The organism is Roseivirga sp. UBA838 (assembly GCF_002296035.1).
Classification (GTDB): Bacteria; Bacteroidota; Bacteroidia; order Cytophagales; family Cyclobacteriaceae; genus Roseivirga; species Roseivirga thermotolerans.
Genome location: NZ_DBHC01000040.1, coordinates 1 through 115,343, shown reverse-complemented (window position 1 = coordinate 115,343; position 115,343 = coordinate 1). Strand labels below are relative to the sequence as shown.

Genomic DNA, 115,343 nt, shown 5'->3' with positions numbered 1-115,343 from the left:
ACCATCGATGTGAAAGTATCCGAACACAAAGTAGAAGTAAGAGATTACGGTCGTGGTATACCTTTGGGAAAAGTTGTAGACTGTGTTTCCAAGATCAACACCGGAGGAAAATACGATAGTGGGGCCTTTCAAAAATCGGTAGGACTGAATGGAGTAGGTACAAAGGCCGTAAATGCTTTGTCTACCTATTTTAAAGTGCAGTCTTATAGAGACGGTAAAACCAAAGTAGCAGAGTTTGAGAGAGGGGAGATCGTAAACGATGCTAAGGAAACAACCACTAGTGCAAGAAACGGTACTCAGATAGTCTTTAGGCCCGATGAGACCATTTTCAAAAATTACCACTTTATTCCCCAATACCTGGACGATCTCATTTGGAACTATTGCTTCCTCAATGCCGGGTTGACCATTAACTTCAACGGAGTAAAGTATCATTCGGAAAAAGGCTTGTACGATCTTCTATCGCGTAAAACCGATGTAGATAGCCTCAGGTATCCCATTATTCACCTGAAGGGAGACGATATTGAAATAGCGCTTTCGCATACCAACCAATACGGTGAGGAATACTATTCATTCGTAAATGGGCAATACACTACACAAGGGGGAACACACCAGGCCGCTTTGAGAGAAGCGCTGGTAAAAACCATTCGTGAGTTTTATAATAAAAACTTCGATGCAACTGATGTTCGGGCATCCATAGTGGGTGCCATAGCTGTTCGAGTGCAAGAGCCTGTGTTTGAGTCACAAACCAAGACAAAACTAGGCTCGCAAAACGTGGCTCCCGATGGCCCAACCATGCGGACTTTTGTGAACGATTTTGTGAAGAAAGCCCTCGATGACTATTTGCATAAGGACTCAAAAACAGCCGATGCCCTGTTAAAACGTATTCTTCAGTCGGAAAGAGAACGTAAAGAAATTGCCGGTATTAAGAAGCTGGCCAACGAAAGAGCTAAGAAAGCAAACCTGCACAACAAAAAGCTCAGAGACTGTCGTATTCATTTGGACGATAAAAAGGCCGATGAAGACTTGCGCAATGCAACCACTCTCTTTATAACAGAGGGCGACTCGGCCAGTGGTTCAATCACCAAGTCTCGCGATGTGCAAACCCAGGCAGTTTTTAGTTTGCGAGGTAAGCCGCTCAACTGCTACGGACAAACCAAAAAAGTGGTCTATGAAAATGAGGAGTTCAACCTGCTGCAGCACGCACTCAATATTGAAGACGGTCTGGACGGTTTGCGTTACGATAAAATTGTGATTGCCACCGATGCTGATGTAGACGGCATGCACATTAGACTGCTGCTGCTAACTTATTTCTTGCAATTTTTCCCCGATTTGGTGAGGAGAGGGCACGTCTATATTCTCGAAACCCCTTTGTTTAGGGTGAGAAACAAGAAAGAGACCATCTATTGCTACAGCGATGAAGAGCGAAGAGCAGCTATTGCCAAGCTGGGAAATAAGCCGGAGATTACACGATTCAAGGGATTGGGCGAAATTTCTCCTGATGAGTTTAAAGGGTTTATTGGTCCTGACATGCGTCTAGAACCCATCATCCTTAAAAAAGAAACCAGTATTAAAGAAATACTAAGCTTCTACATGGGCAAAAATACTCCCGACAGGCAAGACTTCATTATAGAAAACCTGCGCATTGAGAAAGATCTGGCCGAGGAGGTAGCCTAAGTGTGGGCTTCTCATTGGCCCGGGCAATGCAAAAGTCTTTCCCCAGTCTTTTTGATTGTGTGTAGGATGAATGAAGACAGATTGGGAGTTTGAGACAAGAAGCTGATTGTTGAAATAAAACCGGTAGAAATACCGAGCCATATAATTTAGAACCTGGCGTTGAGTGGCCCATCAATTGGGGTAACCATGAGCCTGGAGATAAAAAGTAACTCCGTTTTGTTAAAGGACGGTCTGAATAGAATTGTGAGTAAACTTTAACCTTTTGCGCTCTTTGCGCACTTTGCGGTAAAATGAGTGAAGAAAATTTAGAAAACATCAACGAAGAAGATGGTGAAATCAAAGAGGTTATTCCCGTTTCGGGCATGTACCAAAATTGGTTTCTCGACTATGCTTCCTATGTAATTTTAGAAAGGGCTGTTCCGGCCATAGAAGATGGACTGAAACCTGTTCAGAGGCGCATAATGCACTCCATGAAAGAAATGGACGATGGCCGTTTCAATAAGGTTGCCAATATCATTGGTCAAACCATGCAGTATCACCCTCATGGAGACGCCTCTATTGGCGATGCCATTGTAAACCTTGGTCAGAAAGACTTACTCATTGAAACTCAGGGTAACTGGGGAGACATTCGTACTGGAGACAGTGCAGCAGCTCCCAGGTATATTGAAGCACGTCTTTCCAAGTTTGCACTGGAGGTAGTGTTCAATCCGCAAACCACCAACTGGCAGTTGTCTTACGATGGCCGTAAGAAAGAGCCCATCACCCTGCCCGTTAAGTTTCCGTTGCTGTTGGCTCAGGGAGTAGAGGGTATTGCAGTAGGACTTTCTACTAAAATTCTACCCCACAATTTTAACGAACTCATTCAGGCCTCTATTAAAATACTGCAAGGCAAGAAGCCTAAAATTTACCCTGACTTTCCTACGGGCGGCATGGCCGATTTTTCAGAATACAATGAAGGGCTCAGGGGAGGTAAGGTAAAAGTGAGGGCCAAAATAGAAGAGCTCGATAAAAAAACGCTGATTATCAAAGACATTCCTTTTGGCACTACCACCACCAGTCTTATAGACTCCATTATAAAAGCCAACGATAAGGGAAAAATTAAGATTAAGAAGGTAATAGACAACACGGCCGAACATGTAGAAATACTTGTTGAACTGGCTGCCGGTCAGTCACCTAATATCACCATAGATGCTCTATACGCTTTTACCGATTGTGAAGTAAGTATTTCACCCAATGCTTGTGTAATTATCGATGAAAAGCCACGATTCATAAGTGTCAATGAAATCTTAAAGCTTAATACAGATCAAACAGTCGATCTGTTAAGGCAGGAGTTGGAGATTAGGAAAGGAGAGTTGCTGGAAAAGATTCTCTTTTCATCACTCGAAAAGATTTTCATTGAAAACAGGATTTATCGCGATATAGAAGAATGCGAAACCTGGGAGTCTGTTTTAGAAACCATAGACAAAGGACTTGATCCATTTAAAGCCGATTTTTATCGTGAAATTACCACCGATGATATTATAAGGCTCACCGAAATTAAGATCAAGCGAATCTCCCGTTTCGATTCGTTTAAGGCCGATGAGCTCATGCGGAAGCTGCAGGAGGAGTTGGCTGAAGTTGAACATAACCTTGCCAACCTGGTAGACTATGCCATTGCCTACTATCAGAATCTTTTGGATAAATATGGCAAGGGGCGTGAGCGTAAAACAGAAATCAAGTCATTCGAAAATATTGCAGCTACGGTAGTAGCTGCCAACAATGCCAAACTCTACGTAAACCGTGCTGAAGGCTTTATTGGCTATGGCCTAAAGAAAGATGAGTATGTATGCGAATGCTCTGATATTGATGACATTATCGTTTTCAGAAAAGACGGAAAGTTTCAGGTAGTAAGAATTTCCGACAAAGTATTTGTAGGGAAAGACATACTCTACGCGGGCGTCTTTAATAAGAACGATGAGCGCATGGTTTATAACATGATGTACCTTGATGGTAAAACCGGGCGCACCATGGTAAAACGTTTTCAGGTATTAGCCATAACCCGCGATAAGGAATACGACCTGACCAAAGGAGCAAGAGGTTCTAAAATATTGTATTTTACAGCCAACCCCAATGGCGAGGCCGAGCTGGTGACCGTTTTCCTCACATCAGGCTGCAAAGCCCGCATCAAGGTTTTCGATTTCAACTTTGCCGATATTGAGATTAAAGGAAGAGGAGCCGGAGGTAATATTGTTACGCGCTATCCCGTGCGTAAAATTCAGCTCAAAATGGAAGGCAAGTCTACCCTTGGAGGCTTAGATATTTGGTATGATGATGCGGTAGGTCGATTGAATCGGGATGAAAGGGGCGAGCTGCTCGGTAATTTTCAGGCCGATGATAAAATACTGGTTATTTATAACACTGGTGAATATGAACTCACCAGCTTTGACCTGACTAACCGCTATGAACCGGATAAGATTCACCTCATTGAGAAGTTCGATCCACAAAAACCTATTGCCGCTGTTCATTATGATCCGGCATCGGCTCAGCACTACATTAAAAGGTTTCAGATAGAAACTTCCACTATGGACAAGCGCTTCTGTTTCATTAGTGAAGAAAAGGGAGCAAAATTGTTACTGGCTACCACCGAGGAGTCTGCTCAACTGGAAGTACACTATACTGTTAAAGGTTCGCGAGAGCGGAAGACCTCTGTCTTTGACATTGATATGCTTATAGACGTAAAAGGCTGGAAGGCTACCGGAAATAAACTTTCTCCGCACTCGGTAAAAAAAGTAGTGCTGCTTAGCGATAAGAAGCAAAAAACAAAAGAAGAACCCGAAGCTGAGCAAAAAGATGAACCAAAGGAGGGCCCGGCAGAGGCAAAACCTGAGGCTGATAAAGCCAAGCCTGCCGATGACAGCTCAAAGCCGGAAAAGGTAGACCCCAAGCCATCTGGAAAAAAGGGAGGAGAAGATAAAACAGGAGGATATAATGTGGGCGAAACCATCGACCTGTTTTAGTAGGTAAGGCCTGCCGGAATAGGTATAAATAGGGGTATTAGGGCAGCGAGGTTGTTTACTTGGCACAAACACATAAACCTTTAGGGTTAAGGTTCAATAATATTGTTTGTTCATCTACTGAGCTGTCGGGTTATCCCTGACAGCTTTTTTTATGAAAGAGAAAGTAAATTTAGAGCTATTGCGTTATTTGGAGGGCTTTGTTACCCCCAACAAGATTAAGCTCATACAAGAGGTTTTGGCACATCGAACCCGACACGTAAGTGTTGTAATGGAAGATTTTTACCATTCGCAAAATGCCAGTGCCGTTATGCGCACCTGCGATTGCTTTGGAGTGCAGGATGTGTACATAACTCAGAGGCTGCACGATTATAACGTGAACCCCAATGTGGTAAGAGGTGCCTCCAAATGGCTTTCGATTCACAAGTTTGATCGTGAGGAGCAGAGCACCCGAAAGTGCTTTAAAGAACTGCGAAGTAAGAATTATCGCATAGTGGGTACAACCCCAAACCCCAATTGTGCATCTATATATGAGTTAGATTTAGAGCAACCGCTGGCTGTGGTTTTTGGAACCGAAAAACAAGGGCTTTCAGACTATGCCAAACAGGAGGTAGACCAATTGGTGTATATTCCTATGTATGGATTTACAGAGTCTTTCAATGTTTCGGTGAGCGCAGCACTTATTTTAAATGAATTGGTCAACAGGCTAAAAAAATCTGCCATACCATGGCAGCTTAGCCAGGAAGAAAAACACACACTGACATTCGAATGGTATCAGCAAATTGTAAAGAGGTCCGACCTGCACATCAAAAACTTTTTGCAGGAACAATCCGGCAAGAAGTGACGTTGTGCACATTATCTGTTCAATCCAGTTACTTTTTATCCGGCCATAACGTTACACTAAAGTTCTACAACCAAAAAATTCAAAATTGAAAACAACCATTTGTTCGGTTCTGTTGGCCTTGTGGTGCATAAGCCACTGTGTCTTTGGTCAGACCATTATAGAAGGAAAGGTTACTGATGCAGAAACAGGAGACCCAATACCCTTTGCCAGCGTGTACTTTCAAGGGACCACCATTGGTGTTCCAACCGATTTTGATGGTTTTTATCGTATAAAAGGTGAGGCCAAAAGCGATACCTTGGTGGTTTCCTACATTGGCTATGAAACCAAAACAAAGGCTTACCAAAAAGGAGTAACCCAAACCATTAATTTTCAGCTCAACCCTGAAGCAACCGCTTTGAGCGATTTTGTGGTAACAGCCGGGAAAGTAGAAAACCCGGCCTTTGATATACTTAGGCAGGTAATGGATCATAAACCCGTGAACGACAAGCGCAGGTTAGCTGCCTATGAGTTTGATAGCTACAACAAAATTGAAATTGATGTAGACAATATTTCAGATAAGCTGAGGCAAAAGAAGTTTATGAGAAAAATTGCGGCAGTCCTAGACTCCATAGAGGTTATTGCAGGAGAAGACGGAAAGCCCATTTTGCCCCTTTTTATTTCCGAATCGCTATCAAGATACTATTATCGGTCCGACCCTAGACTTTCTAAAGAAGAAGTGCTCAAAACCAAAATAACCGGGGTGGGTATTGAAGACGGAAGTCTAATTTCACAAGTCATAGGTTCATCCTTTCAGCAATACAATTTTTACCAAAACCGAATGAATATTGTTGAGAAGGAGTTTGCCTCGCCCATTGCCGATGGCTGGAGAATTCTCTATGACTATGTGCTGGAAGATTCGGTGACTATTGGTGGAGAGTTTTGTTACCTGCTCGATTTTAAACCTAAAAACGATCAGGAGCTGGCCTTTGTAGGTAAAATGTGGATTACCAAAAGAGATTTTGCCATAAAACAAATAGATGCTACGGTGCAGCGTACGGCCAATCTTAATTTTATTGAGAAAATTAAAATTCAACAAGAATTAGACAGGGTAGAAAACGGAGCCTGGTTGCCGGTAAAAACCCGTGTGCTTGTAGATGTGGCCGAAATAACCAATAAATCGGCCGGTTTCCTGGCTAAATTCTATACCTCCAACCAAAACCTGAGAGTTACAGAACCAAAAGACACCCGGTTCTTTGAGCGTGCTATTGAACTTTCGGAGCAATCGCGCGAATATGATGAAAGCTTTTGGGAGCAAAACCGACACGATAAGCTCACTCCAACAGAGATTAATGTAATCTCTATGATTGATACCCTTAAAAACATACCCATAGTAAAAACATGGACCACTCTGGCCAAAACCTTTGCCAGAGGTTATGTGGAGGTAGGGGCGTTCGATCTGGGGCCATGGCCCTTTTTACTCGGAAACAATAATATTGAAGGATGGCGTGTTCGTGTGGGAGGAAGAACCAATGAGCACTTTAGCCGAAGATGGCAGTTCAATGGCTACATGGCTTATGGTTTCGATGACGAGAAGTACAAATATGGCTTGGGAGCCACTTGGATTGCTGACCGAAACAACTGGACTACCTTCAATGTCAATTACCGAAAAGACATAGATCAGTTCGGAATTCAACCCGATGCCCTTACCGATATTGATGGTGGAACTGCCTTTCTGGCCCTTACTCAACTAGGAAATCTCGTTCGGCCGTTTAGATACGAAAGTTATCAATTAGGAGCTTTCAGGCAGTTTTCGCGTGCCTTTTCAGCCGGAATTTTACTTACCAACAAAAGCTTTCAGCCGGAATTCGATTTTAGGTACAGAACCAATTTGGAGAAACCCGATAGCCCCTTAGGGACAGATTTCTCTACCTCAGAAGTAACGCTGAGGTTAAAATATGCCAGAGACGAATCGTTCATTATAAACGACAACAGTCGAATAAGTCTGGGAACCTTGCGCTGGCCCATGTTTATGGCTTCGGTTACCCGTGGCTTTAAGGGAGTGGCAGGAGGAGATTTTGACTATACAAGAATTAATCTTGGTGTTCAGCAGAGGCTCAAGCTTGGCTTCTGGGGAGTATCCAACTACCAGATCAATGCCGGCCATACTTTCGAAGACCTGCCATATACTCTATTGAACGCCCATATTGGAAACGAACAAATTGTGTATACCACCATAGCCTTCAATACCATGCAGTTCTATGAGTTTGTGAGTCAGTCATACGCCTCTTTACGTTATCAGCACCAGTTTGGTGGGTTCATCCTCAACCGGGTTCCGTTAGTTAGAAAACTAAAGTGGCGACTAGTAGGTACGGGCAATATTCTTTTTGGCGGAGTGAGTCAAAGCACCCTGGATGTGCAGGCACTAACCGATGAAAATGGAAACTCTCTGCCACAGTTTGATGTGCTGGAAAACGGACGGCCTTTTGCCGAAGTTGGGGTTGGGGTAGAAAATATTTTTAAGTTCTTTAGGGTAGACTATATCAGGCGCCTTACCTATCTGGAAAATCCAGGTGTCGAAAAATCAGCCATAAAGTTTAGCTTTAATCTTAGTCTCTAGTTATAAAATCAGTGCTTAGCACAAGGCTATGCAGATTTAAATTGCATATTTGCAGCCTGAATAGATTTTAACCCAAACTGATGGTTTGTAGCATCAGAAAACGATTAAAATGAGCAATCAAGAGATCAAAATCACACTACCCGATGGCAGCGAGAAAGTATTCTCCAATGGGGCCACTGCCATGGATGTTGCCCTGAGTATTAGCGAAGGCCTGGCCAGAAACGTATTGGCTGCCGAAGTAAACGGAGAGGTATGGGATGCCAACCGCCCAATTACCCAAGATGCCACGGTTAAACTTCTTACCTGGAACGATGAAGATGGAAAGGCTACTTTCTGGCACTCTTCGGCTCACCTGATGGCCGAAGCACTGGAAGCGCTATATCCGGGGATAAAATTCGGAATAGGTCCGGCCATTGAGAATGGCTACTACTATGATGTAGACTTTGGCGATAAAGAATTTGATGCCAGCGAGCTGGAGCAAATTGAAAAGAAAATGCTCGAGTTGGCGCGCGAAAAAAATAATTATGAAAGAAAGGAAGTAGCCAAACAAGATGCCATCGCCTACTTTAAAGAGAAGGGTGATGAATATAAGTTAGAACTTCTTGATGGGCTTGAAGATGGCTCCATCACTTTTTATACCCAAGGAAATTTTACCGACCTGTGTCGTGGTCCTCACATACCCAATACCGGGTTTATAAAAGCTGTAAAGCTTCTCAATGTGGCCGGAGCTTATTGGCGTGGCGATGAAAAAAGAAAGCAGCTTACCCGAATTTACGGTATAACCTTCCCTAAACAGAAAGAGCTTTCCGAGTTTCTTCATAACCTGGAAGAAGCCAAAAAGAGAGATCATAGAAAACTGGGGAAAGAATTAGAGCTTTTTACATTTTCCGAAAAAGTAGGAATGGGCTTGCCGCTTTGGTTGCCCAAAGGTACCAGGCTTAGAGAGCGACTGGAAGGTTTTATGCGTAAGGCTCAGGTAAAGGCCGGCTACGACCCTGTGGTTACACCTCATATTGGACACAAGAATTTATATGTGACTTCAGGCCATTACGAGAAGTACGGAGAAGATTCGTTCAAACCCATACAAACACCCAATGAAGGGGAGGAGTTTTTACTAAAACCCATGAACTGCCCCCACCATTGCGAAATTTACAACTCGAAACCTCGCTCTTATAAAGATTTACCTCTTCGATTGGCCGAGTTTGGTACAGTGTATCGCTACGAACAAAGTGGAGAGCTTCATGGACTTACGCGTGTAAGAGGGTTTACGCAAGACGATGCGCACATTTTCTGTAGGCCCGACCAGGTGAAAGATGAATTTAAAAAGGTTATAGACCTGGTACTTTACGTATTTTCTTCACTTGGTTTCGAAGATTATGTAGCTCAAATAAGTTTAAGAGATCCGGAAAATAAGCAAAAATACATTGGCGAGGACCATTTATGGGAACAAGCCGAAGCCGCTATTCAAGAAGCAGCTGTAGAAAAAGGATTAAAAACCGTGACTGAATTGGGTGAGGCTGCATTCTACGGTCCTAAGCTCGATTTTATGGTGAAAGATGCTCTGGGCCGAAAATGGCAGCTTGGAACCATTCAGGTAGACTATACGCTGCCCGAACGGTTCAAACTAGAGTACACCGGGTCCGACAATCAAAAGCACAGACCGGTAATGATTCACCGTGCACCGTTTGGTTCGCTTGAGCGCTTCGTAGCCGTGTTAATTGAACATTGTGCCGGAGAGTTTCCGTTGTGGCTCACTCCAGACCAGGTAGCTATTCTGCCTATTTCCGAAAAATATGCCGACTATGCACAAGAAGTATATACTGCGCTGGAGGCAGCCGATATTACCGGATTTATAGATCACAGAGACGAAAAAATAGGTAGGAAAATCAGAGATGCCGAAGTAAAGAAAATCCCTATTATGCTTATTGTGGGAGAAAAAGAAGCAGCCGAAGGTCAGGTTTCTGTCAGAAAACACGGGCAGGGAGATCAAGGGAGTATGTCGGTAGATGATTTTATTGTTTATTTTAACAAAGAGAAAAGTGCATCTTTAGGTACTGTTCCAGTATAATATCGTCTGGAGTAGTTGTTGATTATTAGAAAATAATACCGATATTTGCAGTCATTTTTAACAAAACAAGGAGGTTACAATCGCTAAAATGAGAAGGAACTACCCGCAAAGAGGCAGGGTAGAAGAACCGTACAAGGTCAATGAAAGAATTTCGGCACCCGAAGTAAGGGTAGTCGGTGAAAACGTAGAGCAGGGAATTTTTCCATTAAAACAGGCTTTACAGATGGCTGCAGAGCAAAGCCTTGACCTTGTGGAGATTTCTCCTACAGCGAAACCGCCCGTGTGTAAAATAATTGATTACTCTAAGTTCAAGTACGAGCAAAAGAAGAAGCAAAAGGAGATAAAAGCCAAAGCTTCCAAAACAGTAATCAAGGAAATTAGATTTGGACCCAATACCGATGATCACGACTTTGAGTTCAAACTAAAGCACGCAATTAACTTTCTTAAAGAAGGGGCAAAGGTGAAAGCCTATGTACACTTTAAAGGAAGGACAATTGTATACAAAGAAAGAGGCGAGATTTTGCTCTTGAAATTCGCCCAGGCTTTGGAAGAGTATGCCAAAGTAGAACAGTTGCCAAAACTAGAAGGAAAAAGAATGTTCTTGTTTTTGGCACCTAAGAGCGCAGGAAAGAAAAGTTAGTAAAACTAATATTTATAAAATGCCTAAAGTAAAAACTAAATCTGGAGCGAAAAAGCGTTTCAAGTTGACAGGAACCGGCAAAATCAAAAGAAAGCACGCTTTCAAAAGCCACATCCTGACTAAAAAAGAAACGAAGCAGAAGCGTAATTTGACTCACATGGGCTTGGTACACAAGTCTGATGAGGCAAACGTGAAGCACATGCTCAACATCTAAAAAAACCTTAAGGTTTAATGTTTAACCGGAGTTTTGGTATTAAGTTCTCTCTGAGACGCCAAAAATCAAAAACAACAAAAAAATGCCAAGATCAGTAAATACTGTAGCGTCTAGAGCGCGAAGAAAAAGAGTTCTGAAATTAGCCAAGGGCTATTGGGGACGTAGAAAAAATGTTTGGACTGTAGCTAAAAATGCAGTTGAAAAAGGTCTCACTTATTCTTACAGAGACAGAAAAGCCAAGAAGAGAGAATTCAGAAAGCTTTGGATTCAGAGAATCAATGCCGGTGCCAGAGAGCATGGTATGTCTTACTCTCAACTAATGGGTAAAATTGGTAAGTCTGGAATTGAATTGAACAGAAAGGTTCTTGCCGACTTAGCGATGAATCATCCGGAAGCTTTCAAAGCAGTAGTAGATAAGGTAAGGTAAATTACCATTCAGATAATATATGCAAGCCCCTGCCGAAAGGTTGGGGCTTTTATTTTAGATAGAGTTTAGTGGAATGTAAAAAGACGACTTTGGTAGATCCGTTTTCTTTAACTACTAATGCACTTTCTAACCACGATCTGTCCGGTGGAATGATTCCCTGATTGAAATAACTAATGTGGCCGGTATTGTCGATTATGGTTATTCGTTCCTCATTTACAGACCACTTTCTGCCCAGCGTAGCCGGCATTAATGCCAACAGACTGTCAGTATTCCAAATTTCGTCATGTTCAAACATATAGAAGTCTTTGCTAAGGGTTTGCTTCAGTAGTAGACTGTCGCCATTAGCCAAGGCTTCAAAGAATTGCTCAATGCAGGTAGTCACTTCTTTCTCGCTAATAGCTGCATTTTTGGGCGTATGATTAACCTCACAGGCTAGCAGTAATAGTAGAATGAGTGATGATAGGGTAGTCTTTTTCATAAAGTTCAATATGGCGAAAAATGCCAATTATAGAATCCATTCTATTAGTAGTGAATATGGTTTTAGAACTGAAAGATTGTAAGAAACAAAAAAAGCAGCTCAATGAGCTGCTTTCTGGTAGCGAGGACGGGAGTTGAACCCGTGACCTCAGGGTTATGAATCCTGCGCTCTAACCAACTGAGCTACCTCGCCAGATTCCTTGAAATTACCCGAAGGGATTAGCCTTCGGTTTACTCAATTTTAGGATACCAAAATAGCCTTTTCGCTTACGGGCTTGCTAAAATTGAGGTGCAAAGGTAATTATCTAAACTTGATTATTACAACCTGTTTCCACACTTTTTTTTGTTTGTCGAAATGGTAATTAAGTTCTATATTACCCAACTTCATTTTTTCAGCCTATGGGAAAGTTAAAGTTCGTGACGGAGTTTGAGGTGAACGCTTCTCAAAAGATGCTCTTCCCTTACCTTAGTACGGCCAGTGGCCTTGCTCAATGGTTTGCAGACGATGTGAACATTAATGAAGATAAGGTCTACAGTTTTTTGTGGGATGGTGAGGAGCATAAAGCACGAAAAGTTTCCCAGCGTACCAATCATTCGGTCAAATTTGAGTTTCTCCCCGAAACTGAGGAAGACGAAGACGACCCCAATTATCTTGAGCTGAAACTCGATGTAAATGAGCTTACCCAAACCGTATTTTTACAGATTACCGACTACTCTGATTTAGACGATGAAGAAGAGCAGCAGGATCTTTGGGAAAACCTTGTATACTCACTAAAAGAACTCATTGGAGGTTAAGCCAACACCGGCTTGCATTTACTAGCTAAAGGCATGATCTTTGAGGCCTAACCGGGGCAAATTAGGCTGCATGAAGAAAATAGATAGGTTGGTATTCGGATCCTTTATAGGACCTTTTTTGCTTACCCTTATTGTTGTTGATTTTATCCTCCTGCTGGTTACCCTGTTGAAATACTTCGACCAGATTATGGGCAAGGGGTTAAGTGCTTCTGTCTTTGCTGAGCTCATTACCTATTTTTCGATATCCAGTTCCCCCGATGCATTCCCTCTGGCCATTTTGTTAAGCTCAATAATGACCTTTGGTAATTTGGGAGAACACTCTGAGTTAACCGCAGTGAAGAGTTCCGGAATATCTTTGGTAAGAGCGTTGCTGCCCATTTTTATTTTTGTGTTGGGCCTCACCGGTTTTACCTATTACTCCAACACCCAACTTGTACCTAAAACCAACCTCAAAACCTACAGCCTGTTATGGGATATGCGAACCAAAAAACCTGCCCTTGATATCAAGGAAGGTGTTTTTTACGATGGTATACCGGGCTACAGTATCAAGGTGAATCAAAAAATAGGCGATGAGCAATTAAAAGATATTATCATTTACGATCATACTTCCAATAGCTCTCAAGGGAATAAGAAGGTAATTCTGGCTGACTCCGGCCGGATGTATTCCTTTATGAATCAACGCTATCTGGCTTTAGAACTCTACGATGGAAAGCGCTACGAGGAGAATATGAACGAAACCCGGGATGACAAAGAAAAAGGGGGACAGTTTATTAGAGATACTTTTTCTAAGAGCATTATCCGCTTCGATCTGTCATCGTTCGATATGGGCGATACCGATGAAAAATTATTCAGAAGGAGTCGTCTGGTGCAAACCCGCCAAGAGCTAATAGAAGGTATAGACTCTATGCAGCGTGATATACTTTCTAAAGAAGCACAGATATTTACCCAGGTAAGTTCCAATGGTTTCAGGTTTCATTTGGCTCGCGACCTTGATGTTCCTGAAGAGATTGCCAAACCCAAGGCATATTACGATTCGCTGTATAATATTGAAAAAGCCAAAAAGAAGTCAAAGGCAGATGATATAGTAACCCCCGATAGTGTGATGGGGCGCAGCAAGCCGGAAGAACGATTGGTAAACGGTGATGCAAAGATAGGTGAGACCGATGCTCAAGCTGAAGACGATTTGGAAGAGCAGTTAGAGTCTGCTCGTTCCAGGGGAGAGCAATATGCCCGGCAACAAGAGTCAGCGATAAGTAAAAAAAATAAAGTTTATACAGAAGAGCAGATAGATAAGACCTTAGAACGGCTGGAGGAATATTATGAACCGTCTAAGGCTAATCCCGACAACTTACGAATTACCACAGCCATTAATTATAGTGTTAACAATACCAGAACGGCCAGAAATATTCTCAACAGCCGAATTACAACGCTGAAGAATGTGCAGAGAGATCAACGTAAGTTTAGAGTCACCAAGAACCAACAGATAGCCAGGTCAATGGCTTGTCTTATAATGTTTCTTATTGGTGCTCCCATTGGGGCCATTATTAAGAAAGGAGGATTGGGGCTGCCGGTTATTGTTTCAGTTATTTTCTTTTTGGTTTACTACGTTTTAAATACCACCGGAGACAAGTGGGGAAAAGAAGGTGTGTTAGATCCGGTTGTAGCAGTGTGGATGTCCAATGTCGTTTTACTACCCATAGGCTTGTTCTTTTTACGGCAGGCCAGAAACGACTCTCGTCTCTTCGAAGTAGATGCCTATCTCAATGCCTGGGAAAAGGTTAAGAAATTCTTTTGGAGAAAGAATCGATCAGAAGAAGTCTAAGGTTTGTTAATTACCCTTCGAATTCATACCTTTGCGGCTGTTTTAATTATAAAAATCAAATTTAGCTAAGCATGTATTTATCAAGCGAAAAGAAACAAGAGTTGTTTGAGAATCATGGTCGGTTAAAGTCAAAAGGTGATACAGGGTCTCCTGAGTCACAGATTGCACTTTTTACCTACCGAATCAATCACCTTACAGAACACTTAAAAGTTAACAAGAAAGATCACTCTTCTCGATTGGGTCTTTTGAAACTGGTAGGTAAAAGAAGAAGATTGCTCGACTATTTGTACAACAGAGACATTGAGCGTTACAGAGCAATCATTAAGGAATTGAACCTTAGAAAGTAAAATATTAAAGAAGGGAGTTCTTAGGAATTCCCTTTTTTCCTTTTATATTTTATTGCAGGATGAACATACTTCCTGCTTTCTTATTTTAAAATCTATATATGTCGAAAATTGTAACTAAGTCCATCAAAATGCCCGATGGCGCGGAAATCACAATCGAAACGGGTAAACTAGCAAAACAAGCGGACGGTTCAGTAGTGGTAAGAATGGGCAACACCATGTTGCTCGCTACAGTGGTGTCAGCTACTGAAGCCAAAGAAGACACAGACTTTCTCCCTCTTTCTGTAGACTATCAGGAAAAATTTGCTAGCTCAGGTAAAATTCCTGGCGGTTTTTTAAAGAGAGAAGGTAAACTTTCAGATCATGAGGTGCTAATTAGCCGATTGGTCGATAGAGCCTTAAGACCTCTATTCCCAGATGATTATCATGCCGATACGCAAGTGATGATCTCTATGATTTCTCACGATGAGAATGTAATGCCGGATTCTCTGGCAGCATTGGCAGCTTCTGCTGCTCTTTCTGTTTCAGACATTCCTTTCAACGGACCTATTTCTGAGGTTCGCGTGATTAAATATGAAGGTGAGTTTTTGGTAAACCCTAATAAGGAAAAAGCCAAAGCTGCCGAGTTAGATATTATTGTTGCTGCCGACCTCAAAAACATAATGATGGTTGAGGGCGAGATGAAAGAGGTTTCAGAAGCAGATTTGCTCGAGGCCATGAAAGTAGCCCACGATGCCATTAAGTTGCAGTGTCAGGCACAGATTGAATTGGCCCAAGAAGTTGGGTCTACTCAAAAAAGAGAATATTCTCATGAAAAGTCAGATCCGGAGCTTTGGGCTAAAATGGAATCTGAACTATATGATAAGTTATATGCTGTTGTTTCTAAGCAAACAGCCGATAAATCGGTTAGAAGCAACGATGTAAAAGCCATCAAAGAAGCTTTTGTTGAGTCACTTCCTGAAGATCATGAATACGACTCATTCCTTATAAGCCAATATTTTAAGAAGCTTCATAAAAGAGCTGCCAGAACCTTTGTGCTCAATGAGAGAAAGCGACTGGATGGAAGAGACTTTACGGAAGTAAGGCCAATTACCTGTGAGGTAGACTATTTGCCTTCAGCTCATGGTTCGGCTGTGTTTACACGAGGAGAAACTCAATCATTGACATCGTGTACCCTAGGTACTAAACTAGATGAGCAAATGATTGATGGTGCTACTGAGTCGGGTTATAACAAGTTCATACTGCACTATAACTTCCCAGGTTTTTCAACCGGAGAAGTTCGTCCCAACAGAGGACCTGGCAGAAGAGAAGTAGGGCATGGTAACCTAGCCATGAGAGCACTAAAACAAGTGCTTCCGGCCGAAGATACTAACCCTTACACCATACGTTTGGTCTCAGACATTTTAGAATCTAACGGTTCTTCTTCTATGGCTACCGTTTGTGCAGGCTCTTTGGCACTTATGGACACCGGTGTTAAAATCTCTGCTCCAGTTTCGGGTATAGCCATGGGAATGATTTCAGATGCTGAAACCGGAAAATACGCCATTCTTTCTGACATCTTAGGCGATGAAGATCACCTGGGAGACATGGACTTTAAAGTTACCGGAACGGCTAAAGGAATTACTGCTTGTCAGATGGACATCAAGGTTGATGGCCTTTCTTACCAAGTACTGGAAGAAGCGCTTGAGCAGGCAAAACAAGGAAGACTCCATATTCTCAATGTAATGAATGAGGTGATTTCTGAGCCAAGAGCCGACTTCAAACCTCATGTGCCTAGAAGCGAGAAGTTCAATATTCCTAAAGACCAGATTGGTGCTGTTATTGGTCCTGGTGGTAAGGTAATTCAGGAAATACAGAAAGAGACCGGAGCAACCATTAATATCGAAGAGGTGGCCGATAGCGGTGTTGTTACTGTTTTTGCAGTGAACAAAGAGGCTATGCAGGCGGCTGTTAAGCGAATTAAGGCTATAGTAGCTGTTCCTGAAGTAGGCGAAGTTTACGAAGGTAAGGTGAAGTCTATAATGCCATTTGGAGCATTTGTAGAGTTCATGCCTGGTAAAGACGGATTGCTACACATTTCGGAAATAAAATGGGAACGACTGGAAAAAATGGAAGGCGTTCTTGAAGTAGGTGAGGAAGTAACCGTAAAACTCATTGGAATAGACAAAAAGACGGGCAAGTTCAGACTGTCCAGAAAAGTTTTATTACCAAAACCAGAGCATAAGAACGAACAGAATTAGTATCTGCCACGTTGTTATGAGTGGAACTTTTCATAATTTACGAGTTGTTCCAAATTGTTTAAAGACAGGAAGAAAAGCATTTATTTGAATGAGACAGCTTAAGATTAGTAAGCAGATTACCAATAGAGAGTCGCAATCTCTCGATAAGTATTTACAGGAAATTGGTAAGGTAGACCTTCTTACTCCCGATGAAGAGGTAGATTTGGCCAAGAGAATCCGAGAAGGAGATCAACTGGCCTTGGAGAAGCTTACCAAAGCCAACCTGAGATTTGTGGTATCTGTGGCTAAACAGTATCAAAATCAGGGCTTGTCGTTGGGAGATTTGATTAACGAAGGAAACCTTGGGTTGATCAAAGCAGCTCAGCGTTTTGATGAAACCAGAGGTTTTAAGTTCATTTCTTATGCCGTTTGGTGGATCAGACAGTCCATTCTACAAGCTCTGGCGGAACAGTCCAGAATTGTACGACTCCCGTTGAACAGGGTAGGTTCATTGAATAAAATTTCAAAGACCTTCTCTGAACTTGAACAAAAATTTGAAAGAGAGCCATCGCCCGATGAATTGGCCGAAGTATTGGAAGTAACCACCAATGAAGTTGTGGATACTATGAAGATTTCGGGTAGACACGTGTCTATGGATGCTCCATTTGTTCAGGGAGAAGAAAATAGCTTGCTGGATGTACTTGAAAATGACATGGAGGAAAAACCAGACACTGGTCTGATGAATGACTCCCTGAGAAGAGAGGTACAACGAGCACTTTCTACCCTAACCCAACGAGAGGCCGATGTGATTACACTATATTTTGGTCTGAATGGAGAGCATTCCATGACTCTGGAAGAGATTGGCGAAAAATTCAATCTGACCCGCGAGCGTGTAAGGCAAATCAAAGAAAAGGCCATCAGAAGGTTAAGACATACTTCGCGCAGCAAGGCGTTGAAGCCTTATCTGGGCTAATCGATAGTATTAGAATAAAAAGAAAAGGTGTCCTAAAAAGACACCTTTTTTTGTGTGTCCACATTGGGAACAATTGCTTTGCTTAAAACTGTTAAAGGCTTAGTTTTGACAAAATTTGAGAAGGAGATGACGAAAGAAAACGTAAAAGTGCTGATTATTGGATCTGGTCCTGCCGGATATACTGCCGCTATTTATGCCTCTAGAGCCGGTTTAAACCCTGTTTTGTATACAGGAGGAGAGCCTGGAGGACAGCTAACGACTACCAACGATGTTGAGAACTTTCCGGGGTACCCCGATGGTGTAAACGGTCCACAAATGATGGTAGATCTTCAAAAGCAGGCAGAGCGATTCGGTACTCAAGTGCGTTACGGAGTTGTCACAAAAGTAGACTTCTCGTCATATCCTCATACCGTTTGGGTAGACGATAAGCATGAAGTAACGGCCGAGGCTGTGATTATTTCAACAGGTGCCAGTGCCAAATACCTTGGTTTAGAGTCTGAGAAAACATTTGCCAACAAAGGAGTATCGGCTTGTGCCGTTTGTGATGGCTTCTTCTACAGAGGTAAAAATGTGGCCGTGGTTGGCGGTGGTGATACTGCCGCTGAAGAAGCTACCTATTTGGCTAATCTTTGTCCTAAAGTATACCTTCTGGTTCGAAGAGACGAAATGAGAGCGTCCACCATTATGCAGGAGAGAGTGAAAAACACTCCTAACATAGAAATCTTATGGAATACAGAAGCCGAAGAGGTTTTGGGAGATGATAGCGGTGTAACGGGGGTTAGGGTAATAAATAATGAAACCGGAGAGAAACGAGAGTTGGAGATTAGTGGTTTCTTTGTTGCCATAGGCCATAAACCCAATACAGATATTTTTAAAGACTATCTTGAGATGGATGAAACCGGATATCTCATTGTACAACCCGGTAGTACCAAAACCAATGTAGAAGGGGTTTTTGCTACGGGCGATGCAGCCGATAGAATTTATCGTCAGGCCGTAACAGCTGCAGGTACCGGTTGTATGGGGGCGTTAGATGCTGAGCGATTTCTCGCAGAAAAGGAGTTTGAAAAAGAATCAGAAAAGGAGATGGCTTAATCTCCTTTTTTTCACTAATCAATAGTAATGAAATTAGATATTCTGGCGTTGGCCGCCCACCCTGATGATGTAGAACTTTCGTGTGCTGGAACCCTCGTAAAGGCGGTTTCGATGGGGAAGAAGGCTGGGATTGTCGACTTTACTCAAGGAGAATTGGGCACGCGGGGAACTCCTGAAATACGAATGCAGGAAGCCCAAGCCTCGGCAAAAATCATGGGGCTTTCCGCACGGGAAAATCTAGGCTTTCGTGATGGTTTCTTTACCAATGATGAAGCACATCAGCTTGAAGTCATAAAAATGATCAGGAAGTACAGGCCAGAGATTGTACTGGCCAATGCCATTAGTGATAGGCACAGCGATCATGGAAGAGCTTCTGAATTGGCTCGTGAGGCCTGTTTTTTAGCCGGGCTTACCATGATAAAAACGGAACACGAGGGGCAAAAACAAGAAGCCTGGCGGCCCAAAACCGTATATCACTACATTCAGAGTATCCCTCATGATCCCGATATAATTGTTGATGTCTCTTCGGCCTGGTCAACCAAGCTAGCAGCCATAAAGGCATTCAAATCGCAGTTTCACGATCCTGAATCCAAAGAACCGGCTACCTATATTTCCTCTCCTGAATTTTTAAACATGATTGAGGCCAGAGGTATTCATTATGGCCATGAAATAGGAGTGAAATACGGTGAAGGCTTTACTGTAGAAAGAACCCCCGGTGTAAGCTCAATCTTCGACCTCGTTTAGAAGAACCACTGTAGACGGTTTGGGCTTCAATGCTGCCCATCGTCACGAGTTTAGAGTTCATTAAGCGGTGGCTTCATTATTCTAAGATACTTGTGCAGGCTTTTGAGCGTAGCTAGGGGTTGAACTCAAATCGAATGGCAAAACAGTTACGGCAATCAAGGCGAAAGCCGACTAATTTTCCAGTTGCCTTTGGCTTGTTTTTCATAAAGCAGCCGATCGTGCAATCGGTTTTGCCTTCCCTGCCAAAACTCAAATGAAGTAGGCTCAATACGGTAGCCTCCCCAAAAATCGGGCAAAGGCACTTTTCCCTCTTTAAACTTTTGTTTCATTTCTGCCAGTTTCATTTCGAGTATAGAACGCGAACTAATGACCTGACTTTGTTGAGAAACCCAGGCTCCCAACTGGCTGCCATGAGGCCGACTGGTAAAGTATTTTAATGACTCTTTGGCCGAAACCTTTTTGGCGACTCCCTGAATGAAAACCTGCCGCTCCATGGCGTACCAGGGAAATAACACACTTACCTGATTGTTCTTTTCAATATGGCGCGCCTTTCTACTTTTATAGTTGGTGTAAAAGACCAAACCGCTATGATCCAGGGCTTTCATAAGAACGGTGCGCTGAAAAGGCCTGTTCAGTTCATCTACTGTACTCAACACCATGGCGTTAGGTTCCAGCAATTCTCCTGACTGCGCTTCTCCAAACCATTTTTCGAACTGTACAAAGGGGCTTTCGTTGGCCGATTCTACATCGAGAGCAGCTTTGGTATATTCCTGTCGGAGATCAGCAATGGATTTGGTCATAAGCAGTTTTTTTATTCAGGTAACAAATTTAAGCACTAAAGTTTTTCCTTTTCGTTAGGCAAAGTAAAGATGCATTTATAATTTCCATTCAAATCGATTATATGTTTGAATACGACAAAAATATTCCGGACCCGGAGCGAGGAGACTTTCTAATCTCAGAGCCATTTTTGAACGATCCAAACTTTGAGCGAACGGTAATTTTGGTTTGTGAACATTCAGAAGAAGGTACCTTTGGTTTGGTACTCAACAAAATGAGCGACCTTACATTAAGCGATGTAATGGATGAGTCGATTAATTTTAACGGTTACCTCAATATTGGTGGGCCGGTAGAACAAAACACACTACATTTCGTCCACAGGTTAGCCGATCAGATTCCGGGGTCCATTGCCTTAGGAGAGGATTTGCATTGGAGTGGAGATTTCGAGCACATTAAATTCATGCTTAATTCAGGGCTGCTAAAAGAAGACGACATACAGTTTTACTTAGGTTATTCCGGTTGGGGCTCAGGACAGCTGAGGGAGGAACTCGATAGACAGTCTTGGTTTGTGAGAAAGAAAGCAACTGCCCGGGAAGTGTTCGACCTGGAGTCCGACATTCTTTGGAAGTCCATTTTGAAGCAAATGGGGGGGAAATATAAGGTGTTTTCAAATTACCCGGTAGACCCACGTTTAAATTGATTCTTTTACTAAATTTGGTTTCGTAACGGTGCGGTGCAAACCGATAGATCTAAAGATATGAGCGAAGAAAAGAACATGCAGCAGGGAGATCAGGAGGAGAAAAACGATCTGACTGAAAATCAACAGGAAACTACTCAGCAGGCAACAGCTGAAAATTCTATACAACAACCGGAAGAGGCCATAACCGAAGGCGCTGAAGAACCGAAAAACAGTTCGGAAGAAGATAGCCTGACAGGGCAAGAGGAAGAGAAGGAAAAACTGACCGGGCAGACTGAACAGAACACTGGCGAGAAAAAACTCGAAAGTGAAGACGATCTGCACAACGACTCTGAAGAGGATGAGGAGGAAGATCATGAGGAAGAACTCCCGGATTATTCTGAATACAGCAGAGAACAGTTGGTAGAGGTTATCGAAGAACTTGCTCAGCAAGATACGTTCAAACGATCGGATCGTATTTTAGCCGAAATCGTACCTATCTTCGAGGAGCTTGAACAAGGCCTCAGACAGGAGGCCCTTAACAAGTACCTTGCTGAGGGAGGAGAAGAAGATAGCTTTGAGTTCCGTCACGATGAACTGTTCAATCGGTTTGATGCCAGCCACCGTTTAATTCGCGATAGAAAGTATAATTACTACAAAGAGAAAGAAGCTGCCAGAACACGTAACCTGGCAAAAAAAGAAGAGCTTCTCGATCAGTTGAGAGAGTTGGTCGATGGTGAGTCGGCCACTACCAGCATTAAACCTATAAAAGATATTCAGGAAGCCTGGAAACAGGTAGGGCCTGTTCCGCCTCAGCACAATAAAACTCTATGGGCCAATTATAACGCTCTGCTGGATCGTTTCTTTAATAACCGTCATATTCTTTTTGAACTCAAAGAGTTAGACCGAAAGAAAAACCTGGAGGCCAAAACAGAGCTTTGCGAAAAGGCTGAGGCTCTGGATAAGCTCACTAACATTAAAGATGCGGTAATTCAACTCAACGAATTACACGAGGAGTACAAGCACATTGGTCCGGTACCAAAAGAAGTACAAGAAGAGCTTTGGCAACGGTTTAAAAATGCTTCGGACAAAATATACAAGAAGCGCAAGGAGTACCTGGAAGAGCTCAAGTCTGACCTCAAAGAAAACTTGGAGAAGAAGGAAGCTCTTGTAAAAGAGTTAGAACCTTTTACTGAGTTTACATCAGACAGAATAAATGCCTGGAATGCCAAAACCAAAGAGATTTTGGCTATTCAGAAGAAGTGGGATGCCATTGGTGGTGTTCCCCGCGACAAGGCCAAAGAGGTAAATAAAGGCTTTTGGGGTAATTTTAAGGCATTCTTTGCCAATAAGAATGAGTTCTTTAAGCAGTTAGAAGGTCAGCGTAAGGAGAATCTGGAGAAGAAAGAGGCGCTGGTAGCCGAGGCGGAAGCTTTGCAAGAAAGTCATGAATGGGAGCAGACAGCCGAAAAATTGAAAGACTTGCAGCGCAGATGGAAGGAAATAGGCCCTGTGCCTGAAAAGAAAAGGAACGAGGTATATGAGCGTTTCAAAAAGGCTTGCGATACTTTCTTTAACAACAGGCGGTCGCATCAGAATAAGGCTGAAGCCAAGTTTGTAGAAAACCAAAAGGCAAAAGAGGAAATAATAAATCAGCTTAATACGAAAGCCAAGTCCGGAGAGGCTTCTGAAGATGAGCTAATGGAACTTGTAGAGCAGTTCAATCAGATAGGCTTTGTGCCGAGAAATGCTATTAAAACTATTGAGGGACAATTCTCTGAGGCACTGGAAAACTATGTGGCGCAACTGGGTCTTGAAGAGAATGAAGCTGAGTCGCTTATTATTAGGGCCGAAATGTCTGGCCTGCAAAGTGGTCCGGGTGGCAACAGGAGACTGAATAAAAAAGAAGCGGCATTGAGAAGAAAGATAGGCGAGCTGGAAGACAACATTGCCTTATGGAGAAACAACCTATCGTTTTTTGCTAACAGCAAGACTGCGGATAAGCTGAAAGGTGAGTTTGATGAGAAGATCGATAAGGCAGTAGAAGAGGTGAGAGAGTTAAAGAAGCAATTGCGGATTCTTAGAAGTCTCTGATAATCAAGTACAACAAAAATTGTTGATAATTTTGATGTTTCAGGCTTTGCATAATTAATAGTCGCTTCTATCTTTGCACTCGCTTTGAACGAAAAGCAAAAAGAAGCCTCCTTAGCTCAGCTGGTAGAGCAACTGACTTGTAATCAGTAGGTCGCTGGTTCGATCCCGGCAGGGGGCTCTGAAAATGAGAGAGTTACGTAAGTAGCTCTCTTTTTTTATGCCTTTCAGCGTGTTTTCAGCGTGCTTTTGAAATGAATTATTCAAAAGTGCCTATCATACTGGAAGAATTATTAAAGAATGCTGGCACTCCTTATTTCGCCCTTTTAAAAAAGGCTGAACAAATCGGCTTGGGTTTGCTTATACCGAGATTAGGGTCAGACGTTCAGATGCGCTGGGTGTTAGACCTTTTAAGTTCATTATAAACCCTTTCTTATTTACAGGATACCAGTTAAGTATGCTTCATAACCTTATTATTTTGCTTATTGAGCCAATTGAATGCCTTCGATGAATTAGTGAATGACCAGAATGCTTCTGAAGCTGGGCAGGTGAAAATTTCCGGACTTTCTAATCCAATACCATAGATTTCGTTTAACAGTCTGTGCTTGACCCTAACCACAAGTTCATGAAGCGGGTAATAAAAATCTGCACCTATAATAGCTCTTGGGTAGAAGGACTGGCTTTTATCTTGATAGGCAAAACACCAAAGGCTTCTGGTTCTGATTGTACCATTTTGCCAAAGGGTAATTACTGCTTTGCCAATGTCTTTTGTATACCCTGCATGCTCTCTCTTTGGGTTGTGAGTAATAATTAGGTCTATTTCACAGGGAGGAAGATTTTGGATAATGGCCTTTTCAAGTATTTTTTGGTTTGATGTCTTTATCTCCGTACCATCATCAAGGCTCATTATTGCTCCATTAACCTTCAGTGCCTTGAGTGCTTTTTTGAATTTTGAAATACCTTCCTCATTCTGTCTCTGGCAAAGACAGATAATGTGCCAATTCCAGGCCTTTTGGTGTTTCAAAATAATTCCGCCTGCCCATAGTATTTCATCATTGGGTTGAGATACAATGATAACTACATTTCTTTTGGTAGCATTTTGTACTTTATAATCCGGTGTGTTTCGAGGTAGTTTGGACTTATAATAAAATTCATGAAATGTCTCCATCATTAAAAGGGCTATTGAACGCCTGTATTTTCATTTCCAGTTTTGATAATGGCCAAAAATATTTTGAGTCTTATCGTTGCTGTTAGAGTACTCTGAATCCTGGCTGGGATTATGATTGATTGGCCATTCTTTACTATGAAAGTTTGATTACCGATGCTTAGTCTGGCCAGACCTTCTATTACCTGAAGGTAGGTGTCGAAAGGAACTGACTTTCTATCCATTACCTGACCAGTATCAATGGCTACAATACTAAGATTGCCCGTAGGTCTGTTGATAATTGATCTGACCACTATTTTCTTGTGATCAAACTGTACAATTTCACTTGTGGTAAAGGTTGTGCCTTTTGCTACTTCTGGATGTTCCATGCTGAGTTCTTTATATATTTTTCTCTTTAAACTTTGATTTGGAGACCTTAATTACTCCATCACCAATACCAAAGCTCTTGTGGTTAACTTTTATTGGCATTTAGTAGTGCGTTACCGATTCATAACCACTTTTAATTACGGTTGTCAAAACCTTGAATTCTGTTTTGGCGATTAATGTACTTCGTAAATTGGCGGGAACGATGATGGATTCAGATTGACAGACATGATATGCTTCTCCACCAATGACAATTTCTGCTTCTCCTTCAATTATTTGTAGTAGTGTATCGAAAGGTGAAATTTTTCCTTCCATAGATTAACCAATGACAAAAGCAGCAACACTGATATAACCAGTGGGTTTGCTGATGATAGTACGAATGGTGATACTATTGTCACAATAATCAACTAAGTCGGCACTACTAAAAGGCAGAGCCGCCCCGATTTCTTCGTTGGAAACTGTCATTTGCTAAAGTGTTTTTTAAAGGGAGAATACCAGCCATTTCACCAATGACATTTACCAGGTCAGAGCCCGCAGGTACAACTATTTTCGTGTTTTTTTCTAACGCTGTCTCCAGTGCTTCCAGCTTTCTCAGCAATTGTGCATTTCCGATAAAGTATTTATCTGCTGCCTCATTGACAAGCTTGATGGCTTCGGCTTCACCTTCGGCATGAAGTATTTTAGACCGTTTGAAACCCTCGGCTTCCTTGATTTTGGCCCTCTTAACACCATCTGCAACGGTTTCGGCTGCTGTCGCTGAATCTATGGCCGCAATTTTCTCGTTCTCGGCCTTAACCACTTTGTTCATAGTCTCCTGAACATCGGCTGGAGGGTCTATTTGCTTAAGCTCTGTACGGATTATTTCAATACCCCAGTTTTTTGTTTCGTTGTGAAGTGTTTCATGTAATTCCATATTTATTCTGCCGCGCTCACTGTTAGCTGATTTCAGGGTTAGAGTACCGATAATGTTTCTCAGTGTGGTTCTGGCCAGATTGACAATCTGCCAGGAGTAATTGTTTACATCATATGTGGAACCCTTTACACTTTCTTCGTCAGATTTGACCCTAAAGTAGACTTGAGCATCGACACTGGCGTTTAGATTGTCGTTTGTGATAATTTCTTGAGGTTCTGCATCAACCATTTGTTCGGTTATGTTCACCTGAAACATTCGATCCACTATAGGTATGACCCAGTGAAACCCAGGTTGAGCTAACTTTTTATATTTCCCTAAGCGTTCAATTAGACCCTTATGAGTAGGGCGGACAATTCTAATTCCAGCAAAAAAGAAAAGGATAACCGGAAGTGCTATGATGAGGATATTGAAAATTTGTGAATATTCTTTCATGATTTTTACCGTTGAGAGAGATTGAATAAGAGAGCGGCTAACTCAAGGTTACACCGCTCTCCAGCTACCTGATTATCATACAGTCATAATATCTATTAAATATTATGGGGTCTATGTATCAAAGGCAGCTCAACTTTAAGCTCTAGTTATCTTTCGTATGATGAGAAAGCCTGCCGGAGTTAAAGTATCTTGCTAGTTCACATTTAATTGCTACTTAAAGTTGGCTATTGTTGAGATAAGAAGAATTACACAAGTCTGCCAATGGCTTACATAAGTCATAGATTCTCAAGGTTCTGATTCCTCTTTCTCTTGAGTTGTTTGAAAAAGGTGGGAGTAAGTCCTGTTACTTTTTTGAATTGATTAGATAAATGGGCAGAACTACTATAATGCAACTTAAAGGCTATCTCTGAAAGAGATAACTCGTCATAAAGGATCAACTCTTTGACACGTTCGATTTTATGAAGAATAATAAAGTGCTGAATAGTCATACCTTTAACTTCAGAAAATGTGTTGGCCAAATAAGTGTAATCGTAATTGAGTTTTTCGCTGATATGGTCAGAATAATTGACTTTTGGAAGCTCATCAGAATAATGGATTAGCTCTACAATAACATTCTTAATTCTTTCTACCAAAATGCTTCTTTTGTCATCCAATAGTTCAAGTCCAGACTTTAATAGAACTGCCTTAAGCGATGCCCTGTCTTGTTGATTAATGCTTTCATGAAGCTCTACTACTCCGAGGTCTATCAATGCATTGTGGAAACCTAACTTATTCAATTCTGATTTTACCAGCAATTTACACCGCAGGCTAACCATATACTTAATGTATAGCTTCATCTATACATAAGTACGCGAGATGCTGTTAGGAAACTGGAAATTTGGCTCTTATTTAATTTTTATTTGATGAGCTGTAGTTAAATGTGCGCTTTGTACATATTAATGCACATTAATCTGGAAGAAATTATTGTTTATCTAATCCTCACAGTTTTCACCTTGATGTTATATACCAGTTTTCTAAACCAATTCTGAGGATACCAACCAGACAGTACCGCATCCTGTAAATAAACGGAGTTAGCCGGATGGTATCTGCAAATAACAAAATCACTTTTGTTCAATTCAATTGTAGCCTTTCTGCCATCGGCATTCCTGATATCCATGGGTAGCCCCATATTGACTATGACTTTTTTATGCACTGAGACTTTTCTTGGTGATCAACAAAATTGATGAATAGTAAATGAATTTGGTTGTCAACCTGAGATTTATGTAAATGACAGGCAGTGTTTTGTAAAGGCCTAGAGGAATTTCATTCAGAGATTTACATTATGGGTTTGTTTCTACCTTCTGGATTGGGCTAGGCACCCAATAACAACCTCAGCAGCACTTTCAATTACTTGTTCAGACTTCCTCCAAATCTCGATATTTAAATGACAGATACAATCATCATTGCCTTTTGCTCTTTACTATTGATTGCATATTTGTTTAACCTTACGGCCTCAAAAACTAAGATACCCTCGGTAATACTTTTACTTCTAATGGGGTGGGTTTTGAACAAAACCACTTCATTTCTTGAATATGAATTGCCCGATTTTTCTTCGCTTTTACCTGTAATTGCCACCGTTGGACTTGTCTTAATAGTGCTTGAAGGTTCTCTTGAGCTCCAATTGAACAGTTCTAAGATAAGGGTCATTAAGAAATCATTTCTGGGGGCCTTGATTTCAATTGTGGTATTGACTCTCATTCTTTCTTTTACATTTCAGTATGTGGCAGGTGGCTCCCTTAAAGCAAGTATATTAAATGCTATTCCGCTATGTGTTATCAGCAGTGCCATAGCCATTCCTAGTATAGGGAGCATATCAAAATTGAACAAGGAGTTTATCATCTATGAAAGTAGCCTATCTGATATTTTGGGTGTTTTGCTCTTTAACTTCATAGCCCTAAATGAAGACATAAATATCTACTCATTTGGAGAGTTTGGGATTCAGTTATTGATTATGATTATCATTTCTTTTGCTGCTACCCTAGGGCTGTCCTGGTTGTTGCGGAAAATAGATCATCATGTCAAATTCATTCCTATCATTCTCCTGGTTGTTTTGATTTATTCCGTGGCAAAAACCTATCATTTGCCGGCACTTATTTATGTCATGATTTTCGGACTCTCTATCGGAAATATCGGACAATTCAAACAGGTGAAATGGACTCAACAATTAGATACTGTAGCTCTACAGAATGAGATCAAGAAGTTCAAAGAACTTATCATTGAAGGAGCCTTTTTGGTAAGAGCATTATTTTTCACCCTTTTTGGCTATTTGCTTAAAACAGAAGAAATACTGAATGGCGAAACCTTTAGGTGGGCTATAGGCATCGTGCTTTTGGTCTTTGCTCTTCGTGCTATACAACTCAGGGTATCTAAATTGCCTTTAAACCCATTGTTATTTATTGCGCCAAGAGGCCTAATCACGGTTTTGCTTTTTATTTCTATAAGCCCCGTAAATCATATTTCATTGGTCAATAATTCCCTGATCATACAAGTAATTATTCTCTCCGCGCTTGTAATGACTTTTGGTTTGATGATGACTGGCAAAAAGGATGAAGTTATTAGTGCTATGTATTAGTGCTCATACATCGGAATGCTATGATATGTGTAAAAGCTAATGCTGAAGTTGTAACATATTTGGTTCTCAGACCCTCAACTTAGGTGCTTAAGATATTTCAATAAAAAATAATTATATGTCGAAACAAAAAAGCGGTAAAGCCAAATCAGATAAAACGGCTCCCACAAAAACACTAAAAGAAAAGCGGGCAGCTAAAAAGGAGAAACGTGATTCAAAGAGAGAGAACGAGTGACTAAGAGGCTATTTCTAATTTTCTATCCATCATAAAGGAATAAGGTTGTGAGCAAACAATTTGTCCAAAATAAGTACAATGCAGGTGATGTAGTTTATGCTAAAGTGAACCCCACCTTGAAGTTGATTGTCAGGAGGTATGTAGACCAAGTATATTATTGCAAGGTGTCTGAAGATCTGGAGAGAAAGGAATTGGTGTATTTTGAACGAGAGCTTGTGGAAGACCCAACTCTTGCGGCTGAAAATGAAAAATTGCGCAATAAGCCAAACCATAGGTAGTAATCCCTCAACAAGCTGATGTGAGACATCTGCAATAGGCTAATGGGTTTATGTAACATTGCTTGGGTTAAATACTCCACCTTTGCCTGATGATACAAACAAAAAGAATAATTACATCAAAAATAAATCATGCCTTTTGCAATCTCAATGAAGAGATAAAGCATTGGAATAAATGTTTACAAGAGTATTTAGGTTTTACTCAAGCTCCTCTAAAATCAAATGCAAATGACTTACTAATCGACAATGCAGGTCAAAAAGAGAAGGAGACAATTAAGTTGGAAAAACCTGTAGCAAAGAGAATGAAGATTAAATTTGAAACTAGACGCCATTGGCAACCCAAAATATGGAGATAATAAGAAGTTGGAGAGAACAAAAAATCATACTTAAGCGAAGATATCCAGTTTTATGTGATGAAGACTTCGAGTTCAAAGAAGGAGAGAAAGAGAGTATGCTCGACAATCTTTCAAGAAAGCTTAAAAAGACAAAAGAGCAACTAGAGTTACTCTTTGCGGAACTACAAACCTATTAAGGAAGGTGCCTGTTCATAAGGCTATTGCAAATAGTAAGGCGGTAAATTTCTTTTGGTGAAATGAGGGGGTAAGGAGGTTATTTATTGACTACCGATTTCCCTCTCATTTTATTAGAAAAGCTCGAATATTAAGTAAAAACTTACAACTCTGTGGTCAGAAAATCAGTATTTATAGCCTATAAATAGGAATAACCAATTAATAGGTTCACCTTTGAGCTAAGAAGTACAAGGAATTAATTTCTTTCATTTGATCCCACCTGGTTTTTTAGAAGACGTTTAGCCCATAATATTTCCCTTAATACAAAAACGGCAGAGGTTTTTACGCTGAGAATCCAAAACAACAAATAAGATTCCTAGGTAAAAAACGCATTTAAGCTTATAGGTTGCTTTAAAAAAAGCAGCAATAGAGTCAATCATGTGTTGTATGTGAGTATTCAGGAAACATGCTGTTTCCAAAACTCATTTCTATCCTTTCCTTTTTTACACATGAAATCAAATATGAATTACAAGAAAAATCGGGCAGATAATTATGCAAGCCCATCTAGCAGAAGTCATACGCTTCGCTCGAGAAAACCATTATCGAAAGTAAAAAAACGTCAATCAAGCATTTCAGACTTTGATAAATTAGTTAAAACAGCGAGTGAAGTGCCTACTCAGGCTTACCAAGCGGATCGATGCTTTAATGAAATGCCCTTAAGCTCTTTTACAAAAAAGAATTTAAGTGCAAAAGGATATGTGAAACCAAGCCAGATTCAGGATGATACATTAGAAAGCCTGCTGGCCGGAAAAGACCTTGTTGGTATTGCCAGTACGGGTTCTGGTAAAACCGCTGCATTTCTTATACCCGTCATTGAGCGACTTATAAAATCACCAAAAAGTAACACAGCCCTTATTGTGGTGCCAACAAGAGAGTTGGCTTTACAGACAGAGCAAGAGTTTAAATCACTGGCCTGTCAGATGAATATATTCTGCGCCTGCTTCATAGGCGGTACCAAGATCAATAAGGATTTAAGGAAGCTGCAGCAAAGCAATCATGTAATTATTGCAACTCCTGGAAGGTTGAGAGATCTGGTAAATCAAAGGGCATTATCATTAGATACATTTCAAATGCTGATTTTGGATGAGTTTGATCGGATGCTCGATATGGGCTTTGTGCATGACATTCGAAGTATTGTGAAAGATATGACAAGTCGAAAACAGACCATGTTGTTTTCAGCTACCTTGGAACCGAACCAGAAAGCGATTATCAATGAGATTGTGAGAAATCCAGAGATCGTCAAAGTAGACGATGGAGAAAGTACCAATTCAAGAATTGATGAGGACATTATTCACGTTCCTGAGGGAGCCGATAAGATGAAGGTGCTCATTGAAATGATTTCCGGCTCAGAGTTTAGCAAAGTACTCTTGTTTACCGAGACTAAAAGATGGGCGGATAGGGTAAGCAAGAAACTAAACCAAAGCGGTGTAAAAGCAGATGCCATTCATGGTAACAAATCACAGAATTACAGAAATGCAGCGCTTTTGAAATTCAAAAATGGAGGAATTCAGGTATTAGTGGCAACAGATGTAGCATCCAGAGGAATTGATGTCCACGATGTGACACATGTGATTAACTACCACCTTCCATTGACTTATCAGAGCTATATCCACAGAGTAGGCAGAACCGGACGAGCTGGTAGAAGCGGTAAGGCATTCACCTTCATCAATTAAAAAGAATAATTTATAATCATAATAAAATGCAAAAAGGAAAAATTAAATTTTACAATTTCTCTAAAGGCTTTGGCTTTATTGAGCCGGCTGATGGTGGAAAAGATGTATTTGTACACCAGACTGGTTTGACAGAAGATGTACGTCAGGATGACCAGGTAGAATACGAGACCGAAAGAGGCGAGAAAGGCATGAATGCCGTGCGGGTCAAACTAGTACGATAGTTTTATTTCAGCAGCAGTCACTTAAAAAAGGCTGCTGCACTTTTTTAAGTCAATTACTCACAATTTCCTTTGGAAAGAGGTTACATTACTTATAACAGGAAGAAAGAAGTGAAACTAAAACTTCGAAGGAGTGGCTAGAAAAGAAAAGCCCAAAGAATTCGTTCCAACCTTAAAAAATTAGTATTTCAATTGATCGAATTCGATGGGCTAATAGGAACCGCAAAATTAGAACCTTCTATTTAATGACCATTTTTTGTGCTTCTTGTTTTTGAAAAGCTTTCGTTTGTCAAATGCTGACTCAAAGGTGGGACTTAAATCAGCAAGGAATTTGCATACTGATCAATAATGATTACATAAATCACACACCTGAGGGGAAATGAATTCAGTCCAAGTCAAGAATTGTTTTTCCTTACTAAATGCTTTGCAAGTCAGTATTTTGATTTATACAGCCCTATTGAATAGAAGGATTAAAAAGTGAAACTATTGGCCTCCGTACTTGTAATCAGTAGGTCGCTGGTTCGATCCCGGCAGGGGGCTCTTGAAAACCAAAGGGTTACAGTTTGAAAAAGCTGTAACCCTTTTTTATTACGTTCATTTTTGTAACCTGTGACTTACTAAGCCTAATGAGGTGTCTATACCCCCCAAAAGTTCCTTTCCGAATACTGTGAGGGGAAGAGGTTAGCTGTCTTGGTTTTCATAGACTATTATTGGTGGCACCATCCCAAGCAGTCTGACCGATTGGAGACTGGAGTATAGCTCTCTCATACCCAACCATCCTTTAGCAGGGAGGGGGAAGAGGAGGTTCTAAGCCTTCTTTTTGCTAATGAACCAGTAGGCTAGAGGCACAAAAAAGAGTGCCGTAAATGTTCCGATTGTGAGCCCACCAATGACGGCAAATACCAGAGGTCGTTGCAGGTCTGCACCAATACCTGAGGAAAAAACCACTGGCAGAAGTGCCAAAATGGTGGTAATCGAAGTCATGAGTATGGGTTTTAATCGTATTTCACCCGTCTTGGCTATAGCCATGGCGAGTTGTTCTTTATAGGCTGATTTGTGTGTTTTGTCAATTTGCCTTACCAATCGGTTGATAGTGTCTATCTTGAGTATGGCATCGTTTACCATAATTCCCAGCATAACGATTATTCCAATGGCCGACATAACGTTGAGGCTACCTCCGCTAAACTGCAGAATGAGCAGCGCCCCTAAAATACCAAGTGGTAATGTGAAAATTACGATCATTGGCTGTACCAGTGACTCAAATTGAGCCGCCAAAATAAAGTAAAGAAGGGCTACAGAAATTAATAATACAAAAACGAGCTGTCGTAAATTTTCAAGGTCTTCAAAGTAAGTGCCATCAAAGTCCAGCATCAACCCAGATTCAGCGGCCTTTTCCGGAAGTTGGTTCATAAGCTTTTGAATATCTTGTTCTGATAGTTCTTCCCATTCCATGGATTGATAGACACCCGTTCTATCGGCTGTTATGTTTTTTTCTGTACTGGTAAAAGAGAGTTGTACGAATTCGCTGAGTGGATACTCCTGGTTCATTTTGCCGCGTACGGTAGCTTGTGATAATTGACTTCTTAAGTCGGCCTTCGGGCGTTGTACACGCACGGGAATTACTTCGCCAAAGCGTCTGATTTCAGTAACCAGATAACCGTCTAGCGCTTTGCTAAGTACATTCTTTACCTCGTTTTCGCTGATGCCATATGCAGATAGTTTCTGACTATTTATGGTGGCTTCCAGAGCATCTTCGTAGATGAACCCTTTGCCTTGCAATGGCGCTGTTTCTACCAGTTTGTTTACTTCATTTTCCAGTTCGGTATAGGCCGAATGATCCAGTAATTCGTCATTTTGAAGAGTTTTCCACTTGGCTGTAAAATAGAAACCTTCCTTATTGAATATTTGATCGAAAGCGTTGGGTGCATCCTGGATAGTTACGCTGGCCTGCGGGTGTCTGGTTTGCAGGTAGTTTAGCAGCCACAACTCCCCTTGGCGTTTTTCTTCGGCCGAAGGAAAGTTGAAATAAATATCGGCCTGTTCAATACTTCCTTCATCCACGGACAGAATAAACTGTTTCAGTCCAATGTCTGATTCAGTGATGGCCTCAATATTCATTTCTTCAAGCAAGGCTTTTATTCTTTGCATACTTGTGGCCGCATCAATAGGCTCGTTCCAACTTAACTGTAGAAGTGTTTCTGTTTTTTCAATTTCAGGTAATCCTTTTTTGTCGATGAAGTTAACCATCCAGTAGCAGCCAGGGATGAGTAGCAGCAGTAGAAGAAAGCTCACTATTCTAAATCGCCAGAGGGCTCGGTAAATCAGTTTGTATACCTTTAATATTCCTCTGAATATAAAGCTGTCTTCTTTTATAGTTCCCTTGTGGTGTTGAAAAAACATGCGGTATAGTAGGGGAAGCAGTACAAAGGCAACCATTAACGAGGTACCTAAAATTATGGCCACCGAAACGGCCTGGTCGTAAAAAAGTGCTCCCGATAGCCCATTCAAAAAGACAAGAGGTATAAAAACGGCCAGGGTGGTTAATACCGAACTGATTAGAGGGGCCATAACTTCGTTAACACCGGTTATGCAGGCGTCAATAAGTGAGTGACCCTCTTTTCTTTTACGGGTAATATTATCAATAACAATTATGGCATTGTCGATGAGCATTCCCAGTCCAAGGGCCAGGCCACTTAATGAAATAATATTGATGCTTAAACCGGCCGCGCGAAACAGTAAAAAACTGATGATTAGGGACACAGGAAGTGTAATGCCCATTATAATGGGCATTCTAACATTGCCCATAAATAGAAAAAGAACGGCAAAGGCAAAAATACCACCATATATAAGACTGGTTTTCAGGTTGTTTATACCTGCATTTAGCAAGTTGCTTTGATCCTGAGTCATGTGAAAATTCACTTTCGGATAGTCCTTTTTAAACTGTTCTACTGCCTCGTAAACCAAAGGAACCAACTCGGTCATTTTAGCACTATTTTGTTTGTGAATGGTAATGACCAAGCCTTCTTCTTTGCCGAACAGGTGATAGCCCAATACTTTTTCGGGTTGGTAAGCTACGGTAGCCACACGGTGCAAAGGCACAATGTCACCCTTTGAATTAATCAATGGGAGGTTCTTAATTTCTTCTAAGTTGCCAAGCCGGTTGGCCATGCGCACGAAGTAGCGATACTGCCCATCTTTAATAGATAGTTGACCTAACTCTTGATTGGCACTTTGTAAAACTTGTCCAATTTGCTCCTCGGGAATCGTAAGGGCCTGTAGTTTGGCCCGGTCCGGCATAATGGCTATGAACTCATCGCGAAACCCATTGATGTCTACAATAGAAACTCCTGAAAGTTGTTCAATCCGTTTTTTCAGTACTCTTTCGGCCAACTTAGATACTTCGATGAAGTCGGAGGGGGATTTGGGTATAAGCTGAAGTCTGATTATGGGGATGTCGGAGGTATTGATACGGATAATTTTAGGCCTGTCCATACCTCTGGGAAGAGTCTCCTGCAATCGGTCTATCTTTTCATTGATTTCTATATAGGCAAGATCCATGCGGGTACCGTAGTTGAACTCAAGCCTTATGAGTCCGGTTTCACTGCCTGCCGTACTTTCAATGGACTTTAAGTTGTTGAGCGAGTTGAGTTCTGACCGGATGGGACGTAAGACACTGTTTTCGATAATTCGGGAAGGAGTATTTGGGTAGTCTGCTTTAATGACAACCGAGGGTACTTCTATATTGGGTAGTAGGGAAACGGGGAGTTGGCGAATGGCCAATACACTAAAGAAAAGTATACCAATAAAGGACAAAAATACCGCAATGGGCCTGTTAATGAGGAACTTTACCATGGGTTTGCTTAGTTCGTTTGTCCGTTCATCTGGGCTTTCACTACTCTTGCCTCATGAGCCAATTGGATATTGTTGGTAATAATAACCTCATCGCCACTATTTATACCACTGGTTATTTCAATATCTACTCCATTGTCTTTGCCTACTTCAACATATTTCCATTGCGCAAGCCCATCTACCATCGTAAACACTACCGGGCGACCTGACTTTATTACTACGGCTTCGCGCGGAACCAAAACTGATTCTGATTGCGGGGCACGAATAACCGCTTGAGCATTCATCCCGGGCAATAAACCTTGGGCGTCTGATAGTAAGAGTTTTACCTCGACCATTCCTTTCTCGTCTACTTTAGGGTTTATTTCTATGAGAGTACCTTCATACAGTTTGTCGGGGAAGGCAAGGGGATAAATATCTGCCTTAAGGCCTAGTTTTATACTGCCATAATCAGACTCTAAGATATTAGCAGTCAGTACCATTTGGTTGGGTGTGTATACTACACAAAGGTCTTTTCCTGCAGAAATAATGTTGCCTTGCTTTTCCTCAAGACCTGCAATAACCCCAGCAATAGGAGCTTTAACCAGCGTTTTTTCCAGATTGAGCTGGGCTTCTCGCAAGTTGAGCCGGGCATCTTTTAATCCGGATGCCAGCTGTAGGGTTTGAATGGCTTCTTCGGTTATTCTTGTTCGGCCGAGGGAGTCAGACCGGTATTGTATTAAGGCCTTTTCAAGAGCTAACTTCGCTTTTTCTAAAGCAAATTTTTCATTGGTGTTTTGCAGTTCAGCCAAAACCTGTCCTGCTCTTACTTCCTGGCCATTTTTGATGTTGAGTTTTTCCAGATAGCCCGAGCCCTGAAAAGTTACCTTCAGTTCGTTGGCTGATGCCAGTTGTCCTGAAGCATTGATGCGGTATTCGAAAGTGCCGAACCGGGCACGGGCGGTGACTACCTCTGTAGGTTTTACTTGTGACCGTAGCGCTTCAGTATTTGGTTCTTCAATTTTTTGCGATTGCTTCTGGCAGCTATAAAGAGTAAAGAAAAAAAGTACTCCAAGTATTGTGTTTTTCATTAGGCTAAAAATAGTTTCAAATTATCTAAACTAGAAACTATTTAAGGGGAAGTTTTGAGGGTGGAGTATACTCATGATTTGGCTCCTTAAGTTTAGTTTATGAGTTGTTCTCCATTATTTTGGATCCGACAAATTTTAGGGAGTTTACATTAGTTTAGAAACTGATTTTTTTGTAATCAAAATTAGCCTCAATTAGATAAAAGCTTTTTTGGGATGTCAAATACAATAATTCCTGTTTCCTCATCTGTACTAATTGCATAGATTTTTCCTTTTGACTCGTCCACTGCTATACTCTTCACGGATTTGTCCAAGTTAAATTTAGCCGTGACATCCCCCTTTCTAGTTAGAACATAAATTGTTTTGGCCAAGTCGCCATCTTTTCTGTAATCTAATTCGCTAAATCCGGAGTATAAGTCATAGATGTATCTATCTTGGATCGATATATCTCTATGACCATATTTTGTCTCTATTGGAAACGCAGCCATTCTATTTTTGCCACTTCCTTTAATATTAAATGGTGGTATTTCTAGTCTCGGCCCATCAATAATTGTAAAGGACTTAGTGTCGTATTCAAATATTTCTATTCGATCTCTATATGCACCGGCTTTAACAAATATATTCTGGTCATGATTAGATGTAAACCAGCCTCCATTTATCATGAGCATTAAAAAATTGTCAAGATCATTCCTGCCATCAATTTTTTCCCAATCTCCATAGCCACCAAGACGCTTTCCCTTGTTGTTGAATTCCACCAATCTATTGGTGTCATCAGCAACAAAACACAAGAATGTGCTGTCGCTGGTCATTTGCATATTGAACGCTGTAAACATGGCTTCAGGTTGTCTGAATTCCCTTTCGGAAAGCACGTTATTATTGAAAAGAGAAAATTCTGCCATTCTTTTACTAATTGTACTATTGACCCAAAATGTAGAATCTGAAAATCCTGCATCGAACAAGAACGCATCAGTAATTTCATTTGGTCCGTAACCGTTTATACCTTTAGATACTTTTAGCTCTAGACTTTCAATATCTAAAATATGAATAATAGGTTTGTCAAGTGGAATTTTGCCGTCTTCGGTAACAATTAGGAAATTGCCTTTTCTATTTATTCGATGTGGAGAAATTATCTCGGGAATATTCTTCTTTACACCCACAAGTTCATAGACATTCTCTGTCCTATTTGAAAAATCAAAAGGATTATCAGTCCTATTCCAGCAAGATGTTATAAATAATGGTGTAGTAAATGACACTAGCCATAATAATCTTTTAGTGTTCACTGTATTGATAAGGTTATTTTAAGTATAAACGTGTTCAAGTCATCTATGTGTTTTGGGTGACTTTAATTCAAAAAAAACAAATTAAAGGCTGAACTTGAGCCCAGCCCTTAATAACATCAAGGACAAAATTCTCCTCCAAAATAGGGGTAATCCCAAGGGAAGTACATTCCATTAGTAGCCAAGCAACCAATCGATACTGATTGGCAACAAAGCCAAGAACCTCCATCTGGATCTTCTACTTCATCCTGAGCATTTAGGTTTTGAGAGGAAAATGCGAAAATCACACTTGCCAAAAGAACCAATGAAAAGCCCAAATTTTTCACCTTTTTCATGATACGTGTTTTATGTTAATTAATAATTTAATCGGAGTAGTTTGTCTATCTCCGCCAAGCCGCACACAAATTCAATATGAGAGATTTTAGATGTGTGCTTAACATTTATAGCGCTCGTGTACCAATTGGTAGGATGAGCTTCCTTCTTTCTTTCCGGAATTGAAAGTGAAACTAAGTAAAATAATTTTTTTAACTAATGCAAATAATATAAAAAACTATAAAAGTATAATAATATAATTGCTTGCGTATTTAAGGTCAATTTAAAGGTTATCAGTGAATGTGAGTAATTATATCCTGAGAGGTGGATTTTTGTGATTTCCTTGCTACTTTGTTCCTGAATGCAGACACAAAGACCTTTTAGAGTAGTAATTATTTTTCTGGTGTTGGCCATTATTGGAGTGGCCTGTATTCCAGGGCTCAATATCAATTTTACGCCTACATATTCAACTCCAGCGTTACATATAAGCTACAGCTTGCCCAATGCTTCGCCCGATATTGTGGAGCGCCTGGCAACTTCACCTTTGGAAAATGCCCTTTCACAAATAGAAGGCACCAACACCTTAGAAAGCACATCGGCATACAATAGAGGCTACATTACCATGACTTTCGATAAAGGGGAGGATATGGAATTTAGAAAGTTCGAGGTGAATGCCATTATTCGAAACCTATACAAAAAGCTACCTGAGAACATGAGTTACCCAAGGGTAGACCAACGGGGTGGACAGGATGCGGATGAGCAGCGTAGTTCTATGCTCATGTTTTCGATTAACGGGCCATACGCTCCCTTCAAGCTGCAACAAGATGTAGAGGAGTATGTCAGAAAACCGCTTAGCCAGCTCAGGGATATACACAGTATTGAAATTAGCGGTGGAAACCCTTTGCAAATAACCATAGATTTTGATGCTATGGCTTTGATCAGGTACAGGCTGAGCAAAGCCGATATAAGCAGGGCGTTAAATAGTTACAATAGTGCAGTGTATGCAGGCTTAGCCAAACTACCGGGTGGGCAACAATACTTTCTCAAGACTACTGCCCAAATACCCGATATACCCGATCTGGAGAGAACTGAAGTGGCTGTTGTTTCCGGTAAACCCATTTATCTGAAAGATATTGCCAGTGTATATGTAGAGGAGCAAGAACCAACTTCTTATACACGCATTAATGGGCAAAATGCCGTTTATATGTCTGTATATGCCCGTCCCTCAGTCAATAAGATTGTACTGGCTAAACAAGTCAGGGCTCAGATTGAAGAGCTAAAACATCAGCTACCTTCCGATGTTGAGATCAGATTAGAACAAGATGAAACAGAGTATCTTCAGGAAGAAATGGACAAAATCTATATGCGAACGGGTATGTCCATAGCTATTCTCGTGCTCTTTATTTTTATTATCAATCGTAATCTGCGCTACCTGTTTACGCTTTTTCTGGGTATTTTGGTTAATCTGTGCATTACGGCTATCATCATCTATGCGTTAAATGTAGAGTTGCATATTTATAGTATAGCGGGACTCACAATATCGTTTGGACTCATTGTGGACAATGCCATTGTAATGCTCGATCATCTGCATCGTAAAAAGAATTCAAAAATCTTTCTGGCTCTGATGGCAGCCTCCATAACCACAATACTGGCCTTGCTGGTTGTACTTCTATTGCCTGAAGAAGATCGCAGGGACCTTACAGACTTTAGTATTGTAGTATCGATTAATCTGGCTACCTCTTTGCTAATAGCCCTGTTTTTTTCCCCCGCTCTTTATCAGCTCCTTTTTGGTTATCAACTCAAGAGAAAAGAGACCGCACTCACATTCCGTAAACTCAGAAGAAAGGTTAGAGGCTTCCAATTTTATGGTCGAATTATAAGCTTTGTCGTGCGCTACCGTAAGGCATTTATTGTGGTGGTTATATTGGCTTTTGGTCTACCGGTTTTTCAGTTGCCTGTGCAAATAGAAGGGCAAGATTGGTACAATAAAACGATCGGGAGCGATAAGTATCAGGACGATATTCGACCCATAGTAGATAAGGCTTTAGGAGGGGCCCTTCGCAAATTCGTCACCGAAGTATACGAAGGCTATTATTATAGTACACCTGAGCGAACTAAGTTAATGGTGGTAGCGCGCTTACCATTCGGGACTACTCTGGATGATGCCAATTATGCTATGTCTAAAATAGAAGAATACTTGACCACTGTAGAAGGTATAGACAAGTACGTGACACGCGTGAATAATCTCTCTGGTAGTATAGAAATTACTTTTGAAGAAGCCTATGATAACAGTGCTATGCCATACCAGCTCAAAGCGAGGCTACAGGCACGTTCGTTAGATTTAACCGGAGTGCAATGGTCTATTTTTGGAATAGGCCAAGGCTTTAGTGTAGGAGGCGAGAGTAATCAGACTCCGAGCTATTCAGTAATTATGAAAGGATATAATTATGATGAACTTGGGCGTCAGGCAGAAATTTTTGCGAACAGACTGGAGCAGCATGTGAGGGTTCAAAAAGTAAATACCAATGCACAATTGGGCTACTCACGTGTAAAAACATCGGAGTATGTGCTTAATTTCGATGTTCAGCGACTGGCCGATGCAGGCCTTAGCCGAAGTAGAATTGTTCAAACACTTGGCGATCTTACCAAGCCGGGGGGGCGCTCTCTCGAGGCAAACCTTAACAACCAAAGACTACCAGTGTATATAAAGGCTAAAAATGCTGAAGAGTTCTCTAAATGGGATTTAATGCAAGAAGCTCTACCTATAGATACTGCACGTCTGGTAAAGATAAAGGATTATGCTACACTAACTTTTGAAGAAACCGCCAATGAACTCAAGAAAGAAGACAGGCAATACCTGAGAAGACTTTCATTCGATTATTTGGGGTCTTCGAATTTTGGGAGAAAATATCTGGAGAAGAGTATAGAAGAAATGGAGGAGATCCTTCCAATTGGTTATAGTATAGAATCCAACAACCGATATTTTAGCTTTAAACAGAAACAGCGACAGTATAGCTTATTGCCGCTTCTTATGGTAGGTATTTTCTTTGTTTGTGCTATTCTTTTCGAAAATCTCAAGCAGCCTTTATACATCATTATAACCATACCCATTTCATTCATTGGTTTATTTCTAATCTTTTCTTTGTTCGATTTTCGGTTCGATCCGGGAGGCTTTGCGGCCTTTATAATGCTTGGTGGACTGGTAGTAAATGCTTCAATATTTGTGGTGAACGACTTAAACAATACCCGCCTAAAGCACTACAATAGGTCGGTTATACGGTCTGTTCTGGGAAAAGCACAACCCATTTTGCTCACCATTCTATCTACCTGTTTTGGGCTCATTCCATTTTTAGTAGAAGGCGAGTCCGAATATTTTTGGTTTGCCTTAGCCATTGGAACTATTGGAGGCCTGGTGTTTTCCACTTTAGCAGTGTTTCTATGCCTTCCGGTTTTTTTGAGCAGCAGAAAACAGCTTATAAACAATAGACGATAGCATTACTTAGAATAGGAATCCTCTTAAAAGTAGCTCCGGTCAGGCATAGCCTAAGGTCTAATTATTATTGAGTTTTCATGTCGACCACAATGAAACTAAAACCACTTCTTACTATAGCTGTTATGTAATCCTTGCTGTGTCTCTTTTAGCTAAAGGTTGCTGAATTGTCAACAACCTTTCCCTCACGGGCTGTGCGCAGTCGGGGTAGTTTATACTAAGAGCCTTTTAAGAAGGTGTAGCTAAGGGAGTTTATTTGAAAGCCGGAATTCCCGTAATGTCTGCACCCAAAATAAGTAAATGGATATCGTGGGTTCCTTCGTAAGTTACTACCGATTCCAGGTTTGCCATGTGTCTCATCATAGGATACTCTTGAGTAATACCCATTCCTCCATGCATTTGACGCGCTTCACGGGCAATATTCAGAGCGGTTTCCACAGCATTTCTTTTGGCCATAGAGATTTGTGCAGTAGTTGCTTTTCCTTCATTAAAGAGTTGTCCTAGACGGTAGTTTAGCAATTGAGCCTTGGTAATTTCGGTCAACATTTCGGCCAGTTTCTTTTGCTGTAGCTGAAAAGAAGCAATGGGTTTACCAAACTGCTCTCTCTCAAGGGTATATCTTCTGGCCGATTCGTAGCAGTCCATGGCAGCTCCAATGGCGCCCCAGGCAATACCATAACGTGCCGAATCGAGACACATCATTGGTGCACCCAGCCCGCTTTTGCCCGGTAAGAGATTTTCTTTCGGAACCTTTACATTGTCAAAAACCAGTTCACCGGTGGCACTGGCTCTCAAAGACCACTTGCCGTGTGTTTCTGGGGTACTAAAGCCCTCCATGCCTCTTTCTACAATCAGGCCATGAATTCTGCCTTCCTCATTCTTAGCCCATACTACGGCAACATCGGCATGTGGAGCATTCGATATCCACATTTTGGCACCGTTCAACAGATAATGATCACCCATATCCTTAAAGTGCGTAGTCATTCCCGAAGGATTAGATCCGTGATCGGGTTCTGTAAGGCCAAAACAGCCCAACCACTCGCCAGAAGCTAGTTTAGGGAGGTATTTCTGACGTTGTTCTTCATTTCCGAATTTGTAAATAGGGTACATAACCAAAGAACCCTGAACGGAAGCCGTTGAGCGCATGCCGGAATCACCCCGCTCAATTTCTTGCATAATCAGACCATAGGCAATGTAGTCCATGCCTCCACAGCCGTACTTTTCGGGCAACTGTGGACCAAAAGCACCTATTTCTCCAAACTTTTTAACCATCTCGTAAGGGAAGTAAGCATGCTCAGCCCAGCTTTCGATGTACGGAGATATTTCTCGCTTTACGAAGTCACGTACAGCTGAGCGAACCATTTTATGTTCTTCACTCAACAAGTCGTCCAGTAAGTAAAAGTCCGGATGTTCAAAAAGATCTTGCTTGGATGATTTCTGAATTTGAGATGCTTTATCGGTAGCCATAGGTAATTTGGTTTCTGAATGAATTGTGGTCAAATTTGCACCCACTTTTTAACCTATGCAAACGTATGAACCAATCGGAAATAGACCAAAAGATACTTGATAGATTACAAAAGCTTTCGGAGAAATATGAAGCCATGGGGCAAGATATGGCTTCTTACCTGGATGGGCTACTTCATGCCGATTATTTAAAATACTGGGATTATATTAACCTGGACTCCCTACTTGGGCTACAACAACCTAAAACCAGTTTCCCTGATGAAATGGTCTTTATTTGCTACCATCAGATCACTGAGCTTTATTTTAAGCTTTGCCGTTGGGAAATGAAACAGATTTTTGAAAGACAGCACCCCGATGTTTCTTTCTTCGAAGCAAGGTTAAAAAGACTGAATAATTATTTCGAGCACCTCTGCCACTCGTTCAGTATTATGACAGAGGGCATGGAAAAAGAGCAGTTTCTTCAGTTCCGAATGTCTCTTCTTCCTTCTTCCGGCTTTCAATCGGCTCAGTACCGAATGATTGAGATTGGAGCTACCGACCTGATAAACCTCGTGAATAAAGATAAACGAGATGAATTTGATGATTACGCATCCATAGATCAGTTATACGATTGTATCTATTGGAAGACGGGCGCCACTGAGCTAAAGTCAGGAAAGAAAACACTTACGTTAGAGCAGTTCGAAGAAAAGTACTCTAAGGAGTTTTTACAACTGGCCGAGGATACCAAAACCTGCAACTTCAATCAGTTATATTTAAAGCATTACAAAGGGCAACCCGGAGAAGATCGAATAGTGGAGCAACTCAAAGCATTCGATCTACTGGCCAACGTAGACTGGCCTTTGGCTCATTATCGGTCTGCCGTACGCTATTTGCAGCGAAGCCCTGAAGATATTGCGGCAACAGGAGGAACCAACTGGCAGAAGTACCTTCCGCCACGTTTTCAGAAAATAATTTTCTTTCCCGATATATGGTCAGAAGAAGAAAAAGAGGAGTGGGGTAAACACTGGGTTTTGGAGCAGTTGAATAGAAAGTAGAAAACAGAAAACAGTTAGTCTGGTATTCGGTGTTTTACTGATTGCTGATCAACCGATTTCTGATTACCATTTTTAGAGATAGAAACTCTATATGCAGAAGATAATAAAACTCACCCTTAGGCCGGAGGAGGCCTTTAATCCTGATGTGCTGGAGGAAGCACTCATTAAAAAATCAGGAATAAAAGAGGCCGATGTAAAAGTGAGGCCACTAAAGCGCTCCATTGACGCCCGTGGTAGAAGTCTGAAGGTGAACATGGAGGCATTGGTTTCTGTGAAAGAAGGTCTGCCACCGCTCATTTCCTACAAAAGAGATTACCCCAATGTATCTCATGCTGAGCCCGTTGTGATTGTGGGGTTTGGTCCTGCCGGAATGTTTGCAGCACTCCGCTGTATTGAGCTGGGTTTTAAACCCATTGTTTTGGAGCGGGGAAGCGATGTGCAAAAGCGTAGAAGAGACTTGGCTGCCATTAACAAAGAACACAGGGTAAATCCGGAATCCAACTACTGTTTTGGTGAGGGTGGAGCCGGTACTTATTCTGATGGTAAACTATACACACGCTCCAAAAAGAGAGGAGACATTCAAAAATCACTGGAAATCCTGGTGGCTCATGGTGCCTCAGAAGATATTCTTTTAGACGCTCATCCACACATTGGTACCAACAAACTTCCTAAAGTGGTTCAGGAGATCCGCCAATCCATTCTGGATTCAGGAGGAGAGATTCTCTTTGATACGAAGGTCATCGATTTCCTGATGGAGGAAGATCGGATGAAGGGTGTAGTGATTCACGATGGAACAAAAATAGAAGGGCTGGGAGTCATTCTTGCAACGGGTCACTCAGCCAGAGATATCTTCCACTTGCTTCATAAAAGAAGGGTTTTTGTTGAAGCCAAACCCTTTGCCTTAGGAGTTAGAATTGAGCACCCCCAGCAATTGATCGATCGAATTCAGTACAATTGTGAAGTAGATCGTGGACCGTGGTTGCCGGCCAGTTCATATGCCTTGGTTCATCAGACCTATTACAATGAGAAACAACGTGGTGTGTTTAGTTTTTGTATGTGCCCTGGCGGGTTCATAGTACCAGCGGCCACGGCTCCCGGAGAAATTGTGGTAAACGGAATGAGTCCTTCCAGGCGTGATTCTCGCTTTGCGAATTCGGGTATTGTTACGGCCATTGAGCTGGAAGATGTAGCGCATATTCAGACGGTTGACGATCCCTTTAAAGCGCTTACTTTTCAACAACAAATAGAGCAGAGGGCCTTTGAAGCAGCCGGCAAAACCCAGGCCGCACCGGCTCAGCGAATGGTTGACTTTGTGGAAGGTAGAATTTCCTCTCGTTTAAATGAAACATCCTATCAACCCGGTTTAGTTAGTGTCAATATGAATGAAGTGCTTCCGGAAGACATTCATGAGCGACTAAGGGCTGCTTTTAAGGCTTTTGGTCGAAAAATGAAAGGATACTATACCAACGAAGCCCAAATTGTGGGAGTGGAGAGCAGAACCTCATCGCCAGTACGAATACCCAGACACAGAGAAACCTGTGAGCATATTCAGATCAGGGGGCTTTACCCGTGCGGAGAGGGAGCAGGTTATGCAGGGGGTATACTTTCTGCAGCCATGGATGGCGAGAAGTGTGCCGATATGCTGATTAAGGCCTACGGATAAGTTTTTAAAAAATCAGGAGCCTACTGCATCATTCGAACGGCTTCCTTGAGGTTTTCTACAAACCCTTCTTGCTCATCAGTCTTGGCTAGACTTTTGGCCTTTTCCAACCACTGATTTGCACTGTCAAAATTGCCAAGCAAACCGTTGATGTAGCCTAAAAGAGCGTGCGTTTCAAACCGGTTGGCTTCTATTTTTAAAGATTCGGAGAGGAGTTGTTTGCTAAAAGCATATAACTCCTGGCTTCCAAAGCTTTCAATAATTTCAACTACAGTACTTATGACAAAATCAGGCTGTTGATCAGTGGCCAGGTGGTTGTTCATATAGCTGTTTACTTCCAGCTTGTAACTGTCATATTCTTCACGTTCGGCAAAAAAAACTGAACGAGTTACAAATTGGGCAGCCGGGAGTTCGGCCTGATCAATAAAAAGCGGAATAACCACAGAAACGATTTTTTCCAGCAGTTCTCTATCGCCATACTTTATAGCCAGTTGAAGATTTTGGTTGTAAATGGCACTCATGTAATCTGTAAACTCACTTATACCATGGGCCTCAATTATTTTTGCCTTGTTGTTGGCTATATAGTTAAAGTGGCGCGAATTGATGGTGTTTTCAAAGTTGGCCAGTAACCATAGGTTTTCCAGCTCCATATAATCCTCATCTGTAAAACTATCGGCCAATTCTTTGGCCACTTCCTGCGCCTTTAAGGGGTCGGTTGCAGATAAAATACCTATAAGCTGCTTTTGCTCTTCTTTTTCAATTATCCCCGCATCATATTTTAGAAGCAGATCCGGCAGAAGAGTCCAATTTTCAGTGGCTTCTTTACCATGCGCCATGAGCACAGGAGCTTCAACGAAACCGCCAATGCGATAAAACACATTTCTTTCACCCGTAAGAAAGAGCATAGTAGGGTAGCCGTCAATACCATATTTATCGGCCAACGGATAGCCAAATTCGGTTTCTGCATTGAATTTTATGTTAATAAAGTGCTGCTCAAAGTAAGAGATTACCTCCGGGTTTGTAAAAACCTCTTTGTCCAGCTTCTTGCAATAGCCACACCAGTCCGTATACGCATCTGCAAAAACCAGCTTATTATTGGTTTTAGCCTCTTCAAAAATTGCATCCCACTCTGCGAGAGACTTAACCTCTCTAAAGTCTATGCTTTCCAGCTCGTGAGCTCCAGCCCAGCCGAAAAGAAAAATGCCTAATAAAGTGAGATGAACTTTCATAGTTCTGTCTTAGTTTCAACTTTTAACGATGGCAAAGGTAATTATTGCCAATCAATTAGCCTCTTTTGTGCTACCTACATACGTTAATATTGGTTAATGAAAAAAACAGTGATTATTGGCAGCTCGCCAAAACCTTATAAATACGCTCAAAAAGCAGCTCAGATGCTCAGTGATAAGGGTTATGACTTTGTTCCTGTGGGCATACAAGAAGGAGAAGTGTTTGGAGAAAAAATACTGAACTTATACAATAAGCCATTGATAGAGAATGTAGATACCATAACTCTGTATATCAATCCGCAACGTCAAAAAGAGTGGTACAATTACCTTTTGGATCTTAAGCCGGAGCGTATAATTTTTAATCCTGGCACTGAAAATCAAGAACTTAAAAACATGGCCGAAAAGCAGGGAATAAAATGTCTTGAAGCTTGTACATTAGTTATGCTTTCTGTGGGCAATTACTGATCAATTTTACTTATATTCGTGCTTTGTTTTGGGGCGCACATTACCCATCTTTTTGATCAATCTATCATTATGTTTGAGGCGTCCCCAATGTATTGTTAGAGAGATTTTATGAGCGGAGAAAATTCAAACGCAAAAAAGGATTATTCAGCAGGTAACATCACGGTATTAGAAGGTCTTGAGGCAGTAAGAAAACGCCCGGCCATGTACATTGGTGATGTTGGTATTAAGGGACTTCACCACATGATTTGGGAGGTAGTAGACAACTCCATCGATGAAGCCCTGGCTGGTCACTGCGATCACATTAAAGTGACAATCGAAGAGGATAACTCAATTCTTGTAGAAGACAACGGTAGAGGTATTCCCACCGACATTCACCCCAAAGAGAAAAAATCGGCTCTTGAAGTTGTAATGACGGTACTGCATGCCGGAGGTAAGTTCGATAAAGATACTTACAAAGTGTCCGGTGGTCTGCATGGGGTAGGTGTATCATGTGTGAACGCTCTATCTACCAAGTTGGTGGCCACGGTACACCGAAACGGCACCGTCTTTCAGCAGGAATATTCCCGAGGTGTACCTCAGTACGATGTAAAAGAGGTGGGGAAAACCGATAAAACCGGAACAATTGTTCATTTCCACCCCGACCCGGAAATTTTCATTGTTACCGAATACAAATATGAAACCGTTGCTTCTCGCTTAAGAGAACTTTCATACCTCAATGCAGGAATTAAAATCGACCTGATTGATAAGCGCGAAACCAACGATGACGGCTCTTTTAAGGGAGAAACCTTCTTCTCGGAAGGTGGTTTGCTTGAGTTTGTTGAATACCTCGATGATTCTCGCGAAACCCTTATTGAACAACCCATCTATATTGAAGGTGAGAAAAACGATGTGCCTGTGCAGGTAGCCATGAGCTACAATACTTCCTATGCCGAACATGTGGTGAGTTATGTGAATAACATCAATACCATAGAGGGAGGAACCCATGTTTCGGGCTTTAGAAGGGCTTTGACCAGAACTTTAAAGGCCTATGCCGACCGGTCTGGATTGCTGGACAAGGTAAAGATTGAAATTAGCGGAGATGATTTTAGAGAAGGACTAACGGCCGTAATCTCTGTAAAAGTAGCCGAACCACAGTTTGAAGGGCAAACCAAAACCAAATTGGGTAACTCCGATGTAGCCGGTGCGGTAGAATCAGCTGTTGGCGATGTACTCAATACCTATTTGGAAGAACACCCCAAAAGTGCCAAGCAAATTGTGGCTAAGGTAATTCTGGCCGCTCAGGCGAGACATGCCGCCAGAAAGGCAAGAGAAATGGTGCAGCGTAAGAATGTGCTGAGCGGTACCGGACTTCCGGGCAAGCTGGCCGACTGTGCTTCTAAAGATGCCTCTATTAGTGAGCTTTATCTGGTAGAGGGAGACTCGGCAGGTGGTTCGGCCAAGCAAGGTAGAGACAGACACTTTCAGGCCATATTGCCACTAAGGGGTAAAATTCTGAACGTTGAAAAAGCTCAGGAACACAAGATTTATGACAATGATGAAATAAAGAACATCATTACAGCCCTTGGAGTAACTTTCGGAACAGAAGAAGACGAGAAGGCCCTCAATATGGAGAAGCTTCGTTATCATAAAATAGTGATTATGACCGATGCTGATATTGACGGAAGCCATATTAGAACCCTTATTCTTACTTTCTTTTTCCGCTACATGCGCCCGCTAATAGACGCAGGCTACTTGTATATTGCGTTGCCTCCGTTGTATTTACTAAAGCGAGGTAAAGAAATGCGCTATTGCTGGGACGAGCAGCAGCGTGCCCAGTTTACGCAAGAAATGGCCAAAGATGGCAAAGAAGACTCCGTGTCAGTTCAGCGATACAAAGGTCTTGGAGAGATGAACCCGGAACAACTTTGGGAAACCACCATGAACCCCGAGTCGCGAAGCTTAAAACAAGTGACCATAGAGTCTGCAGCAGAAGCAGATCATTTGTTCTCCATGCTAATGGGTGATGAAGTTGCTCCAAGACGTGAGTTTATTGAGAAAAATGCCAAGTATGCCAAAGTAGATATTTAAGAACTCAGCGAGTTCGAGTTATTAAAAGCTGTCTTGATTTGTCGAGACAGCTTTTTTGTTGAATGACTAGAAGAAAATCGCCAACTTCCAGTCATGAAGATAGGAGCTGTACTATTGGCGGCAGGCCTCTCCACCCGGATGCAAGGCCCAAATAAAATGCTATTGCCTTTTGGCCATACCACCATACTTGCAGCTACCCTTACGCATTTGTTAGACTCCGAGGTGAGTAAAATAGCCCTGGTGTTGGGCAGAAACGCTAGCGAGCTTCAGGTAGATTCTAACGAAAAGGTAGATTTGGTCGTTAATCCGCAACCGGAACGAGGCATGACTTCCAGCATTCAGTGTGGACTGCGTAAACTAATGTCAATGGATGCGCTTATGGTTTGCCTGGCCGATATGCCCTTGCTAAGCTCCAGCGATTATACCGGTCTTATCCAATCTTTTCGGAATACCGAGAAAACCATATTGGTTCCCATTTACAAGGGAGCAAAGGGAAATCCCGTTGTTTTTGACAAAAGACATTTTCATGAGATTCTGAACCATAAAGGTGCCAATGGGTGTTCGGGAGTTGTTCAGCACAATTTGAATGCAGTCGAACGACTTGAGGTTTCTTCCGACCGATTTATTGCAGATATTGACACACCCATAGATTACCAAAAAATGCTAAAAGCCATTGAATAAAGAAGAACTACTTCGCTACAATCGTCAGATTATAATTCCGGAGTTTGGTGAACAAGGACAACAGAAATTACTAAATGCTTCGGTGTTGGTTATTGGAGCCGGAGGACTTGGTGCGCCCATTTTGCAATATCTTACTGCGGTCGGGGTTGGCCAAATCGGTATTGTTGATTTCGATGAGGTATCACTTTCCAATTTACAGAGGCAAGTACTGTTCAATACACAGGAAATAGGACAGTCAAAGGCATCAACTGCGGCCAAAAAGCTTGCGCTGTTGAATCCGGATGTGAAGTTCGATGTGATCGAGGAGGCCATTAGCTCGCGCAATGCCATGGAGATCATTGGCGGCTACGATTTGGTTGTTGATGGTTCAGATAATTTACCCACCCGCTATTTGGTTAACGATGCCTGCTACTTATTAAAAATACCTCTGGTATACGGAGCAATTTTTCGTTTTGAAGGGCAGGTGTCGGTGTTCAATGCGGTTCACAAAGACGGAAGCCGTGGCCCCAACTATCGAGACCTTTTTCCCTCTCCACCACCACCCGAAATGGTGCCCAGTTGCAGCGAAGGGGGAGTTTTGGGAGTACTCCCGGGAATTATTGGTGCAATGATGGCCAATGAGGCCATTAAGTTATTGACTCATGTGGGCGAAACCCTGAGTGGAAAGCTTTTTGTTTTCGATGCATTGGATTTTAGCACCTTTCAACTGTCTGTAGAAAAAAACGACCAGAATCCTCTTAGCGGAAAAGAGCCCACTATAACCCACTTGGTAGATTATGAAGCTTTTTGTGGAGGCGCTGTAGGTCAGTCTTCAATCCGTGAGATTAGTGTACATGAATTGAAAGAGAAAATGAGTCTTGGAACACTCGAATTGATCGATGTGCGCGAAGACTACGAGTATGAAATTGCTAATTTAGGAGGTCGGTTAATTCCGCTGAATAAAGTACTGAGCAAGTCGAGTGAAATTCCGCAAGACAGAGAAGTGGTGATTATGTGCAAAACAGGCGGAAGGAGTAAAAAAGCTATTGAACTGCTTCAGAAGCAAGGTTTTAATAATCTCCTTAACCTTAAAGGAGGTATTACGGCCTGGCAAAAAGAGATCGATAAAAGTATGACAGCCTATTGAACCATTCGGACCTATGGTTAAGGTTCAAAAAAGCAAGATCAACTAAACCCTTGAGCGTTACGCTCAAACAAAACGGAAAATGAAAATACAAATAACAGCCTTTGGTATCGCCAAAGACATTGTTGGAAAAAAACAGATGACCCTGGATTTTGAAGGAAAGAGTGTAGGAGAGGTGCGTACCTGTTTGGTGAACCAGTTTCCCGAATTTGAGCAATTGGCATCGCTCAGGTTTGCCGTTAATACCAGTTATGTTGATGATTCTTTTGAACTGACAGAAAATGATGAGGTGGTTTTAATTCCGCCCGTAAGTGGAGGTTAATGAAAAACATTGTAATTACTTCGGAGCCGCTGAATAGTCAGTTGTGTATTAATTCCGTTGCCGATAATGGTAGCGGGGGTCTGGTTGTCTTTATTGGTAATGTGCGCAATAAGACAAAGGGAAAAGAGGTGAAATATTTGGATTTTGAGGCCTACGAGGCCATGGCCCTAAAAGAGATGCAAAAAATTGCCCGCGAAGCCATTGAGCGTTGGCACTTGTACGATATGGCCATTCATCACCGAGTAGGCAGGGTGGCCATAGGAGAGGCCGCAGTAGTAATTGCTTGCTCTTCTGCTCACCGAAAGGAGTCATTCAAAGCCTGTGAATTTGCCATAGATACTTTGAAGAAAACAGTACCCATTTGGAAGAAAGAGGTGTTTGAGGATGGAGAGGTTTGGGTTTCGGCACACCCTTAAATACTCGGGCAATCACCGAAAAGATGAGTTAAATGAATTTGGAGTCAATAAAATCGCAATTTCCAATATTCCAGCAGAAAACACCTGTGGGAAAGGAATTGGTGTATTTAGACAATGCCTCTACCACTCAAAAGCCCGATTGTGTAATTGACGCCATCGCTGACTTTTACAAGTTCAGTAATGCCAATGCCGGACGCGGTGTCTATTGGCCGGCAACGGAAGTAACGGGTAGAGTAGTGGACATAAGGCAGCGACTGGCAAAGTTCATAGGGGCTGCAAGGCCTGAAGAAGTAGTCTTCACCCATGGAGTAACCGATGCATTGAATAAACTTGCTCTGGCTATTTTTGGAGGTAGTCAAAAGCGCGAAGGACAAGTGTTGGTTTCGGGCATGGAGCATCATTCTAACTTTGTGCCCTGGCAGATGGCTGCCCGGCATGACTCGCTTCCTTTTAAGGTGATTCCCCTAACCGACTCGGGGGCCATAGACATGGAGGCTTATGCACAGTTGTTGAAAAAGCCAACGAGCCTTGTGGCCGTAAGTGCTGCCTCTAATGTGACAGGGATAGGTAATGATATTTCCCGTTTATCTCAGATGGCTCATAATTCAGGAGCTCTTTTGGTCGTAGATGCATCTCAGGCAGTGGCCCATCAGCCCATAGATGTGAGGCAATGGGACTGTGACTTTATGGTTTTTAGCGGACATAAAGCCTACGGACCTACCGGCATTGGAGTACTCTACGGCACATATGAAGTTCTTGCTGAATTGAACCCGTTGGCCTATGGTGGCGGAATGGTACAAGAGGTGAATGAATCTGACACAACTTTTCGAATGCTTCCACATCGCCATGAAGCGGGTACCTTAAATCTGGCAGGGATAGTTGGTTTGGAAGCCGCTATTGCATTCATAGAAAAACAAGGAATTGCCAATATTCAAGCCCATGAAAACGCACTTTATGAGCTGCTCAGAAAGAAACTAAATGAGGTTTCGGGGGTGGCCATATTGGGAAGATCTTCAAGCCTGCAATGCCCGGTGGTTTCTTTTACCGTTGAGGGAGTACATCCGCACGATATGGCTACGTATTTAGCAACTGAAGGCATAAGTATTCGTGCGGGCCATCACTGTGCACAGCCTCTTATGAAGCACTTTGGAATAACGGCCTGTTCGCGCATATCATTGGCCTGTTATTCTTCCGGGCAAGAGATAGAACAAACTGTTGATCAACTAAAAGAAGCCATTGCTTTTTTCCGATGAATAAAGCCCTGCAAAGCCTTTATAAAGAAGTAATACTTAGTAGGGCAAAAGTCCCCCGGCATGAGTGTAAAGCTACTGATTTAGTCCCCACAGTAGAAGCTTATAATCCACTATGTGGTGATAAGTTTTATCTCTATGTATCTATTGAAGATGGGGTTTTTAAAGAATTGAAATTCAGTGGTTTTGGTTGTTCAATTTCAAAAGCATCAACCGATGTAATGTGCGATGCATTGAGCCATAAGACCATACAGGAAGGGTTGCTGATTATAGATACATTTTTGGAGTTGATTGATGATAAATCTTCTGTAAGTCCAGAACAGCTCACTGACAGTAAGGAATTGTTGGCTTTTGCAGCAGCCAGAGATTTTCCCGAACGAAAAACTTGCGCGAATCTTGGCTGGGAGGCCTTACGACTTCACTTACAAAGCCTATAAACTTTAGTCGTTCAATGCAATGACGCTTTGCTTTACGTGCTTTTCAAAAAGCATGTGCATTATACCGTCTTTAAGACCCACATCGGGTACCTGAATTTTTTGAATTTTGGCTGATTTCATTGCATGGAGGTAAATGTCTGAGGCAGGAAGAATAACATCGGCCCGGTCAGGATTCAGATGCATTTTAAAAATGCGTTCTTCCAGGGTAAGTGCCGACAAACGTTTCTGAACCTCCAAAATGGCTTCTATCCGAAGCATTCTCACCTTCGATTTGGTGCCCGAAAGCTCATAAATCTTGGCAATATTCCCTCCGGTACCAACAGCTGTAATACTACCCTTGTGGCCTACAATCTGGTTTTCTATCCACTGCCCCATACGCTTCAAAACCGCTTTGGAAGAAGCACTTTGAATAGTTCTTACGGAGCCAATTTTAAACGATTCCGATTTTACCTTGCGTCCGTCTCTAATCAGGTTTAGCTCTGTGCTACCTCCACCAACATCGATGTGCAAAAAAGTACCCTTAGCCAGCTTTTCCATGACCACCCGGTTAATCAATTCAGCTTCACGATCTCCACTAATAATGTTGATCTTGAGACCAAAGAGTTGTTTCACCTTTTCGACAATTTCGCGTCCGTTTTGAGACTCTCGCATGGCCGAAGTAGCACAGGCGTAGTATTTATCTACTTCGTATAGGTCAATGAGAATTTTAAAGGCATTCATCAGCCGAATGAACTTATCTTCCTGCTCAGGGCCTATTCGCTTGTGCTGAAAAACATCATGACCAAGCCGTAAAGGAAAGCGTACGTATTCTAACCGCTTAAAATAGTGCTGACCTTCATAGGTCATTACATTAGTTACCTGAAACCGAATGGCATTTGAACCAATATCTATCGCTGCTAACTTCAAGCCTCCAATTTACACTCAATTTCAGATTTATACATGTATTCATTAGCTCTTGTTTGTGCAATAATGTTGCATTTGATAACAATTATTTAATTGATGACCATCTTTCATTACAGAAAGTAAGCCTATCTTAGATTGTGTCTAAAAGAGTTTACACTTGTCTCATTTTAATATGTTTGGTACAAGCATGTTTCAATCCGCCTCCTGAATTTCCAGAAGGAGATGTAGTGGGGTATAAGCCGGTTTATGCTACGGACAACGATGCTTCAATCCGTTTAGAAGAAGCCAGACCAATAGTGAATGGCGGACAAATTTATCTTAAAGGCAATTTGTTGCTTATCAATGAAACGGGAGAAGGGATTCATCTGATAGACAACACAGACCCAGAGGCTCCACAGAACAGAGGCTTTTTGAAAATACTGGGGGCTGAAAATATGGCCATGAAAGATGGAATTTTGTATGTCAATCAGTTTATGTCTGTTTTGGCCATCGATGTCAATGATCTGAACAACATAAGAGTGCTGTCTGAACACGAGTCAATTCTCAACAGAGAAGATTTGAACGTAGCCGTTCCTCCTGGCACTGGTTATTATTTTGAATGTGCCGATCCTAAGAAAGGAAGAGTAGTTGGCTGGCAATTGACCACTATAAATAACCCGAAATGCTACAGGTAAGAAGTTTGGTTTTAGCCCTTTTGGCTATAATAGTAGTGTCTTGTCAGACCGACAGCAACGATTTTACCCCCGATTTGGGAGGCACTGGAACAGGTGGATCTTTGGCCAAGTTTGCCATAGTGCAGAATAGCCTGTTGGTGCTGCATGAAAACGCCATTGATCAGTATTTTATACAGCACGATGGATCATTGACGGAGGGACGTTCGCTTACTTTTTTCTCCGGTGGTCTTGAGACCATTTACCCATACGGTGAATATGCTTTGGTAGGTAGCAATAATCAGGTGTTCTTTCTCGGTTTTGACGACAATAACTTTCTCGATCTCATATCCAGTTACTCTCATCTGACCGCTTGCGATCCGGTAGTAGCTGCTAATGGTGTGGCCTTTTCAACTTTGCGCAATAGTGGCTGTCGATTCGATGCCGATGAGTCACTGGATGCGATAGATATCAGTGACATTGAAACCCCTGTGTTTATCAAATCATACAACATAGAAGCGCCCTATGGCCTTAGCGTTAGAGGCTCTCATTTAATCGTTTGCGAGAGAGGTGGAATAGCCCTCTATGGAATCTCCGACCCTTATAATATAGTGTTAAAAGGCTTTTTCGATTTTAGCAATGATACCCCTCTAGATGTAATACACGCACCAACACACCTTATAGTGAGAACAGATAAAGGCATTTATAATGTAAGTTATACTGACAGCGGAGTGTTTCAGATTCTGGCCAAAATAGACTAATGAGTAGGTTTGTTTTTTTCTACTACATTGTACTCTTCTGTTGTGGATCCAAGGCTTTTGCGCAGAGAAGTCAGCCTGACGGTTCTGCTTATGAAGTTTTGCCAAGGCTGATGCTCAAATATTATGGTTCTCAGTATATAGGCCAGTTCACTTCTCACATGCTGGCGGGTGAATACGTATGGCCAACAGGCAAAGGAATTGAACTAAGACTTGGAGGGCTGATAGATAGAAATGTTTTGAACTATGATGAACTCTATTTTAGTAATAAGTCAGGCTTTAAATCATCGTTGATTTTTAAACAATACATAAGCCATGGACAGCCAATTTTGCAAATTGCCGGTCGGCCTGTTTTAGGAGTCTCTCAGGCATCTAAAGGTGTAATTCCCTACTATGGACTGGAGTTGTTCTATAATGAACTTGGTTTCGACCGAACCCGAACTTATAAGCTGAGTTGTGGGCAAGATTGCGACTACTTTGAGCGCGTAAACTATGGTATGGTTGATAAAAGGGTGGGAGTACGGACTCAATTGGGTTTTGTAGCAGAAATTGCAGGCCCATTTTACTTTGAGTCTTCCATAGCTCTGGGGGCTATGTCTAGTCAATTGAAAGCCGATGATCGCAAGCCCATTGAATATGAGAAAGAATACGGTTTAAAATTCAGAGAAGGCTCTTCTTCAGCCAGGTTACAGTGGGCTGTGGATGTCTCATTCAAGCTTGTCATACGTCTCTTAAAATGACCTGCCGAACCAATGTAATACTTCGATTTACTCATTCGAAATATCAGCCTCAGTCATATTTTCCATTTGCCAGTTATGTAGCTACATAAACTTTCGCTTTATTTGCAGTGCTTATCAAGAAAGACGGAGGGACTAGGCCCTGAGATGTCTTAGCAACCTGGGTAATACCTGGTGCTAATTCCTAGCCTCGAGGCATCGGGGAAAAGATGAGAGTAATCCTTCCAAATTTCTCGGTAAGCCCTAAATCTGTAAAATGGCTTACGACATAGAGAAAATTCTCAAAGAAAGAATACTGGTTTTAGATGGTGCTATGGGTACCATGATTCAGCGACATACGCTTACTGAAGATGATTTCAGAGGCGATCGTTTCAAAGACCATCCTCATCCCCTTAAAGGAAACAACGACTTACTCTCCCTTACCCGGCCCGATATAATCAAGGAAATTCACCGACAATACTTTGATGCGGGTGCCGATATTGTGGAGACGAATACATTTAGTGCCACCACAATTGCCCAAGCCGATTATCATTTGGAAGATGCTGTTTACGACATTAACTATGAATCGGCAAGAATTGCCAGAGAGGTGGCCGATGAGTTTACTAGCGAGCAACCGGAAAAGCCTCGCTTTGTGGCCGGTTCTATGGGGCCAACCAATAGGCTGGCCTCCATGTCGCCCGATGTCAATGACCCCGGTTTTAGAAACATTGATTTCGATCAGTTAAGAATAGCTTTTAAAGAACAGGCCAAAGGCTTGTTAGATGGAGGAGTCGATCTGTTTTTGGTAGAGACCATAACCGATACACTCAATGCTAAGGCAGCTCTTTTTGCTATTTCAGAGCTACTGGAAGAAGAAGGAAAGCGCGTGCCTGTAATGGTTAGTGGAACCATAACCGATGCCAGTGGCAGAACTCTGTCGGGTCAAACTACCGAAGCCTTCTTGATATCTGTTTCGCACATGCCCATACTCTCTATTGGCCTCAATTGTGCTTTGGGGGCAGCACAACTACGCCCGTATTTAGAAACCCTTTCAGAAAAAGCGCCTTTTCACACCAGTGCACACCCCAACGCGGGGTTACCCAATGAATTTGGTCAGTACGACCAAACTCCTGAAGAAATGGTAAAGCAGGTTGGAGAATTCCTGAAAGATGGGTTTCTCAATATTGTGGGAGGCTGCTGTGGCACTACGCCTGAGCATATAAGGCTCATTGCCCAGGAGGCTTCCAGGTATTCACCAAGGTTAGTCCATAGCTCACATTCCATTGTTTCAGGCAATTAATTAGAATGGCAATGGAAGCAAATCACTCGAATGATTCAACACTATTTCGCAGAGCTATCAAATGATTCAATTATCTAAAAAATCACCGAACAAGCACCATGGATTCTAAGCAGCCAAACCTAGATCAAAACAACAAAGTTACCCTGCGGCTTTCAGGTCTTGAACCCCTGATAGTTACGCCTCAGAGTAACTTTGTAAATGTGGGTGAACGAACCAACGTGACCGGCTCCAAGCGTTTTGCCCGCCTAATTAAGGAAGAGAAGTACGATGAGGCTCTTGAAATTGCCAGAGATCAGGTAGAAGGAGGAGCTCAGATCCTAGATGTAAACATGGACGAAGGGATGCTGGATGGCAAGGCGGCTATGGTAAAGTTCCTTAATTTGATAGCCGCAGAACCCGATATCGCCCGAATTCCCATAATGATAGATTCTTCTAAATGGGAGATTATTGAAGCGGGATTAAAGTGCATTCAAGGTAAGGGAGTGGTCAATTCCATTTCTCTTAAAGAAGGCGAAGAAACTTTCATAGAACAGGCTACTAAGGTAAAGCGCTATGGGGCGGCAGTTATTGTAATGGCCTTTGATGAAAAAGGGCAAGCCGATACGTATGAGCGAAGAATAGAGATATGCAAACGCTCTTATGACATACTGGTAGGGAAGGTAGGATTTCCCAAAGAAGACATCATTTTCGACCCTAATATATTCCCTGTGGCTACGGGCATAGAAGAACACAACAACAATGCGGTTGACTTCTTTAGAGCTACCCGATGGATTAGGGAAAACCTGCCCGGAGCACATGTGAGCGGAGGAGTTAGCAATGTGTCTTTTTCTTTTAGAGGGAATAACCCGGTTAGAGAAGCCATGCACTCTGCTTTTTTGTATCACGCCATTAAAGAAGGAATGGATATGGGAATAGTGAACCCCACTATGCTGGAGGTTTACGATGATATTCCTAAAGATTTACTCGAACGTGTAGAGGATGTTCTTCTGAACAGAAGGCCCGATGCCACCGAACGACTTCTGGAATTTGCCGAAACAGTGAAAGGTTCCGGAAAAGTTCAGGTAAAAGACGATTCCTGGAGGCAGGAACCGGTTGAAAAACGGTTGGAGCATGCGCTGGTAAAAGGTATAGTAGAGTTTATTGATGAAGACACAGAGGAAGCCCGTCAGAAGTATGAAAAGCCATTGAAGGTGATTGAAGGTCCGCTAATGGACGGAATGAACGTGGTTGGCGACCTGTTCGGTGCCGGTAAAATGTTTCTTCCTCAGGTAGTAAAAAGTGCCCGGGTAATGAAGAAGGCAGTAGCTTACCTTCTTCCTTTTCTTGAAGAAGAAAAAGCAGCTAATAACGACCAAAGCTCAGCGGCAAAAATACTTCTGGCTACAGTGAAGGGAGATGTGCATGACATTGGTAAGAATATAGTGGGAGTGGTATTGGCCTGTAACAACTTCGATATTGTAGACTTGGGTGTTATGGTGCCGGCCGAAAAAATTCTCGATGCTGCCGTTGAGCATAAAGTGGATGCTATAGGTTTGAGCGGGCTCATTACTCCATCACTCGATGAAATGGTGCACGTGGCAAAAGAAATGGAGAGAAGAGGCTTGCAGATTCCATTAATGATAGGTGGCGCCACTACAAGCCGTATTCATACTGCAGTAAAAATAGACCCTGTATATTCCGGTTCGGTAGTTCATGTTTTAGATGCTTCTAAATCGGTGCCGGTAGCCGGAGAACTTATTAGTAAGGAGACCTACCCAAGCATATACAGCCGGGTTAAAACAGAATACGCCAGGCTTAGAGATGATCATGCCAACCGCAAACAGGTCAAAAACTACATACCTTATGAGGAAGCACAGGCCAACAGGCTTCAAATCGATTGGACGGCAAAGAAATTTGTTCAACCAAAATTCATAGGGAATAAAACTTTCAATGATTATTCACTGGAAGAAATAGCTCAATACATTGATTGGACTCCTTTCTTCAGTACCTGGATGCTCAAAGGGAAGTTTCCAAGAATTCTTGAAGACAAAGTGGTGGGCAAAGAAGCGCGCAAGTTATATGATGATGCGCAGGAAATGATTAGAAAAGTAATTGCCAACAACCTGCTTTTTGCCAATGCCGTAGTGGGGCTTTATCCGGCCAATTCGGTAGGTGATGACATAGAAGTTTACACAAACGATTCACGATCTGAAGTGCTAAAAACCTTTCATATGCTCCGTCAGCAGGGTAAAAAGGGGAGTGGACTTCCTAATTTGTCACTGGCGGACTTTGTGGCTCCCAAGGGGCAAGGCAGCGACTATATGGGTGCTTTTGCCGTTACAGCCGGAATTGGTATTGAGCCATTGATTGAGCAGTATGAAAAGGACCATGACGACTATAACTCAATTATGATAAAAGCTGTGGCCGATCGTTTGGCCGAAGCTTTTGCAGAGTTGATGCATGCTAAAATCAGAAAAGAACTTTGGGGCTATGCTCCTCAGGAGGCTTTGAATAATGAAGAATTAATTCGAGAAAGCTATCAGGGTATTCGACCGGCACCTGGGTATCCGGCTTGTCCTGAACACACAGAAAAGGGGATACTCTTCGATTTACTGGAGGTTGAGAAAAACACCGGAATTAGTTTAACCGAGTCTTTTGCCATGTATCCTGCGGCCTCTGTTTCCGGATTCTATTTTATGCATGAGGAAGCCAAGTATTTTGGTTTGGGGAAAATTGAAAAAGACCAGGTAGAAAGCTATGCCTCTCGCAAAGGCTGGACCATTGAACAGGCTGAAAAATGGCTGGCTCCCAACTTGAGTTATGATGTGTAATGAGCCTGAAAACTACAAACTGACAAACGGATAACCGACACCCATGAAAGTCATAGAACATATTAAAAACGCCAAGGGCAAAACTCTCTTTAGTTTTGAGATTTTACCACCGGTAAAAGGAGAAAGTGTACAGAATATTTTCGATGCCATAGATCCGCTAATGGAGTTTAAACCGCCTTTTATAGATGTAACCTATCATAGGGAAGAGTACATGTATAAAAAGCGCGAAAATGGGCTTTTAGAGAGAGTTACTACCCGTAAGCGACCGGGAACTGTAGGTATTTGTGCGGCTATAATGAATAAGTATCATGTAGATGCCGTGCCCCATATTATTTGCGGAGGTTTTAATAAAGAAGAGACTGAAAACGCACTTATAGATCTGGATTTTCTGGGTATCGACAATGTATTGGTACTTAGGGGAGATGCCATAAAGTCAGAAGGTAGGTTTGTTCCCGATCCGGCAGGGCATTCTTATGCCAGCGAGCTACTCCAACAAGTGTTGGAACTCAATGAGGGCCGATATATGCATGAAGAGGTAAAACGAAATCCTACGAATTTCTGCATTGGAGTTGCAGGATATCCGGAAAAGCATTTTGAGGCGCCCAGCCTAAAATCGGATCTCAAATACCTGAAGAAAAAGGTAGACATGGGAGCCGATTATATTGTCACCCAGATGTTTTTCGATAATAAGAAGTATTTCGACTTTGTAGATAGATGCCGCCAAAATGGTATCGATGTGCCTATTATACCGGGTATTAAGCCAATAACCACTCTCAACCACATGAACATTCTACCCAGTATATTTCATGTAGACTTACCCGATGATTTGGTAGATGAACTAGATAAGTGTAAGGATAATGCTCAAGCCAGAGAAGTAGGCATTGCCTGGGCTATTCAACAATCTAAGGAACTAATGGAGGCAGGTGTGCCGGTGCTCCATTATTACACCATGAGCAAGAGCCAGGTAGTTAAGAGAATTGCCGAGGCTTTGTTTTAAAATGCCATTGAAAACTCCACATCATCAAAGTCTTTGTCCGTTACTCTGATGATGTGGATGGGCTTCTGCAACAGTCAGGTGTGTTGGTATTTCAACACTCTCAACAAAGAATTAACCTAGTACTTCTTCATGCTTTGCCTGTTCAATTCATTGTTGTAGAACCTCCAACTGGTTTCAAAATTCTTGCTAAGCTTTTCGTTGGTGAGTAAGGCGCGTACCATTTCAACAGGCATGGCATTTTCCCTCATTACAGCATCGTGAAACTCTTTGAGAGTCATTTTTCCGCTATCTACCAGTTCTCTTTTTAAAGCGTAAAACTGTTGGCCGCCAACCATATAGGCAATTTGATAGAGCGGCCCATAGCCTCCAGTAAACGATCTTCTTACTTCTCCTTCGGCATTGGCTCTTTCGTGCCCAACACGGTCTACCAAATAATCAATGCATTGCTGAGGAGTCCATTTGCCCAAATGATAGTTTAGAGAAAATATAATTCTTGCACAGCGATGCATTCGCCAAAACAACATTCCTATTCTATCTTCGGGTGAGCGTGGAAAGTCCATATCCCACAGCAGCAACTCCCAATAAAGAGCCCAGCCCTCTGTCCAGAAAGGAGTACCAAAAAAACGGTAAGATTTGTATCGGTTGTTCATGAAGCGTTGCATGTGGTGGCCGGCAATTAACTCATGGTGTACTGTGGAGCGCGAAAAGTGTGGGTTGTTACCGCGCATGCTCATGAGTTTATCTGCGTGCTCCATTTCATCGGTTGGGTAAGAGATCTGAAGCACTTCGCCACCCAGAAAAAACGGGCTGATTAATTGTCTCTCAGGGGGAATCATGGTCATTCGCCAAGTCTCTTCAGCTATGGAAGGAATTGAAATGAGATCGTTGTCTTTCAGAAATGCTACCGATTGGTCGTATAGTTCCAACATGGCTTCCGGTTGTTGCCCGGCCGGAACGAATGACATTTTTACCTTTTCCTGAGCAGCACGCCAGTCATCTCCAAAGCCCATCTCGCGCGATGCTTTTAGTAGTTCCTCATCGCACCAGGCAAATTCCTTCATGGCCATATCTACGAGTTCTTCCGGGGTGTAAGGAATCATTTCTTGTTTTAGTTGCCGAATGAGTTCTGTTCTGCCAATTGGGTTACCAATAATGCCGCTGCCATCGTCAGCTGGTTGAGTTTTAGGGTCTACTTTTGTCTGTATTAGCCTGGCATACTCGTTCAACTCTTTAGTTAGTTTTTCGTATGGTTTGCTAACCCACCAGCCAAACTGTGGGTCATAGCCATTGTAAAAGTCATATACACTTTTTAGGGCCTGAATATGCCCTCTTATGATGCCCTGGGCACGATCGGTTAGGTTTTTCGGAAAAAGGGTAGACCCTTTTTTCAGTTTAGAGGCGGTAGACTCCAGTTGTGTAGAAATGGTGTTGAGCTGATAGGCCACCTCTTCAGAGTTAAGGTGTTTTCCTCTTCTGCGCAATTTCTCAATGGCATAGATAGGCTCTGCAAATGCCACCCATTCCCGCACAGCATTATATTCTTTAGCTTCCTCTCGGAGTTGATACAGGTGGTCTTTTATGTAGTTATCAATCAAAATGTAATCTACCTGCCCACTTCTCGATAGCTTGTTGAAGTTGTAAGTCGATAGTTTTTGTGAGTAGTCGTTGAAAAATTGCTCAAAACGCTCTCTTCGTTCAGGAGAATTCCAAATGGCATAGAAGCGGGAGAGACTGCCGTAGTCTGCTCTTAATTGAGTGGCCAGGTCATAGAGTTCAGACACCTGCTGTTCGGTGTTCTGGGCATGAGCTGTATGGCTAACGCTAAGTATAACTAAAGCGAATACGGACAAAAAAAGTCGAAGAGTTTTCATGGTGTAACTGAGCATTGCGGTTTAACTAATCCATTAGGTTTTAATCTAAGCTAAATCATTTTTTTATAACGCACATGCCGAATTACACAGACGCACTTTTTACAGTGATGATGGTTTTAGTATCTAGCAAGCGAACCATTTACCGGAATGAGAGTTTTATAAACAAATGATCGTATGAAGAATATGAAGTCAATAAAAACTATACTTTTTTCGCTACTGCTGGTTGTTCTAGTATCGTGCAATGAGAGGTCTTCATCGGGTAACGATAGTGTTTCAGATATGGTAGGTCAGGAGGTGAGCTATAGTACGGAAACTACCGAAATGAAGGGCTACATAGCCTATAATAAAAGTTCTAAAGAAAGGCGACCGGGAGTTATAGTCGTTCATGAATGGTGGGGACACAATGAGTATGTGAGAAGTAGGGCCGATGAATTAGCCCGGCTAGGGTATGTGGCTCTGGCTGTGGATATGTATGGTGAAGGGAAGCAGGCCGAACATCCGGACGATGCAGGTAAATTTGCAGGAGAGGTAATGTCTAACCTGGAAGAAGCCAAAGCCCGGTTCGATGCGGCTTTGGCAACTCTAAAATCCAATCCCAATGTAGACCCCGACAGAATAGCCGCAATTGGTTACTGTTTTGGAGGGTCGGTCGTACTGAGCATGGCCAATGCAGGTTATAACCTGGATGCCGTTGCCGCATTTCATTCCGGTGTAGATTTACCCATAAAGCCTACTAAGGATATTAAAGCGAAGATTTTGGTAGCCAATGGGGCCGATGATCCTTTTGTTCCGGCAAGTTCAGTAGCTCGCTTCCGTGCCGCTATGGACTCTGTGGGTGCAGACTATAAGTATGTGGCTTATGATGGCGCTGTCCATGCCTTTACTAGCCCGGGTGCCAACGCCTTAGGTGAAAAATTCAACCTGCCACTGATGTATAATGAAGATGCGGATAAAGCCAGTTGGAATGAGCTAATGAGTTTGTTTAATGAAGTGTTTGACGAAGAGCGATAAACCTTTTTTGACTGCAATAGGCCTACAAGGTTAATGAACCGTGCCACAAACCAACTAGTGCCAATTGGATGAGTTAGCTGTCACTATGTTAAACCATATCTTTTAAGGCTTCAACAAAGCGGTCCAGCTCTTGGGTGGTAGTATATACATTGGGCGTTATTCTGCATCCATGCACACCGGCTCCATCAATGGCCACAGTCCAGATGTTATAGTTTTGCATAAGGCTTTTAGCCATATCTGAAGGTTTCATTTGTTTTATACCAACATTGGCGATGGCACAAGACCTGTCTTTGTCTTGAGGGGTGTTGAGCACTATGTTTTCAATACCCCTCACTTTTTCTACCCAGTAACTTTTTAAATACCTGAGTCGGGCTTCTTTTCGGGCAATCCCAATCATGTTGTGGTAGTCTATCGCATCTAGTATGGTCAGGTCAGTGGCCACCGGATGAGTACCTATGTGATTGAGTCGTTTTATGTCGCCAGGCTCTGTTTTTCCTTCGGCCATTAAGGGCCATATTTTATCGATCTTATCTTTTTTAACATATAGAAAGCCAGCGCCTAAGGGCACACTCATCCACTTATGCAGGCTGGTGCCATAGTAATCGCAGTCTAGCTCTTTCATGTCGAAGTCAATGTGTCCGAATGCATGAGCCCCATCCACCATTACTTCAACTCCCAGGCTATGAGCCATGTCGCAAATTTTACGAATGGGCAGAATATGACCGGTTATGTTAATCATGTGACAGACCATCAATAAGCGGGTTTTAGGTGTAATGGCCTTTCGATAAGCCTCTACAATCACCTCGTCTCGCGATGGGTTCATAGGTACATCAATGGCCTTAAGCACAATTCCCTGCCTGGCTTCTACTTGCTTGAACATGTTTAGCATGGCTCCATAGTCTTGATTAGCCATTACGGCCTCATCGCCTCTTTTCCATGGAAAACCCTGAATAATGGTGTCTAAAGACTCGGTGGTATTTCGTGTAATAATCAGTTCATCGTTATTACACTTGGCCAGCTGGGCCAGTGCCGCTGCCGATTTGGCTTTGTTGCGCCACTGGTCGGTACGCATGTAATAAGACGCATGGAGGTTGATATACCGAATTCTTTCGAGATAGCGCTCAAGGGTGGGTTGAGGCATCATGCAATAGTAGCCGTTTTCTAAGTTGATGTAGTCCGGCTTTAGCAGGTAGTCTTTTCTAATCTTACCCCAAAAATCTTCATTCTGTGCTAGCTCCTCAGCAGAGAATTTATCGTTTGATTCAACAAGTTGCCCAACTTCCTTATAGAAAGGCGTGGCAGCCAACGTTGTGCCTATCAGGTTTTTAAGAAAGGTACGCTTATCCATGCTTGGCAGATTAAGCAAGAAGATAAGGCTATTCATTCAGTGAGGCAAGGAGTTTTAACCGGAAGGAGGAGAGAGGCCACTCTAAACCTCATTGGTCGCTTAAACACGTTTTTAGCTCCAGACTTTAGAGTGGTCTCTTTGGCCGCTAGTCATTAACGGTCTAAATGGTTTAAACTGAGACGGACTAACTGGTAAATTTTGCCTTGTAGTCTGAAATGCTCTTTTTAATAATTTCTTTGGCCGTAAGCGCGTTTTGGAATTCTTCAACCTCAACAGTTTTATTCTCCAACTTTTTATAGTCTTCAAAAAAATTGCGAAGCTCTTTTATGAAATGCTCCGGGAGTTCACTGATGTCGTCAAAATGCTTTACCGACATGTCGTTATTGGCTACAGCAATAATTTTATCATCTTTTTCACCACCATCTAACATGCGCATTACTCCAATTACTTTGGCTTCAACCAGGCACATGGGCACAATAGAAATTTGGGAAAGCACAAGTATGTCTAGTGGGTCATTGTCATCGCAATATGTTTGAGGAATGAAACCATAGTTGTGAGGATAGTGCATGCTGGAGTAAATCACACGATCCATCTTTAGCAGTCCTGTATCTTTATCGAGCTCATATTTGGCTCTTGTGTTTTGTGGTATCTCAATAATGCCATTCACCACATCTGGCGCACTTTCTCCTACACTTACCTTGTGCCAGGGGTTATTCATATCAATCATTTTCAAACCTTTTGGCAAAGGTAAGTAATGCCCGAAAATTAGGTAGAAAGAAATGAAGTCTTTGACCGAAAGTTTACGGAGCTGGATGATAATGATGATGTACAAATCGGTTCCATCCTTTCTTGGTTTTGGATTCTACCACCCAATGAAATCCTTCCTTTTCATCAGGCCAATAGACCTGCCGGGCCAGTCCGGATGGCATTTGTGCTTCGAAACAGATGGCTTGTGGGTGGATGTCTTCAGCATTGGCCAAATAACCCTGAGCCTGCTTTCCGTCTGATTGAAATGACCAAAACCCGATGTTTTTCAGGGCTGTTGTACCAAAAAGAGTCAGGTCTTCGTAGTCTATTTCTGACGATTGCCAGTGGGCATTTAAGGCTATGTATTTACCTTTTAGTACTTTACTGAACGTTCTTGTGCAACGAAGCGCAGGCCTTTGTGCAGAGTGTTCTTCGGCTACCCACCGGCCGAGTAACGGCTCAAATAGTCCAAGTTTTCCCCTTCCTTTTTTCCAAGTCATAGTTCTACGGTTCTTCAGGCAAATTTGCCCGGGCAAGTATAGTTTCTTCTCATACTTTGGTATGAAAACAAGGGCCGGCAACCGTATTTTTTAGAATACAGCTTTAACCCGGCTTTTATTTATCCCATCTGTTCAGGCACTTGTGTGTGCTAAACTTTTGTTAAGCTAAAGATGTCTTTCCTTCTGTCTTTCAGGTTTTTAACACTTCCCACATTATGCAGTTCGGTGAGTAAGTCGAGGTCCACATCGGCAATCACTATGGTTTCTGCGTTGGGGGTGGCTTCTGCTTTTATTCCATTGGTTGGAAACTGAAAATCGCAAGGTGTAAAAACCATAGATTGGGCATATTGTATATCCATGTTGTGTACATTGGGCAAGTTGCCTACGCTACCGGCTATGGCTACATAGCACTCATTTTCAATGGCTCTGGCTTGCGCACAGTGCCTAACTCGTGAGTAGCCGTTTTGAGTATCAGTAAGAAACGGAACAAAGAGAATATCCATTCCTTCATCGGCCAGTAGACGAGGAAGCTCAGGAAACTCTACATCGTAGCAAATGAGAATACCTATTTTCCCGCAGTCTGTATCGAACGTTTTCAGGGTGTTTCCGCCTGTCATGGCCCATACTTTCTTTTCATCGGGGGTAGCGTGTAGTTTTTCGTAGCGATCTATTTTTCCGTCTCGTTTACAGAGGTAGCCCACGTTGTAGAGTTTGTCATCTACCACCTCCGGCATACTACCGGCTATAATATTGATGTTGTAGCTAATGGCCAGGTTAGAAAACTCTTCGACTATAGCAGGCGTAAATTCGGCCAGTTTTCGAATGGCCTCCGGCTCACTGAGGTGGTTAAATTCGGCCATAAGTGGGGCATTGAAAAACTCAGGAAACAGAGCGAAATCGCTCTTATATCCGCTTAGTGCATCGATAAAGTATTCTGCATTTTTAAGTAAATGTTCCAATCCATTGTATGGCCGCATTTGCCATTGTACAATACCTAGCCTTACAACCGTTTTGGTAATGGCGGCTTCTTTACTGGGCGTTTCGTAGTATATATTGTCCCAGCGAAGAAGTACGGCAAATTCATTGGAAGCTTCATCGCCTTCTAAATAGCCTTTTAGAATGCTTACAGGGTGAAAGTCGTTAGACAACTGAAAGTTGAGCACGGGATCGTGAACTTCTTTCTGGCGTACTTTCTCAATGTATTCTTTAGGTGTATACTCATCGGCATATTTGTGGTAGTTGGGAATACGGCCTCCAAACACTATACCTTTTAAGTTGAGTCTTTCGCAAAGGTCTTTGCGGTAGTCATACATCCTCCGTCCAATGCGCATACCTCTGAATTCGGCCTTAATAAAAACCTCTATGCCGTAGAGTAAGTCGCCTTTAGTACTGTGGGTACTGAAGGTGTAGTTTCCGGTTATTTGCCTGAAGGTATGCTGATGCTTGAATTTTTTAGACTCCACCAAAATCGATAGGGCACAACCCGCAATGTCGCCATTAACTTTCACCACAATTTGGCCTTCAGGAAATTTATCGAGAAGCGACTGAATGTGATGCTCTTTCCAGTAGGCATCGGGCATACTGGAGTATGCGTTGATCATTGCTTCTTTGAGCTCCTGATAGTCTTCTATCTTAAGGTATGATAACTCTATGTTTTGAAAGGTCTTATTGTCCATGCAGCTAATATCTATAGTAAATTGATTTTTCAATAGTGAATTGAACGGCTCTCGAAAATATTTTTTAGAACCATCGGGCAATGCCATTACGATAAAAAAATAAGCACGTTGCCATGCTCATATAACTGCGACTGCCCTGTATTGTTGGTGAAAGAGTAGTGGGCATAAAAAAACCGGCTCAAGGTCTTTCTATACTATAGAACTGACACTTGAGCCGGTTGAGTGGAAGGCTTAAGCTGTACTTAGCGCTTATCCATTCCTACATAAGGCCTTTGGTTGGCACCGGTGTACACCTGGCGTGGTCTTCCAATTGGTTCTTTGTTTTCTCTCATTTCTTTCCACTGAGCAATCCAGCCGGGTAGTCTACCCATGGCAAACATTACAGTAAACATATCGGTAGGAATACCCAACGCTCTGTAGATAATGCCTGAGTAGAAGTCTACGTTCGGATAAAGCTTTCTTTCTACGAAGTAAGGGTCGTTCAATGCCTCTTCTTCAAGGCCTTTAGCAATATCCAACACCGGATCTTTCACTCCAAGTTTGGCCAAAACATCATCGGCAGCCTTTTTAATAATCTTAGCTCGCGGGTCAAAGTTTTTATATACTCTATGACCAAAGCCCATAAGACGGAACGGATCGTTTTTGTCTTTAGCCTTAGCCATCCATTTTTTAGTATCACCGCCATCTTTTCTAATGTTCTCCAACATTTCAATTACAGCCTGATTGGCACCTCCATGAAGCGGCCCCCATAATGCATTGATTCCGGCAGAAATTGAAGCATACATACTGGCATGAGAAGATCCAACAACTCGCACGGTTGAGGTAGAGCAGTTTTGCTCATGGTCTGCATGCAATATTAATAGCTTGTCAAGAGCATTGGCTACTACAGGGTCTACCTCATACTCTTCGGCAGGAGTAGCAAACATCATTTTAAGGAAGTTGGCTGTGTAATTCAGGTTATTGTCCGGGTAGTTCACCGGATGACCGATCTGATTTTTATAAGACCAAGCCGCAAAAGTTGGCATTTTTGCAATCAGCCTGATAATACTCATATCTACTTCGGTAGCCGAACGATTCGGATCTAACGAGGCAGGGTAGAAGGCTGTTTGAGCACATACTAATGAAGAAAGTACTCCCATTGGGTGTGCTGTAGACGGAAAGCCTTCCAAAATTTTCTTAACATCTTCATGCACCAGGGTGTGCATGGTAATATCGCTCACAAACTTATCGTAGGTTGCTTTGTCTGGCAGCTCGCCATAGATGAGCAAATAAGCCACCTCCAGGAAGTTCGACTTTTCAGCCAACTCTTCAATTGAATAACCTCTATATCTCAGAATACCTTTTTCGCCATCGAGAAATGTAATGGCACTGGTTGTTGAACCTGTATTTTTAAAGCCGGGGTCGATAGTTATTACACCACTTTCTCCCCTTAAGGAAGAAATATCGATTGCTTTCTCATTTTCGGTTCCTTCTATAACCGGAAGTTCGTAGGACTTTCCGTCAATTCTTAATTCTGCAGTATTTGACATCGTTTAGATTGTGTTAACTTTTGTAGGTTTTCAATCGCGCGAGCGAATTTACTCTAATAAACAATGAAAAAAAATTCTTGTTCTGTCGTTGGGCAATATTTTAATTATTGCCCAGAATGAGTGGCAAACCGTCTTTTCCCTGACCGATCACAACTATTTTGGCATTTGTCGATTCTGCCAGTTTTAATGTGGCTTCAATGCCTCTCATCCTAAGTAAGTTTGGTGTTAAGCTGCTATTGACAATTTTGTTGGCCTGAGCTTCTCCTTCTGCTGCAATACGCTTTCTTTCGGCCTCACTTTTTTCTTTGTCTAACCTAAACTGATAGGCCAGTGCTTCTTGCTCTTGCTGCAATTTGTTTTCAATGGCTTGTTTGATTTTATCCGGTAAATTAATGGATCGGATAAGCAGGGTGGTCATTTCAATATTGTTGGTTTCATTGCCCAACACTTCGGCTGTTTCATTACGAATGGCCGCCTCCACTTCAGGGCGTTTGGTAGAATAAATTTCTTCGGCCGAGTATCGACCCATTACCTGCCGAACGGTGGAACGTACCTCAGGCACAACCAGCGTATTGATGTAGTCAAGTCTGAAACGCTCATAGATGTGTCCAATTTTATCGAACTTAGGGTTAAAGCGTACGGAGACATCTACTTTAATGCTCAAACCATTTTTATCCAGCACATCCATTGTTTCTTCTCTCTTGCTTTCGGCTACATCGAAAACAATAAGGTCGTTCCAGGGGGCTTTCATGTGAAACCCAGGGGCTATTACGTTTTCTTTGTCTAAGCCTCCCGAAAACTTCTTGAACAATACGGCCCGTTCATTGGCCTGTATGGTGTAGAAAATACTGGAAGATAGCCCTACCACAACAATAAGGGCAATAACTGAAATAACAATGATGGGAAGAAGTCTTCTATTATCCATTGGTTTGGGGTTTAGTGTTGAAAAATGAACCTGTTAGTACAAGCCAGAATATGGGCAAATAGTTTAGCCGATTTTCTGCAGGTTCTTCTCTATTTCGTTCAGAATGTCATGAGCCACTCGCAAGGCTTTGTATCCGTCTTCAATGGTCACAATGGGTACGGAATCTTCTATTATGGCTCTATGGAAACTGGCTAGCTCTTCTCGAATAGCATTGGATGGATGTACCTTGGGGTTCTCGAAGATAATCTCCTTCTTACCCTTTTCTTCACCCAAATCCAACACCATTGAAAACGGGCCTTCATTTCCGGTAGCTTCCTGCATTCGCACAATCTCGGAGCTTTTCTCCAGAAAATCTACGGCCACATAAGCGTCTTTCTGAAAAAATCTTGATTTGCGCATGTTCTTCACTGCTATGCGGCTGGTGGTAAGGTTGGCTACACATCCGTTAGCAAACTCCAGTCGGGCATTGGCAATATCGGGCGTATCGGCTACTACGTTTACGCCACTGGCCGATATCTTTTCTACTGCTGCCCCCACTGACTTGAGAATGATATCGATGTCGTGAATCATCAGATCCAGTACTACCGGTACATCGAGTCCTCTGGGATTGAACTGGGCCAATCGGTGAGATTCGATGAACATAGGCTGCTTTAGGAATGGTTTCGCTGCCACAAAAGCGGGGTTGAATCGCTCTACGTGGCCAACCTGAATTTTAAGTTTCAGTTCATCTTTTAGGGCAATAAGCTGTTCGGCTTCTTGAAGGGTGTTGGTAACGGGCTTCTCTATAAATACATGCTTTCCGGCTTTCAGTGCCTTTTCGGCACACTCAAAGTGCGAAAGAGTAGGGGTAACTATATCGATTACATCGACCGCTTCAATGAGCGATTCGATAGTTTCAAATGCCTTTATTCCATGTTCTTGGGCTACAGCCCTGGCATTGTCAGGTTGGGCATCGTAAAAACCAACAAGTTGGTACTCTGAAATATCTTTAATGCATTTGATGTGAATTTTGCCGAGATGACCGGCACCGAGAACCCCAATTTTGAGCATGAATGGTGTTTTTTAGCTGTGCGGCAAAGGTACTCTCTTAAGTTAAAAGTTCAAGGTTTGGGGCAAAGTTCGTTGTTCATAGCTCATGGTTTATGGGACAATCTTCCCGGAGAATGATGAACGCTTTTTGCGCTAAGCTCAATTGTCTTCGATCTTATGGTACAGGTTGAACCATTGGCGTTCCAAAACCTCAAACAGCCAGTTCTTTTCTTGGGCATATTGTCTGTTGAAAAGATAGTTGCTGTAAATGTGCATATAACGACCCCGGTCTAAATCTATTTTTACGGGTTTCTTTCGCCTCGATTTAATCAGCAATTGGCTGTTCATATTATAAATGAAGTAGGTCTTATGGTTTTTATAAATGTGTATTTCATACGGTATTTGCTCATCATAATAGTAATAAGATTGATGACCGGGAGTCTCAAAGTAGCAGAGGGGTTCTCCCGATTTTAAATCGAATACAAAGTGTTGAGAAGGTTTAAATCCAAACGTGGCAATCAGCCACTTACCGTCATTTACCAGGGTATAGTCATTGAACAAACCGAGTTTTACGGAGTCAGGTACAGGTACTGATTTCACGAACCGATACCCTACAATTTCCTGACCATTTAGGTTTGTTACAACCATAAGCAGGCTCATAAACATGGTACAGACTATTCCTTTCATAAGCTGTAGCCGAGGGTGTTTTTGTGGGGCAGAGTCCAAGTAGGCTGTTCTATTTGGGATTCTCAAATGAAGGATCCTGTTCATAAATATTGATTTGAAAATGAAGACAGAAGGTTCAGAGTTCATGGCTTCTGTAGCCATGAACCCCAAACTTCATTAAGTTATTTAGGCTTTTTCTCCGGCCCACTCAGGTTATTGATCAAAATGGGTTCTCCAAAACCAAGCTGCTTCATGCGATTTAACTGCGTTTTAGCATCACCAACTACCAGCCAAATCATTTGATCTTCGTTGAGATACCTTCGTGAAAGTTCTTTGATCTTCTCTACTGTCATGCCCTGAACAACCTCTTCTCTTTCTTTCACATAGTCATATGGTAGTCCAAGTTCACTGATGTTTTCAAGCATGTTCAGTTTTGCTCCTGCTGTTTCAAAGGCCCGGGCATTACTTTTAATTAAAAAGCCTTTGGTGGTCTCAAGGTCTTTGTCGCTAAAGGTTGAGCCGTAGTTGCTTAGAATCTCTTTAACTAATTGCGTAGACTCAAGTGTTACATTTGTTCGCACTCCACTGGAAATGGTAAAAGTACCATCTGTTTTGTTGCCTGAGAAACCAGATCTAATGCCATAGGTATAGCCTTTGCCTTCTCTCAGTTCTTGAGTAAGTCTTGAAGCAAAGCCACCTCCACCAAGAATGTAATTCATAACCACTGCGGGATAGTAATCTTCATCGGTGGCCGGCATGGAAGGATAGCCAATGGTAAGTACCGATTGTTTGGCATCGGGAACATCGAAGAAATAGACCTGCGATTTTTCCGGTGCAGAAGGTTTAGGAAGTTCGGGTAATACCACACTCTTAGCTTTCCAGCGAGATTCCAAACCCTTGAGCGATGCGACCAGGTCTTGTTGGGAGATGTCTCCGACCACATGGAACCTGGCTACTGAAGGAGAAATAAAAGAAGCATAATATGTCTTTAAGTCTTCTATCGTCAGATTATTCACTGTTTCAATAGTGCCTAATCGGTTTTGTGCGCGGATGTCGTTTTTGCCATAAATGAGAATGTCGTAGGCATTGGAGGCAATGGCATTTGGGTTGGCCTCTTGCTGTCTTATTTGACTTATGGTACGTTGTTTGGCAAGTTCAAACTCGGTCGTATCCCAGCGCGGCTCAAGCAATATTTCTTCCATAAGGGCCAGGGTAGCTTCATAGTTTCTGGCCAGTGTGTTAGCAGAAATTCTTATGCTTTCTTTTCCTGCATACACGCCAATAGAAGCCCCCAACTGGTCGATGGCCTCTTCCAGTTTTTCAGGGGTCTTGTTTTTTGTGCCTTTGGTCATAAGAGCAGCCATGAGATTGGCAGCTCCCAGTTTATCCATGCTTTCCAGTAGCTGCCCTCCATCTATCACCATGTTAATTTGAACCAGAGGAACTTCATTGTTCTCAATGCCATATACCTTTAGCCCATTATTGAGGCTAGTTTCATAAACTTCCGGAATCTGAACTTGTGGTGCCGGTCCGTAGGGTGGCTCTACAGTTCGGTCGAAAGATGATGAGGTTCTTTCATAACTGGCCTGAATGGAGGCATCGAAGGTTTCTTCCGCTCCTTGAACAATTTGCTCTTCCACTACCTGTGCCTGAACAGAGTTTTCCAGGGCCAAAGACTTCTGTCCTTTAGGTACAAAGCTGGTGGCAATGTAGTTTTTGTCTTTGATATACTTTTGGTACACTCGCATTACATCGGCCGTGGTTACCGCCAATATGTTTTCAATATCCTTTTTAATAAACCCGGGGTCGTTGGCAAAAATATTGTATTGAGCTAGCTGAAAGCCCTTGCCAAGTACACTGCTTAGGCTATTGTAAAAGCCTGTTTCTTGTCCGGCTTTTATTCGGGCAAGGTCTTTCTCTGTAATTCCTTCGTTTTCAAAGCGCACAAAGGCTTCGTTAATAGCTTCTGCTACTATATCCAGGTCGGTATCGGCATAGGCTCGAACGGAAAGCTGGAGTTGCCCGGCTAGCTCAGAAGTTCTGTTGTACATCTGTACGGAAGCGGTTAGTTTCTTGTCTTGAACCAGCACTTGGTTGAATGGAGCTTTTTTGCCAGAGGCCAGATATTGAGTGAGTACATCCAGCGCATAGCTGTCTGGGTGGTATTGCTCCACGGTAGGCCAGGTATAGGTGAGCTCCGGCAGTCTGGCAAAATTATCTTCATGGTACAGCTTTTTAGTGGCAGCTACCACACCGGGCCTTGGCTTTAGAGGTTCTATTTCTTCTCCTCTGGGAATTTCATCGAAGTATTTCTTCACCCATTCTTTGGCCTGTTCGGTATCAAAATCGCCCGAAACCACCAGGGTTACATTGTTCGGTACGTACCATTTTCGAAAGAACTCTTTCACATCGGCTAAGGTGGCCGCTTGCAGGTCTTCTAAAGAACCTATTACCTGCCAGTTGTAAGGATGGTCGGCAGGGTAGAGGTTTTTGTCTATAACATAGCTGGTATGGCCATAGGGGCGGTTGTCATTACTTTGACGTTTTTCGTTTTTTACCACTTGTTTTTCTTTGGCTAAAACGGGTTCAGTTACAGTGTTGATAAACCATCCCAGCTTATCGGCTTCGGCCCAAAGCATTTTTTCAAGGGCATCATTGGGAACGGTTTGAAAGTAGTTGGTGCGATCTCGTGAGGTGGAGCCGTTGGCTCCGGAACCACCCACCCGCGCACTTAGCTTGTCGAGCCCGCCTTTACCAAGGTTTTCCGATTCGAGAAATAACAGGTGTTCAAATAAATGGGCAAATCCGGTTCGGCCTTCTTTTTCGCGAGCCGAACCCACGTGGGCAGTCAGTGCTACAGCCACTACCGGGTCTGAACGGTCTACATGAAACACAACATCTAGTCCGTTGTCCAGCTCGAACTTTTCATAGGCTACATTGAAATCGGCTTTTGCCGATTCTTTTTGCTGCTGACAAGCCATAAGGGCAAAGAGCATCAAAAAAAGGGTGAGTAATTTTTTCATAGGTATACTTTCTATTGGCTAATTACCCATTTTGAACAGATTAATCAAGCAGTTATGATATGAGGCGTTCCTGGCATACAGGCAGTTGGTTTTTCCATTTGATATTTGCCGACAAAGCCTGAACTTGCCGCCACGAAATTGGACGATGAAGTATTACATCATTGCAGGAGAGGCTTCTGGCGACATGCATGCGGCCAACATGATGAAGGCCTTAAAAAAGCTTGATACGAACGCTTATTTTAGGGTTTGGGGCGGAGACCGTATGGCCAAAGAGGCTCAGGAGTTGGCCAAGCACATTAGAGAAACTTCCTTTATGGGTATTTTCAAAGTGCTCTGGAATATTCGCACCATAAAGCAAAACTTTAGATTCTGCGAGGCCGATATTCGCAACTTTCAACCGGATGTACTCATTCTTATTGATAATTCCGGTTTTAACCTCAGAATTGCCAAGTATGTAAAAGAAAGTGGTTTTAATACCAAAGTGTTCTATTACATTTTACCTCAGGCCTGGGCTTGGAAGCGCAAAAGGGTACACACTATTCATCAGTGGACCGACAGAATTTTCTCTATCCTTCCCTTTGAACCGGATTTTTATAAATCATATGGCTACGACATTGACTTTGTTGGGCACCCCATTATGGATGCTTTGGCCCAAAAGGAGTCACATCTATTAAGCCGAAAAGAATTTTTATCTGCTCATCAATTGGCCGATAGACCACTGGTAGCACTTTTGCCGGGCAGCCGAAAGCAGGAAATTATTGGCAAGCTACCTCGTATGTTAAAGGTAATTCCCCATTTTCCTGATTATGAATTTGTAGTGGCCGGCTCTGAAACCATTGATTTATCCCTTTACGAAAAGTACACCGAGGGCAGGTTAAAGGTGGTTTTTGGGGCCACCTATGACATTCTCCATCATGCATCGGCAGCCTTAGTTACTTCGGGTACAGCCACCCTGGAAACAGCACTGCTCGGTGTACCACAAGTGGTTTGTTATAAACCGGGTTGGCTAACATATAAGTTGCTCAAGCGCATTGTAAGTATCAAATACATTTGCCTGGTAAATCTTATTCTGGATAAGATGGCGGTTCAGGAACTTATTGAAGGCGATCTGAACGAACAGCGATTGGTAAACGAGTTGAAGCTTCTTTTTGATGAGGACAATAGGCAAAGAATACTCGCGGACTATGCCTCTCTTAAGACCAAACTAGGTGGAACTGGTGCCTCTGAACGTGTGGCACAGCTTATGTTCAATGAGTTGAAATATCAGGCCGCGGAATGATTTTGTATTCAGCGGCCCGGATATGGTTTTATTGAGCCGGAAAACCCGGACTAGCCATAACTTCTTTTATCTGCTCGATGTGCCTTCGGGTATGGGCCGAAAGGAACAGTACCGCCTGATAACCGTCTATGATTCCAAAGGGCAGGCTGGCATACTGATGTCTCATGGCATTGTTTGCTTCTTCAAAAGCTGCGATGTGACTCTTTCGGCTTTTTTGGAATAGTTCCAGAGCTTCTAAAGGTGCGACTTTAAGCTGAGAGGGCTCGAAGGCTTCATTGGTCTTTACTTTATTTGCTCTCGACTCTATGGCCGCTATGAGTTGCTCATCGGTCATTACTACCTCATCACGCCTGTCGGCTTTTGGCTCCGAAGCCCAGGCGGTGGCTACAAAGTAATTCCAAATATTATCTTCAGTAAGGGCAATGTGCTTAATGCATTCGGCAATAGACCATGCACTTTTATCGGGTTTGTAATTGAGCTGTGCATCAGATAGCCCTTTGGCTAGCCGAGATAGGGCGCTCTGTGTACTCTTTAGATGCTTTAGCGCCAGTTGCCGCTCTTCCTTGTTAATGTGTTGGGCCGATACTGACATGCAGACCCAGCACAAAACAACACTGATGGTTAAAAATGATCTTTTCATAAGGGTATAAATTAACTTGTTCTATACCCATCACGATTGGCCGCCTGAAAATGGGACAAAGGCCGATCAAAATTCTACTCACTATCTACACAGTCGTTGCGCTTGTAGTCCGTAATATGCCTTTCTTTTACCTCCTCGTGAATATCGGCAATGGTTACTAATAGGCCAGTTTCTTCAACGCCTCCAAAATCGGGATTGAAGGCAGTGCCAAAAGTCATCATGGTAGAGGACAGGTTCATGTAGATGTTAATGAGAGGGGGGATCCACTCACCACGGTCTTTCAAAAGCTTATGGAGAACTTTAAACCCATCGCTAAAAGGAATATCTTCTTGAAAGTATTCTTTGAAAACACGGTTATCGAATCCGGCAAATAGCTCCGTTTTAGGTGTACAAAGCTTCTGGTGATCGGGGAAATAGTGAGCCATGAATGCCAGTAGAATATCTCTGGCTTCGCTGTTATAGTTACGATACATGGTTACCTTGCCAAAGAAGTACTTTATTTCCGGATAGTTGGTAATGAGAGCTCCCAGGCCATCCCAAATGTTGGCCAGAGCAAATACGCCTTTTCTGGGGTTTACAGAAGGCTGATATTCCGGTTGTACCCAAGACCTGCCCAGCTCTATTGAAACGGGCAGATACTCTTCTTTCATTTGTTTGGAGAAATCAAAGTAGTGAGCTGTAGAGAGCTCAAACTCTCCGGTTTGAGGGTTCAGGGCCCTTGGTCCGGTAATAAAGCGGTAACCTCCGATTATCTCCTGATCTTCTCGGTTGTAGACAATCAGCTGTTCGTAGCAACGCTCATTGGTATCATACTCATCAATGTCAATTTCATGACCTGTTCCGCCACCGGCAGCTCTGAAAGAAACCTCTCTGAGCCTGCCAATTTCTCGCATAGTGTGCGGAGAATTATGATGATTGACAATGTAAATTTCATTGTTACCCTTGTGAGTGCACTGCACGAACCTTTCCCTGGTCAACTCATCTTCGATGAGCTCGCGTTCTACCGGAGGAATGATTTCTTTCTGTACCTTACTTTGCTTCATACGAGTCGTTTAAGACTGTCTTAATTGATAAACCCTTTCTTTTGTCCATGCGGCCCACTCTTTTTCCGACTTACTGTTGTCGAATGTATCTGGGGCGATGGGTTCACCAATAATGATGTCCATTTTTGTTCCTTTTTGCTTGAATAGCTCATCTACTAAAAAGAACATTTCAATATTTAGTTTTATGCCAAGTGCCTTACGGATGTTGGCCAGTCGATAAAACCGGTTGGTCAATCTCCCTTCAATATACACCGGAATGACCGGCTTTTTATACTTTTTTGCTTTGGAAACGAAGGTTTTCTTCCACTCCAAATCTCTAATTATACCTTGTTGTTTACGGCTCACCAGTCCGGCCGGAAAAATGAAGGTGGCACTGGAATCAGCAAATTGTTTTTCTACCTCCTGCAAAGAGCGAATGGCATTTTTTCCCACCTTATTTACCCCAATAAATCGTTCTTTAAGGTTTTCTACACTCAGCAAAAAGTCATTGACAATAAACCGAATATCCGGTCTAACGTCATTGACTGACGATACAAAAGCCACGGCATCGAAGCCCCCCAGAGGGTGGTTGCTCACAAATATGCAGCTTTGTGGAGGTGCGATTACATTCTCCTTTCCTTTGAGGTTGAGCTGTATGCCAAACTCTTCCATGGTCGCCTTACAGAACTCATAGGCACTGGCACCTTTCTGCTTAACCATAAAGGCATTTATCTCATCCTGATGAATGATTTTTTCAATGTAACGAATGATGAAACCGGGAAGCCACTTGACCAGCGAAGGGTTTTTACTGGCAATTAGCTTGCGAACATCAATGAACTTATCCATGGTTGAGTGACTCATCGAACAACCGCAAGTATAAGGCCATTTGGATGACATTTCAAAACAGAGTCAAAACTTGTATGTGCCTACATGAATAGTGCAAATAATGCAGGGAAGATTATTAAATCTGCCAATTCTTTTGTGGGGCGCTGTATGGAGGCATTTTCAATTTTTGTAACATGCAGTATGATCAGCAAAAATATTGAAGAGAAATTTCGGCTCATTACAGACTATTGGAAGCCCGGAATTGTAGCCGAGCTAAATGGTCAGTTGGTAAAACTGGCCAAGCTGAAGGGGGCTTTTGTATGGCATAGCCATGCGCATGAAGACGAACTGTTTTACGTACATAAGGGTACTTTGTATATGGAGTTTCGCGATAAAACAGAGGTGGTGCACCCAGGCGAAATAATAGTGGTGCCGAAAGGAGTGGAGCATAACCCTTATACCAGGGACGATGAGGAAGTTTGGGTAATGCTGTTTGAACCTGCTGCTACACTTCATACAGGCGAAGTAACTCATGAAAAGACGGACAATAATCAACAATGGATTTAGAATCTGTTTGAAAATGAATAACTTAGGTTAGTGTATGGCAACAATAAAGTTTACCTCTAATCTTAAACGCTTTTATCCGGATTTACGGCCTATTGAAGCGAATTGCAGCAATGTAAGAGAAGCCGTTGAACTTATTGAGAGTGAGTATGAAGGGCTGAAAGACTACATTGTGGATGAGCGAGGAAGACTGCGAAAACATGTCAATATTTTTATAGGCAACCAACTCATTAAAGACAGAGAAAAACTCTCTGATGCACTTAAAGCCAGTGATGAGCTTTATGTAATGCAGGCACTTTCGGGTGGTTAAAACTCATAACTAAAAAGATCCATGGCAGATAAAAACATTCTTCTCGTAGGTTCAAGAAAAGGGCTTATGGTATACCAAAGAGCTAAAGGCTCGCAAGAGTGGAAACATACCGATACCCACTTTCTGGGTATTCCGGTGAGTTTAGCAGCCATAGACGCGCATACCGGTTATTGGTGGGCTATGCTAGATCACGGACACTGGGGTTGTAAACTGCACCGCTCGGCCGATGGAAAAGTGTGGGAAGAGCTGGAAGCACCCAAATATCCGGAAGGTGAAGAAGTGAAAGATGGTGTACCGGCCACCACGCGCTATCTCTGGGCTTTTAGCCCCGGTGCAAAGAGCGAACCCGGAACAATATATATTGGAACAGAGCCCGGAGGGCTTTTTAAGAGTACCAATAATGGAGACAGTTTTGAGTTGGTTCGTGCCTTATGGGATCATCCAAGCAGGAAAGATCAATGGTTTGGTGGGGGAAGAGATTACCCCGGCATACACTCCATTTTGGTAAACCCTGAAAATCCGGACCACCTCTATGTGTCCATAAGTTGTGCGGGTACCTTCGAAACCACCGATGGAGGTAAAAGCTGGGAGCCAAGAAACAAAGGGCTAAAGGCAGATTTCTTGCCCGATCCAAATTCTGAAATAGGTCAAGACCCGCATTTGGTGGAGTGGTGCATGGCCAACAGGCAGGTTATGTGGCAGCAAAACCACTGCGGAATTTACCGTTCGGCCGATGGAGGTAAGAACTGGGCTGATATTAGTGAGGCTAATGGTCCGGCTAATTTTGGGTTTGCTATTGCGGCAAGTGAAACCAATCCGCAAAGAGCTTGGGTAGTGCCGGGTGTGAGTGATATGCTAAGAGTGGCCATTGATGGGGCACTCTGTGTGTGCCGTACAGACGATGGTGGAGCCACATGGAAAGCCTTTAGAAAGGGGCTTCCGCAAGAATCGGCCTATGACATTGTGTACAGGCATGCGCTGGATGTGGCCGGTAATACACTGGCTTTTGGTACCACCACAGGCAACCTCTATTTATCTGCCGATGACGGGGAGTCCTGGGAAGTTTTGAGTCATAATTTACCCATGATTCATTCGGTGGCATTTTGCTGATTTACAAGTAGTTTAGATTGTTTGGGAGTGATGGAATAAATATTCTGGTTTACAGTAAGTTCCCATTTATTACTCCTACCTTTGCGACCTCATTTTAAATAATACCTTTTTGTCAAATTTTAAATCATTAGGCCTATCTCCAAAACTATGTGAAGTGTTGGATCAGTTGGGTTTTGAACAACCAACACCTATTCAGGAACAGGCCATTCCACAATTATTATCGAATAATCCTACCGACTTTATTGGTCTTGCACAAACCGGAACGGGAAAAACAGCCGCTTTTGGTCTTCCGCTCATCGATTTGATAGACCTTGAAGACGATAGTACACAGGCCATTGTAATGGCACCTACCCGTGAATTGGGTCAGCAAACGGCCAAGCAGTTACAAAGCTTTGTGGCCAACCAAAGAAAACTAAACGTAGAAGTTGTTTACGGAGGAGTAGATATATCTAAACAAATCAGGGCCCTTAAAAAGCCCGTTCAAATTGTTGTGGCCACTCCGGGCCGATTGATCGACTTGATTGAGCGTAGGGCAGTGTCATTAGATGCTGTTCGTTATGTAGTGCTCGATGAGGCCGATGAAATGCTCAATATGGGCTTTAAGGAAGATATAGATCGAATTATTTCATATACTCAAGACGACCGGTCTATATGGTTGTTTTCGGCTACAATGCCACAAGAAATCAGGCGGATTGTAGACAAATACATGAACACGCCCATCGAAGTTGCGGTGAATACACACCAGAAGAGCAACCTGGATATTGCCCATCAGTATGCCATTACCAAAACGGCCAACAAACTGGCGGCTATTAGAAGGTTTTTAGACATTCAGCCCGATATGCGAGGCATAATGTTTTGCCGCACCAAAAGAGAAACCCAAGAGTTTGCCGATGCCTTCTCTAACATGGGGTATGGTGTTGAAGCCTTGCATGGCGATTTGTCGCAAGGGCAGCGCGATGCGGTAATGAAACGTTTTAAGGCACGTTCCATGCAGTTACTCATTGCTACCGATGTGGCGGCAAGAGGGATAGACGTAAACGACCTTACGCATGTAATTCACCATAGCTTACCTGATCAATTAGAGAGTTACACTCACCGTAGCGGGCGCACGGGCCGAGCGGGTAGAAAAGGAATTTCGCTGGCTTTTATTAACCCCAGAGAAGGCAGGAAGATAAAGGAACTGGAAAACAAGCTCGGAGTAAAGTTTGAGTTGGTTGAGGTGCCTAATAAAAACGACCTCAAATACAGCCGTATTAACCATTGGGCTAATCTTATCTTAAAAACTAAGGTAGATGAAGAAGTGAATGACCTGATGGCTCACCTGAATGAAGACCTTCTGGGCTTGAGCAAGAATGATTTGCTCAAAAGATTATTGTCTCTGCAGCTAGATCACCTGGCGGTTGACAATGGTACCAATTTTGACGAACCGGACGATCTGAACGAGGTTCAAGGCAAAAGAGAAGATAGAGGAGGGGCGGTGGTTAATCGCGATGGCTCTCAGCGTTTCTTTATAAATGTGGGAGACATTGATGGAGCCACAAAAGCCGACTTGGTACATTTCTTAGTAGACGTATCAGGTTACGATAAGGGGGCATTCAAAGAGGTAGAGGTGAAGAAGAACTGTAGCTTCTTTTATCTGGATCCGGTTTTGGGCAAAGACATTTCTTCTAAATTCAGAGGGATTAGCGTCAACGGGCGCGCAATACGGGTAAATGAAGATACTGATGGTCCTCCGAGAGATTCTAAAAAACAGAAGAACAGAAATAGGGAGTTTGGTTTTGAGAAACGAAACCGTAGAAAGGAGAGAGCCCGTCCGCCAAGAAAGGGCAGAAGAAGGTAATTTCTCTTACCGTTGACAGGAGTTTCTGTCTTTTGTAATTTCATTCTCCAAATTTAAACAGACAGTTTATGGGAAAAGGAGATAGAAAAACCAGAAGAGGCAAAATTGCCATGGGAACTTTTGGCAACACTAGGCCAAGAAAGCCCAAAACAAATACAACTACCACCAAAGCGAGCTCTGAAAAGAGCAAGAAGTCAGCAACCAAAGCCTGACGGGTAGAAAAAATAAGAGGCTGTTTTCTACGAATCTAATGGTATAGATTCAAAGGAAACAGCCTCTTTATAGTTTTAGCCCTTTTGTTTTAAAAAAGCACTCAGAGCTTATTTCAAACCGGCAATTAACTTCTGGTTTAACCTCACATAATCTGGGTTTCCACCTTCTTCGGCCAACTTCATGGACTCCTGAGCCGCTGCTTTTGCCTCAGTGTTTTTGCCAAGTCGGGCGAGTAGTTTGGCTTTCAGATGAATTACCCAGTATTGTTTTTGGCCAGAGCCTTCAATAGCCTTGTTGACCCACTCAAGGGCTTGTTGAGCATCGCGTTCGGTGTCGTAGTAGTAACCGGCTGCCTGAAAATAAACTCCCGGATTTTGAGGACTACCATCAATAACCTGACTTTTAATTTGGGCCATCACCTTTGCGTCTACATCACTCTCAATTTTGAACATGGCCTTGGTGTGTTCCCATTTCATGTTCAGATAAGCAGAGTTCATGGTAAAGTCCGAAAAACTTATGGTAAAGGTTTCATAATGACTGCTAGGGTGTTTTACAGGTACCTTAAAGCGCAACAAATCATCTTTTGAGTCATAACCCAATGAGCCCCACCAGGTAAGGTTTTTACTCAGAATAATGGTTGCTTCTTCTTCTGTAAATATGGTATATAAGGCATACTCACCAGCAGGAACCGGGTTTCCTTCTAGCTTTACGTCTTCGCTAAACGATATTTTGGTCGATGCATTGGCACCGGTTCTCCATACTTCGTTGTAGGGTATGAGTTCACCGGCCACTTTACGGCCTTTGGCACTAGGGCGTGAGTAAACCACTTTAACTTCGGATAGCCCAACGGTTCCTTTCAGTTCAAAGGTAGGGCTGGCGGCTGGCATTTGAATCTGGGCATAGCCAAGTGTTGCCACCATCAAAGCAATTGCACTAAGTATAATTCTTTTCATAAGGTTTAGTTTTGAGTATGTGAATTTATAAAAAAAGCTTCCATTCGTTGAATAGAAGCTTTGAGTTGTTTTTGGGACTTCGATTAGTTGGTTACTTCAATCGGAAATTTCACCGAAGTATTGCCCCAGGCCAGTTCAATGGTGGCTTTGTTTTTATTGTTCTTGTCAAAATCCTGCATCATAATGTAAAAGGTCTCGACAGAGTTGGCAGTTTTAGTAGCCTTGGCTTTGAAACGGATAACATCTTGCGACTCATCGTAGTTAGTGCCCCACACTTTGGCCTTGTTAATGATAATGGTCCATTCATTGTCGCCCGGAATGCTGTACATAGAATACTCACCAGCCGGCAGTTTTTGTCCGCCAATGGTTACCTCTTTGCTAAAACTAATTTTGGTGTTGGCATTAGCTCCAGTTCTCCAAACTTGTCCTTTAGGAGCCAGGGTTTCCAGCGATCTACCGTCAAGGCTTGGTCGGGAATACACCAGGGTCATTTCCGTATTACCAATCATTTGCGAAACTGTGGTAGTGGGGCTGGCAGCTGGTCCGCGTTGTGCCAGCACAACATTAGCGCTAAAAATAAAAAGTAGGGTAGCTAAAGCAATAAATCCTTTTTTCATTGTTGTTCGGTTTTTTTAATTCAACAAGTTAAACTCATTTGAGCGAATTTAGTTGCTTTGTGTCAGCTATGAAGCTTCAAAAAAGTTTTTATCTGCGCGAAAATGTTGTCCAGGTGGCAAAAGAAGTTCTGGGAAAAACAGTACATACCTGCGTCAACGGATACCATACTTCTGCGATCATTACAGAAGTAGAAGCCTATAGCGGTAGGAATGACAAGGCCTGCCACGCCAACAATGGAGTGAGAACCAAACGCACGGAAATTATGTACGCCCGGGGAGGTGTTGCCTATGTATACCTGTGTTATGGCATACACCATTTGTTTAACATAGTTACCAACGGTCGTAACAAGGCCGATGCGGTGTTGGTAAGGGCTGTTCAACCGGTTGAAGGCATAGAAACTATGCTGAAGCGTAGACAGAAAGTAGCGGTGGATAAAAGCCTTTGCTCGGGTCCCGGCACGCTCAGTCAGGCCTTGGGTATACACACCCGGGAGCATTACGGTCTATCGTTGCTCAGTGAGCGCATTTGGCTCGAAGATGCTCCATGCCTCAAAGAACATGAAATAGTAACCAGTACCAGAGTAGGGGTAGATTATGCCGAAGAAGATGCCCTCAAACCCTGGAGATTTTATATAAAAGACAATCCATGGATCAGCAGAAAATAGACGTACTACTCTCCATTAAGGTATGGGATCCTAAGCCTTGGGTAGAAGGCCTTTCTCAATCTACTTATATAAACCAAGTGCACTTATGGCCCACTGAGGCCGATTTAAGCCAGGTCTCAGGTCTGTTTGTGTGGAAACCTTTAGATGAAGGAGTGGTGCAAAAACTACCTAACCTAAAGTGGGTCAGCTCACTGGGGGCTGGTGTAGACCACCTGGTTAACGACCAACAAATACCCAGCGACATACCTGTTACCAGAATAGTAGATCCGTTTCTAACCCGCGATATGACCAACTATTGTATAATGGGGGTGCTTATGCATCAACGTAGTATGCAAGCACACTGGCAAAACCAACAGAAAGCAATTTGGAACAGGTTGTCTTACAGTTCATTGAAGGTAGGAGTTTTGGGCTTGGGAGAGTTGGGAGGACATTGTGCTAGCACTCTTGCACAATTGGGTTTTGAAGTTTTGGGCTACAGCAGAACACCTAAACAACTCCCTGGTGTTCAGTGCTTTAATGGTAGTGAACTCAAGCAGTTTTTAGCTCCGCTAGATGTGCTCATTAATCTTTTGCCGGTTACACCACACACCGTAGATATTTTGAACTTAGACCTTTTTGAACAGCTCAAAGAAGGTGCTTTCCTTATCAATGTGGCAAGGGGAAACCATCTGGTGGAGAATGATCTGCTGCTCGCTCTCGATTCCGGCAGACTTTCCGGAGCACTGCTTGATGTATTTAGGGAAGAGCCTTTGCCTTCAGGACATCCGTTTTGGAAACATCCGAAAATCAGAATTACACCGCACGTAGCTAGTGTAACCACTCCACAGTCGGCCATGCAACTGGTTTTGGAAAATACAAAGCGTTTAATAGAAGGGAGAGATTTGCTGCACAAGGTAAATCGGGAGGCCGGTTATTAGCTTTCAGGAAGCTTTCTGAACGTTTCAATTCACATTTTCGACAGTTAATGATCAACCGTATGTATTTCATTTGCAATAGTGAAACATATATATTTCATTTACTATTGTGAAAGTAATAACTCCGGCAACAGAATATGAAATGGTCAATCAGAATTCAAAAGGTCAGTAGTTTTCTCTTTTTATTCGTTATTTCCACCACCTGCCTGGCACAGAAACACGCTTTAGATGCTTCAGATATAAAAGAATATACCCGTTACTTTACTTTAAATGATGGTTTTGAAGGAGAGGGAGCAGAGCTTATTAAAGAAGAATTAGCATCGAGTCAATTTGTTTTGTTTGGTGAGCTTCACAATTCGCAGCAGTCGGCTCTTTTCTTCAATGAGCTGCTGAAGATTGCAGCAAAGCACCGTTACAATACGCTGATAGCTGAAGTAGGGCCGTTTACCGCAGAAGTTTTAATGAAATTGTCTGAAGTGCCTGAAGAGACTACAGGCAATCTTAGGCAACTCTACCAACGGTACAATAGCAAGAATAACAGATATCCGATCCCCTTTTTCAAAGGAAAGGAAGATGCGACTTTTCTGACAACTGCCAGAAAATTGAATTTCGATGTATGGGGAATAGATCAGGAATTTGCACTTGCCTTTCCTATGCTTTTCGACCAATTGGCAGGTCTCTATACGGGTGCAGATAAAGGAACTGTCAATAATGCTCTGGAGGACTCTAAAAAGGCCTGGAACAAAATCAGTGAAAAGCATCGAAGTTGTGAGTCTTTAGAAAACGCCACAATAGCAGGCTTTTTCAGTTTGTTCAGTTCTAGTAATGCCAAGGCACAGGAGTTGATTACGGCCATTAGAAAGTCCTGGCAAATCTATTGTCATTACGAAAATGGCGAGTATGGAAAAAACAATACCACACGAATCGCCTATATGAAAGAAAACCTTGAAAGGAAGTTGGAAGAAGCCCGGCAAGGAGACCAATATCCGAAAGTGCTTATAAAAATGGGCAGCTACCATACTACAAAAGTGAAAAGTCCAATCGGTTATAAAGATGTTGGTCACTGGGTAGATAGTCTGGCCAGTGAATTAGGTTCAAAATCAATGCATATCAGGTTTATGAGGCGTTATTGGCAAGGTAAAGACCAATTTAAATCGAAAAGCTACGCACCTGTTCAACTCTTTATGACTGTTGGTTTGCCAGACCAGTGGGCGCTTATAGACTTGAGGCCGATCAGAAGAAAAATAGCATCGGGTATCTGGACAGCAAAGCAATCTGAAATAAACGAAATATTTAACCATGACTTAATGCTCATTGCCCCAAAAGATCAATGGGTTGAAAACAACTTTTAATATGACCAGAACAAATATTGGTGAGTTTGAAGAAGTGGTGCTGCTTATAGTGGCCATACTTCATGAAAATGCCTATGGTGTCAGTGTGATGGAAGAAATTGAAAACCAAACAGGCCGAAAGATCAATATCTCTGCGGTACATTCGGCTCTGGATAGGCTGGAGTCGAAGGGCTTTCTCAAATCTGAAGTTGGAGGTGCAACAGCAGAAAGAGGAGGAAGGAGAAAGCGCTTTTTCAGAATTACGGTAGCGGGTCAGCAGACCCTTGATGCCATCCGTGAGCAGCGAAATCGTCTGCATGATCAAATACCAAATCTAGGTCTAAAGTATGTCGGCATTTAAACAGGAACCACCTCAGTGGGCTTTACGACTGCTGCGGTTTTATTGTAAGCCAAGAGCGTTGGAAATTATAGAAGGAGACGCCTATGAGCTTTTTTATAAGCGGGCTGCCACCGAAGGTCTAAAAGCAGCCAGGCGAAAGTTTTCGTGGGACGTGTTCAGGTTTTTTCGCTTTCGTTACATCAAAGGTCTGGAAGATTTTAACTCATTAAACAACATTGCTATGTTCAAAAACTATCTCAAAATATCGATCAGAAGCTTGCTTAAGCAAAAGTTTTACAGCTTCATTAACATCAGCGGACTGGCTCTTGGTCTTGCCGCTTGTTTGCTCATTGTACTCTACATAAGCCACGAACTCAGCTACGACAAGTATCATAAAGACATAGACCGAGTGTATAGAGTGGCCAATGGCCAATCGGGCAATTGGACACCCGCCAGGCTGGGCGCACAAATGAAGGCCGATTTTCCGGAGGTTGAAGAAGTGGCCCGTATCAATGGGCCTTTTAGCCAAACATTTAAGGTTGGTGACAAAATTTTCAGGGAGGAGAGAGGTTTTAGTGCCGACTCCACTTTCCATAAAATATTCACCGTGGAGTTTGTTGAAGGCCGTGCTGAAGGTGCCTTGAACAAACCGAACACGATAGTGCTTACTCAGTCGTTAGCCAACAAGTTTTTTGACTACGGACAAGCTTTGGGTCAGATAATTTATATTGATGGTGAAGCAACAATGGTTACGGGAGTGGTGGCCGATCCGCCAAAGAATACCCACTTCTATTACAATTACATATTGAGCTACCCACATGATTTTTGGGTAACCGTGGGTAACTGGACGGGTAATGCCTTTTTTACCTATGCCAAGCTAACCGAGCAAGCTACTCCAGAACAAGTGCATGCCAAAATTCCCGATTTTGTCAGAGAGCATGTGGGACCTGCGCTAATCAAGTACTCAGGTCATGCAACCTATGATGATTTTTTGGCTGCAGGGGGAAAGAAGTCATTTACTTTTATTCCCATGAAGGATTTGCACTTGCATTATCCTCATTTGGCTCTCGGGTCTAGTGGCAGCATAGACAATGTGTATATATTTTCAGCGGTGGCCTTGTTTATACTGCTTATTGCCTGCATTAATTTTATGAATTTGAGTACGGCACGGTCGGCCATGAGAAGCAAAGAAGTGGGCATGCGCAAGGTATTGGGCTCATTGCGCGGACAGCTCGTAGGTCAGTTTATGACCGAATCCGTTTTGGTTTGCCTCCTTTCATCGGTTTTGGCTTTACTCATTGCTTCTCTGGGGCTTGATGGTTTCAACCAACTGGCCAATAGAGACTTTGAACATGCTCAACTTTTCGAGGTAGCCACGCTGGCTAAACTGTTTGCCCTTATGATTGTGGTTGGACTCATGGCCGGTTCTTACCCGGCCCTGGTTTTGTCTTCTTTTCAACCCATTAAGGCCCTTAAAGGTGAGGCACAGGCCCGTGGTAAGGGTGGTGTTTTGCTTCGAAAAGGTCTGGTGGCATTTCAGTTTGCCATCTCCATATTCCTAATGGTGAGCACGGTGGTTGTGTTTTCACAGTTGCAGTTTCTCAAAAAACAAGACCTGGGGTTTGATGCCGAACAAGTACTTGTGGTTAAGAATGTATCCAGGCTTGGAGAGAAGGCTCAGGTAATGACTCAGCGTTTGGAGCAGGTGCCAACGGTACAATCCGTAAGCCTTTCCAGTCAATATCCCTCCGAATGGATTTCCGATTGGGGCTATCAGACCCTGGAAGATAATCCGAGAAGCTACAGTTTCATTAATATGTTTGCTACGGCCGGTTTTCTGGAAACCATGAACATAGAGCTGCTCAAAGGCCGCAATTTTAACCGACAATTAGTGTCAGATACCTCTAATATACTCATCAATGAGGCGGCTGCCCGGTGGCTGGGATGGGAAGACCCCATTGGAAAAAAGCTTTCCCGAGGTAATGGCGAAGACTACACTATAATTGGTGTGATGAAGGATTTTAATTTCAACAGTCTCAAGCGTGGAATCAGTCCCTTTGTGCTTAGACTGATGACAGACGATGGGCATGCCGAAGGAGGCTGGTATGCAGGCAACTACCTTGCCCTAAAGGTTTCGGGTAACTTCCAGGAAACGGTGAGTTCAGTAGAAGATATTTGGAAAGAAACCATTGCCGATGAGCCCTTTGAATATGTCTTTTTAGACGACTCTTTTAATGCACTGTATGAAGAAGAAGAAAGGTTTGGACAATTGTTTACAGCTTCTTCGGGGCTGGCCATAGCCATCGCTTGTCTGGGTTTGTTTGCCTTGGCAGCATTTACTCTTCAGCGTAGGTTCAAGGAAATTGCCGTACGGAAGGTTTTGGGAGCTTCAGTAAAAAGCCTGACGCTTATGGTGATCCGTAATTTTACTTTTCTGGTGTTTATTGGGGCTGTAATAGCCATTCCTACGGCTTATTTAGTAATGAAAGGCTGGTTGGCGGATTTTGCCTATCAAATGAACCTTAACAATCCTCTTATTTGGCTGTTGCCGGCTCTTTTTGTAGCAGTAATTGCATGGCTGACGGTTGGTTTTCAGTCCGTGAAAACCGCCATGAGCAATCCGGTAAAGGCACTACGCAGCGAATAGCCGATAATGGAAAAGAGACTGTTATGACTCTTGACTCTGCTCTGCCATTAAGGGTATGGTGCAGTTCGCTTCATAGCAGTCTCTTTAAATAACTCTTAGTGGTTTTCTAGTTTTCGCCAGGAGGAGTGATCATAATATGCGCTCTGTAAAGCCCGGGAAACATTACCCACGGATGCCCTTTACCGTTGGGGCTAATGGGCAGTCCGGTCGATTCAGCTGTGGCCAATGGGGTATATATAACGTACCGAAACTGACCGCCTTCAAGGCTATTCGTTTCCGGATTGTAGCGCGCATTCTCTCCATAGTAAATGGCCAAGGTAGATCCGTAGTTTGGCTTCTGAAGGCTTCCGTTTTTCATTTCATCTTCTCGGATCTGTAAAATTTCTCCACGGTTTTTGCCTTCGGCCCGCAAGGCTCTGCCTCGGGCCATAAAAGGCTCCACATCTACAGGGTAACTCACCACCTCAAAGCCGGGACTATTGGGGTCGTCTGCCCGAACAATGAAATTGTTGGTTCCTTTTCTTAGGGTTATCATTTCGCCTTTTTCGTTAAAGCCATAAACATGGGCTCCATCTCTTACGGCTGCCGGGGCAGCTAAAACAGCCGATTTAATCTGATCTTCTTTGCTCATTTGCTGTGCCGCAAGGCTGCCCGACATTAAGGCAAAGAAGCTGGCTAGTAAAATTTTCTTCATTTGGTTTGTGTTGGTTAAGTGTTGGTTGTAGCTATTCATTGCTACGCATATCTAAAGGTAGCCAATAGCTTACACACTTTGCATACGGTGAGTAGTGCGAGTGGTTTAACCTTTTCTTTTAAGCACCTTGGTCTTGGTGAAATTGCTAAAGTCTCTAAAACCCTCTTTAGTAAAAACTGACTTTATCACCTTCCATCGTGTTAAGGGTTCTTGTTTGGGTTTTTCTGCAGAAGGAGTTGGTGCAGAGGGCCTTTCCATAGGCTTACCGGTGCCAGGCGAATAACCCACCAATTCGTTTGACCTGTTAAAACTCTTTTTAGACCTTTCTATATAACCTAATTTTTCTTCAATAAGCCCTTTGTTGTTTAAGGTTATGGCATCGTCAGGGTCAAGCTCCAAAGCCTTTTCATAATCGGCTAAGGCTTCCTTACTTTGCCCAATACGATCTTTGAAAAAAGCTCTGGAAGACCAGCGATAAGGGTTTTGTGGTTCTAGTTTCAGAGCCAAATCGAATTGAGTCAGAGCCTCATCGTTTCGGTTGTTGAGGTGCAGAGCTACTGCAAAATCACTAATGAAGGTGGCATTTTCCGGATGCAGTTCAACGAGTCGTTTAAAGTCGGAGAGGGCCTCAGTCAATTGTTCGTTTTTAGAAAGTGCGCGAGCACGATTGTATAGTGCAGCGACATGATTAGGGTTCTGGTTTAAGGCCTGATTGAACAATTCAATGGCTTTTTTGAAATCATTTGATCGGCAGGCTTCAATTCCTTTCTCAACTATCGATTCGATCATTTTGGGGCTTTTTGCAAATATAAACACCTCATAAAAGTCTTGGTTCGATTTCCCTTGAAAATAGAATGGAGGTTGTATATTTGACTTCTGATCATGGCAGTGACTCCCGACCAGATTTTAAGCGATTTGAAAGCCGGAAAATATGCTCCGGTTTATTTTTTACAGGGGGAAGAACCCTACTATATCGATCAGATATCTGATTACATCGAAGACCATTGTTTGGCCGAAGCCGAAAAAGGCTTCAATCAAACCATTATGTATGGAAAAGATGTGGCTATGAGCCAGGTGCTTACAGCGGCAAGGCGTTTTCCTATGATGGCCGAACGACAGGTGGTGATTGTTAAAGAAGCCAAGGATATTCAGGATATTAACAAAGAGGAAGGGCAGAGCCTGCTCATAAATTATCTCGATAACCCTGTGCCGAGTACCGTCCTTGTGTTTGCTCATAAACACAAAAAAGTGGATGGGCGAAAACCTCTGGCAAAGGCTCTTTCTAAAAAGGCTTTGCTGCTCACCACTACCAAGTTGCGAGACTATGAGGTGCCTAAGTGGATTGAGGGCTTTGCCAAAGAAAAGGGTTTCAATATTGGTTATCAGTCGGTGCAAATGCTGGCCGAATACCTGGGCAATAATCTGGAGCGTCTTAGCAACGAAGTCAACAAAATTGCCATTAATTTAAAGCCGGGAGAGGAAATAACTCCGGCCCACATTCAAAAGTATGTGGGTATCAATAAAGACTACAATGTGTTTGAGCTCCAAAAAGCTATCTCTACTGGCGATGTGCTTAAGGCCAACCGCATAGTGAATTATTTTTCAGCCAATATCAGGGCTAATTCCATTATTCCAATGATAGCCGTGTTATACAGCTATTATACCAAGCTATTGCTGCTTCATAGTGCCAAAGATAAATCGGACAGTGGCCTTGCACGTGCCATGGGGCTTCCTCCTTTTGTGGTAAAGGAGTATAAAGTAGCGGCCAACAGGTATCCTCTTCAGAAAGTAATGCAATGTATTTCGCACCTGAGAGAGGCAGACCTTAGGTCTAAAGGAGTAGACTCCGGCTCTATGCCCGAAGAGGAGATTTTAAGAGAATTGGTGTTCAAACTTATGCATTGAATTGTTCTATGGAGCGCAACAATATTCAACCAACAAAAGAGTTTAGGAATAAAGTGAGCAAATACAAATTGATGAGGAACGTACTAACGCTTGTTACCATCAGCCTTGTAACGCTCGGGTCATTAAAAGCTCAAAGTACTTTACACCAAAACAGCGACAACAAATACTATCGGTTTGGACTGGAGTTGCTGGATAAGGAAAAGTACAGTGCTGCCCGTGAGCAGTTCGAAAGGTATTTATTGGTAGGATCTGATGAAATTAAAAAGGCCGATGCAGAGTACTATGTCGCCCTTTGTGCCCTAAACCTGAACAATGCAGATGGGCCGCAGCTTATTTCTGAGTTTGTGAAGAAACGGCCCAGCCACCCGAAAGCTTCCAAAGCCTACTACAATTTGGGGGTAAATGCTTTTAAGGTAAAAGATTACCAAACCGCTAATAAATATCTCAAACTGGCCAATCTGAATGCACTCAACGATCAGGAGAGAGCAGAGACTTATTTTAAAATTGCCTATTCAGCCTTTAGCCTCAACCGAAAAGAAGAATCCATAGAATACTTCGATTTGGCCAAGCGCGAAAACGGAGATTTTCAAGCCGATGCGAACTACTATTCGGGCTTTCTGGCTTATGCCGATGCGGAATACGATAAGGCCATTGTAGACCTTCGTAAGGCTGAAGAAAGTGAAAAGTATAAGTATCGCGTACCGATTATGATCACCAGCTCATACTTTAAGCAAAAGCGATACGGAGAAGTACTGGCCTATGTGGGTAAGTTTAAAAATGTAGACGAGGAGCGCAAGCGAATGGATTACCTCTATCAACTGTATCAGTTGGCAGGAGAGTCGGCATTTGCTGAAGCCCGCTATGATGAAGCTTTGGAATTTTATGGCTTATACCGCAAGCTGGCAGCTCAAAGCATTAGTAATGAAACACTCTATCGTATAGCCTATGCCAACTTTGCTGTGGGTAATGCCGAACCGGCCATTGAAGACTTTAAGCGGGTGGCTTTAAAAGAAGACACTCTTGCGCAATACGCCTCATATTATCTGGGGCAGCTTTACGTAGAACAGAGCAACTATGTATTTGCCACTTCTGCGTTCGACAAAGCCAGCAAACTGCCTTTCAATAAGGAAATTCAGGAAGAATCGGCCTTTAATGTAGCCAAAGTCAATTTCGAATCGAAAAATTATTCTCAGGCTATTACCTCTCTTGACCGATTCATCAATCAATATCCTACCTCACAATACATTCCTGAAGCCAACAACCTTTTGTCTGAGGCTTTTCTGAATACAAGCGATTTTACCCGGGCCATAACCTTTATTGAACGCATTAAGAACAAGAGCCCTAGAATTCAGGCCGCATACCAGAAAGTGACTTTTTATAAAGGAACAGAGTACTTCAACAGTGCCAACTACACCAATGCAGTGCAATTATTCGATAAGTCTTTGACTTACCGAATAGATAGTGATTTGGAAACTGCTGCTCTATTTTGGAAGGCAGAAGCTCTGGCCACTGCTCGAAACTATACCAATGCCATAGACGCTTACCAGCAAGTATTCAGAACCCGTAACCGAGACTCTGAATATTACTTAAAGGCCAACTATGGTATTGCGTATGCCTATTACAATACGCGCGACTACCCCAATGCCCGTATCTATTTTAAGCGCTATGTAGATGCCCTGGAAGGTGCACAAAGCAAATTGAACTATGATGATGCACTTTTAAGGTTGGCCGATTGCTACTACGTAGATAAGGCTTATGCCACGGCCATATCGTACTACCAGAAAGCCATAGATACCAACAACCCGAACATTGACTATGCCTATTTCCAAAAAGGAGTGGTTAAAGATTTTCAGGATAAGAGCGATGAGGCCATAGAAGCTCTTGATGTAGTGATCAACAGGTATAGCCGTTCCAGATACTACGATGACGCCATTTATAAGAAGGCGCAAATTCAACTGGAAAACAGGGAGTATAGGGCTTCCATTCAAGGATTCAGTCGCATAATCGATCGGTTGGAGCAAAGCCCCTTTATTCCCTATGCCTATGAAAGCAGGGCTTTGGCATACTTCAACCTAAATGAATTGGAAAAGGCAGAGGAAGACTATAAAACCATATTGGATAAGTACGTTACCAGTAGAGTGGCCAACTCCGCACTTTTGGGCTTGCAGAATACCCTTAAACTCAACGATAAAGTATTGGAGTTCGATCAGTACCTGGCCAAATACAAAAGTGCAAACCCAGACAATCAGGCTCTTGAAAACATAGAGCTGGAGTCTGCCAAAAACCTGTATTTCGGTCAGCAATACAATGCTGCTATTGGAGCGTTTGAAGACTATGAAAAGAATTATGCAGGAAGCCCACTAAGGCATCAGGCTAAGTTTTATAGGGCCGAGTCTTACTACCGCCTTAACAACACTGATAAAGCACTGGAATTGTATTACGAGTTGGATCGCGAAGCCCAGGTGACTGACATAGATGTGGTTTTCCAAAGAATAGGAGAGCTGCAATTGAAAGCCGGAGACTTTGGCGAAGCGGCCAATTACTACAGTAAACTGGAGAAAATAGCCATTTCCAAGCGTCAGGAAAACGATGCGTGGGCGGGGCTTTTGGAGGCCCATTTCAATTTGGGACAATACGACCAGATGAGAACCTATGCCCGAAACATTATAACCAAAGGCAACATTAGTCAAGACCAGGTCAATAAAGCTCAGTTATACCTGGCTAAGGCCTCCTATATTGAGGGTAACTTTAATGTAGCCATCGATGAACTTCTCTCCACCATTAATACTGCTAAGAATAAGTATGGGGCAGAAGCCCAGTTTTTACTCGGTAAAATTTTCTATCAGCAAGGGCAATACCAACAGTCATTGACTACTCTTTTTGAGTTTAATGAGAATTTTTCCGATCACGAAGAATGGCTGGGTAAGGCCTTTTTGTTAATTGCCGATAACTACATTGCCCTCAATGAGTTATTCCAGGCCAAGGCCACCGTAAACTCCATCATTGAATATTCCGAAGTGGTTGAAGTGGTAGAAGAGGCCAGAAAAAAATTAAGTGAAATAGAAAAGATGGAAGAAGCCTTGCGCCAGAAAGAAATAAAAGGCGATAGCACTCGAATGGACTCAACTCAGGTGAAGAAAGGAGGCAACAATGAATAAGCTAATTAAAGCGACATGGGTTGCAGGCTTTTTGTGCCTGGCTTTGCCTGCAGTTGCTCAACAAGGACAGGGCAGCCAACTGGAAGAAGCAGAGATTGTTATTCGGAAAGATCGAAGAATTACTTTGCCACCGGCCACACGGAATTTCGAGAAAATACCTCAATTGCCGGTTAGTGAAACTGATACCAAGCAAGAGTATACTTTCAAGCGTTTCAGTTACAGGCTGAGCCCCTTAGAACCGACTTTCAGAACCGTAAATTTTCAAGGTAATGAGCGCATTTCTGAGCTCACCAGCAACTTCTTAAAACTAGGCTATGGCAATTATCAAACGCCTTATTTAGAAGGTTATCTGGGGTCTAAGCGTCAAGAGTCTTATCTGTTTAATCTGTACGTGAGACACCTGTCATCTAAAAACGGTCCAGTATTCGATGAAAACTCAGGGGAAGGAAGAACTGAGGCCGCCATTGGAGCCAAGTACTTTAGCAATGTAAACAAGGTGTCTGGCTCTATGAACTATAGCAATCATAAGGTTCATTTTTATGGTTATAATCCGGTGTTGAACTATGAAGCCGGTCAAATAGAGCAGAAATTTACTCGCTTCTCTACCAACGTGCTTATAGAGAATGCCAACAAAGAGCAGAATTTCGACTATCACTTTAAAACCGACTGGATTTTCTTTAAAGACAACTTCGATGCACGTGAAAACAAGTTTAACTTCGATGTAGGTGGCTTTTATATTATAAATGACGACCTACGATTGAGTGCCGACTTATTGGCCACACTCTCCAAACGTCAGGATTTACAGGAAGACAACCGTAGTTACCTCAACTTCAGGCCCAGAGTCAACTATCAAACCAATGGCTTTACCTTCAAAGCCGGGTTCAATCTGGCCGGAGACAATGGCTACAACAAGGGATTGCATTTCTACCCAACCATTAAAGCCGATTATGCGCTTAGTTCGGGTTTTAGAATTTATGCCGGAATCGATGGCGATATTGAGTTTAACTCTGTAGAATCTTCAGTTAATGAGAATCCGTTTCTCATGGCCAATTTCGACCTGAGAAATACTGAAAAGAAGAGTGAGTATTTTGGAGGTCTGGACTTTGAGCTTTTTGAAGGATTTACCCTTAGCTCAGGATTTAGCTACGCCTCGCTCAACAACCTCCAGTTTTTTACCAACGGATCGGATTCCACACGTTTTGAGATTCTCTATGAAGATGGAACCACCCGAAGACTCAATGTATTTTCGGCCATTAATTTTGAGAACACAGGAAAAGTGAGAAGCTCGCTTCGCTTTGATTATTTTAATTACGCATTGGCCAGCTTAGAGGAAGCCTGGCATAAGCCCAATTTTAAAACAGCCTTCAATACTACCATTTTCCCAATTAAGAAGCTCACAGTCACCACAGACCTTTATTACTTGGCAGGACTAATGGCTTTGAACAGGGAAACGGCCCAGACTTTTGAGCTCGATGATATAATTGACCTGAATTTGGGTGGAAGGTATGAGATAAATGAACGATTTGGCGTATTTTTGCAGATAAACAACCTGTTCGGCAAAGAATACGAGAGGTATCTCAACTATCCATCGCGTGGTATTCAATTCTTAGGTGGATTATCAGTGGCTTTCTAGTCTTACTCTCTGCCCGTTTTTGTATAGCCTTTATTTTACTAATTTGTAAATTCATCTTTCAACCGAATTCAAATGGCAGCAAAAAAGAAAAGCGACTCATCTAAAGAAGAAGATAAAGCAAAAAAAACCGGAAGGAAACGAGGTGCTAAGCCATCGCCCAAGCCCAAAAAAGAAGAAACTCCTAAAGAACCGGAGGTTACAGACGATGACTTTGGCTTAGACGATATTGAACTTGAGCCAGTAGATGAAACTTCTGATGAGCCGGTAGCCACCGGTTTGGTAGAAGACCCTGTGGCCGATATTGAGCCGGAGGAAGAGTCGGTAGAACCTACCAAAGAACCGGAGCCAACTGAGGAAACCAAAAAAGAAGAACCCGAACCCTTTGTGTTCAACACTGATGAGAAAGAAGCCAAGCCTCAGGAAAACTCTTCTGAGCCAAGCTCAAAAGCAGGGAAGGAGGAGAAGAAGGAAAATAACAACGGTATTATTGTCCTCATTGTCATCCTAATACTGGTAATAGCTGCTGCCGCCTATTACTTTTTGGTATTTAAGAAAAAGAATGTGGAGCTAGAGCCTGTGAAGACCGAACAGCCTCAAAATACACCACCACAACAGGAGCCCGAGCCAGAGCCTGAACCAGAGCCAGAGCCGGTAAAACCAAAAGCAGAACTATTCACAATTTCAGCGCCTGAAGGCCGTTTCTATGTTGTGGTCGGAAGTTTTTATGACGAAGATCTTGCGGAAGATAAAGCCAAAGCTATAGTGGCCTCAGGAACAAGTGCTTACTTACTCAACCCTACAGGTCAACTTAAATTTCATAGAGTAGGAATAGCACAGTCTGCAACTATGGCTGAAGCCGAACAAAAGAGAACAGAGTTAGTATCAACTTTCGGAGAAAATATCTGGGTACTGAAATATTAAAATGGTGATATTATTGCAACAACTAGCCGCTGGAGATACTACATCTGTTGGCGGAGGAGAAGATAGTGTTCTTTTCTTTTTTGAATTATTGTTAAAGGGTGGTTTTTGGCTCATACCACTAGTCATTCTTTGGTTCATGGCCATTTACATTTTCTTTGAACGGTTAAGAAACCTCAACAGGGCCTCCAAAACTCCTTTTGAGTTCATGGATAAAATAAAAGACCTGGTAGTAAATGGCGATGTGAACGGTGCCAAGTTGCTTTGTGCACAGACCGATTCGCCCATAGCCAAAATGATTGAAAAAGGAATTCATAGAATTGGGTCACCTTTAAAAACCATCGAAGCCTCCATAGAAAATGTGGGTAAAATAGAAGTGTACAAGCTTGAGAAGAACCTCTCGCTGCTGGCAACCATTTCTGGTGCTGCTCCTATGATAGGTTTTTTGGGTACCGTTTCCGGTATGATTCAGGCCTTTATAGCCATAGCGCAAGAAGAAGGTTCTGTGAGTCCTAAGTTACTTTCTACAGGTATTTATGAAGCCATGGTGACCACTGCAGCTGGTTTGGTGGTAGGTATTATTGCTTATTTGGGCTACAATTACCTTGTTTCTAAGGTACAGAAAGCCATTCACTACATGGAGTACACTTCCATAGATTTTATTGACTTGCTACAAGAGCCCCAGTAATATGGATATAAAGTCAAAACATAAAGTAGAGTCGTCTTTTAGCATGTCTTCAATGACAGATATTGTTTTTCTGTTATTGATTTTCTTCATGCTCACAGCCTCCTTTATTACCCCCTCTGGCTTGCCGGTGAATTTGCCTACAGCAGCATCTTCAACCATATCGATGCAGAAGAACAGTTTAACCATTAGTGCCGATTTACGTTACTTTCTGAACGATCAGGAGGTAACTCCTGAAACACTAGAACGAGAACTTATGCGTTTAACAGGAGGGCAGGAAGGAACCCTAAGTTTGAATATTGATGCAGCGGTACCTACCGGACACACAGCAAGAGTAGCCGGCATTGCTGCAAAGCTCAAGCAAAAAACCGTGTTGGTAACACGACCTGAATAATAGAGTTATGTCAGATCAGGAAAAAAAAGACAAACGATTTAGCATAGTAGTGTCGGCTATTATTCATAGTTCGTTGATAGCACTATTCCTGATTTTAGTGGCTTGGAGGGCTCCCGATCCACCGCTTCCTGAATATGGTATAGAATTGAATTTGGGTTTTCAAGAAGCAGGTAGTGGCGATATAGAACGCAACAACAAGGCTGAAATTGAAGAAACCGAAAATGATACTCCTCCCGATGCTGAGTCAGATACTGATAACTCTGAAACAGAAGAAACTGAGCAGCAGGTAGAGCAGAAGACCGAAAAAGCAGAAGTAAAGCAAACTCCTCAAGAGCAACCCAAGACTACACCGGTAACAGAAAATCCCAAAGAGGCTCCCCCCGTAGAACAAACCGTTAAAGAAACAGTAACCAGTCCGGAAAAGTCTGAAGTTAAGGTTGAAGAGAAAACTACACCCGTAACCGAAACTAAAAAGGAAACCACAACGCCTCCAAAGCAGGAAGAAACCAAGAAGGAAGAGGTGAAACCAAAAGTTGAGGAGAAAAAAGAAGAACCAAAGCCCAAGCCTGTCATCGATAACAGGGCGCTAATGGGGGGTAAAAAGACTAACACTGATAGTAAGGAAAAGGCCTCTAACAACCAGGGTACGCAAACAGACACCCGTGGTAATATGGGGGATCCTAAAGGAAAAACGAATACCAAGGGAACAGATCCGGGAGGTGCCGACTTAGGAGTTAGCTACAGCCTTGATGGTTGGAAGTGGCAAAGCCCTCCGGCAGAAAAGGACGACTCACAAATAGACGGGGTCATTAAGTTCTCCATTGAGGTGGACGACAGAGGAAAAGTATTGAGGGCCACCATTATTCCGGGAACCACCATTAGTGATAACACCGTGGTAGATTTTTACCGTAAACAAGTACTTAACCTCAAGTTTATTCAAACGGATATGTCAAAGGCACCCGCCCCAATTTCTAAAGGCGAGGTTACCTTTGTAATCAAAACCAATTAAGGTCTTCTGCGAATGGTTCCTGAGCCACTTATTCGCTGTTCTAACTCAGGATTCCCCTTGTAGAGAATGTCACCGGAACCGGAAATCACAGCGTTCAGATATTCCGTAACGGCTACTTCAATATCGCCCGAACCGGAGACCCTTAATTCAGCACGTTGGGCTTCCAAATCGAATCCGTTAAACTGGCCCGACCCATTAATGCTGACGACTAATGACTCAGTAAGTCCGCAAGCATAGACATCGCCCGAACCATTAATCTCGAAAGTCAGCTCATCAGACCCCAGGCAATCTTCCACCAGAATATCACCCGCCCCATTGAGAAAGAAACCTGAAATTTGAGGCGCACTTATGTATATATGGAGCATTTCGGCTCTACGAATATTGGTGTTCGCGATGGTTTCCAGCTTTAGTTTCTGATTCTCTACCGTTACCTCAATTAGGTCGTGCAGGTTTTCATTGGTTCGAATGCGAACCGTATGTTCATTGTCTTTTCGAACATAAAGCCTGGCCGGAAGCTGTAGATATATGGCCTGGAAAGAGTCTACAGAATGCTCCATTTCAATCACCGGCCCTCGCCCGGCAATACTTTGCTCATCGCAACCACTAAGGGCCGAAATGAGCACAACTAGCAATAAATAGATGGTTAACTGTTTTTTCATTTTGAGTTTATGACATTTAATTGGATGACGTTGTAAGGCACCTTCACACGTATCCGGTTCAGAAATTTATTGGCTTGGGCTTAAATTGATACCATGCACCTAGTATCTTCGTACCATGACCTATCAGGAGGCGCTTGATTACATGTTTAAGGCATTGCCCATGTACCAAAGAGTGGGACAGTCTGCTTTTAAAAAAGATCTTACCAATACATTAAAGCTTTGCAACGCGCTGGGAAATCCACAACAGAAATTTAAAAGTATCCATGTAGCCGGCACAAATGGGAAAGGAAGCACCTCTCACATGCTGGCCTCAGTGCTTCAGTCGGCCGGATATAAAACCGGCTTATATACATCACCCCACCTTAAGTCTTTCACCGAGCGGATAAGACTCAATGGTAAGGAAGCCGAGCAAGACTTCGTAATTAATTTTATTAAAAAGCATAAAAAGCTAATTGAGGAAATTAAGCCCTCCTTTTTTGAAATCACAGTGGTAATGGCTTTCGAGTACTTTGCTCAGAAAAAAGTAGAAGTGGCCGTAATTGAAGTTGGGTTAGGAGGCAGACTTGACTCTACAAACGTTATTAGACCCGAACTTTCCATAATCACTAACATTGGTTTCGATCATATGGAGTTGTTGGGGGATACCCTGGCCAAAATTGCAATGGAAAAGGCCGGTATTATTAAAGAGAATGTTCCGGTAGTAATTACAGAAAAACAAGCTGACACCGTTCCTGTTTTTACTCAGATAGCCAATAACCGCAATGCCCCCATAACCTTTGCAGAAGAGGTGCAATTTGATGCCATTCCGCTTTCCGATTTAAAGGGAAACTACCAGGCCAAAAATGTGCGAGGAGTACTTACAGCTTTGGACATTCTGCGTACTGCTGGTTGGAAAATTTCTGATGAGGCCATTCACCTTGGGCTTCAAAATGTACAGGCTAACACAGGATTAAAAGGGAGATGGCAGCAAATTGGTTCTCATCCTTTAACTATCTGTGATACAGGTCATAATAAGGAGGCATTTGAATATATAGTACGTCAGATTCAGCGAGAATTATTTGACCAGTTATACATGGTTTTAGGCTTTGTGAAGGAGAAAGATCTAAAGCCAATTCTGAACATGCTGCCGGAAGATGCTGTACTTATATTTTGCGAACCGCAAATACCACGTGCTCTTTTGCTGGAAGAGTTGAGAGAAAGAACACAGTACATGAAGCAAACCAGGTATTACATTCAGGATGTGAATAGAGCCATCGCAAAGGCCCGTAGTTTAGCATCGGAGGGCGATATGATTTACATTGGAGGAAGTACCTTTGTGGTAGCAGAAATTGAAGAGTTGTAATGGGGAGATCGAAACTGAAGCGTTTTGCACAGAATGTTGAAAGGCACAATGTACTGGAGGATAGCAAAGCACTGTATAAAGAACTGAAGGGGAATTGGAATGTGTTGTACTTCTCCAAAGATCAGCCAATTACGGTTGAGCTGGCCTGTGGAAAGGCCCATTATACTACCGGCCTGGCAGCTCATTTTCCCGACAGAAATTTTGTGGGTGTAGACGTTAAAGGAGATAGACTTTGGGTGGGTAGCACTATTGCTATCGAACAAAATTTGAACAATACCGCATTTTTGAGGGCTCAGATAGAACACTTAGATCAGTTCTTTGCTCCACAAGAGGTTGATGAACTTTGGATAACTTTTCCTGATCCGAGACCCAAAAAGCGTGACATTAAAAGAAGGCTTACTTCACCGCGATTTCTGGAACTTTACAAGCTTATTCTCCATAAAAACGGTTTGGTGAACTTTAAAACGGATAACACACAGCTTTTTGACTATACGGTGGAATTGCTTCAAGAACGTAAGGATACCGAAATTGTAGCCCAAACACACGATCTTTATAGTTCACCTTTGCTGGCGGATCATTACGGTATTCAAACCGATTTTGAGCGGAAGTTTTTAGAGAAAGGCGAGACGATAAAATTCTTAAAGTTTAGATTTAAAAATGAAGGCTGATTTATTCGGAAAACCCGTTCACTGGTTAACAGCCCTCTATTTTGTGGTGGGAGGAATATTGTTGGTTTCTACCAGCCATGGCGATCTGGTGCTTTGGTTAAACGATCGGCATAGTCCTTTGGCCGATTCGTTTTTTAAGTATTGGACCTATGTGGGCGATGGTTTTTTACTGGGGCTGGTGGCTCTTTATTTTCTGTTTACACACTACCACCGATTCTACACCCTTTTAATCGCCATAGTTTTCCAGACCCTTTTTGTGCACGTTTTTAAACAATGGTTATATGCCGGTGAGCCACGGCCAAAGTTGTTTTTTCAAGATGAGCTAGACCGGTTGAATTTTGTTGAAGGAGTTACGGTGCGTAGCTATGATGCCTTTCCCTCAGGACATACGGCCTCTGCATTTACACTGGCTTTTTTTTTAATGCTTGTGGTTCGGTCTAATGCCTTACGAATAGCTCTATTTATATCGGCCATACTTGTAGGGATAAGTAGAATGTACATACTACAGCACTTTGCACGCGATGTATATTTCGGGAGTATATTCGGTATTCTTTCGGTGGTAATTGCCTATGCCATCATGGCACCTAAAAGTACACTTCCGAAACTCCAGCGGGGTCTTTTAAGAAGGTAGGGGCTATGGGCCCCAGCGCATTATAAGTGTAGTAGGGTTTTCGAATAGGTCTCTTGCCTCAGAATGATACACCAGACCCTCAATTTGCTCCAACTCATCCCTAAACTCTGTGCGGGAAATGACATATCCTGAAGGTGATTGCTTCATTTGCTCTTTCAGCCCCTCCAGATTATCGAAGCGTGTAATTTCTCGCTCCAAAGCAAACACAAAAGCCGGATTTAGCCGCTGATAGGATAAAACCATCTGGGTCTCGTCTATTTGCGGCAATAATTTTCTCACCGGATTTTCAGCGTCTACCGGAGGAAAAATCAGGTGGAAGAAGAGTAAAATGGTGATCAACCATCCGGCAGCATTACTCACCAATAGAGGGTAAATTCTTTTCTGAATGAGCCATACAACATTGAGCACTCCCAATAGACTGAGTGGAATAAAATACCAGGACAGATAACTCAGGTGACCCAGAGAATCATCTGCCTGAAGCCCGACATATATACCCACCGGAAAAGCCAGAAGCACTATGGTGTACATTAGGAGTCCAACCTTATTCCATGTGTTTTTAAGCCATTGTTCATCGATTCGGGATAGATAAACTCCCAGTATCACGGCCAGGGCAGGGTAGGCAGGAACGGTATAGTTTGGAAGCTTAGTGCTTGAGGAAGCAAAGAAAACCACTACCACCAGCGTGGCTATAAGTACGTAGAGTAACGGCTCTTCTTTACGCTGCTTTATGGCATGCTTCACACTTTGAAAGACAAAAGGTGTAAATGTGAGCATGCCCAGGAGAAACACATAGGCAAACGTGATTAGGAAAATGCCCTCATGGCCTTCCATGGCCTCTGAGTAGCGCGATAGGTTGTGTTTCAGAAAAAACTCTTCGGTCCATGCGCCATTGGTTTGACGATGGACCTCCCGATACCACGGAAAGGCCACCATAAAGGAGATCAACAAACCGCCCACGGGTTGTAATCTCCATATAGTTTTCCACTTAAAGTCTTTATTGAACAACAGAAAAAACAGAGCAGTGAGCCCCAGCAAAGCAATGGCAATCGGTCCTTTGGTTAAAATGCCGCAGCCAATGGCAAAGTAGAAGAAAAAAAGCTGCCAGCGATTGTGCGTTTTATAGGCCTCATAAAACGATATAAAGGCCCAGGTAGTAAAGAAAATCAGGTAAGGATCGGGAACCGACATGTGAAACTGCAAATTAAAGTGCAGCGATGTGATGAGCACTAAAGCGGACCAAATGGCAGCCCTGGTATGAAAATGCTTGAGCACAAATAAGAAGGTGAGTATTACGGTGAGCACTCCAAAAAAGGATGAAAAGAAACGTGCTCCAAATGGATTCACTCCGAAAAGTGAATAACCTGCTGCCATAAAGTAGTAATGCAGGGGCGGTTTATCGGTTCTTAATTCACCGTTGTAATAAGGCACCACATAGTCGCCTGTGGTAAACATATGCCGGGCAGCCTCGGCATTTTTGGCTTCATCGAGAGCGTATATATCCAGCCCACCAATGTTGGCGTACATCACAGCTATGGCCAGAGCAACGATACAGGCAAATATGATATTTAGTTTCATGTGCTCACAAAACTAATTGAAATTGCTATAAACAAAGGGATTTTGTGGAAGTGATACACAAAGGCCCTGATTAGGTATTTGAGGCAGAACTCATTTACTTTGCACTGCGAAAATTTGGCCCACTTAAATAGCTAGCAGATACATGAAACTTTCGGTGGTTGTTTCACTCTACAACGAAGAAGATAACGTTATTCCGTTGTGTGAAAAGGAATACGAGGCGTTGGAAGGAATAGACTATGAGTTGATTTTGGTAGATGACGGCTCAACCGATAAGACCGTAGAAAATGCCAAAAAAATAGCTAATGAGCGTACCAAGCTATTAATCTTCAATAAAAACCATGGGCAGAGTACCGCCATGCAGGCAGGTATTGATGCTGCCGAGGGAGATTACATAGTGACTATGGATGGCGACTTGCAAAACGATCCGGCCGATATTCCGGTAATGATGGCCAAGTTGGAAGAATCCGGAATGGACGTGGTAGCCGGAGTGCGAGCCAATAGGCAGGATGGCTTCGTTTTACGTAAGTTTCCCAGCAAGATTGCCAATTGGATTATCAGGAACACAACCGATGTGCGTCTGAGTGACTACGGTTGTAGCCTTAGGATATATAAAAAAGACATTGCCAAGAATCTGGGGCTATACGGAGAGCTTCACCGCTTTATTCCTGTACTCGCCAAACTTCAGGGAGCTAAGATGACGGAAGTCGATGTGCGCCACCATGCCAGAATTCACGGACAATCTAAATACGGCATCAATCGGACTTTCAGAGTTATGGCCGACCTTATTCTGATGATCTTCTTCCAGAAGTATCTTAGAAGGCCAATGCACCTTTTTGGCGGTTTGGGTATTGCCACCTTTATTATCGGTTTTCTAATCGACCTTTACCTGGTGGTGTATAAATTCTGGACCGGTGAAGATATTTGGGGAAGACCGTTGTTACTTCTGGGAAGCATTCTGATCCTGGCCGGAATACAATTCATTACAGTGGGTATTATTGCAGAACTTATGATGCGAACCTACTTCGAATCGCAAAACAAGAAAGTATATCGTTTAAAAGAAACCTTCGTTGGCAAACCAAAAGCTTAAACGGTGGCTCAAGGTGGCCGGGCAGCTTATTATTGCTGTATTGGCTATTCGCTTTGTGGTTAAGGAAATAGATCTTAACGAACTAAAAACCACGCTGTTATCAGCTAACTTCTGGTGGCTCATTCTGGCACTTGCCGCTTTTCTAGCCTCTAAATTCCTTAGCGCTTTTAGGCTCAACTTCTTCTTTAGGGCACTCGGGCTCAAGCTCAACGATTGGTTCAACCTAAAACTTTATTTACTTGGCATGCTCTACAATCAGTTCTTACCGGGCGGAATTGGGGGCGATGGGTACAAAGTGTATTTGCTCAATAAGTGGTATGGAACACCCTTGAAACAGCTTATAGGTGCAACCTTGCTCGACCGTGTGAGTGGTGTAGTTGCCCTTGGTTTTTTAGCTTGCGGACTTGCTATTTTTGGGCATACCGCCACGGCACTCGGAGCCTTTAGTTTTATACTGTGGTTGGGGCTCATTTTTGCATTTCCAGCCTATTATTTACTCGTGCATTTATTATTTAAGCGTTTTAAGTCCGTTAGTCATACCACCAACCTTCAAGCGCTTGGTGTTCAGGGACTTCAGGTAATTAGTGCCTTTCTTATACTCAAATCGCTTGGAGTAGAAAATGCCAATATAGACTACCTCACTCTCTTTCTGATCACTTCGGTAGCGGCCACTCTGCCCATATCTTTACCAGGAGGCATTGGGGTGCGTGAGTTGGTCATGGTGAAAGGTGCCGGCTATTTGCTTATAGACCAGACCAGTGCCACCGCTTTGGCTACATTGTTTTTTATCATTAGTCTTTTCAGTGCGTTGGGAGGCCTACCTTTTCTCCGGCTTTCGCAACCAAAAGATTAGGAAAAGATTAGTCAATTTATTGTCCATAATTTACATTAGTGGGCAATACTACTAGCTCTTATGAAAAACCTTTCATTATTAGCCCTAATGCTCTTTTTGAGCCTTACACACCCAGCATTGGCTCAGGAAATTTCAACAAAAAAGCTTATCAATAACCATTTCAAGGCTATCGAGAAATACAAAACCCTGGACATTGAGGATGAATCCATGGAGCAGTTCATAATGAGAGGAACCATGGCCGTGGGAGAAATTAAAAATATACCTCTGACCATAACCTACTGGAAAAGCCACGCAAGAATGGAAATGGAGTTTATGGGGGCCAAAATGATTCAGGTATCCAACGATTCTATTTCCTGGACCAAAGACCCCTTTGCGAAAGGCTACACCTTTGAGAAAGAAGATGGAGATGTGGATGCTCTGGGCTTTGATGAAACAAAGGCCTATGACCTAAAAGAACTGATAGAGCTAGCCGGCTGGGAACCCTTAGAAGTTAAAGAAACGGTTCTGGACTCGCTTGAGGTATATGAGCTTATGATAAAAACCAAAGCTTCTGATTTAAACGACATTGAGAGCGATCTGACCTATAGCTTTTATTTTGAGAAAGATACCTACTTCATGATTGGGGTAAGTCACGATGACGTCTACAGTCTGAGCCTAAACTATGATGTGATAGATAACATTCTTCTTCCTACAGTTTATTTATCCATTAGCGAAGAGGATGGCGTTATGCGAATGGATATATCGGAATACGATTTTGAAACCTCCATCGATGCTGCGCTTTTTGAGATGACGCAGGAAGTTCGTGAGGCTTATTCGGCTCATTTACAGGCCGAAAAGAGTAAGACTTCAGAGCCATCTCCAATTCAGGTTTTGTTCGAAGAAGGTGTGAGTCTTTTGGGTGAAAAGAAATACGATGACGCCATAAAGAAATTCAACAAGGCGCTGGAAATTAATGCTAACGACAACATTGTACTGAACAGAAGAGGTTTGGCCAAGTTATATTCAGGCGATACCTATGGAGCTATTGCCGACTTTGGACGGGCCATGGAACTGGCCGATTCCACCGAGTATCCAACCCTCTACAATAATCTGGGGCTGGCCAAATACTACCTGGGCGACTACAAGGGAGCCAGAGCGGACTACGAAAAGGCTTTGGCGGCCGATTCTTTCAACATAAATTATAACCAGAACATGGGGCTTCTTATGTTCAGGTTCGATGATTACGAAGGGGTAGACAAGTACTATTCCAGAGCCATAGCCATAGACAGTACTGTTGGTAAGTCATATTATCACCGGGCTATTGGCAGAGCCGAGCTGGGGAAATATGAAGAGGCGTATGCCGACTATGTGAAAGCCGGAGAACTAGGTATAGATTTGGCGGAATATCACAACTACAAAGCAGTGACCTTATACCGGCTAGAGCGCTATAGTGAGGCCGGAGAGGCTGTTCAGGCAGCTATTGAGCGTGACAGCACTAACAATCAATACTATTACAATCTGGCCGAGATATATGAGGTAAACGAAGAGTACAACAAAGCGGTTGACCAGTATAACCACCTACTCAGGCGCGATAGCACTTTACATCGGGTATATGCCGCCAGAGCCTTGGCCTATTGGGAACTTTCATTGATGAAAGCCGCTAGAGCCGATATTGATAAAGCCATTAGCATGAGTCCTGAGTCTGCTGTCTACTATGATTATAGGGCTTATATTAAAGAAGAGGCAGGCGACTATACCGGAGCTATTGAAGATTATACGTCTTCACTCAATCTGGAACAAGATGCCAATATCTATTATCGCAGAGGGCTTGCAAAAATAAACATCAGCAATAAGTTCGATGCCTGCACAGATTTTAAGAAGGCTGCAGAACTAGGGAATGAGGATGGAAAGCAAGCACTGAGCGAACATTGCAAGCTTTAAGTGAGATCAATAATTAATAACCGTTACAGTTCCTTTGCCCAGTGCAGAAACGGTCACAATAAAAAGTTTACCATATTCCTTCTCATCGAGCTGTTCAAACCGTTGCTCTCCAAGGAGTAAGTTTGCTACCATGGGCGTGGTATTTGAATGACCCGCTATGAATACGGTTCCGCCCTGGTGTTTTTTTAGCATTTCGGCCAGGTAAGTGGGGCTTCGGAAATCGTAATCCATTACCTGTAACTGATGCAATTGTGCTACCGGAGCAGCCGTTGCGCGAGTTCGTTTAAAGGGAGTAGAGTAGACAGCCGAAATAGGCTGGTCTTTCAGTAAAACAGCCAGTCGTTCAGCCCTGGCTTTTCCTTCTGGCGATAAACTAGGGTCTCTGGGGTCATCATCACCCTTTTCTGCATGGCGTACGAATATAAAGGTGGTTAAATCAGATTGTGCCAGAATGGGACTCACTCCAAAGCCTGAAACCAGCATCAGGCAGATTATTAGCTTTCTCATAACCGAAAACTACACAAAATTTCTTTGGCAGGTTAAGCAAACAGGAGGAGTGGTAAAGCTATGGGTTGAAAAAGCAATATTGGCAATCAGGCCCACTCATCATCTTCAAGGGCTTCCAGAATATCGGCCATTTCATCGAACTCTTTATATCCGGGGCGAATTTCGTTCCCACCCTTAAGGGCAATTCCTTTGGGTTGAACATCATCCAAAATAGCCTCTACCGTGTCTACAGATACACCGCTGCCCAATACAATGGGAGAGGTGGTGGCCAGTTGGGCCAGATCGTTAGTGCCGGCCGACTCATCTTCAAGAATAATATAGTCTAATTGTTTACCCCACTTTTCCGATACCTCCCGTGCATCGGCCAGACGATCAGTTCGATAGATCACGCTTTTTCCTGTTGAAAGAGCTTCGTTAATCAATGAAACGGAGCTAACCATAATGGCCTGAAGATCATATTCAGCGATTTGCTCTTTGAGTGAACCTGCAGAAGATTCCAATTCAAATTCGCCTACAAATTCAACCCCTGAGACCCATTCTGAAAGTTCTTTAAACGACTGTGGATCAGTATAGTTATTGTGTTGCTTTTCAATGTTAAATCCAAGCTGATTAACTAACATGCCTGCACAATATCGGGCATCGCTTAAATTGTTGATTCCGCTTACAATAACAAAAGTCTTTAGGGCCATTACTCAAGTGTTTTTAGCTGGGCAAAACTAAGTCATTCCAAAAACTTAATCTAAAATGTAGAAGGGAAATGAGGACAAAACTTAGGGTAAAGACCGTTCGATATGTATATAAATCAGAATTCTACGTTAGTCATCAGGAGCATTACCCAGTTCTCATTTTAGAATATTATGAGACAGCAGGTCTAAATGTTTGCTAAACGATTAATTAAGGTCTTAATTCGCTATATGAAACTCAAAAACTGGTTTCTGTTTCTCTGTGTTGTGTTGGCAACAGTTTGGGCCTGTGGCCAGGGATCCGATGAAGAGCCTGAGGCTCCGACTGACCCTAATTTGGGGAAGTCGTACTTCTTTCTGGAGCAAGGCAAATACCGTGAGTACAATGTATATGAAATCCGATATCAGGCGGTGGATATCAGCGATACCCTGCGCTATCAGTTGCGAGAAGAAGTAGGCGAGGCATTCGAAAGCCCTAAAGGGCAGGTTTCTCACTTTATCAGACGGTATACACGACCAACTTCTGCCCAGGCCTGGGAGTTAGACTCCGTATGGACCGCCCGAATTGAGGGAGATAAGGCCATATCGGTAGAAAACAATGTTCCCCTTATTAAAATGGTCTTTCCTGCTGATACTTCGCGCAGATGGGACGGCAACCTCATGAATAGCAGGCAGCCGGTTATCCAACGCTTCAAAACTTTCAATAAGCCCTTCACTGTAGGCCTCAATACCTTCCTGGAGGCGGCTGAGATAGAGATTAGCAACCAAGATGACGGAATCACTTTTCGGGATATTCGCAGAGAAGTTTATCGCGATAGCATTGGACTCATTTACAAATTCTATAACCAGGTGAAACTATGCTCTCGCCCGGAATGTCTTGGTCAAAACAAGGTGGAGTCCGGTAGACTATACAGGGAAGAGTTGATAGCCCATGGTACCCTCAATGAAGAAGATTAGTAGCATCATCATACTGGTTTTGATAAGCCTTCAATCGGCTGCCCAAGATCGGTACATGGTCTTTTTTAAGGATAAGAACGGGACCCCTTACAGCACTAGTTCGCCCCAACAGTTTCTTTCGGAGAGAGCCATTCAGAGGCGGGCAAAACAAAATATTCCTGTCACAGAAGAAGACTTACCGGTTAGTCCGGTATATACAGCTCTGTTGGAGCAAATGGGGGTGCAGGTATTTTATACCACCAAATGGATGAATGGGGTTCTGGTTCAGATGGACAACGGACAGAAGAGCCTGGTAGATAACCTTGAATTTGTGAGAGCTACAGAGTATGTGGGCCCGGATGCCCCACTTTCCAAAAGCTCATCGCTTACAGTGCAGGACAATGCCGGCAACATTTGGAATGAAGATGTGACCTCATTGCCTCAGTTTACTATGCATGGTATAGATGAGATGCATGATTTTGGCCTAAAAGGAGAGGGGATAATTATTGGGGTGTTTGACGATGGTTTTCAAAACCTGGGGTCGATTCCTGCCTTCAATGGTTTGACACAGGGCAATCAACTGCTCTATTCTTTTGACTTTACCAGAAATACTGAGAGTGTAAATAACGGCCGACATCATGGAACCAGGGTACTTTCGCTTATGGCCGCCAATGATGAATACTATACGGGAACGGCCCCCAATGCAAAATATATATTGTGCGCTACCGAAGCCCCGGGAGAATACAGAATAGAAGAGTACAACTGGCTGTTTGCAGCAGAAAAGGCCGATAGTGCCGGTGTAGATATTGTAAATACTTCTCTGGGATACTCCCATGGCTATTCAGACCCATCTATGAACTACAGGCCCGAGCAGTTGAACGGTGCCACTACAGTGGTAACCCGCGCGGCCAACATAGCGGCATCTAAGGGCATTCTGTTAATCGTTTCTGCAGGCAATAGCGGGACCGTTGTTTCGGCTCCGGCCGATAGTCCTTATGTACTGGCGGTTGGTGCCATTAATGAAGATGGGCTATTGGCAGGCTTTAGTAGCCGGGGTACATATACACCCGATGTCTTTAAGCCCGATGTAGTAGCTCAAGGGCAAAGTACCTTACTCATTTCGGTAGAAGGCACCTATTTACGACAGAATGGTACGTCTTTTTCAGGCCCCATCATCTCAGGTTTTGCGGCAGGTATATGGCAGGCCTATTCCGGCAAAACTGCTGCGGAAATGCGAGAGATAATTCGTAACTCCGGAGATAGGGCCTCTGAACCGCACCAGCAATTTGGCTTTGGCGTGCCTAATTTTTTGAGAGTAGTGCAACTGCTAAAACAAAACACTGAGGGATCGGCTTCAATTTTTAACGCCTATCCAAACCCCACTCAGGCCGACCTGCAAATAGAAGTAGATGAAGCTTTCTATGGAGAGCGTATTCAAATAGAGATAATTTCGGCCAAGGGCCAGCTTACCAGGCAGGTAGAATTCATTCCATTCGGTCACAGAAATCCGTTGACCATTAGCTTGCAGGAAAACGGTGTTTACTTTGTTCGGGTAATTACCAATAGGGGAGCAAGCTCTCGTAAGATCATTAAATATTGATATATATTTGTGCATGAGCTCACCCATTATTGCCCCTTCTGTACTCGCGGCAGACTTTGCCAATCTTCAGCGCGACATTGAAATGCTCAATGAGAGCCAGGCCGACTGGATTCATATTGATATTATGGATGGCGTCTTTGTACCGAACATTTCCTTTGGTCTTCCGGTGATGGAAGCCATTAATCAATATGCGAAAAAGCCACTGGATGTACATCTGATGATTGTACAGCCTGAGAAATACCTGAAGGCATTTAGAGATGCCGGTGCGGCCACTATTACCGTGCATTACGAAGCCTGCAACCACTTGCACCGTGTGCTGGAAGAAATAAAAAGTCTGGACTGTAAGGCCGGTGTGGCTATAAACCCTCACACCAATGTGCAATTGCTGGAAGACACTATTAGAGACATCGATGTGGTGTGTATGATGAGTGTTAATCCTGGGTTTGGTGGACAGAAGTTTATAGAGAATACCTACAAAAAAGTGAGGCAATTGAAAGAGATAATTGCCGAAAACAATGCACAAACGCTTATTGAAATTGATGGAGGAGTGAATGGACAGAATGCCGGGCCTTTGGTTGCTGCCGGAGCCGATGTGCTGGTGGCCGGGAGCTTCGTTTTTAAATCGGTAGATCCGCTGCTGACCATTGAAGAGTTGAAGAATCAGTAAGAAGTAACTCTGTTTTTAACCTGAGTTCGATGTACG

The 115,343-nt window shown here is 42.8% G+C and carries 104 protein-coding genes, 2 tRNA genes and 1 riboswitch (1 of these 107 running past the window's edge); of the genes, 69 read left to right on the top strand and 37 right to left on the bottom strand.

Translation table 11 applies throughout. The features are described from left to right. The 8 genes from B3O12_RS14635 to rplT all read left to right on the top strand — a co-directional run. A protein-coding gene (locus B3O12_RS14635) for a DNA topoisomerase IV subunit B (protein WP_189630022.1) crosses the window boundary here: on the top strand, positions 1 to 1,674 show its 3' portion. 192 nt of this gene lie to the left of the window's left edge; only the last 1,674 of its 1,866 coding nucleotides appear in the window; its start codon lies off the left edge, out of view; it ends in the stop codon at positions 1,672 to 1,674. 290 nt (positions 1,675 to 1,964) lie between these two features. Further along, entirely contained in the window at positions 1,965 to 4,670 is a 2,706-nt protein-coding gene (locus B3O12_RS14630) for a DNA gyrase/topoisomerase IV subunit A (protein WP_286756833.1), read from the top strand. Positions 4,671 to 4,821: 151 nt separating this feature from the next. Then, a complete protein-coding gene (locus B3O12_RS14625; protein ID WP_189630024.1) occupies positions 4,822 to 5,511 on the top strand; it encodes a TrmH family RNA methyltransferase in 690 nt (229 codons plus the stop codon). A gap of 85 nt (positions 5,512 to 5,596) precedes the next feature. After that, positions 5,597 to 8,107 (top strand): DUF5686 and carboxypeptidase-like regulatory domain-containing protein, encoded by a 2,511-nt coding sequence (locus tag B3O12_RS14620; protein WP_286756832.1) that lies wholly within the window; start codon positions 5,597 to 5,599, stop codon positions 8,105 to 8,107. Between the two features lie 109 nt (positions 8,108 to 8,216). Beyond that, the gene (gene thrS / locus B3O12_RS14615; RefSeq protein ID WP_189630026.1) at positions 8,217 to 10,175 is read left to right on the top strand and encodes a threonine--tRNA ligase; all 1,959 of its coding nucleotides are present in this window, start codon (positions 8,217 to 8,219) and stop codon (positions 10,173 to 10,175) included. Between the two features lie 88 nt (positions 10,176 to 10,263). Further along, positions 10,264 to 10,815, top strand: coding sequence for a translation initiation factor IF-3 (infC, locus tag B3O12_RS14610; RefSeq protein ID WP_189630027.1), 552 nt, complete (start codon positions 10,264 to 10,266; stop codon positions 10,813 to 10,815). 19 nt (positions 10,816 to 10,834) lie between these two features. Then, positions 10,835 to 11,029 (top strand): 50S ribosomal protein L35, encoded by a 195-nt coding sequence (rpmI, locus tag B3O12_RS14605; RefSeq protein ID WP_189630028.1) that lies wholly within the window; start codon positions 10,835 to 10,837, stop codon positions 11,027 to 11,029. 82 nt (positions 11,030 to 11,111) lie between these two features. Then, positions 11,112 to 11,456, top strand: a complete 345-nt coding sequence (rplT, locus tag B3O12_RS14600; protein WP_286756831.1) for a 50S ribosomal protein L20 — start codon at positions 11,112 to 11,114, stop codon at positions 11,454 to 11,456. 49 nt (positions 11,457 to 11,505) lie between these two features. Here the strand turns inward: rplT and B3O12_RS14595 are convergent, their stop codons facing one another. Further along, positions 11,506 to 11,934: a hypothetical protein gene (locus B3O12_RS14595; protein ID WP_286756828.1), complete on the bottom strand. Its 429-nt coding sequence runs from the start codon at positions 11,932 to 11,934 to the stop codon at positions 11,506 to 11,508. Positions 11,935 to 12,049: 115 nt separating this feature from the next. After that, a tRNA-Met gene (locus B3O12_RS14590) sits at positions 12,050 to 12,126 on the bottom strand. A gap of 206 nt (positions 12,127 to 12,332) precedes the next feature. Between B3O12_RS14590 and B3O12_RS14585 the strand changes: the two genes are divergently transcribed. From B3O12_RS14585 to bshB1, 7 genes are all read left to right on the top strand, one after another. Further along, entirely contained in the window at positions 12,333 to 12,728 is a 396-nt protein-coding gene (locus B3O12_RS14585) for an START-like domain-containing protein (protein ID WP_189630031.1), read from the top strand. A gap of 70 nt (positions 12,729 to 12,798) precedes the next feature. Then, the gene (locus B3O12_RS14580) at positions 12,799 to 14,550 is read left to right on the top strand and encodes an LptF/LptG family permease (RefSeq protein WP_286756826.1); all 1,752 of its coding nucleotides are present in this window, start codon (positions 12,799 to 12,801) and stop codon (positions 14,548 to 14,550) included. 71 nt (positions 14,551 to 14,621) lie between these two features. Then, a complete protein-coding gene (gene rpsO / locus B3O12_RS14575) occupies positions 14,622 to 14,897 on the top strand; it encodes a 30S ribosomal protein S15 (RefSeq protein ID WP_189630033.1) in 276 nt (91 codons plus the stop codon). A gap of 98 nt (positions 14,898 to 14,995) precedes the next feature. After that, positions 14,996 to 17,134: a polyribonucleotide nucleotidyltransferase gene (gene pnp, locus B3O12_RS14570; RefSeq protein ID WP_189630034.1), complete on the top strand. Its 2,139-nt coding sequence runs from the start codon at positions 14,996 to 14,998 to the stop codon at positions 17,132 to 17,134. Positions 17,135 to 17,222: 88 nt separating this feature from the next. Continuing rightward, positions 17,223 to 18,086, top strand: coding sequence for a sigma-70 family RNA polymerase sigma factor (locus B3O12_RS14565; RefSeq protein ID WP_189630035.1), 864 nt, complete (start codon positions 17,223 to 17,225; stop codon positions 18,084 to 18,086). A 126-nt stretch (positions 18,087 to 18,212) separates the two neighbouring features. Further along, entirely contained in the window at positions 18,213 to 19,178 is a 966-nt protein-coding gene (gene trxB / locus B3O12_RS14560) for a thioredoxin-disulfide reductase (protein WP_189630036.1), read from the top strand. A 27-nt stretch (positions 19,179 to 19,205) separates the two neighbouring features. Beyond that, positions 19,206 to 19,922 (top strand): bacillithiol biosynthesis deacetylase BshB1, encoded by a 717-nt coding sequence (gene bshB1, locus B3O12_RS14555; RefSeq protein WP_189630037.1) that lies wholly within the window; start codon positions 19,206 to 19,208, stop codon positions 19,920 to 19,922. 155 nt (positions 19,923 to 20,077) lie between these two features. Here bshB1 and pdxH read toward each other — a convergent pair whose 3' ends face one another. Further along, entirely contained in the window at positions 20,078 to 20,722 is a 645-nt protein-coding gene (pdxH, locus tag B3O12_RS14550) for a pyridoxamine 5'-phosphate oxidase (protein ID WP_286756824.1), read from the bottom strand. Between the two features lie 101 nt (positions 20,723 to 20,823). Here pdxH and B3O12_RS14545 point away from each other — a divergent pair, with 101 nt between their 5' ends. From B3O12_RS14545 to B3O12_RS14535, 3 genes are all read left to right on the top strand, one after another. Next, positions 20,824 to 21,399 carry a YqgE/AlgH family protein gene (locus B3O12_RS14545; protein ID WP_189630039.1) on the top strand — a complete coding sequence of 192 codons (576 nt, stop codon included), beginning with the start codon at positions 20,824 to 20,826 and terminating at the stop codon, positions 21,397 to 21,399. A 57-nt stretch (positions 21,400 to 21,456) separates the two neighbouring features. Continuing rightward, the gene (locus B3O12_RS14540) at positions 21,457 to 23,469 is read left to right on the top strand and encodes a DUF349 domain-containing protein (protein ID WP_286756822.1); all 2,013 of its coding nucleotides are present in this window, start codon (positions 21,457 to 21,459) and stop codon (positions 23,467 to 23,469) included. Positions 23,470 to 23,574: 105 nt separating this feature from the next. Then, positions 23,575 to 23,647 (top strand) — tRNA-Thr (locus B3O12_RS14535). Positions 23,648 to 23,917: 270 nt separating this feature from the next. On the opposite strand, the gene B3O12_RS14530 is transcribed toward B3O12_RS14535, so the two are convergent. The 6 genes from B3O12_RS14530 to B3O12_RS14505 form a co-directional block, all read right to left on the bottom strand. Further along, entirely contained in the window at positions 23,918 to 24,637 is a 720-nt protein-coding gene (locus B3O12_RS14530) for a hypothetical protein (protein WP_286756821.1), read from the bottom strand. Between the two features lie 8 nt (positions 24,638 to 24,645). Beyond that, positions 24,646 to 24,999 carry a hypothetical protein gene (locus B3O12_RS14525; RefSeq protein WP_286756820.1) on the bottom strand — a complete coding sequence of 118 codons (354 nt, stop codon included), beginning with the start codon at positions 24,997 to 24,999 and terminating at the stop codon, positions 24,646 to 24,648. A 100-nt stretch (positions 25,000 to 25,099) separates the two neighbouring features. Continuing rightward, positions 25,100 to 25,309 carry a hypothetical protein gene (locus tag B3O12_RS14520; RefSeq protein ID WP_286756819.1) on the bottom strand — a complete coding sequence of 70 codons (210 nt, stop codon included), beginning with the start codon at positions 25,307 to 25,309 and terminating at the stop codon, positions 25,100 to 25,102. 106 nt (positions 25,310 to 25,415) lie between these two features. Beyond that, positions 25,416 to 26,339, bottom strand: a complete 924-nt coding sequence (locus tag B3O12_RS14515; RefSeq protein WP_286756818.1) for an SPFH domain-containing protein — start codon at positions 26,337 to 26,339, stop codon at positions 25,416 to 25,418. A gap of 275 nt (positions 26,340 to 26,614) precedes the next feature. Further along, positions 26,615 to 27,175, bottom strand: a complete 561-nt coding sequence (locus B3O12_RS14510; RefSeq protein WP_286756817.1) for a helix-turn-helix domain-containing protein — start codon at positions 27,173 to 27,175, stop codon at positions 26,615 to 26,617. A 131-nt stretch (positions 27,176 to 27,306) separates the two neighbouring features. Continuing rightward, entirely contained in the window at positions 27,307 to 27,531 is a 225-nt protein-coding gene (locus tag B3O12_RS14505) for a hypothetical protein (RefSeq protein ID WP_286756816.1), read from the bottom strand. A gap of 231 nt (positions 27,532 to 27,762) precedes the next feature. Between B3O12_RS14505 and B3O12_RS14500 the strand changes: the two genes are divergently transcribed. From B3O12_RS14500 to B3O12_RS14475, 6 genes are all read left to right on the top strand, one after another. Further along, positions 27,763 to 28,950, top strand: a complete 1,188-nt coding sequence (locus B3O12_RS14500) for a cation:proton antiporter (RefSeq protein ID WP_286756815.1) — start codon at positions 27,763 to 27,765, stop codon at positions 28,948 to 28,950. A gap of 279 nt (positions 28,951 to 29,229) precedes the next feature. Beyond that, the gene (locus B3O12_RS14495) at positions 29,230 to 29,460 is read left to right on the top strand and encodes a hypothetical protein (RefSeq protein ID WP_286756814.1); all 231 of its coding nucleotides are present in this window, start codon (positions 29,230 to 29,232) and stop codon (positions 29,458 to 29,460) included. An 89-nt stretch (positions 29,461 to 29,549) separates the two neighbouring features. Next, positions 29,550 to 29,813 (top strand): hypothetical protein, encoded by a 264-nt coding sequence (locus tag B3O12_RS14490; RefSeq protein ID WP_286756813.1) that lies wholly within the window; start codon positions 29,550 to 29,552, stop codon positions 29,811 to 29,813. Beyond that, on the top strand, positions 29,804 to 29,989 hold the full coding sequence (locus B3O12_RS14485) for a hypothetical protein (RefSeq protein WP_286756811.1): 186 nt from the start codon (positions 29,804 to 29,806) through the stop codon (positions 29,987 to 29,989). The genes B3O12_RS14490 and B3O12_RS14485 overlap by 10 nt, the downstream gene beginning before the upstream one ends. Positions 29,990 to 30,487: 498 nt before the next feature. Then, positions 30,488 to 31,699: a DEAD/DEAH box helicase gene (locus tag B3O12_RS14480; protein ID WP_286756810.1), complete on the top strand. Its 1,212-nt coding sequence runs from the start codon at positions 30,488 to 30,490 to the stop codon at positions 31,697 to 31,699. 26 nt (positions 31,700 to 31,725) lie between these two features. Next, positions 31,726 to 31,920, top strand: coding sequence for a cold-shock protein (locus B3O12_RS14475; protein WP_286756809.1), 195 nt, complete (start codon positions 31,726 to 31,728; stop codon positions 31,918 to 31,920). A gap of 804 nt (positions 31,921 to 32,724) precedes the next feature. Here the strand turns inward: B3O12_RS14475 and B3O12_RS14470 are convergent. The 4 genes from B3O12_RS14470 to B3O12_RS14455 all read right to left on the bottom strand — a co-directional run bounded on the left by B3O12_RS14470 (position 32,725) and on the right by B3O12_RS14455 (position 38,442). Further along, on the bottom strand, positions 32,725 to 35,769 hold the full coding sequence (locus tag B3O12_RS14470) for an efflux RND transporter permease subunit (RefSeq protein ID WP_286756808.1): 3,045 nt from the start codon (positions 35,767 to 35,769) through the stop codon (positions 32,725 to 32,727). Positions 35,770 to 35,777: 8 nt separating this feature from the next. Further along, positions 35,778 to 36,833, bottom strand: a complete 1,056-nt coding sequence (locus B3O12_RS14465) for an efflux RND transporter periplasmic adaptor subunit (RefSeq protein ID WP_286756807.1) — start codon at positions 36,831 to 36,833, stop codon at positions 35,778 to 35,780. A 188-nt stretch (positions 36,834 to 37,021) separates the two neighbouring features. Further along, positions 37,022 to 38,083: a BF3164 family lipoprotein gene (locus tag B3O12_RS14460; RefSeq protein ID WP_286756806.1), complete on the bottom strand. Its 1,062-nt coding sequence runs from the start codon at positions 38,081 to 38,083 to the stop codon at positions 37,022 to 37,024. Positions 38,084 to 38,226: 143 nt separating this feature from the next. Continuing rightward, entirely contained in the window at positions 38,227 to 38,442 is a 216-nt protein-coding gene (locus B3O12_RS14455; protein WP_286756805.1) for a hypothetical protein, read from the bottom strand. Positions 38,443 to 38,780: 338 nt separating this feature from the next. Here B3O12_RS14455 and B3O12_RS14450 point away from each other — a divergent pair, with 338 nt between their 5' ends. Further along, the gene (locus B3O12_RS14450) at positions 38,781 to 41,912 is read left to right on the top strand and encodes an efflux RND transporter permease subunit (protein ID WP_286756803.1); all 3,132 of its coding nucleotides are present in this window, start codon (positions 38,781 to 38,783) and stop codon (positions 41,910 to 41,912) included. Between the two features lie 249 nt (positions 41,913 to 42,161). Here the strand turns inward: B3O12_RS14450 and B3O12_RS14445 are convergent, their stop codons facing one another. Then, complete coding sequence (locus B3O12_RS14445; protein WP_189631415.1) at positions 42,162 to 43,376, bottom strand: acyl-CoA dehydrogenase family protein; 1,215 nt, start codon at positions 43,374 to 43,376, stop codon at positions 42,162 to 42,164. A gap of 65 nt (positions 43,377 to 43,441) precedes the next feature. Between B3O12_RS14445 and B3O12_RS14440 the strand changes: the two genes are divergently transcribed. Both B3O12_RS14440 and B3O12_RS14435 read left to right on the top strand, forming a co-directional pair. Continuing rightward, positions 43,442 to 44,407, top strand: coding sequence for a tryptophan 2,3-dioxygenase family protein (locus tag B3O12_RS14440; protein ID WP_189631414.1), 966 nt, complete (start codon positions 43,442 to 43,444; stop codon positions 44,405 to 44,407). Positions 44,408 to 44,498: 91 nt separating this feature from the next. Further along, the gene (locus B3O12_RS14435; protein WP_286756801.1) at positions 44,499 to 46,070 is read left to right on the top strand and encodes an NAD(P)/FAD-dependent oxidoreductase; all 1,572 of its coding nucleotides are present in this window, start codon (positions 44,499 to 44,501) and stop codon (positions 46,068 to 46,070) included. Between the two features lie 20 nt (positions 46,071 to 46,090). Here the strand turns inward: B3O12_RS14435 and B3O12_RS14430 are convergent, their stop codons facing one another. Then, complete coding sequence (locus tag B3O12_RS14430; protein WP_286756800.1) at positions 46,091 to 47,296, bottom strand: thioredoxin fold domain-containing protein; 1,206 nt, start codon at positions 47,294 to 47,296, stop codon at positions 46,091 to 46,093. 96 nt (positions 47,297 to 47,392) lie between these two features. Between B3O12_RS14430 and B3O12_RS14425 the strand changes: the two genes are divergently transcribed. The 8 genes from B3O12_RS14425 to sufU all read left to right on the top strand — a co-directional run bounded on the left by B3O12_RS14425 (position 47,393) and on the right by sufU (position 54,054). Further along, positions 47,393 to 47,758: a CoA-binding protein gene (locus B3O12_RS14425; RefSeq protein WP_286756798.1), complete on the top strand. Its 366-nt coding sequence runs from the start codon at positions 47,393 to 47,395 to the stop codon at positions 47,756 to 47,758. A gap of 108 nt (positions 47,759 to 47,866) precedes the next feature. Beyond that, a complete protein-coding gene (gene gyrB / locus B3O12_RS14420) occupies positions 47,867 to 49,825 on the top strand; it encodes a DNA topoisomerase (ATP-hydrolyzing) subunit B (RefSeq protein WP_286747549.1) in 1,959 nt (652 codons plus the stop codon). Between the two features lie 93 nt (positions 49,826 to 49,918). Next, complete coding sequence (locus B3O12_RS14415; RefSeq protein WP_286756797.1) at positions 49,919 to 50,506, top strand: nucleotidyltransferase family protein; 588 nt, start codon at positions 49,919 to 49,921, stop codon at positions 50,504 to 50,506. After that, a complete protein-coding gene (gene moeB / locus B3O12_RS14410; RefSeq protein ID WP_286756792.1) occupies positions 50,499 to 51,632 on the top strand; it encodes a molybdopterin-synthase adenylyltransferase MoeB in 1,134 nt (377 codons plus the stop codon). Before B3O12_RS14415 ends, moeB begins: the two co-directional genes overlap by 8 nt. 79 nt (positions 51,633 to 51,711) lie before the next feature. Then, positions 51,712 to 51,951: a MoaD/ThiS family protein gene (locus B3O12_RS14405; protein ID WP_286756791.1), complete on the top strand. Its 240-nt coding sequence runs from the start codon at positions 51,712 to 51,714 to the stop codon at positions 51,949 to 51,951. Next, positions 51,951 to 52,367: a molybdenum cofactor biosynthesis protein MoaE gene (locus tag B3O12_RS14400; RefSeq protein WP_286756789.1), complete on the top strand. Its 417-nt coding sequence runs from the start codon at positions 51,951 to 51,953 to the stop codon at positions 52,365 to 52,367. The genes B3O12_RS14405 and B3O12_RS14400 overlap by 1 nt, the downstream gene beginning before the upstream one ends. A gap of 32 nt (positions 52,368 to 52,399) precedes the next feature. Beyond that, positions 52,400 to 53,620, top strand: a complete 1,221-nt coding sequence (locus tag B3O12_RS14395; protein ID WP_286756787.1) for an aminotransferase class V-fold PLP-dependent enzyme — start codon at positions 52,400 to 52,402, stop codon at positions 53,618 to 53,620. Further along, on the top strand, positions 53,617 to 54,054 hold the full coding sequence (gene sufU, locus B3O12_RS14390) for a Fe-S cluster assembly sulfur transfer protein SufU (protein ID WP_286756785.1): 438 nt from the start codon (positions 53,617 to 53,619) through the stop codon (positions 54,052 to 54,054). Before B3O12_RS14395 ends, sufU begins: the two co-directional genes overlap by 4 nt. A gap of 3 nt (positions 54,055 to 54,057) precedes the next feature. Here the strand turns inward: sufU and B3O12_RS14385 are convergent, their stop codons facing one another. Continuing rightward, positions 54,058 to 54,960 (bottom strand): phosphatase, encoded by a 903-nt coding sequence (locus B3O12_RS14385; protein WP_286756784.1) that lies wholly within the window; start codon positions 54,958 to 54,960, stop codon positions 54,058 to 54,060. Between the two features lie 173 nt (positions 54,961 to 55,133). Between B3O12_RS14385 and B3O12_RS14380 the strand changes: the two genes are divergently transcribed. From B3O12_RS14380 to metF, 6 genes are all read left to right on the top strand, one after another. Beyond that, positions 55,134 to 55,631 (top strand): hypothetical protein, encoded by a 498-nt coding sequence (locus tag B3O12_RS14380; protein ID WP_286756782.1) that lies wholly within the window; start codon positions 55,134 to 55,136, stop codon positions 55,629 to 55,631. Further along, the gene (locus B3O12_RS14375) at positions 55,619 to 56,368 is read left to right on the top strand and encodes a hypothetical protein (protein ID WP_286756781.1); all 750 of its coding nucleotides are present in this window, start codon (positions 55,619 to 55,621) and stop codon (positions 56,366 to 56,368) included. Before B3O12_RS14380 ends, B3O12_RS14375 begins: the two co-directional genes overlap by 13 nt. Beyond that, on the top strand, positions 56,368 to 57,105 hold the full coding sequence (locus tag B3O12_RS14370; protein ID WP_286756780.1) for a hypothetical protein: 738 nt from the start codon (positions 56,368 to 56,370) through the stop codon (positions 57,103 to 57,105). Before B3O12_RS14375 ends, B3O12_RS14370 begins: the two co-directional genes overlap by 1 nt. 108 nt (positions 57,106 to 57,213) lie before the next feature. Next, positions 57,214 to 57,318, top strand: a riboswitch (SAM riboswitch). Between the two features lie 40 nt (positions 57,319 to 57,358). Then, entirely contained in the window at positions 57,359 to 58,381 is a 1,023-nt protein-coding gene (locus B3O12_RS14365) for a homocysteine S-methyltransferase family protein (RefSeq protein ID WP_414706607.1), read from the top strand. Positions 58,382 to 58,479: 98 nt separating this feature from the next. Then, positions 58,480 to 61,191 carry a methionine synthase gene (gene metH / locus B3O12_RS14360; RefSeq protein ID WP_348655467.1) on the top strand — a complete coding sequence of 904 codons (2,712 nt, stop codon included), beginning with the start codon at positions 58,480 to 58,482 and terminating at the stop codon, positions 61,189 to 61,191. 43 nt (positions 61,192 to 61,234) lie between these two features. Next, complete coding sequence (metF, locus tag B3O12_RS14355) at positions 61,235 to 62,188, top strand: methylenetetrahydrofolate reductase [NAD(P)H] (RefSeq protein ID WP_189631397.1); 954 nt, start codon at positions 61,235 to 61,237, stop codon at positions 62,186 to 62,188. Between the two features lie 116 nt (positions 62,189 to 62,304). On the opposite strand, the gene B3O12_RS14350 is transcribed toward metF, so the two are convergent. After that, on the bottom strand, positions 62,305 to 64,059 hold the full coding sequence (locus B3O12_RS14350) for a DUF885 family protein (RefSeq protein WP_286756779.1): 1,755 nt from the start codon (positions 64,057 to 64,059) through the stop codon (positions 62,305 to 62,307). Between the two features lie 174 nt (positions 64,060 to 64,233). On the opposite strand from B3O12_RS14350, the gene B3O12_RS14345 reads away from it, so the two are divergent. Continuing rightward, positions 64,234 to 65,070 (top strand): dienelactone hydrolase family protein, encoded by an 837-nt coding sequence (locus B3O12_RS14345; RefSeq protein WP_286756778.1) that lies wholly within the window; start codon positions 64,234 to 64,236, stop codon positions 65,068 to 65,070. Positions 65,071 to 65,158: 88 nt separating this feature from the next. Here the strand turns inward: B3O12_RS14345 and B3O12_RS14340 are convergent, their stop codons facing one another. The 9 genes from B3O12_RS14340 to B3O12_RS14300 all read right to left on the bottom strand — a co-directional run bounded on the left by B3O12_RS14340 (position 65,159) and on the right by B3O12_RS14300 (position 76,513). Next, positions 65,159 to 66,418 (bottom strand): aminotransferase class V-fold PLP-dependent enzyme, encoded by a 1,260-nt coding sequence (locus B3O12_RS14340; RefSeq protein ID WP_286756777.1) that lies wholly within the window; start codon positions 66,416 to 66,418, stop codon positions 65,159 to 65,161. Between the two features lie 184 nt (positions 66,419 to 66,602). After that, positions 66,603 to 67,136, bottom strand: coding sequence for an inorganic diphosphatase (locus tag B3O12_RS14335; protein WP_189631393.1), 534 nt, complete (start codon positions 67,134 to 67,136; stop codon positions 66,603 to 66,605). Between the two features lie 82 nt (positions 67,137 to 67,218). Further along, positions 67,219 to 67,665 (bottom strand): hypothetical protein, encoded by a 447-nt coding sequence (locus tag B3O12_RS14330; protein WP_189631392.1) that lies wholly within the window; start codon positions 67,663 to 67,665, stop codon positions 67,219 to 67,221. Between the two features lie 149 nt (positions 67,666 to 67,814). After that, on the bottom strand, positions 67,815 to 69,341 hold the full coding sequence (locus B3O12_RS14325) for a carbon-nitrogen hydrolase family protein (RefSeq protein ID WP_189631391.1): 1,527 nt from the start codon (positions 69,339 to 69,341) through the stop codon (positions 67,815 to 67,817). Between the two features lie 242 nt (positions 69,342 to 69,583). Then, a complete protein-coding gene (locus B3O12_RS14320) occupies positions 69,584 to 70,870 on the bottom strand; it encodes a citrate synthase (RefSeq protein ID WP_189631390.1) in 1,287 nt (428 codons plus the stop codon). A gap of 100 nt (positions 70,871 to 70,970) precedes the next feature. Continuing rightward, on the bottom strand, positions 70,971 to 71,795 hold the full coding sequence (locus B3O12_RS14315) for a prohibitin family protein (protein WP_189631389.1): 825 nt from the start codon (positions 71,793 to 71,795) through the stop codon (positions 70,971 to 70,973). A gap of 63 nt (positions 71,796 to 71,858) precedes the next feature. Further along, positions 71,859 to 72,845, bottom strand: coding sequence for a Gfo/Idh/MocA family protein (locus B3O12_RS14310; protein WP_286756776.1), 987 nt, complete (start codon positions 72,843 to 72,845; stop codon positions 71,859 to 71,861). Between the two features lie 138 nt (positions 72,846 to 72,983). Then, on the bottom strand, positions 72,984 to 73,595 hold the full coding sequence (locus tag B3O12_RS14305) for a hypothetical protein (protein ID WP_286756775.1): 612 nt from the start codon (positions 73,593 to 73,595) through the stop codon (positions 72,984 to 72,986). A gap of 77 nt (positions 73,596 to 73,672) precedes the next feature. Next, the gene (locus B3O12_RS14300) at positions 73,673 to 76,513 is read right to left on the bottom strand and encodes a M16 family metallopeptidase (RefSeq protein WP_286756774.1); all 2,841 of its coding nucleotides are present in this window, start codon (positions 76,511 to 76,513) and stop codon (positions 73,673 to 73,675) included. 145 nt (positions 76,514 to 76,658) lie between these two features. On the opposite strand from B3O12_RS14300, the gene lpxB reads away from it, so the two are divergent. Further along, positions 76,659 to 77,792: a lipid-A-disaccharide synthase gene (gene lpxB, locus B3O12_RS14295; protein ID WP_286756773.1), complete on the top strand. Its 1,134-nt coding sequence runs from the start codon at positions 76,659 to 76,661 to the stop codon at positions 77,790 to 77,792. Positions 77,793 to 77,820: 28 nt separating this feature from the next. Here lpxB and B3O12_RS14290 read toward each other — a convergent pair whose 3' ends face one another. The 3 genes from B3O12_RS14290 to B3O12_RS14280 all read right to left on the bottom strand — a co-directional run bounded on the left by B3O12_RS14290 (position 77,821) and on the right by B3O12_RS14280 (position 80,300). After that, positions 77,821 to 78,432, bottom strand: a complete 612-nt coding sequence (locus tag B3O12_RS14290) for a DinB family protein (RefSeq protein WP_286756772.1) — start codon at positions 78,430 to 78,432, stop codon at positions 77,821 to 77,823. A 74-nt stretch (positions 78,433 to 78,506) separates the two neighbouring features. After that, the gene (locus B3O12_RS14285) at positions 78,507 to 79,475 is read right to left on the bottom strand and encodes a GNAT family N-acetyltransferase (protein ID WP_189631383.1); all 969 of its coding nucleotides are present in this window, start codon (positions 79,473 to 79,475) and stop codon (positions 78,507 to 78,509) included. Positions 79,476 to 79,484: 9 nt separating this feature from the next. Continuing rightward, on the bottom strand, positions 79,485 to 80,300 hold the full coding sequence (locus B3O12_RS14280) for a glycerol acyltransferase (RefSeq protein WP_229838736.1): 816 nt from the start codon (positions 80,298 to 80,300) through the stop codon (positions 79,485 to 79,487). Positions 80,301 to 80,480: 180 nt separating this feature from the next. Between B3O12_RS14280 and B3O12_RS14275 the strand changes: the two genes are divergently transcribed. The 5 genes from B3O12_RS14275 to B3O12_RS14255 all read left to right on the top strand — a co-directional run bounded on the left by B3O12_RS14275 (position 80,481) and on the right by B3O12_RS14255 (position 84,315). After that, the gene (locus B3O12_RS14275) at positions 80,481 to 80,846 is read left to right on the top strand and encodes a cupin domain-containing protein (RefSeq protein ID WP_189631381.1); all 366 of its coding nucleotides are present in this window, start codon (positions 80,481 to 80,483) and stop codon (positions 80,844 to 80,846) included. A gap of 34 nt (positions 80,847 to 80,880) precedes the next feature. Further along, positions 80,881 to 81,153, top strand: coding sequence for a MoaD/ThiS family protein (locus B3O12_RS14270; protein WP_189631380.1), 273 nt, complete (start codon positions 80,881 to 80,883; stop codon positions 81,151 to 81,153). Between the two features lie 21 nt (positions 81,154 to 81,174). After that, positions 81,175 to 82,263: a WD40/YVTN/BNR-like repeat-containing protein gene (locus B3O12_RS14265; RefSeq protein ID WP_286748263.1), complete on the top strand. Its 1,089-nt coding sequence runs from the start codon at positions 81,175 to 81,177 to the stop codon at positions 82,261 to 82,263. Between the two features lie 109 nt (positions 82,264 to 82,372). Next, positions 82,373 to 84,103 carry a DEAD/DEAH box helicase gene (locus B3O12_RS14260; RefSeq protein ID WP_189631378.1) on the top strand — a complete coding sequence of 577 codons (1,731 nt, stop codon included), beginning with the start codon at positions 82,373 to 82,375 and terminating at the stop codon, positions 84,101 to 84,103. Positions 84,104 to 84,171: 68 nt separating this feature from the next. After that, complete coding sequence (locus tag B3O12_RS14255) at positions 84,172 to 84,315, top strand: 30S ribosomal protein THX (RefSeq protein WP_189631377.1); 144 nt, start codon at positions 84,172 to 84,174, stop codon at positions 84,313 to 84,315. Between the two features lie 108 nt (positions 84,316 to 84,423). Here B3O12_RS14255 and B3O12_RS14250 read toward each other — a convergent pair whose 3' ends face one another. Both B3O12_RS14250 and B3O12_RS14245 read right to left on the bottom strand, forming a co-directional pair. Next, on the bottom strand, positions 84,424 to 85,269 hold the full coding sequence (locus tag B3O12_RS14250; RefSeq protein WP_286756771.1) for a DUF2911 domain-containing protein: 846 nt from the start codon (positions 85,267 to 85,269) through the stop codon (positions 84,424 to 84,426). An 83-nt stretch (positions 85,270 to 85,352) separates the two neighbouring features. Continuing rightward, positions 85,353 to 85,886, bottom strand: a complete 534-nt coding sequence (locus tag B3O12_RS14245) for a DUF2911 domain-containing protein (protein ID WP_189631375.1) — start codon at positions 85,884 to 85,886, stop codon at positions 85,353 to 85,355. Between the two features lie 68 nt (positions 85,887 to 85,954). On the opposite strand from B3O12_RS14245, the gene B3O12_RS14240 reads away from it, so the two are divergent. The 5 genes from B3O12_RS14240 (at position 85,955) to B3O12_RS14220 (ending at position 91,783) form a co-directional block, all read left to right on the top strand. Further along, entirely contained in the window at positions 85,955 to 86,551 is a 597-nt protein-coding gene (locus tag B3O12_RS14240; RefSeq protein ID WP_286756770.1) for a DNA-3-methyladenine glycosylase, read from the top strand. Then, a complete protein-coding gene (locus B3O12_RS14235; RefSeq protein WP_286756769.1) occupies positions 86,533 to 87,468 on the top strand; it encodes a 2-hydroxyacid dehydrogenase in 936 nt (311 codons plus the stop codon). Before B3O12_RS14240 ends, B3O12_RS14235 begins: the two co-directional genes overlap by 19 nt. Positions 87,469 to 87,602: 134 nt before the next feature. Continuing rightward, on the top strand, positions 87,603 to 88,817 hold the full coding sequence (locus B3O12_RS14230) for a hypothetical protein (RefSeq protein WP_286756768.1): 1,215 nt from the start codon (positions 87,603 to 87,605) through the stop codon (positions 88,815 to 88,817). Between the two features lies 1 nt (position 88,818). After that, on the top strand, positions 88,819 to 89,157 hold the full coding sequence (locus tag B3O12_RS14225) for a PadR family transcriptional regulator (protein ID WP_286756767.1): 339 nt from the start codon (positions 88,819 to 88,821) through the stop codon (positions 89,155 to 89,157). Then, positions 89,144 to 91,783, top strand: a complete 2,640-nt coding sequence (locus B3O12_RS14220) for an ABC transporter permease (RefSeq protein WP_286756766.1) — start codon at positions 89,144 to 89,146, stop codon at positions 91,781 to 91,783. The genes B3O12_RS14225 and B3O12_RS14220 overlap by 14 nt, the downstream gene beginning before the upstream one ends. A 106-nt stretch (positions 91,784 to 91,889) precedes the next feature. Here B3O12_RS14220 and B3O12_RS14215 read toward each other — a convergent pair whose 3' ends face one another. Both B3O12_RS14215 and B3O12_RS14210 read right to left on the bottom strand, forming a co-directional pair. Then, positions 91,890 to 92,477, bottom strand: coding sequence for a hypothetical protein (locus B3O12_RS14215; protein ID WP_286756765.1), 588 nt, complete (start codon positions 92,475 to 92,477; stop codon positions 91,890 to 91,892). 105 nt (positions 92,478 to 92,582) lie between these two features. After that, positions 92,583 to 93,266 (bottom strand): tetratricopeptide repeat protein, encoded by a 684-nt coding sequence (locus B3O12_RS14210; RefSeq protein WP_286756764.1) that lies wholly within the window; start codon positions 93,264 to 93,266, stop codon positions 92,583 to 92,585. A gap of 93 nt (positions 93,267 to 93,359) precedes the next feature. Between B3O12_RS14210 and holA the strand changes: the two genes are divergently transcribed. The 7 genes from holA (at position 93,360) to B3O12_RS14175 (ending at position 102,179) form a co-directional block, all read left to right on the top strand. Beyond that, a complete protein-coding gene (gene holA, locus B3O12_RS14205; protein ID WP_189631367.1) occupies positions 93,360 to 94,382 on the top strand; it encodes a DNA polymerase III subunit delta in 1,023 nt (340 codons plus the stop codon). 71 nt (positions 94,383 to 94,453) lie between these two features. Beyond that, positions 94,454 to 97,540 (top strand): tetratricopeptide repeat protein, encoded by a 3,087-nt coding sequence (locus tag B3O12_RS14200; protein ID WP_189631366.1) that lies wholly within the window; start codon positions 94,454 to 94,456, stop codon positions 97,538 to 97,540. Beyond that, positions 97,533 to 99,173: a hypothetical protein gene (locus B3O12_RS14195; protein WP_286756763.1), complete on the top strand. Its 1,641-nt coding sequence runs from the start codon at positions 97,533 to 97,535 to the stop codon at positions 99,171 to 99,173. The genes B3O12_RS14200 and B3O12_RS14195 overlap by 8 nt, the downstream gene beginning before the upstream one ends. 72 nt (positions 99,174 to 99,245) lie before the next feature. Then, complete coding sequence (locus B3O12_RS14190) at positions 99,246 to 100,094, top strand: SPOR domain-containing protein (protein WP_286756762.1); 849 nt, start codon at positions 99,246 to 99,248, stop codon at positions 100,092 to 100,094. A gap of 4 nt (positions 100,095 to 100,098) precedes the next feature. Continuing rightward, complete coding sequence (locus tag B3O12_RS14185) at positions 100,099 to 100,779, top strand: MotA/TolQ/ExbB proton channel family protein (RefSeq protein WP_373299031.1); 681 nt, start codon at positions 100,099 to 100,101, stop codon at positions 100,777 to 100,779. 1 nt (position 100,780) lies between these two features. Next, positions 100,781 to 101,170, top strand: coding sequence for an ExbD/TolR family protein (locus B3O12_RS14180; RefSeq protein ID WP_286748348.1), 390 nt, complete (start codon positions 100,781 to 100,783; stop codon positions 101,168 to 101,170). Positions 101,171 to 101,177: 7 nt separating this feature from the next. Then, complete coding sequence (locus B3O12_RS14175; protein WP_286756761.1) at positions 101,178 to 102,179, top strand: hypothetical protein; 1,002 nt, start codon at positions 101,178 to 101,180, stop codon at positions 102,177 to 102,179. Here the strand turns inward: B3O12_RS14175 and B3O12_RS14170 are convergent. Beyond that, positions 102,176 to 102,838, bottom strand: coding sequence for a head GIN domain-containing protein (locus B3O12_RS14170; protein WP_286756760.1), 663 nt, complete (start codon positions 102,836 to 102,838; stop codon positions 102,176 to 102,178). The two genes, B3O12_RS14175 and B3O12_RS14170, sit on opposite strands and share 4 nt — an antisense overlap. A gap of 115 nt (positions 102,839 to 102,953) precedes the next feature. Between B3O12_RS14170 and B3O12_RS14165 the strand changes: the two genes are divergently transcribed. From B3O12_RS14165 to B3O12_RS14155, 3 genes are read left to right on the top strand one after another with little or no spacing between them, the layout of a single operon-like run. Then, the gene (locus tag B3O12_RS14165; protein ID WP_286756759.1) at positions 102,954 to 104,180 is read left to right on the top strand and encodes a bifunctional folylpolyglutamate synthase/dihydrofolate synthase; all 1,227 of its coding nucleotides are present in this window, start codon (positions 102,954 to 102,956) and stop codon (positions 104,178 to 104,180) included. Then, entirely contained in the window at positions 104,180 to 104,848 is a 669-nt protein-coding gene (gene trmB, locus B3O12_RS14160) for a tRNA (guanosine(46)-N7)-methyltransferase TrmB (protein ID WP_286756758.1), read from the top strand. The genes B3O12_RS14165 and trmB overlap by 1 nt, the downstream gene beginning before the upstream one ends. Then, a complete protein-coding gene (locus B3O12_RS14155; protein ID WP_286756757.1) occupies positions 104,838 to 105,479 on the top strand; it encodes a phosphatase PAP2 family protein in 642 nt (213 codons plus the stop codon). The genes trmB and B3O12_RS14155 overlap by 11 nt, the downstream gene beginning before the upstream one ends. Positions 105,480 to 105,482: 3 nt before the next feature. Here B3O12_RS14155 and B3O12_RS14150 read toward each other — a convergent pair whose 3' ends face one another. Further along, positions 105,483 to 107,054 (bottom strand): ArnT family glycosyltransferase, encoded by a 1,572-nt coding sequence (locus tag B3O12_RS14150; protein WP_286756756.1) that lies wholly within the window; start codon positions 107,052 to 107,054, stop codon positions 105,483 to 105,485. Between the two features lie 142 nt (positions 107,055 to 107,196). On the opposite strand from B3O12_RS14150, the gene B3O12_RS14145 reads away from it, so the two are divergent. Genes B3O12_RS14145 through B3O12_RS14135 form a run of 3 tightly spaced genes read left to right on the top strand, consistent with a single transcriptional unit; the run spans position 107,197 to position 110,914 of the window. Further along, positions 107,197 to 108,141, top strand: a complete 945-nt coding sequence (locus B3O12_RS14145; RefSeq protein WP_189631355.1) for a glycosyltransferase family 2 protein — start codon at positions 107,197 to 107,199, stop codon at positions 108,139 to 108,141. Further along, complete coding sequence (locus B3O12_RS14140) at positions 108,122 to 108,994, top strand: lysylphosphatidylglycerol synthase transmembrane domain-containing protein (RefSeq protein WP_189631354.1); 873 nt, start codon at positions 108,122 to 108,124, stop codon at positions 108,992 to 108,994. The genes B3O12_RS14145 and B3O12_RS14140 overlap by 20 nt, the downstream gene beginning before the upstream one ends. Before the next feature lie 60 nt (positions 108,995 to 109,054). Beyond that, positions 109,055 to 110,914 (top strand): tetratricopeptide repeat protein, encoded by a 1,860-nt coding sequence (locus B3O12_RS14135; protein WP_286756755.1) that lies wholly within the window; start codon positions 109,055 to 109,057, stop codon positions 110,912 to 110,914. Between the two features lie 6 nt (positions 110,915 to 110,920). Here the strand turns inward: B3O12_RS14135 and B3O12_RS14130 are convergent, their stop codons facing one another. Further along, complete coding sequence (locus B3O12_RS14130; RefSeq protein WP_286756754.1) at positions 110,921 to 111,421, bottom strand: SixA phosphatase family protein; 501 nt, start codon at positions 111,419 to 111,421, stop codon at positions 110,921 to 110,923. Between the two features lie 86 nt (positions 111,422 to 111,507). After that, a complete protein-coding gene (locus B3O12_RS14125; RefSeq protein ID WP_286756753.1) occupies positions 111,508 to 112,110 on the bottom strand; it encodes a phosphoribosylanthranilate isomerase in 603 nt (200 codons plus the stop codon). 225 nt (positions 112,111 to 112,335) lie between these two features. On the opposite strand from B3O12_RS14125, the gene B3O12_RS14120 reads away from it, so the two are divergent. From B3O12_RS14120 to rpe, 3 genes are read left to right on the top strand one after another with little or no spacing between them, the layout of a single operon-like run. After that, positions 112,336 to 113,061 carry a hypothetical protein gene (locus B3O12_RS14120; protein ID WP_189631350.1) on the top strand — a complete coding sequence of 242 codons (726 nt, stop codon included), beginning with the start codon at positions 112,336 to 112,338 and terminating at the stop codon, positions 113,059 to 113,061. Beyond that, a complete protein-coding gene (locus tag B3O12_RS14115) occupies positions 113,048 to 114,640 on the top strand; it encodes a S8 family peptidase (RefSeq protein WP_189631349.1) in 1,593 nt (530 codons plus the stop codon). The genes B3O12_RS14120 and B3O12_RS14115 overlap by 14 nt, the downstream gene beginning before the upstream one ends. A gap of 13 nt (positions 114,641 to 114,653) precedes the next feature. Beyond that, a complete protein-coding gene (gene rpe, locus B3O12_RS14110; protein ID WP_286756752.1) occupies positions 114,654 to 115,307 on the top strand; it encodes a ribulose-phosphate 3-epimerase in 654 nt (217 codons plus the stop codon). Positions 115,308 to 115,343: the final 36 nt, after the last annotated feature.

Bases quoted from the DNA above. Each gene is read 5' to 3' on its own strand.
- B3O12_RS14400 (WP_286756789.1), top strand. From the start codon at position 51,951: ATGAAAAACATTGTAATTACTTCGGAGCCGCTGAATAGTCAGTTGTGT.
- B3O12_RS14310 (WP_286756776.1), bottom strand. From the start codon at position 72,845: ATGCTCAAAATTGGGGTTCTCGGTGCCGGTCATCTCGGCAAAATTCAC.
- B3O12_RS14565 (WP_189630035.1), top strand. From the start codon at position 17,223: ATGAGACAGCTTAAGATTAGTAAGCAGATTACCAATAGAGAGTCGCAA.
- B3O12_RS14415 (WP_286756797.1), top strand. From the start codon at position 49,919: ATGAAGATAGGAGCTGTACTATTGGCGGCAGGCCTCTCCACCCGGATG.
- B3O12_RS14245 (WP_189631375.1), bottom strand. From the start codon at position 85,886: ATGAAAAAAGGATTTATTGCTTTAGCTACCCTACTTTTTATTTTTAGC.
- B3O12_RS14335 (WP_189631393.1), bottom strand. From the start codon at position 67,136: ATGAATAACCCCTGGCACAAGGTAAGTGTAGGAGAAAGTGCGCCAGAT.
- B3O12_RS14475 (WP_286756809.1), top strand. From the start codon at position 31,726: ATGCAAAAAGGAAAAATTAAATTTTACAATTTCTCTAAAGGCTTTGGC.
- thrS (WP_189630026.1), top strand. From the start codon at position 8,217: ATGAGCAATCAAGAGATCAAAATCACACTACCCGATGGCAGCGAGAAA.
- B3O12_RS14440 (WP_189631414.1), top strand. From the start codon at position 43,442: ATGAACCAATCGGAAATAGACCAAAAGATACTTGATAGATTACAAAAG.
- B3O12_RS14485 (WP_286756811.1), top strand. From the start codon at position 29,804: ATGGAGATAATAAGAAGTTGGAGAGAACAAAAAATCATACTTAAGCGA.
- B3O12_RS14305 (WP_286756775.1), bottom strand. From the start codon at position 73,595: ATGAACAGGATCCTTCATTTGAGAATCCCAAATAGAACAGCCTACTTG.
- B3O12_RS14265 (WP_286748263.1), top strand. From the start codon at position 81,175: ATGGCAGATAAAAACATTCTTCTCGTAGGTTCAAGAAAAGGGCTTATG.
- lpxB (WP_286756773.1), top strand. From the start codon at position 76,659: ATGAAGTATTACATCATTGCAGGAGAGGCTTCTGGCGACATGCATGCG.
- B3O12_RS14425 (WP_286756798.1), top strand. From the start codon at position 47,393: ATGAAAAAAACAGTGATTATTGGCAGCTCGCCAAAACCTTATAAATAC.
- B3O12_RS14490 (WP_286756813.1), top strand. From the start codon at position 29,550: ATGATACAAACAAAAAGAATAATTACATCAAAAATAAATCATGCCTTT.
- B3O12_RS14215 (WP_286756765.1), bottom strand. From the start codon at position 92,477: ATGAAGAAAATTTTACTAGCCAGCTTCTTTGCCTTAATGTCGGGCAGC.
- trxB (WP_189630036.1), top strand. From the start codon at position 18,213: ATGACGAAAGAAAACGTAAAAGTGCTGATTATTGGATCTGGTCCTGCC.
- B3O12_RS14395 (WP_286756787.1), top strand. From the start codon at position 52,400: ATGAATTTGGAGTCAATAAAATCGCAATTTCCAATATTCCAGCAGAAA.
- B3O12_RS14255 (WP_189631377.1), top strand. From the start codon at position 84,172: ATGGGAAAAGGAGATAGAAAAACCAGAAGAGGCAAAATTGCCATGGGA.
- rplT (WP_286756831.1), top strand. From the start codon at position 11,112: ATGCCAAGATCAGTAAATACTGTAGCGTCTAGAGCGCGAAGAAAAAGA.
- B3O12_RS14325 (WP_189631391.1), bottom strand. From the start codon at position 69,341: ATGGACAATAAGACCTTTCAAAACATAGAGTTATCATACCTTAAGATA.
- B3O12_RS14580 (WP_286756826.1), top strand. From the start codon at position 12,799: ATGAAGAAAATAGATAGGTTGGTATTCGGATCCTTTATAGGACCTTTT.
- B3O12_RS14345 (WP_286756778.1), top strand. From the start codon at position 64,234: ATGAAGAATATGAAGTCAATAAAAACTATACTTTTTTCGCTACTGCTG.
- B3O12_RS14375 (WP_286756781.1), top strand. From the start codon at position 55,619: ATGCTACAGGTAAGAAGTTTGGTTTTAGCCCTTTTGGCTATAATAGTA.
- holA (WP_189631367.1), top strand. From the start codon at position 93,360: ATGGCAGTGACTCCCGACCAGATTTTAAGCGATTTGAAAGCCGGAAAA.
- pnp (WP_189630034.1), top strand. From the start codon at position 14,996: ATGTCGAAAATTGTAACTAAGTCCATCAAAATGCCCGATGGCGCGGAA.
- B3O12_RS14365 (WP_414706607.1), top strand. From the start codon at position 57,359: ATGGCTTACGACATAGAGAAAATTCTCAAAGAAAGAATACTGGTTTTA.
- B3O12_RS14455 (WP_286756805.1), bottom strand. From the start codon at position 38,442: ATGAAAAAGGTGAAAAATTTGGGCTTTTCATTGGTTCTTTTGGCAAGT.
- B3O12_RS14405 (WP_286756791.1), top strand. From the start codon at position 51,712: ATGAAAATACAAATAACAGCCTTTGGTATCGCCAAAGACATTGTTGGA.
- B3O12_RS14120 (WP_189631350.1), top strand. From the start codon at position 112,336: ATGAAACTCAAAAACTGGTTTCTGTTTCTCTGTGTTGTGTTGGCAACA.
- B3O12_RS14180 (WP_286748348.1), top strand. From the start codon at position 100,781: ATGGATATAAAGTCAAAACATAAAGTAGAGTCGTCTTTTAGCATGTCT.
- rpsO (WP_189630033.1), top strand. From the start codon at position 14,622: ATGTATTTATCAAGCGAAAAGAAACAAGAGTTGTTTGAGAATCATGGT.
- B3O12_RS14430 (WP_286756800.1), bottom strand. From the start codon at position 47,296: ATGAAAGTTCATCTCACTTTATTAGGCATTTTTCTTTTCGGCTGGGCT.
- B3O12_RS14210 (WP_286756764.1), bottom strand. From the start codon at position 93,266: ATGATCGAATCGATAGTTGAGAAAGGAATTGAAGCCTGCCGATCAAAT.
- B3O12_RS14435 (WP_286756801.1), top strand. From the start codon at position 44,499: ATGCAGAAGATAATAAAACTCACCCTTAGGCCGGAGGAGGCCTTTAAT.
- B3O12_RS14170 (WP_286756760.1), bottom strand. From the start codon at position 102,838: ATGAAAAAACAGTTAACCATCTATTTATTGCTAGTTGTGCTCATTTCG.
- B3O12_RS14525 (WP_286756820.1), bottom strand. From the start codon at position 24,999: ATGGAACATCCAGAAGTAGCAAAAGGCACAACCTTTACCACAAGTGAA.
- B3O12_RS14445 (WP_189631415.1), bottom strand. From the start codon at position 43,376: ATGGCTACCGATAAAGCATCTCAAATTCAGAAATCATCCAAGCAAGAT.
- B3O12_RS14270 (WP_189631380.1), top strand. From the start codon at position 80,881: ATGGCAACAATAAAGTTTACCTCTAATCTTAAACGCTTTTATCCGGAT.
- gyrB (WP_286747549.1), top strand. From the start codon at position 47,867: ATGAGCGGAGAAAATTCAAACGCAAAAAAGGATTATTCAGCAGGTAAC.
- B3O12_RS14500 (WP_286756815.1), top strand. From the start codon at position 27,763: ATGACAGATACAATCATCATTGCCTTTTGCTCTTTACTATTGATTGCA.
- B3O12_RS14145 (WP_189631355.1), top strand. From the start codon at position 107,197: ATGAAACTTTCGGTGGTTGTTTCACTCTACAACGAAGAAGATAACGTT.
- B3O12_RS14540 (WP_286756822.1), top strand. From the start codon at position 21,457: ATGAGCGAAGAAAAGAACATGCAGCAGGGAGATCAGGAGGAGAAAAAC.
- B3O12_RS14315 (WP_189631389.1), bottom strand. From the start codon at position 71,795: ATGGATAATAGAAGACTTCTTCCCATCATTGTTATTTCAGTTATTGCC.
- B3O12_RS14115 (WP_189631349.1), top strand. From the start codon at position 113,048: ATGAAGAAGATTAGTAGCATCATCATACTGGTTTTGATAAGCCTTCAA.
- infC (WP_189630027.1), top strand. From the start codon at position 10,264: ATGAGAAGGAACTACCCGCAAAGAGGCAGGGTAGAAGAACCGTACAAG.
- B3O12_RS14235 (WP_286756769.1), top strand. From the start codon at position 86,533: ATGGATCAGCAGAAAATAGACGTACTACTCTCCATTAAGGTATGGGAT.
- B3O12_RS14135 (WP_286756755.1), top strand. From the start codon at position 109,055: ATGAAAAACCTTTCATTATTAGCCCTAATGCTCTTTTTGAGCCTTACA.
- metH (WP_348655467.1), top strand. From the start codon at position 58,480: ATGGATTCTAAGCAGCCAAACCTAGATCAAAACAACAAAGTTACCCTG.
- B3O12_RS14595 (WP_286756828.1), bottom strand. From the start codon at position 11,934: ATGAAAAAGACTACCCTATCATCACTCATTCTACTATTACTGCTAGCC.
- B3O12_RS14530 (WP_286756821.1), bottom strand. From the start codon at position 24,637: ATGATGGAGACATTTCATGAATTTTATTATAAGTCCAAACTACCTCGA.
- B3O12_RS14520 (WP_286756819.1), bottom strand. From the start codon at position 25,309: ATGGAAGGAAAAATTTCACCTTTCGATACACTACTACAAATAATTGAA.
- B3O12_RS14510 (WP_286756817.1), bottom strand. From the start codon at position 27,175: ATGAAGCTATACATTAAGTATATGGTTAGCCTGCGGTGTAAATTGCTG.
- B3O12_RS14250 (WP_286756771.1), bottom strand. From the start codon at position 85,269: ATGAAAAGAATTATACTTAGTGCAATTGCTTTGATGGTGGCAACACTT.
- B3O12_RS14340 (WP_286756777.1), bottom strand. From the start codon at position 66,418: ATGGATAAGCGTACCTTTCTTAAAAACCTGATAGGCACAACGTTGGCT.
- B3O12_RS14350 (WP_286756779.1), bottom strand. From the start codon at position 64,059: ATGAAAACTCTTCGACTTTTTTTGTCCGTATTCGCTTTAGTTATACTT.
- B3O12_RS14165 (WP_286756759.1), top strand. From the start codon at position 102,954: ATGACCTATCAGGAGGCGCTTGATTACATGTTTAAGGCATTGCCCATG.
- B3O12_RS14150 (WP_286756756.1), bottom strand. From the start codon at position 107,054: ATGAAACTAAATATCATATTTGCCTGTATCGTTGCTCTGGCCATAGCT.
- B3O12_RS14545 (WP_189630039.1), top strand. From the start codon at position 20,824: ATGTTTGAATACGACAAAAATATTCCGGACCCGGAGCGAGGAGACTTT.
- rpe (WP_286756752.1), top strand. From the start codon at position 114,654: ATGAGCTCACCCATTATTGCCCCTTCTGTACTCGCGGCAGACTTTGCC.
- B3O12_RS14230 (WP_286756768.1), top strand. From the start codon at position 87,603: ATGAAATGGTCAATCAGAATTCAAAAGGTCAGTAGTTTTCTCTTTTTA.
- B3O12_RS14330 (WP_189631392.1), bottom strand. From the start codon at position 67,665: ATGACTTGGAAAAAAGGAAGGGGAAAACTTGGACTATTTGAGCCGTTA.
- B3O12_RS14515 (WP_286756818.1), bottom strand. From the start codon at position 26,339: ATGAAAGAATATTCACAAATTTTCAATATCCTCATCATAGCACTTCCG.
- B3O12_RS14175 (WP_286756761.1), top strand. From the start codon at position 101,178: ATGTCAGATCAGGAAAAAAAAGACAAACGATTTAGCATAGTAGTGTCG.
- rpmI (WP_189630028.1), top strand. From the start codon at position 10,835: ATGCCTAAAGTAAAAACTAAATCTGGAGCGAAAAAGCGTTTCAAGTTG.
- B3O12_RS14280 (WP_229838736.1), bottom strand. From the start codon at position 80,300: ATGGATAAGTTCATTGATGTTCGCAAGCTAATTGCCAGTAAAAACCCT.
- trmB (WP_286756758.1), top strand. From the start codon at position 104,180: ATGGGGAGATCGAAACTGAAGCGTTTTGCACAGAATGTTGAAAGGCAC.
- pdxH (WP_286756824.1), bottom strand. From the start codon at position 20,722: ATGACCAAATCCATTGCTGATCTCCGACAGGAATATACCAAAGCTGCT.
- metF (WP_189631397.1), top strand. From the start codon at position 61,235: ATGAAAGTCATAGAACATATTAAAAACGCCAAGGGCAAAACTCTCTTT.
- B3O12_RS14470 (WP_286756808.1), bottom strand. From the start codon at position 35,769: ATGGTAAAGTTCCTCATTAACAGGCCCATTGCGGTATTTTTGTCCTTT.
- bshB1 (WP_189630037.1), top strand. From the start codon at position 19,206: ATGAAATTAGATATTCTGGCGTTGGCCGCCCACCCTGATGATGTAGAA.
- B3O12_RS14630 (WP_286756833.1), top strand. From the start codon at position 1,965: ATGAGTGAAGAAAATTTAGAAAACATCAACGAAGAAGATGGTGAAATC.
- B3O12_RS14225 (WP_286756767.1), top strand. From the start codon at position 88,819: ATGACCAGAACAAATATTGGTGAGTTTGAAGAAGTGGTGCTGCTTATA.
- B3O12_RS14480 (WP_286756810.1), top strand. From the start codon at position 30,488: ATGAATTACAAGAAAAATCGGGCAGATAATTATGCAAGCCCATCTAGC.
- B3O12_RS14130 (WP_286756754.1), bottom strand. From the start codon at position 111,421: ATGAGAAAGCTAATAATCTGCCTGATGCTGGTTTCAGGCTTTGGAGTG.
- B3O12_RS14370 (WP_286756780.1), top strand. From the start codon at position 56,368: ATGAGTAGGTTTGTTTTTTTCTACTACATTGTACTCTTCTGTTGTGGA.
- B3O12_RS14200 (WP_189631366.1), top strand. From the start codon at position 94,454: ATGAGGAACGTACTAACGCTTGTTACCATCAGCCTTGTAACGCTCGGG.
- B3O12_RS14300 (WP_286756774.1), bottom strand. From the start codon at position 76,513: ATGAAAAAATTACTCACCCTTTTTTTGATGCTCTTTGCCCTTATGGCT.
- B3O12_RS14275 (WP_189631381.1), top strand. From the start codon at position 80,481: ATGATCAGCAAAAATATTGAAGAGAAATTTCGGCTCATTACAGACTAT.
- B3O12_RS14190 (WP_286756762.1), top strand. From the start codon at position 99,246: ATGGCAGCAAAAAAGAAAAGCGACTCATCTAAAGAAGAAGATAAAGCA.
- B3O12_RS14155 (WP_286756757.1), top strand. From the start codon at position 104,838: ATGAAGGCTGATTTATTCGGAAAACCCGTTCACTGGTTAACAGCCCTC.
- B3O12_RS14125 (WP_286756753.1), bottom strand. From the start codon at position 112,110: ATGGCCCTAAAGACTTTTGTTATTGTAAGCGGAATCAACAATTTAAGC.
- B3O12_RS14220 (WP_286756766.1), top strand. From the start codon at position 89,144: ATGTCGGCATTTAAACAGGAACCACCTCAGTGGGCTTTACGACTGCTG.
- B3O12_RS14320 (WP_189631390.1), bottom strand. From the start codon at position 70,870: ATGTCAAATACTGCAGAATTAAGAATTGACGGAAAGTCCTACGAACTT.
- B3O12_RS14240 (WP_286756770.1), top strand. From the start codon at position 85,955: ATGAAGCTTCAAAAAAGTTTTTATCTGCGCGAAAATGTTGTCCAGGTG.
- B3O12_RS14585 (WP_189630031.1), top strand. From the start codon at position 12,333: ATGGGAAAGTTAAAGTTCGTGACGGAGTTTGAGGTGAACGCTTCTCAA.
- B3O12_RS14465 (WP_286756807.1), bottom strand. From the start codon at position 36,833: ATGAAAAACACAATACTTGGAGTACTTTTTTTCTTTACTCTTTATAGC.
- B3O12_RS14285 (WP_189631383.1), bottom strand. From the start codon at position 79,475: ATGAAGCAAAGTAAGGTACAGAAAGAAATCATTCCTCCGGTAGAACGC.
- sufU (WP_286756785.1), top strand. From the start codon at position 53,617: ATGAATAAAGCCCTGCAAAGCCTTTATAAAGAAGTAATACTTAGTAGG.
- B3O12_RS14290 (WP_286756772.1), bottom strand. From the start codon at position 78,432: ATGAAAAGATCATTTTTAACCATCAGTGTTGTTTTGTGCTGGGTCTGC.
- B3O12_RS14195 (WP_286756763.1), top strand. From the start codon at position 97,533: ATGAATAAGCTAATTAAAGCGACATGGGTTGCAGGCTTTTTGTGCCTG.
- B3O12_RS14625 (WP_189630024.1), top strand. From the start codon at position 4,822: ATGAAAGAGAAAGTAAATTTAGAGCTATTGCGTTATTTGGAGGGCTTT.
- B3O12_RS14450 (WP_286756803.1), top strand. From the start codon at position 38,781: ATGCAGACACAAAGACCTTTTAGAGTAGTAATTATTTTTCTGGTGTTG.